General features: G+C 61.3%; 101 protein-coding genes and 5 pseudogenes (1 of these 106 running past the window's edge). 53 read left to right on the top strand and 53 right to left on the bottom strand.

Going from position 1 to position 115343, the window contains the following annotated elements:
* Nucleotides 1-113, top strand: the final stretch of a protein-coding gene (locus tag CJU94_RS40135) for a hypothetical protein (RefSeq protein WP_244221235.1). Its footprint begins 238 nt before the window's first position; only the last 113 of its 351 coding nucleotides appear in the window; the start codon falls outside the window, past its left edge; its stop codon occupies nt 111-113.
* On the opposite strand, the gene CJU94_RS40130 is transcribed toward CJU94_RS40135, so the two are convergent.
* Nucleotides 70-1776 (bottom strand): phage integrase family protein, encoded by a 1707-nt coding sequence (locus CJU94_RS40130; RefSeq protein WP_046565383.1) that lies wholly within the window; start codon nt 1774-1776, stop codon nt 70-72. The genes CJU94_RS40135 and CJU94_RS40130 overlap by 44 nt on opposite strands.
* A 153-nt stretch (nt 1777-1929) precedes the next feature.
* Here CJU94_RS40130 and CJU94_RS40125 point away from each other — a divergent pair, with 153 nt between their 5' ends.
* Complete coding sequence (locus CJU94_RS40125; RefSeq protein WP_095423990.1) at nt 1930-4896, top strand: Tn3 family transposase; 2967 nt, start codon at nt 1930-1932, stop codon at nt 4894-4896.
* A 387-nt stretch (nt 4897-5283) separates the two neighbouring features.
* Nucleotides 5284-5937 (top strand): response regulator, encoded by a 654-nt coding sequence (locus CJU94_RS40120; RefSeq protein ID WP_060090756.1) that lies wholly within the window; start codon nt 5284-5286, stop codon nt 5935-5937.
* Between the two features lie 69 nt (nt 5938-6006).
* Here CJU94_RS40120 and CJU94_RS40115 read toward each other — a convergent pair whose 3' ends face one another.
* Complete coding sequence (locus CJU94_RS40115; RefSeq protein WP_088176911.1) at nt 6007-6243, bottom strand: hypothetical protein; 237 nt, start codon at nt 6241-6243, stop codon at nt 6007-6009.
* Nucleotides 6244-7083: 840 nt separating this feature from the next.
* Here CJU94_RS40115 and CJU94_RS40110 point away from each other — a divergent pair.
* From CJU94_RS40110 to CJU94_RS40090, 5 genes are all read left to right on the top strand, one after another.
* Nucleotides 7084-8232, top strand: a complete 1149-nt coding sequence (locus CJU94_RS40110; protein WP_095423999.1) for an efflux RND transporter periplasmic adaptor subunit — start codon at nt 7084-7086, stop codon at nt 8230-8232.
* An 11-nt stretch (nt 8233-8243) separates the two neighbouring features.
* A complete protein-coding gene (locus tag CJU94_RS40105; RefSeq protein ID WP_095423989.1) occupies nt 8244-11375 on the top strand; it encodes an efflux RND transporter permease subunit in 3132 nt (1043 codons plus the stop codon).
* Nucleotides 11372-12826, top strand: coding sequence for an efflux transporter outer membrane subunit (locus CJU94_RS40100; RefSeq protein ID WP_095423988.1), 1455 nt, complete (start codon nt 11372-11374; stop codon nt 12824-12826). Before CJU94_RS40105 ends, CJU94_RS40100 begins: the two co-directional genes overlap by 4 nt.
* A 25-nt stretch (nt 12827-12851) precedes the next feature.
* Nucleotides 12852-13715, top strand: a complete 864-nt coding sequence (locus CJU94_RS40095) for a polyprenyl synthetase family protein (RefSeq protein ID WP_095423987.1) — start codon at nt 12852-12854, stop codon at nt 13713-13715.
* Between the two features lie 152 nt (nt 13716-13867).
* On the top strand, nt 13868-14632 hold the full coding sequence (locus CJU94_RS40090) for an IclR family transcriptional regulator (RefSeq protein WP_095423986.1): 765 nt from the start codon (nt 13868-13870) through the stop codon (nt 14630-14632).
* A gap of 359 nt (nt 14633-14991) precedes the next feature.
* Here the strand turns inward: CJU94_RS40090 and CJU94_RS40085 are convergent, their stop codons facing one another.
* Entirely contained in the window at nt 14992-15924 is a 933-nt protein-coding gene (locus CJU94_RS40085) for a LysR family transcriptional regulator (RefSeq protein ID WP_095423985.1), read from the bottom strand.
* A gap of 332 nt (nt 15925-16256) precedes the next feature.
* Between CJU94_RS40085 and CJU94_RS40075 the strand changes: the two are divergent.
* Nucleotides 16257-16352: pseudogene (locus CJU94_RS40075) on the top strand (IS6 family transposase); the annotation flags it as partial.
* Between the two features lie 305 nt (nt 16353-16657).
* On the opposite strand, the gene CJU94_RS40070 reads toward CJU94_RS40075, so the two are convergent.
* Together CJU94_RS40070 and CJU94_RS40065 are read right to left on the bottom strand one after the other, a co-directional pair.
* Nucleotides 16658-19639, bottom strand: coding sequence for a Tn3 family transposase (locus tag CJU94_RS40070; RefSeq protein WP_095423983.1), 2982 nt, complete (start codon nt 19637-19639; stop codon nt 16658-16660).
* A complete protein-coding gene (locus tag CJU94_RS40065) occupies nt 19636-21315 on the bottom strand; it encodes a phage integrase family protein (protein ID WP_095423982.1) in 1680 nt (559 codons plus the stop codon). Before CJU94_RS40065 ends, CJU94_RS40070 begins: the two co-directional genes overlap by 4 nt.
* 665 nt (nt 21316-21980) lie before the next feature.
* On the opposite strand from CJU94_RS40065, the gene CJU94_RS40055 reads away from it, so the two are divergent.
* The 5 genes from CJU94_RS40055 to CJU94_RS40035 all read left to right on the top strand — a co-directional run bounded on the left by CJU94_RS40055 (nt 21981) and on the right by CJU94_RS40035 (nt 27469).
* Nucleotides 21981-23000 carry a UPF0149 family protein gene (locus CJU94_RS40055; RefSeq protein ID WP_095423980.1) on the top strand — a complete coding sequence of 340 codons (1020 nt, stop codon included), beginning with the start codon at nt 21981-21983 and terminating at the stop codon, nt 22998-23000.
* Nucleotides 23001-23194: 194 nt separating this feature from the next.
* Nucleotides 23195-23749, top strand: a complete 555-nt coding sequence (locus CJU94_RS40050) for a hypothetical protein (RefSeq protein ID WP_341868394.1) — start codon at nt 23195-23197, stop codon at nt 23747-23749.
* 76 nt (nt 23750-23825) lie between these two features.
* Nucleotides 23826-25634: a phosphoadenosine phosphosulfate reductase domain-containing protein gene (locus CJU94_RS40045; RefSeq protein ID WP_095423979.1), complete on the top strand. Its 1809-nt coding sequence runs from the start codon at nt 23826-23828 to the stop codon at nt 25632-25634.
* Nucleotides 25635-25744: 110 nt separating this feature from the next.
* A complete protein-coding gene (locus tag CJU94_RS40040; protein ID WP_095423978.1) occupies nt 25745-26653 on the top strand; it encodes a DUF72 domain-containing protein in 909 nt (302 codons plus the stop codon).
* A 102-nt stretch (nt 26654-26755) separates the two neighbouring features.
* The gene (locus CJU94_RS40035) at nt 26756-27469 is read left to right on the top strand and encodes a hypothetical protein (RefSeq protein ID WP_095423977.1); all 714 of its coding nucleotides are present in this window, start codon (nt 26756-26758) and stop codon (nt 27467-27469) included.
* Nucleotides 27470-27560: 91 nt separating this feature from the next.
* On the opposite strand, the gene CJU94_RS40030 is transcribed toward CJU94_RS40035, so the two are convergent.
* Nucleotides 27561-27959, bottom strand: coding sequence for a hypothetical protein (locus CJU94_RS40030; protein WP_095423998.1), 399 nt, complete (start codon nt 27957-27959; stop codon nt 27561-27563).
* A gap of 245 nt (nt 27960-28204) precedes the next feature.
* Here CJU94_RS40030 and CJU94_RS40025 point away from each other — a divergent pair.
* A protein-coding gene (locus CJU94_RS40025) for an IS3-like element ISBxe1 family transposase (RefSeq protein ID WP_095423976.1) occupies nt 28205-29379 on the top strand; the annotation gives its coding sequence in 2 pieces (ribosomal slippage) (nt 28205-28460 and nt 28460-29379; 1176 coding nt in all).
* Between the two features lie 57 nt (nt 29380-29436).
* Here the strand turns inward: CJU94_RS40025 and CJU94_RS42185 are convergent.
* From CJU94_RS42185 to CJU94_RS39985, 6 genes are all read right to left on the bottom strand, one after another.
* Nucleotides 29437-29568 carry an H-NS family nucleoid-associated regulatory protein gene (locus tag CJU94_RS42185; protein WP_425272258.1) on the bottom strand — a complete coding sequence of 44 codons (132 nt, stop codon included), beginning with the start codon at nt 29566-29568 and terminating at the stop codon, nt 29437-29439.
* Between the two features lie 97 nt (nt 29569-29665).
* On the bottom strand, nt 29666-31027 hold the full coding sequence (locus tag CJU94_RS40015; protein WP_095423975.1) for an IS110 family RNA-guided transposase: 1362 nt from the start codon (nt 31025-31027) through the stop codon (nt 29666-29668).
* A 370-nt stretch (nt 31028-31397) separates the two neighbouring features.
* Nucleotides 31398-31601, bottom strand: a complete 204-nt coding sequence (locus tag CJU94_RS40005; RefSeq protein ID WP_095423973.1) for a hypothetical protein — start codon at nt 31599-31601, stop codon at nt 31398-31400.
* A 244-nt stretch (nt 31602-31845) separates the two neighbouring features.
* Entirely contained in the window at nt 31846-32040 is a 195-nt protein-coding gene (locus CJU94_RS39995; RefSeq protein ID WP_095423971.1) for a YqaE/Pmp3 family membrane protein, read from the bottom strand.
* A gap of 97 nt (nt 32041-32137) precedes the next feature.
* Nucleotides 32138-32623, bottom strand: coding sequence for a hypothetical protein (locus CJU94_RS39990; RefSeq protein WP_095423970.1), 486 nt, complete (start codon nt 32621-32623; stop codon nt 32138-32140).
* A gap of 20 nt (nt 32624-32643) precedes the next feature.
* A complete protein-coding gene (locus tag CJU94_RS39985; RefSeq protein WP_244221234.1) occupies nt 32644-33042 on the bottom strand; it encodes a hypothetical protein in 399 nt (132 codons plus the stop codon).
* Nucleotides 33043-33271: 229 nt separating this feature from the next.
* Here CJU94_RS39985 and CJU94_RS39980 point away from each other — a divergent pair, with 229 nt between their 5' ends.
* A complete protein-coding gene (locus CJU94_RS39980) occupies nt 33272-33568 on the top strand; it encodes a hypothetical protein (protein WP_095423969.1) in 297 nt (98 codons plus the stop codon).
* Nucleotides 33569-34242: 674 nt separating this feature from the next.
* Here the strand turns inward: CJU94_RS39980 and CJU94_RS39975 are convergent.
* Nucleotides 34243-34410 (bottom strand): annotated as a pseudogene (locus CJU94_RS39975) (DDE-type integrase/transposase/recombinase); the annotation flags it as partial.
* Between the two features lie 119 nt (nt 34411-34529).
* Between CJU94_RS39975 and CJU94_RS42180 the strand changes: the two are divergent.
* Both CJU94_RS42180 and CJU94_RS42175 read left to right on the top strand, forming a co-directional pair.
* Nucleotides 34530-34613: pseudogene (locus CJU94_RS42180) on the top strand (hypothetical protein); the annotation flags it as partial.
* A gap of 20 nt (nt 34614-34633) precedes the next feature.
* Entirely contained in the window at nt 34634-34996 is a 363-nt protein-coding gene (locus tag CJU94_RS42175) for a hypothetical protein (RefSeq protein ID WP_244221237.1), read from the top strand.
* 12 nt (nt 34997-35008) lie between these two features.
* Here the strand turns inward: CJU94_RS42175 and CJU94_RS39965 are convergent, their stop codons facing one another.
* Nucleotides 35009-35890: a LysR family transcriptional regulator gene (locus tag CJU94_RS39965; RefSeq protein ID WP_095423968.1), complete on the bottom strand. Its 882-nt coding sequence runs from the start codon at nt 35888-35890 to the stop codon at nt 35009-35011.
* 125 nt (nt 35891-36015) lie between these two features.
* On the opposite strand from CJU94_RS39965, the gene CJU94_RS39960 reads away from it, so the two are divergent.
* Together CJU94_RS39960 and CJU94_RS39955 are read left to right on the top strand one after the other, a co-directional pair.
* On the top strand, nt 36016-37131 hold the full coding sequence (locus CJU94_RS39960) for an NADH:flavin oxidoreductase (RefSeq protein ID WP_095423967.1): 1116 nt from the start codon (nt 36016-36018) through the stop codon (nt 37129-37131).
* A 213-nt stretch (nt 37132-37344) separates the two neighbouring features.
* The gene (locus tag CJU94_RS39955; protein WP_095423966.1) at nt 37345-41547 is read left to right on the top strand and encodes an ATP-binding protein; all 4203 of its coding nucleotides are present in this window, start codon (nt 37345-37347) and stop codon (nt 41545-41547) included.
* Between the two features lie 186 nt (nt 41548-41733).
* Here the strand turns inward: CJU94_RS39955 and CJU94_RS39950 are convergent, their stop codons facing one another.
* The 9 genes from CJU94_RS39950 to CJU94_RS39910 form a co-directional block, all read right to left on the bottom strand.
* Complete coding sequence (locus tag CJU94_RS39950; RefSeq protein ID WP_244221233.1) at nt 41734-42720, bottom strand: GntR family transcriptional regulator; 987 nt, start codon at nt 42718-42720, stop codon at nt 41734-41736.
* A 62-nt stretch (nt 42721-42782) separates the two neighbouring features.
* Nucleotides 42783-43961: an ABC transporter substrate-binding protein gene (locus CJU94_RS39945; protein ID WP_095423964.1), complete on the bottom strand. Its 1179-nt coding sequence runs from the start codon at nt 43959-43961 to the stop codon at nt 42783-42785.
* Between the two features lie 32 nt (nt 43962-43993).
* The gene (locus CJU94_RS39940; RefSeq protein ID WP_095423963.1) at nt 43994-45046 is read right to left on the bottom strand and encodes a CobW family GTP-binding protein; all 1053 of its coding nucleotides are present in this window, start codon (nt 45044-45046) and stop codon (nt 43994-43996) included.
* Entirely contained in the window at nt 45043-45354 is a 312-nt protein-coding gene (locus CJU94_RS39935) for a hypothetical protein (protein ID WP_095423962.1), read from the bottom strand. The genes CJU94_RS39940 and CJU94_RS39935 overlap by 4 nt, the downstream gene beginning before the upstream one ends.
* A gap of 29 nt (nt 45355-45383) precedes the next feature.
* On the bottom strand, nt 45384-46142 hold the full coding sequence (locus tag CJU94_RS39930) for an SDR family NAD(P)-dependent oxidoreductase (protein ID WP_095423961.1): 759 nt from the start codon (nt 46140-46142) through the stop codon (nt 45384-45386).
* A gap of 13 nt (nt 46143-46155) precedes the next feature.
* Entirely contained in the window at nt 46156-46911 is a 756-nt protein-coding gene (locus CJU94_RS39925; RefSeq protein WP_095423960.1) for an SDR family NAD(P)-dependent oxidoreductase, read from the bottom strand.
* 21 nt (nt 46912-46932) lie between these two features.
* Nucleotides 46933-48270, bottom strand: a complete 1338-nt coding sequence (locus CJU94_RS39920) for an MFS transporter (RefSeq protein ID WP_095423959.1) — start codon at nt 48268-48270, stop codon at nt 46933-46935.
* Nucleotides 48271-48292: 22 nt separating this feature from the next.
* A complete protein-coding gene (locus CJU94_RS39915; RefSeq protein ID WP_095423958.1) occupies nt 48293-49180 on the bottom strand; it encodes a polysaccharide deacetylase family protein in 888 nt (295 codons plus the stop codon).
* Nucleotides 49181-49194: 14 nt separating this feature from the next.
* A complete protein-coding gene (locus CJU94_RS39910) occupies nt 49195-50547 on the bottom strand; it encodes an amidase (protein ID WP_095423957.1) in 1353 nt (450 codons plus the stop codon).
* Between the two features lie 657 nt (nt 50548-51204).
* Between CJU94_RS39910 and CJU94_RS39905 the strand changes: the two genes are divergently transcribed.
* The 3 genes and pseudogenes from CJU94_RS39905 to CJU94_RS42680 all read left to right on the top strand — a co-directional run.
* Nucleotides 51205-51567, top strand: a complete 363-nt coding sequence (locus tag CJU94_RS39905) for a tyrosine-type recombinase/integrase (RefSeq protein ID WP_244221232.1) — start codon at nt 51205-51207, stop codon at nt 51565-51567.
* Between the two features lie 14 nt (nt 51568-51581).
* Nucleotides 51582-52298: an IS6 family transposase gene (locus tag CJU94_RS39900; protein ID WP_095423955.1), complete on the top strand. Its 717-nt coding sequence runs from the start codon at nt 51582-51584 to the stop codon at nt 52296-52298.
* Nucleotides 52276-52494: pseudogene (locus tag CJU94_RS42680) on the top strand (IS6 family transposase); the annotation flags it as partial. The gene CJU94_RS39900 and the pseudogene CJU94_RS42680, both read left to right, overlap by 23 nt.
* Before the next feature lie 565 nt (nt 52495-53059).
* Here the strand turns inward: CJU94_RS42680 and CJU94_RS39890 are convergent.
* From CJU94_RS39890 to CJU94_RS39880, 3 genes and pseudogenes are all read right to left on the bottom strand, one after another.
* Nucleotides 53060-54143 (bottom strand): annotated as a pseudogene (locus tag CJU94_RS39890) (IS3 family transposase); the annotation flags it as partial.
* Nucleotides 54144-54359: 216 nt separating this feature from the next.
* Complete coding sequence (locus CJU94_RS39885; RefSeq protein WP_095423953.1) at nt 54360-55340, bottom strand: response regulator transcription factor; 981 nt, start codon at nt 55338-55340, stop codon at nt 54360-54362.
* Nucleotides 55333-58764 carry an ATP-binding protein gene (locus CJU94_RS39880; protein ID WP_095423952.1) on the bottom strand — a complete coding sequence of 1144 codons (3432 nt, stop codon included), beginning with the start codon at nt 58762-58764 and terminating at the stop codon, nt 55333-55335. Before CJU94_RS39880 ends, CJU94_RS39885 begins: the two co-directional genes overlap by 8 nt.
* A gap of 186 nt (nt 58765-58950) precedes the next feature.
* Here CJU94_RS39880 and urtA point away from each other — a divergent pair, with 186 nt between their 5' ends.
* From urtA to CJU94_RS39845, 7 genes are all read left to right on the top strand, one after another.
* Nucleotides 58951-60228: an urea ABC transporter substrate-binding protein gene (urtA, locus tag CJU94_RS39875; RefSeq protein ID WP_095423951.1), complete on the top strand. Its 1278-nt coding sequence runs from the start codon at nt 58951-58953 to the stop codon at nt 60226-60228.
* A gap of 62 nt (nt 60229-60290) precedes the next feature.
* Complete coding sequence (urtB, locus tag CJU94_RS39870) at nt 60291-61208, top strand: urea ABC transporter permease subunit UrtB (protein WP_095423950.1); 918 nt, start codon at nt 60291-60293, stop codon at nt 61206-61208.
* Nucleotides 61209-61293: 85 nt separating this feature from the next.
* The gene (gene urtC / locus CJU94_RS39865) at nt 61294-62472 is read left to right on the top strand and encodes an urea ABC transporter permease subunit UrtC (RefSeq protein WP_095423949.1); all 1179 of its coding nucleotides are present in this window, start codon (nt 61294-61296) and stop codon (nt 62470-62472) included.
* Nucleotides 62469-63212 carry an urea ABC transporter ATP-binding protein UrtD gene (gene urtD / locus CJU94_RS39860; RefSeq protein ID WP_095423948.1) on the top strand — a complete coding sequence of 248 codons (744 nt, stop codon included), beginning with the start codon at nt 62469-62471 and terminating at the stop codon, nt 63210-63212. Before urtC ends, urtD begins: the two co-directional genes overlap by 4 nt.
* 11 nt (nt 63213-63223) lie before the next feature.
* Nucleotides 63224-63913, top strand: a complete 690-nt coding sequence (urtE, locus tag CJU94_RS39855) for an urea ABC transporter ATP-binding subunit UrtE (RefSeq protein WP_095423947.1) — start codon at nt 63224-63226, stop codon at nt 63911-63913.
* An 81-nt stretch (nt 63914-63994) separates the two neighbouring features.
* Nucleotides 63995-65233 (top strand): formamidase, encoded by a 1239-nt coding sequence (fmdA, locus tag CJU94_RS39850; RefSeq protein ID WP_095423946.1) that lies wholly within the window; start codon nt 63995-63997, stop codon nt 65231-65233.
* A 28-nt stretch (nt 65234-65261) separates the two neighbouring features.
* Nucleotides 65262-65612 carry an FmdB family zinc ribbon protein gene (locus CJU94_RS39845; RefSeq protein WP_095423945.1) on the top strand — a complete coding sequence of 117 codons (351 nt, stop codon included), beginning with the start codon at nt 65262-65264 and terminating at the stop codon, nt 65610-65612.
* A gap of 512 nt (nt 65613-66124) precedes the next feature.
* Here CJU94_RS39845 and CJU94_RS39835 read toward each other — a convergent pair.
* The 5 genes from CJU94_RS39835 to CJU94_RS39815 form a co-directional block, all read right to left on the bottom strand.
* Nucleotides 66125-66766, bottom strand: a complete 642-nt coding sequence (locus CJU94_RS39835; protein ID WP_095423944.1) for an ANTAR domain-containing response regulator — start codon at nt 66764-66766, stop codon at nt 66125-66127.
* Between the two features lie 16 nt (nt 66767-66782).
* Nucleotides 66783-67916: a transporter substrate-binding domain-containing protein gene (locus CJU94_RS39830; protein ID WP_208645451.1), complete on the bottom strand. Its 1134-nt coding sequence runs from the start codon at nt 67914-67916 to the stop codon at nt 66783-66785.
* Between the two features lie 129 nt (nt 67917-68045).
* Nucleotides 68046-69791 carry a nitric oxide reductase activation protein NorD gene (locus CJU94_RS39825; RefSeq protein WP_095423942.1) on the bottom strand — a complete coding sequence of 582 codons (1746 nt, stop codon included), beginning with the start codon at nt 69789-69791 and terminating at the stop codon, nt 68046-68048.
* A 5-nt stretch (nt 69792-69796) separates the two neighbouring features.
* On the bottom strand, nt 69797-70606 hold the full coding sequence (locus tag CJU94_RS39820; RefSeq protein ID WP_095423941.1) for a CbbQ/NirQ/NorQ/GpvN family protein: 810 nt from the start codon (nt 70604-70606) through the stop codon (nt 69797-69799).
* Nucleotides 70607-70658: 52 nt separating this feature from the next.
* The gene (locus CJU94_RS39815) at nt 70659-71696 is read right to left on the bottom strand and encodes an aliphatic amidase (RefSeq protein ID WP_095423940.1); all 1038 of its coding nucleotides are present in this window, start codon (nt 71694-71696) and stop codon (nt 70659-70661) included.
* 427 nt (nt 71697-72123) lie between these two features.
* Here CJU94_RS39815 and CJU94_RS39810 point away from each other — a divergent pair, with 427 nt between their 5' ends.
* From CJU94_RS39810 to CJU94_RS39790, 5 genes are all read left to right on the top strand, one after another.
* Nucleotides 72124-73452 carry a cytosine permease gene (locus tag CJU94_RS39810; protein ID WP_095423939.1) on the top strand — a complete coding sequence of 443 codons (1329 nt, stop codon included), beginning with the start codon at nt 72124-72126 and terminating at the stop codon, nt 73450-73452.
* A gap of 81 nt (nt 73453-73533) precedes the next feature.
* Nucleotides 73534-74550: an alpha/beta fold hydrolase gene (locus CJU94_RS39805; RefSeq protein ID WP_095423938.1), complete on the top strand. Its 1017-nt coding sequence runs from the start codon at nt 73534-73536 to the stop codon at nt 74548-74550.
* Between the two features lie 134 nt (nt 74551-74684).
* Nucleotides 74685-75839 carry a porin gene (locus CJU94_RS39800; protein WP_095423937.1) on the top strand — a complete coding sequence of 385 codons (1155 nt, stop codon included), beginning with the start codon at nt 74685-74687 and terminating at the stop codon, nt 75837-75839.
* Nucleotides 75840-75887: 48 nt separating this feature from the next.
* Entirely contained in the window at nt 75888-77348 is a 1461-nt protein-coding gene (locus tag CJU94_RS39795) for an amidase (protein ID WP_095423936.1), read from the top strand.
* 265 nt (nt 77349-77613) lie between these two features.
* Nucleotides 77614-78612, top strand: coding sequence for a formamidase (locus CJU94_RS39790; protein ID WP_095423935.1), 999 nt, complete (start codon nt 77614-77616; stop codon nt 78610-78612).
* Nucleotides 78613-78943: 331 nt separating this feature from the next.
* On the opposite strand, the gene CJU94_RS39785 is transcribed toward CJU94_RS39790, so the two are convergent.
* The 4 genes from CJU94_RS39785 to CJU94_RS39775 all read right to left on the bottom strand — a co-directional run bounded on the left by CJU94_RS39785 (nt 78944) and on the right by CJU94_RS39775 (nt 83238).
* The gene (locus CJU94_RS39785) at nt 78944-79516 is read right to left on the bottom strand and encodes a hypothetical protein (protein WP_007180433.1); all 573 of its coding nucleotides are present in this window, start codon (nt 79514-79516) and stop codon (nt 78944-78946) included.
* A 76-nt stretch (nt 79517-79592) separates the two neighbouring features.
* A complete protein-coding gene (locus CJU94_RS41235; RefSeq protein WP_007180432.1) occupies nt 79593-79856 on the bottom strand; it encodes a hypothetical protein in 264 nt (87 codons plus the stop codon).
* The gene (locus CJU94_RS41230; protein WP_156903410.1) at nt 79853-80215 is read right to left on the bottom strand and encodes a hypothetical protein; all 363 of its coding nucleotides are present in this window, start codon (nt 80213-80215) and stop codon (nt 79853-79855) included. Before CJU94_RS41230 ends, CJU94_RS41235 begins: the two co-directional genes overlap by 4 nt.
* A complete protein-coding gene (locus tag CJU94_RS39775) occupies nt 80212-83238 on the bottom strand; it encodes a Tn3 family transposase (RefSeq protein ID WP_007181927.1) in 3027 nt (1008 codons plus the stop codon). Before CJU94_RS39775 ends, CJU94_RS41230 begins: the two co-directional genes overlap by 4 nt.
* Nucleotides 83239-83381: 143 nt before the next feature.
* Here CJU94_RS39775 and CJU94_RS39770 point away from each other — a divergent pair, with 143 nt between their 5' ends.
* The gene (locus CJU94_RS39770; protein ID WP_007180429.1) at nt 83382-85073 is read left to right on the top strand and encodes a site-specific integrase; all 1692 of its coding nucleotides are present in this window, start codon (nt 83382-83384) and stop codon (nt 85071-85073) included.
* 368 nt (nt 85074-85441) lie between these two features.
* Here the strand turns inward: CJU94_RS39770 and CJU94_RS39765 are convergent, their stop codons facing one another.
* The 17 genes from CJU94_RS39765 to CJU94_RS39680 all read right to left on the bottom strand — a co-directional run bounded on the left by CJU94_RS39765 (nt 85442) and on the right by CJU94_RS39680 (nt 102374).
* The gene (locus tag CJU94_RS39765; RefSeq protein WP_007182995.1) at nt 85442-86119 is read right to left on the bottom strand and encodes a hypothetical protein; all 678 of its coding nucleotides are present in this window, start codon (nt 86117-86119) and stop codon (nt 85442-85444) included.
* The gene (locus tag CJU94_RS39760; protein WP_007182996.1) at nt 86116-86382 is read right to left on the bottom strand and encodes a hypothetical protein; all 267 of its coding nucleotides are present in this window, start codon (nt 86380-86382) and stop codon (nt 86116-86118) included. Before CJU94_RS39760 ends, CJU94_RS39765 begins: the two co-directional genes overlap by 4 nt.
* A gap of 107 nt (nt 86383-86489) precedes the next feature.
* Nucleotides 86490-86891, bottom strand: a complete 402-nt coding sequence (locus tag CJU94_RS39755; RefSeq protein WP_028229513.1) for a hypothetical protein — start codon at nt 86889-86891, stop codon at nt 86490-86492.
* A gap of 502 nt (nt 86892-87393) precedes the next feature.
* Nucleotides 87394-87585 carry a hypothetical protein gene (locus CJU94_RS39745; protein ID WP_007183110.1) on the bottom strand — a complete coding sequence of 64 codons (192 nt, stop codon included), beginning with the start codon at nt 87583-87585 and terminating at the stop codon, nt 87394-87396.
* Nucleotides 87586-87603: 18 nt separating this feature from the next.
* On the bottom strand, nt 87604-88410 hold the full coding sequence (locus tag CJU94_RS39740; protein WP_007183109.1) for a hypothetical protein: 807 nt from the start codon (nt 88408-88410) through the stop codon (nt 87604-87606).
* A gap of 78 nt (nt 88411-88488) precedes the next feature.
* The gene (locus CJU94_RS39735) at nt 88489-88995 is read right to left on the bottom strand and encodes a hypothetical protein (protein WP_007183108.1); all 507 of its coding nucleotides are present in this window, start codon (nt 88993-88995) and stop codon (nt 88489-88491) included.
* 140 nt (nt 88996-89135) lie between these two features.
* On the bottom strand, nt 89136-91334 hold the full coding sequence (locus CJU94_RS39730) for a DotA/TraY family protein (RefSeq protein WP_007183107.1): 2199 nt from the start codon (nt 91332-91334) through the stop codon (nt 89136-89138).
* Entirely contained in the window at nt 91331-91924 is a 594-nt protein-coding gene (locus CJU94_RS39725; RefSeq protein ID WP_007183106.1) for a hypothetical protein, read from the bottom strand. The genes CJU94_RS39730 and CJU94_RS39725 overlap by 4 nt, the downstream gene beginning before the upstream one ends.
* Complete coding sequence (gene traW, locus CJU94_RS39720; protein WP_007183105.1) at nt 91924-93147, bottom strand: conjugal transfer protein TraW; 1224 nt, start codon at nt 93145-93147, stop codon at nt 91924-91926. Before traW ends, CJU94_RS39725 begins: the two co-directional genes overlap by 1 nt.
* The gene (locus CJU94_RS39715; RefSeq protein ID WP_007183104.1) at nt 93144-96209 is read right to left on the bottom strand and encodes a hypothetical protein; all 3066 of its coding nucleotides are present in this window, start codon (nt 96207-96209) and stop codon (nt 93144-93146) included. The genes traW and CJU94_RS39715 overlap by 4 nt, the downstream gene beginning before the upstream one ends.
* Nucleotides 96210-96220: 11 nt before the next feature.
* Nucleotides 96221-96973, bottom strand: a complete 753-nt coding sequence (locus CJU94_RS39710) for a hypothetical protein (RefSeq protein WP_007183103.1) — start codon at nt 96971-96973, stop codon at nt 96221-96223.
* A gap of 48 nt (nt 96974-97021) precedes the next feature.
* Nucleotides 97022-97483, bottom strand: a complete 462-nt coding sequence (locus CJU94_RS39705) for a DUF6750 family protein (protein WP_232292955.1) — start codon at nt 97481-97483, stop codon at nt 97022-97024.
* Nucleotides 97484-97519: 36 nt separating this feature from the next.
* Nucleotides 97520-98053, bottom strand: coding sequence for a conjugal transfer protein TraQ (gene traQ / locus CJU94_RS39700; RefSeq protein ID WP_007183101.1), 534 nt, complete (start codon nt 98051-98053; stop codon nt 97520-97522).
* 12 nt (nt 98054-98065) lie between these two features.
* Complete coding sequence (locus tag CJU94_RS39695) at nt 98066-98947, bottom strand: hypothetical protein (protein ID WP_007183100.1); 882 nt, start codon at nt 98945-98947, stop codon at nt 98066-98068.
* 37 nt (nt 98948-98984) lie between these two features.
* On the bottom strand, nt 98985-100328 hold the full coding sequence (gene traO, locus CJU94_RS39690; RefSeq protein WP_007183099.1) for a conjugal transfer protein TraO: 1344 nt from the start codon (nt 100326-100328) through the stop codon (nt 98985-98987).
* 10 nt (nt 100329-100338) lie between these two features.
* Nucleotides 100339-101529 carry a DotH/IcmK family type IV secretion protein gene (locus CJU94_RS39685; RefSeq protein ID WP_007183098.1) on the bottom strand — a complete coding sequence of 397 codons (1191 nt, stop codon included), beginning with the start codon at nt 101527-101529 and terminating at the stop codon, nt 100339-100341.
* 11 nt (nt 101530-101540) lie between these two features.
* On the bottom strand, nt 101541-102374 hold the full coding sequence (locus CJU94_RS39680; RefSeq protein ID WP_244221231.1) for a DotI/IcmL/TraM family protein: 834 nt from the start codon (nt 102372-102374) through the stop codon (nt 101541-101543).
* Between the two features lie 1301 nt (nt 102375-103675).
* Here CJU94_RS39680 and CJU94_RS39675 point away from each other — a divergent pair.
* The 17 genes from CJU94_RS39675 to CJU94_RS39585 all read left to right on the top strand — a co-directional run bounded on the left by CJU94_RS39675 (nt 103676) and on the right by CJU94_RS39585 (nt 114686).
* Nucleotides 103676-104623, top strand: a complete 948-nt coding sequence (locus CJU94_RS39675) for a hypothetical protein (RefSeq protein WP_095423934.1) — start codon at nt 103676-103678, stop codon at nt 104621-104623.
* A 423-nt stretch (nt 104624-105046) separates the two neighbouring features.
* Nucleotides 105047-105973, top strand: coding sequence for a replication initiator protein A (locus CJU94_RS39665; protein WP_007183094.1), 927 nt, complete (start codon nt 105047-105049; stop codon nt 105971-105973).
* Between the two features lie 562 nt (nt 105974-106535).
* A complete protein-coding gene (locus CJU94_RS39660) occupies nt 106536-106838 on the top strand; it encodes a hypothetical protein (RefSeq protein WP_084170445.1) in 303 nt (100 codons plus the stop codon).
* 130 nt (nt 106839-106968) lie between these two features.
* A complete protein-coding gene (locus CJU94_RS39655) occupies nt 106969-107274 on the top strand; it encodes a hypothetical protein (protein WP_051059081.1) in 306 nt (101 codons plus the stop codon).
* On the top strand, nt 107261-107539 hold the full coding sequence (locus tag CJU94_RS39650; protein ID WP_007183092.1) for a hypothetical protein: 279 nt from the start codon (nt 107261-107263) through the stop codon (nt 107537-107539). The genes CJU94_RS39655 and CJU94_RS39650 overlap by 14 nt, the downstream gene beginning before the upstream one ends.
* Before the next feature lie 60 nt (nt 107540-107599).
* The gene (locus CJU94_RS39645; RefSeq protein WP_007183091.1) at nt 107600-107812 is read left to right on the top strand and encodes a hypothetical protein; all 213 of its coding nucleotides are present in this window, start codon (nt 107600-107602) and stop codon (nt 107810-107812) included.
* A gap of 51 nt (nt 107813-107863) precedes the next feature.
* Nucleotides 107864-108499 carry a ParA family protein gene (locus CJU94_RS39640; protein ID WP_007183090.1) on the top strand — a complete coding sequence of 212 codons (636 nt, stop codon included), beginning with the start codon at nt 107864-107866 and terminating at the stop codon, nt 108497-108499.
* Nucleotides 108496-108759, top strand: a complete 264-nt coding sequence (locus tag CJU94_RS39635) for a hypothetical protein (RefSeq protein WP_007183089.1) — start codon at nt 108496-108498, stop codon at nt 108757-108759. Before CJU94_RS39640 ends, CJU94_RS39635 begins: the two co-directional genes overlap by 4 nt.
* Nucleotides 108760-109448: 689 nt before the next feature.
* The gene (locus tag CJU94_RS39625) at nt 109449-109766 is read left to right on the top strand and encodes a hypothetical protein (protein ID WP_028229650.1); all 318 of its coding nucleotides are present in this window, start codon (nt 109449-109451) and stop codon (nt 109764-109766) included.
* A 28-nt stretch (nt 109767-109794) separates the two neighbouring features.
* Nucleotides 109795-110031 (top strand): hypothetical protein, encoded by a 237-nt coding sequence (locus CJU94_RS39620; RefSeq protein ID WP_007183086.1) that lies wholly within the window; start codon nt 109795-109797, stop codon nt 110029-110031.
* Nucleotides 110032-110086: 55 nt separating this feature from the next.
* Nucleotides 110087-110461 (top strand): hypothetical protein, encoded by a 375-nt coding sequence (locus tag CJU94_RS42160; protein WP_007183085.1) that lies wholly within the window; start codon nt 110087-110089, stop codon nt 110459-110461.
* A 357-nt stretch (nt 110462-110818) separates the two neighbouring features.
* The gene (locus CJU94_RS39610) at nt 110819-111091 is read left to right on the top strand and encodes a hypothetical protein (protein ID WP_007183083.1); all 273 of its coding nucleotides are present in this window, start codon (nt 110819-110821) and stop codon (nt 111089-111091) included.
* A gap of 68 nt (nt 111092-111159) precedes the next feature.
* Nucleotides 111160-111357, top strand: coding sequence for a hypothetical protein (locus CJU94_RS39605; protein WP_007183082.1), 198 nt, complete (start codon nt 111160-111162; stop codon nt 111355-111357).
* Nucleotides 111354-112268 (top strand): DNA cytosine methyltransferase, encoded by a 915-nt coding sequence (locus CJU94_RS39600; RefSeq protein ID WP_007183081.1) that lies wholly within the window; start codon nt 111354-111356, stop codon nt 112266-112268. Before CJU94_RS39605 ends, CJU94_RS39600 begins: the two co-directional genes overlap by 4 nt.
* Nucleotides 112269-112362: 94 nt before the next feature.
* Nucleotides 112363-113355, top strand: coding sequence for a DNA-binding protein (locus CJU94_RS39595; RefSeq protein WP_007183080.1), 993 nt, complete (start codon nt 112363-112365; stop codon nt 113353-113355).
* Nucleotides 113352-113663 carry an H-NS histone family protein gene (locus CJU94_RS39590; RefSeq protein ID WP_007183079.1) on the top strand — a complete coding sequence of 104 codons (312 nt, stop codon included), beginning with the start codon at nt 113352-113354 and terminating at the stop codon, nt 113661-113663. Before CJU94_RS39595 ends, CJU94_RS39590 begins: the two co-directional genes overlap by 4 nt.
* Before the next feature lie 12 nt (nt 113664-113675).
* Entirely contained in the window at nt 113676-114686 is a 1011-nt protein-coding gene (locus tag CJU94_RS39585) for an AcrVA2 family anti-CRISPR protein (RefSeq protein ID WP_007183078.1), read from the top strand.
* An 8-nt stretch (nt 114687-114694) separates the two neighbouring features.
* On the opposite strand, the gene CJU94_RS39580 is transcribed toward CJU94_RS39585, so the two are convergent.
* Nucleotides 114695-115343: hypothetical protein (locus tag CJU94_RS39580; protein WP_157763921.1), on the bottom strand; the 649-nt coding region annotated here is incomplete at its 5' end.

Here is a 115343-nt window from a genome sequence, read left to right as displayed (position 1 = left end):
AGGGGTCGCTTGAGAAAACGGAAAATAAAGCACGTTTAGCCGGCGACGCCCTGTCGGAAAGGGCGTGGGCTACGGCGCGGCGAACGCTTCGTCCATCTGGCGGGAGCGTTTAGCCTCGTCGCTTAGCAGGTAGATCGAGGTCGTTGCGATAGAGGCGTGGCGCAGGTTGTCCCGCACGGTCGTCAGCTCCGCGCCGCGAGCAAGCGCATGGGTGGCGTGGGTATGGCGCGTCCAGTGGGGGCTGGCGCGATGCAACTTTTCAGCTAGTACGGGATAATCGGTGCCGATGACATCGGCGGCCAGGCGGAAAAAACCGCGCATCACGAACCACAGACGGGAACGGGTGATGCCCGTTGCTCCTTCCCCATCAAAACTCGCCAGTAGCGGGGCTTTCGGATCCCAGCGCCGCGGTGTCACTGGCAGATGCCTCTGGACGAGGTACTGTTCGAGTGCAACGCGCGCGAGTGGCGGCAAAGCCACCTTGCCGGGCTTGCCTCCCTTGCCCACGAGATTGAGCCAGTGGGCACCGCGTTCATCTATCCGGATGTCGCCAAGCCTCGCGCCGACAAGTTCGCTCGCACGCAGACCGGTTGCGTAGGAAAAGTCGAGCAGGAAGCGCAGCCGCTGCGCGGCGGGTGCTTCCCAGCCGTAGGACCATTCCAGTCCGTTGGCGATCGTGCGAAGCAGCCCCCATTCGCCTTCCGTGAAGCCGCGCGCCGTGTCAAGTGGCGCGACACGCGTTTTGCCACGCACCTTGATACCGGCAAACGGATTGGTAAGCACGTAGCGTTGCTCGATCAGCCAGCGAAACAGGGCGCCCAGCACGGAGAGTGCGTAGGCGGTCGAGCGGCCCGACAGGTTTCCAGAGAACGGGCGCCAGTCTGGGGCGCTGCGCGGCCGCGGCGGCCCGACCCACCGCTCGCGCGGACCGGGATGCCGCAGAAAGCTCCGATACGCGATCGCATCCTCTGTTGTGAGCGAGGACAGCGCCCGTCCACGTTCGACGATGGCCCAGAGAATCAGGCGTTCAGCCTCCTTGCGGTAGGCACGCTGCGTGGCAGGAGTTTCGTGCAACGCGAGCCACGCGTGAACCGCGTCATAGTCGTTGTTCGCGTCAAGCGCGCAGGCCCGCCTGGGCGCCCGGAAGCTGCCGTGCGAACCATCCACCTCGTGCGGCACCCTCAACTGCTCCCATGGGACGACGACGCCCGACGTGGTCACGGCAACCAGCGCGTGAGCGCGTTCCGTCAGTTGCGGATGGGCGGCAAAGAATGCCTCGATCTGCCGGGCACTGGTCTGGCCAAGTCCGCGCACCGTGCTCCACCAGCGGCGTCGACGCGGCACCCGCACGGTCAGGTCCGCGAGGGTCGCGATGCCATGCGCACGCAGCACGCGCGCCGCGCGCGGCGTCAGCCACAGGCCGATGTCATCGGCGATCTGCGGTTGTGGCATCGGCAACGCACGCAGGATTTCGATCGCGTGTGCGACCGCGCCTGCCCGGGCGAGCCGGTCACCAACAGGATGTTGCAGCAGATCAGCAAGATCGGCGCGCTGGCGTTCAACGGCAAGGTTGACAAGCTGACGGCGGATCGCGCCGATGATGCCGCGCGCCGATGCGCCCGGCGCGCGTGCGTGAGACAGGTAGCGGTCCACGGCGGCCCGCGAAGACAGGCCGGCATACCAGCCGCGCAGCGCCGCAAGCTGGTCGGCATCCGGAAACGCCAGCGGTTCGGTGGAGGCCGGGTGCGAGGCAGGCCAGGACTGACGCGTTTTCATGTTTGTCAGTTTAGTGAAAAAAGGCATCCATTGCGATAAGAAGGATTATGGCAATGGATCGTATTACACTGCTGTTTTTCTGAACCGTCAGTCCAGTGGAATCGGTGCTGCAACCCGCCGTCAGCGCCATCCCCATCCTCTGTCGAGCCCACCATGCCCCGTCGTTCCATTCTCTCGCCGGCCGAGCGAGACAGCCTGTTTTCGTTCCCTGACAGCCACGATGATCTAATTCGCCACTACACGTTTAGCGAGCAGGACATGTCGCTGATCAGGCAGCATCGAGGAACGGCCAATCGCCTCGGATTTGCCGTCCAGTTCTGCTGCTTGCGTTTTCCGGGCTTCGCTTTGAGCGCTGGTGTCGAGCCTCCGCCCGCGCTGCTGCGGTACGTTGCCGGGCAACTCGGCATTGCACCGTCGCACTGGGAGGCGTACGCGCAGCGGGACCAGACGCGCCGTGAGCATCTGCTCGAACTGCAGGCGGCGCTGCAACTGCGTCCGCTTACGGTGGCCGACTACCATCCGGCGGTACTGGCACTCGTCGACCTGGCAATGCAGACCGACAAGGGCTTCGTACTCGCGCAGGCGCTGCTCGAATATCTGCGCCGGCAGGCAATCCTGTTGCCGGGTTCGAACGTGATCGAGCGGATCTGTGCTGAAGCGGTCACCCGCGCGACGCGTCGCATCCACGACGTGCTCACGGAATTGCTGTCGGACGGTCATCGGCGAAGACTCGACGAGTTACTGAAGCGTCGGGACGACGGCCGCATGACGTGGCTGGCATGGTTGCGGCTGCCGCCGGGCAAGGCGAGTTCGCGACAGATGCTGCAGCACATCGACCGCCTGAAAATCCTTCACGCCGTCGACCTGCCCGCGGGCCTCGACCGGCTGGTGCACAGAAACCGTTTGCTCAAGATTGCGCGCGAAGGCGCGCAGATGACGCCACACGACCTCGGGAAGTTCGAAACACAGCGTCGTCACGCGACCTTGGCGGCCATCGTCATGGAAGCGACAGCGACAGTCACCGATGAAATCGTCGACCTGCACGACCGCATCATCGGTCGGCTTTTCAATGCCGCGAAAAAGAAACATCAGCAGCAGTTCCACCGCTCGGGCAAGGCGATCAACGACAAGGTGAGACTGTACGGGAAGCTCGGCCGCGCCCTGCTGAAGGCCAGGGAAAATGGCGGCGATGCCTTCAAGGCGATCGAGTCCGTCATGTCGTGGGAGGTATTCACGAAAAGTGTCAGCGAGGCCGAGCAACTGGCCCAGCCCGAAGCGTTCGATTTCCTGCATCAGATCGGCGACCATTACGCGACGCTGCGTCGCTACGTACCGGCTTTCCTCGAAATCCTGAAACTGCGCGCGGCGCCGGCGGCGACCGATGTGCTCAACGCCGTCAACATGATCAAGGCCATGGACAATGATGGCGTGCGCAAGATGCCGGCGGACGCGCCGACCGCCTTCGTCAAGCCGCGGTGGAAACAACTGGTCTTGACCGACACCGGTATTGATCGTCGTTACTACGAGTTGTGTGCGCTGGCCGAGTTGAAGAATGCGCTGCGATCAGGCGACATCTGGGTGCAGGGCTCACGCCAGTTCAAGGACTTCGACGACTATCTGCTTCCGGCGGAAAATTTCCAGGCGATCAGGCGGGACAATGCGCTGCCAATACCCATCACCACCGACTGCGACCGTTACCTGAACGAGCGGCGGCAGTTGCTGGAGGAGCGGCTGGCAACCGTCAACCGGCTCGCGGCCGAAAACGGACTGCCCGATGCGATCATTACGGAATCGGGCCTGAAAATCACGCCACTCGATGCAGCAGTGCCCGAGGCTGCCCAGACGCTGATCGACCAGACGTCGGTCATGCTGCCGCGCGTGAAGATCACCGAACTGCTGATGGAGGTCGATGCGTGGACCGGATTCACTCGCCATTTCATGCACCTGAAGACCGGAGAGAGCGCAAAAGACAAGACATTGCTGCTCACGACGGTCCTGGCCGATGCGATAAACCTCGGACTGACAAAGATGGCAGAAGCATGCCCGGGGACCACCTACGCGAAACTCTCGTGGCTGCAGGCGTGGCACATCCGTGACGAGACTTATTCGCAGGCGCTGGGCGAACTGGTCAACGCACAGTTCGCCCAGCCGTTCGCTACCCATTGGGGTGACGGCAGCACTTCGTCATCGGACGGGCAGCGTTTCCGGGCCGGCGGACGCGCCGAGAGTACCGGACATGTGAACCCGAAGTATGGCGCCGAACCAGGCCGGATGTTCTACACGCACATCTCCGACCAATACGCGCCGTTCTACCCGAACCTCGTGAACGTCGGCGTGCGCGATTCGACCTACGTGCTCGACGGCCTGCTATACCATGAGTCGGATCTGCGCATTCAGGAACATTACACCGACACCAACGGTTTCACCGACCACGTTTTTGCATTGATGCACCTGCTGGGCTTCCGGTTCGCGCCCCGCATCCGCGATCTCCACGACATGAAGCTGTACGTGCCTGGCAGCGTGAAGGACTATCCGGCGCTCCAGTCGATGATTGGTGACACGTACAACGAGAAGGCAATCCGGCGGAACTGGGACGAGATCCTGCGCCTGGCGACGTCGATCCGGCAGGGTACCGTCACCGCTTCACTGATGCTGCGCAAGCTCGGCAGCTATCCGCGGCAGAACGGCCTCGCCGTTGCGCTACGCGAGATCGGTCGTATCGAGCGTACACTGTTCATCCTCGACTGGCTGCAGAACGTCGAACTGCGCCGCCGCGTTCACGTCGGCCTGAACAAGGGCGAGGCCCGCAATGCACTTGCACGTTCGGTCTTCTTCTACCGGCTTGGCGAAATCCGCGATCGCAGCTTTGAGTCGCAGCGCTACCGTGCAAGTGGCCTGAATCTGGTCACTGCCGCAATCGTTCTGTGGAACACCGTCTACCTCGAACGGGCTGTCCACGCGATGGTCACACGCGGTACCCCGCCCGATGCAGTTTTGCTACCGTATCTCTCACCGCTTGGCTGGGAGCACATCAACCTGACGGGCGATTACGTGTGGCGCGAGGACCAGAACGTGCGGCGCGGTGGATTCCGGCCACTGCGTCCCGCCCGGGACCACTAGCGTTAGCCTTTCCTGTTGGGGGTGTTGTGCGCGGCAACTGTCCTAAGTAAGCTGGCGGAGCGGCGCAGTGCGGCCATGAAGAGACTTTGGTGATGTTCTCTCGAGCGGCTGAAATACGAAGAACAGCCGACTGCCACGTGCAAGCACACAAAGAGAACGCTCCGAGCGCTGCTCGTGGACCTGGAGTCCCGTAGCACATTGGCCTCTTGGGGATCTACAGCGGCGAAACGGCAAATTAACCCGTGTTTGGGAACTTAAATGGAGGTAAACGCCGGAATTTTGACCGAAACTCCACGATGTGTGCTGTTACAAAGTAACCTTCGATCTGCATGGCCAACGGTCCATCATGACAAAAGGCAATCTCGCCTCTTTCCATGAGAGTGATCCATGACGAAGGTGGCAATTTCTGACGCGCATGGTGTCATGCGTGAGGGGCTGCGTGCGCTGCTGTGCAGCACAGGGGAGTTCGAGTTTGCAGGTGAAGCGGCCGACGGAGCAAGCACGCTGGCACTTGCGAGAGCGACCGATGCAGCCTTGCTTACTCTCGGCCTCTCAATGCCCGGCCTCCATGGCCTCGATCTGATCCCCCTGATCAAGATCGAAAATCCTTCGTTGCGCATTCTGGTGGTGACGATGCATCCTGAGCAGGCGTACGCAGTTCGTGCGTTCAAGGCCGGAGCGTCCGGATACGTTACGAAAGATACGCCTGGCAAAGACTTTATAGCGGCGGCCCGAAAGGTTGCGTCCGGAGGCATCTATGTAAGTCTTATGATGGCGGACCAGATCGCCCACGGTTTTGCTGAAGTCGATTCTTCATTTCCCCACCAGCGCCTGTCCGCCCGCGAATTCCAGATACTTCTCCTGATTGCGGCAGGCGAATCTATTGCAGTGATCGCAGGAAAGCTGGGTTTGAGTGCCAAGACGGTCAGCACACATAGGACGAACATTCTGGAAAAGTCCGGCCTCGCGAACGACGCGGCGCTTGTGCGCTACGCTGTGCGCCACGACCTTCTTGAAGATGACGGTGCCGAGCTGCTCTAAGTCGCCCCTGGAGCGTGTCGATGTCACACTGACACGCATCATGCCGCATCGGAGTTTTGGTGTTGCGGGTTACGCAGGCGGATCAACTTTCTGCGCCCGTATATCGAAGGCGAATATCCGTGTCAGGACTGCGCTTCCATTGTCTGTTACCTTAAATTCAGACGCACCGGATGCGCCTGCGGCGCGCTCAACCAATTGCCGGCCTATAAGCTGTTCGACCTCGCGCCGGTCAAGATCAGCGTGCGAGGGAGCTTGTTCTATAAGCATGAGCGCTGACAGTTCATGCGCACTCAGAAACGATTCCATAGGATGGCCTCCGTGTCCCGCCCCTCCCCCGCAGAGGCCATACAGCATCGCAGGACGCTCAATAGCGTCTGGCAGCAAGGGGGCGGCGAACTCAAGCACAAACTATGAGGCTTTGCAGCCTGGTAGGGCAGCCTAAATCTGCCAGTTGGTTCATCTGGATCAATCAAACTGCATTTGAACTATACAAAGTTCGCATTTTGCGATTATCGGGGTCGGTCTCTTGCCCCGCGTCCGTCCATTCATCGCGGGGCCAGCGGTATGGTTTCACTGCTACTGGAATTTCTTGACCTGCTTTGCGCGGTTTGCCGCGGCGACCACCGTGAACGATAGCGCTGCGCAGGTCAATCAGCCGTCGACGATCGGCTCATGCAAGGGCGGAAGCGGCCGTTCGAGATTCGATTTTGAATGACTCCAAGGGGTCGTCTGGCAACGTTCGTCCGCCGCTAACGTGCTTTATTTTCCGTTTTCGCAAGCGACCCCTACATGCCTGGTGCTTTTCCGACGAGCGCAATCATCCGGGGGGGCCGTATCGCGAAGAGATTTCGTGTGGCGCGGTCGATTGACGCACGTCAGTGGGGTCGCCTCACAGGGGCCATTGTCCGATAACCGGCTCGCTGCCACGATGCTGTGTTGTCGACCTGTCTTGCGGGCCTCTGCGCGGATAGGGAAGGGTTGCGAACCAAAAAGCACCATGTATTGATAGATGATACAGTGCGCCATTATAAGATTTTCAATGCGATCTTGCTGCGGTCGGTGGGCGGCAACTTCGGTGCGAACGAACCTCTTTTCTTTGCAATGGCTTATCCAAATATGGTTTTCAAATTCCGGTCCCGCGGCTTAATGACGCTAACGACATGTTCAATCGCTGCCGCGTTCCTGCTCACCGGGTGCGACAAGAAGACGGTCGTGCAAACCGCAACACCTGAAGTCGGCACTGTCACGCTTCAGTCCCAACCCGTTACTCTCACGTCCGAACTGCCAGGTCGCACAAGCGCCTGGCGCGTGGCGGAGGTGCGGCCGCAGGTAAGCGGAGTCATCCAGAAGCGGCTGTTCACGGAAGGCGCAGACGTCAAACAGGGGCAGCAGCTCTATCAGATCGACGAAGCGCCGTACCGGGCCGCCTACGACAAGGCACGTGCGGCGCTGACTACCGCTCAGCGTCTGGCCGAACGCGATCAGAAACTGCTGGTTGATAACGCGGTCAGCAAGCAGCAGTACGACGATGCGATGTCCGCCTATCAGCAGGCGCAGGCCGACGTTGAAACAGCCCGCATTAATCTCGCGTACACGAAAGTCTATGCGCCGATTTCCGGGCGCATTGGTCGCTCGGCAGTGACCGAAGGCGCTCTCGTCACCAACGGTCAGTCCCAGTCGCTTGCGGTTGTTCAACAGCTCGACCCCATTTACGTGGACGTGACGCAGTCGTCGATCGACATGATGCGCTTGCGACGTGAGCTGGCCAGCGGCCAACTTAAGAGCACGGGCAAAAACGCTGCAAGCGTGAGTCTGGTGCTTGAAGACGGTAGCTCCTACGGGCAGGCAGGTACGCTGAAATTTTCCGAGGTCAGCGTGGATGAAGGGACCGGAATGATCACATTGCGTGCGATCTTCCCGAATTCGGAACGCGACCTGCTGCCGGGAATGTTCGTGCATGCGCGACTTAACGAAGGCGTCAGGAGCGATGCAATCCTGGTTCCTGAACAGGCTGTCGCTCGCGACACGACCGGGGCAGCCATTGCATGGGTAGTGGGTCCGGACAACAAGGCGAATCTGCGCCCGATTCAGGTCGACCGCACGGTCGGCAACACGTGGCTCCTGCGTTCAGGTCTGCGCGCGGGTGAGCGGGTTGTGACCGAAGGCCTTCAGCGGCTGCAGCCTGGTATTACCGTGTCTGCGGTGCCGGCGACCAATGTGCACGTCGACCTGGGCGATGAACCGGGTAGCACGAACGCCGCAATTGCGCCGGCGTCAGCCGCGGCTGGCAGCTAACCGGAGGGCCAATGTCAAAGATCTTTATTAATCGACCCATTTTTGCGTGGGTGATCGCCCTCGTGATCATGCTCGCCGGTTATCTGGCGATCCGCTCGTTGCCGGTGAACCAGTACCCGAACATTGCGGCACCTGCGGTAAGCGTTACCGTCACCTATCCGGGTGCTTCTGCACAAACGGTGCAAGACACGGTAGTGCAGGTGATTGAACAGCAGCTCAACGGACTGGACGGGCTGCGGTATATCACCTCGAACAGCAATTCAGACGGTAGCATGCAGATTATCGTCACGTTCGATCAGGGTACCAATCCGGACATCGCGCAGGTGCAGGTGCAGAACAAGCTGCAACTTGCGACACCGCTCCTGCCCCAGGAAGTTCAGCAGCAGGGCATCCGCGTCGCCAAGTACCAGATCAACTTCATGATGGTGGTGAGCCTGGTATCCGAAGACGGGAAGATGTCGAGCTATGACCTCGGGAATTATCTGGCCTCCAATCTGCAGGATCCGATCCTGCGGACAAAGGGGGTTGGCGACTATCTGTTGATGGGCTCCCAGTATGCGATGCGGATCTGGCTCGATCCGGCCAAACTGGACAGCTATTCGCTCACACCTCAGGATGTCTCCGCGGCGATCAGTGCACAGAACGTGCAGGTTTCGTCCGGTATGCTGGGCGGCTTGCCGACCGGTCGTGGGGTCGAGTTGAATGCGACGGTGATCGGCAAGGTGCGGATGAAGACTGCAGAAGAATTCAAACAGATCCTTCTGAAGGTCAATCGGGACGGCTCGCAGGTTCGCCTGCGCGACGTCGCGGACGTCGGCCTTGGAGCCGAAACCTATTCCATCTCGAGTAAATACAACGGGAAGCCGTCCGCAGGTATTGCGCTTCGTCTTGCGACCGGGGCGAATCTGCTCGATACGGTCACTGCCGTGCGCAAGGTCCTTGATGCGAAGAAGGCGCTCCTTCCGCCGGGCGTGAAGATTGTGATCCCATATGACACATCGCCGGTTGTGCATGCGTCGATCGAAGAGGTGGTCAAAACGCTGATCGAGGGCATCGTGCTTGTGTTCCTCGTGATGTACCTGTTCCTGCAAAATATCCGTGCGACGCTGATTCCGACCTTAGCCGTGCCGGTCGTGCTGCTGGGGACGTTCGGGGTGCTCGCGGCCTTCGGCTTTACGATCAACATCCTGACGATGTTCGGCATGGTGCTGGCCATCGGTCTGCTCGTCGATGACGCGATTGTAGTCGTCGAAAACGTCGAGCGTGTGATGGCGGAAGAGGGCCTGAGTCCAAAAGAGGCGACGCGTAAATCGATGGGCCAGATCCAGGGTGCGCTCGTTGGCATTGCAATGGTCCTGTCGGCGGTGTTTCTTCCGATGGCCTTCTTTGGCGGATCCACCGGTGTGATCTACCGTCAGTTCTCGGTCACGATCGTGTCAGCGATGGCGCTGTCCGTGCTGGTTGCGCTGGTTTTCACGCCGGCGCTGTGCGCGACGCTATTGAAGCCGGTGGCGGCAGGTCATCACGAAAAGAAGGGTTTCTTCGGGTGGTTCAACAAAACGTTCGATCGCGGTGCTGCCCGATACGAGGGCATGGTCGGCTCGATCCTTGCCAGGAAAGGCCGATATCTGGTGGTGTACGGGGTGATCGTCGTTGGAATGGGCTTTCTCTTCACGCGGATCCCGACGGCATTTCTGCCCGAGGAAGATCAGGGCACTATGTTCGTTCAGGTTCAGATGCCACCGAATGCGTCAGCCGCGCGTACCGAACAGGTACTCACGACAGTGCGCGATCACCTGCTTGAGGATGAATCCGGCGCTGTGGAGTCGGTCTTTACGGTCAATGGCTTCAACTTCGCGGGTCGTGGCCAGAATTCCGCGATGGCGTTTGTCTCCCTTAAGCCTTGGGTCCAGCGCACGGGCGATGACCCCACCGTGTTCGGCGTCGCCGAGCGCGCCAGAGCGGTTTTCGGGAAGATCAGGGACGGGATGGTCATTCCGATTGTGCCGCCGGCCATTATGGAAATGGGCAACTCGCAGGGTTTCGACGTGTTCCTCCAGGACGATACAGGCCAGGGGCATGAAGCGTTGATGGCCGCGCGAAACCGGTTCCTCGCGCTTGCGGCCAGGGATCCGTTGCTCGCCAACGTGCGGCCTAACGGGATGAACGACGAACCGCAATTCCACGTCAATATTGACGACGAGAAAGCGCGTGCGCTGCAGGTAAGTCTGGATTCGGTTAACGAAACCATGACCGCCGCCTGGGGATCGCAATACATCAACGATTTCGTTGATCGCGGCCGCGTCAAGAAGGTCTTCATACAGGGCAAACCTGACTCGCGCGTGAGTCCTGAAGATCTTAACAAATGGTATCTGCGCAACGATAACGGCGAGATGGTGCCTTTCTCGGCCATCGCTACCGGTTCGTGGATCTACGGTTCGCCGAAGCTTGAACGCTATAACGGTATTTCCGCGGTCGAACTGCAAGGACAGCCGGCGCCAGGCCATAGCTCGGGCGAAGCAATGCAGGAGGTGGAACGCATCGCGGCCCAGTTGCCCCACGGCTTCAGCATTGCGCCGACGGGACTCTCCTATGAGGAGAGGGCTTCTGGCGCGCAGGCACCGGCCTTGTATGCCCTGTCGGTCCTGATCGTGTTCCTGTGTCTGGCGGCGCTCTACGAGAGCTGGTCGGTGCCGTTCTCGGTGCTGATGGTAATCCCGCTCGGCATCATCGGTGCAGTGTCGGCAACACTGCTTCGTGGGCTGACCAACGACGTGTTCTTCCAGGTCGGTTTGCTGACCACGGTCGGCCTGTCGGCGAAGAACGCGATCCTGATCGTGGAGTTCGCGAAGGATCTGCACGAGAAACATGACGTTCCTCTGGTCGCCGCTGCGGTCCAGGCCGCCCGTTTGCGACTGAGGCCGATCATCATGACGTCGGCTGCCTTCGTGCTCGGTGTATTGCCGCTCGCGATCTCGCACGGGGCCGGCTCGGGCAGTCAACACTCAGTCGGTACGGGCGTCGTCGGCGGCATGCTGACGGCCACGTTCCTCGCGATCTTCTTCGTGCCGCTGTTCTATGTGATCGTCACCAGGGCGTTTGCACGCCGCAAAAACCCGCAAACCACGGAGGCGTCGGTATGAAGCCAGTCAGACTCATCACGCTGGGTGCCGCTGTCATGATGGCGGGTTGCACGATGATCCCGAACTACCATCGCCCGGACGCGAGCGTCGCGACCGGCTATTCGGCATCGGATGGGATGGCCGCGAATCCGTCAGCGGCTGCTGATATCGAGTGGCGCGATTTCTATCGGGAACCCCATCTGCAGAAGCTCATCGCATTCGCACTCGACAACAACCGCGACCTGCGCGTTTCCATCCTCAACATCGAAGCGGCGCGTGCGCAGTACCAGATCCAGCGCGCGGATCTGCTGCCAACGCTGTCGGCGACCGCAGGCAGCACGGTTCAGCGACAGCCCGCAGACCTCTCGATGACCGGGCAGTCGGGTGTTTCACACAGCTACAGTGTCGGTGGGGCGGTCGCCTCGTACGAACTGGACCTGTTTGGCCGCGTACGCAGCCTGAGCCAATCCGCGCTGGAGACCTATCTGGCGACCGCCGAAGCGAGGAAGGCGGCGCAGATCAGCCTGGTGGCGGAAGTTGCGAATGCCTGGCTGACGCTGCAGGCAGATCTCGAACTGAGGACGCTGACGTCGGACACGCTGGCCAACCAGCAGGCGTCGTACAAGATCGTCAAGGCAAACTTTAACGCTGGTACGTCGTCGGCGCTGGATCTGAGTCAGGCAGAAACCCAGGTCCGGTCCGCCGAAGCGAACCTGGCCCAGTACGACCGGCAGGCGCGGCAGGACGTGAACGCGCTGACGCTGCTGGTTGGCGCGCCAGTGCCAGCTGACCTCGTCACCGCGGTGCGGCTCGACACCGTTGCGCTGGACGATGGCCTCGCCGCGGGGTTGCCATCCGACCTGTTGAGCCGTCGCCCTGACATTGTTGCAGCCGAACACCAGTTGAAGTCGGCAAACGCTAATATTGGCGCTGCGCGCGCTGCGTTTTTCCCTCGCATTGCACTGACGGCAAGCGGGGGCACCGCGAGCGCATCGTTGCATAATCTGTTTGATGCAGGTAGCAGCGCCTGGGCGTTCGGCCCGTCGATCAGCGTGCCGATTTTTGATTACGGCCGTAACAAGGCAAATCTGGACGTCGCCAGGGTAACAACGAAGATTGAGGTGGCGACCTACCAGAAGGCAATCCAGACGGCGTTCAGGGACGTGTCCGATGCGCTGGACGGACGCGACACCTATGTCCGCCAGCAGGCCGCTCAGGTCCAGCTGGTGCAGGCGAGCGCATCGGCCTACCGGCTGTCGGGTGAGCGGTATCAGCAGGGGGTCGACGACTATCTGAGCGTGCTGGTCAACCAGCGCTCGCTCTACGACGCCCAGCAAACGCTGGTCAAGGTTCAATTGGCAAGGGCGGAAAATACGGTCGGTCTGTACCGTGCGCTGGGAGGTGGCTGGAAAGACGCATCCGCCGCCGACGCGGCAGCGGCGGGGGCGCCTTCGACTTCCTCCGATTCCTGACGGGACTCATCACGATTGGCTGGAAATGAATAGAGCCTCCGCTGATTACTGCAATGTTTCTGCCAACGGATTTGCGCCACATGAGTGGCAGAATCCGATTGCATCTGATCTGTCTGGCGTAGCGCAGTTACTCGAGCTCGCGCTGCCGTCAGCGGCGACGTTTGCACGCCCGCTGGTTCGGAGCGCAATCGTGTCGGAGGATCTGCTCGCCAGCAGCCTGCTTGTGCTGTGCGCGCATGAAGTGGCGGGCACCGTCCCACTGGTACCTGCCGTCCAGGTCTTTGCTGCGGCGATGGAACTCATCATCATCTCGCTCAATGCTCATGCGTTGCTGCCCGATGGAGAGCTCGCCATGGAGAGCTCGCCGCTACTCGCGCTCGGCTCCGCGGCAGGCGTGTTACTGGGTGATCTTCTCTACACCCACGCATTCCGGATGATCGTGCAAACCCGGGAAGCCAACGCCATCCAACTGGTCGCTAAGGCGACCGAGGAAATGGTCAAAGGCGCAACACGGGAGCGGTTTCCGGCAAACGGGCAAATGGCCTCCTGCGATGACGTGCTGGGAGCAAGGCTAGCGGCGACCTATGGTGCCTGCTGCCGGATCGGCGGTCTTCTGGGTGGGGCATCCAGTTCGCAGCTCGACGCGATGCAGCGGTTGGGGGCGGAATGCGGACGGTTGAAGTCAGGTGCGGTAAACTCCGACGCTCGCCGCGGCAACGTCCATGCAAGCCCGGTGGGAAAGCAAAGGCTGGACATCCAGTTGCGCATCTGCGAGACCCATGCCGATCACGCGGTGAGCCACCCGATTTACCGGGATGTCATGGCGGCGCTTCTCTGTCACGCTGCTGGGCCTTCGTTTGATCGGGTCGCACAGGTGGCGCCTGGATGAACAGTTACCGTCTTGGAAGAGCACCGGTTCGACCTGCTCCGGCTGCGCGGGGAATTTTTCGCCCAGCGTCGCATGGCACGACGGCGTTGCAAGAGGTGCCTTTGTATTAGTTTAACCACAGTTGCAGTGACACCAAGATGGAGACGAAAGACATGACTTACATGCCAGCCGACGATGAACGTGGCGGAGGCATTCAGGTAATTGCGAGGGCATCGAGTATCCTCAACGCCCTCGGTGAAACGCCGGGTGGCATGAGCCTGGGCCAGATCGCAAAGGCGGTCGATCTGCCGCGCTCTACTGTTCAGCGTATCGTCAACGCGCTCGCGCACGCCGACCTTGTCCGGGCGGATCGCCCAAATGGCGTGATGCTCGGACCGACTCTCCTCCGCCTGGTGGCCAAGGTACATACGGACGTCGTCGCCATGGTCGATTCCCACCTGGCGGAATTGACTAAGCACCTCAACGAAACCGTCGCGCTGGCCCGGGGGAGCGGCCGCGAACTGGCTATGGTGCACGTTCTCGTCGCCGAACGTGACCTTCGGGTGGTGCCCCGGGTCGGGACGACTGTTCCGCTTCACAGCACGGCGGGTGGCAAGGCGCTGCTGGCGTTAGAGTCCGATCGGCATGTCACTGAACTGATGGGCAGGACATTTGAACGCCTGACACTGCGTACCGTTCATTCGAGGAGCGCCTTGTTGCGTGAACTTGGTTCTATCCGCAGCGCCGGAGTTGCATACGACGAGGACGAGACTGAAGTGGGAATTGCGTCGGTTGCGATGGCAGTCGATACGATCCTGGGGAAGTATGCTGTGTCGGTGGTGTTGCCGACTGCCAGATTGCCCGCTCAGCGCGAACGGATTGTTGCCAGCCTGCAGCGGTGCAAAGATGCGATGAACAGCGAAATCGGCAAGCTTTGACGCCTGTAAAGCTTTGCAAGGTTTTGTCGCAGTAAGGAGCGCGGAGCGAACAAGATCTATATGCATAGCTCATCATTGACGCTGGCCCGTTTTCCGTTTTCACTGGAAGTGGCACCCTTCCGCGCCCACTCCGGCATCCGCCCCGGTGCATCTTGCGCTACTTAGATAAGCCGCCCGGACCTGCGCGACCGTTAGCGCAACGTTTGGAAGCAGAATGTCGTTTGCGATTGCCGCGGCAGAATCAGCGACGTTCGCTCCGAAATGTCTGACGTCATCCAAGCTTGGTTATTTTAGGGCAAAAGCCCCGCCGAGAGGTGAACTGGTCGCGCGTGTCTTTTTTCAATTGGGAGCGAACACATCTATGGCATTGCAGCCAACGACTCGCTCTCCACTGCCAGAGCGGGAGGAATTTGCTCGCGAAGGAAGTCAATCCATGCCTTTAGTTTGGCATCAACAAACTGCCGCGACGGATACATGACATGCAGGTTTAGCTTTTGCAGAGTCAGACCGGTCAGCACACGAACGAGTCTGCCGTTCCGCAAGGACGGAAGTGCCGCGGTGGCCGGAAGCAGCCCGATACCGAATCCGCCTTGCACGGCGGCCAGAAGCGCACTTTCGTGGTTGAACGATAGGGAAACGCCCGCTGACCGGATTTTCTCCGCCGCTTCTTTCCCAGCGAGAGTCCATGTGCCGTCTGGCATATTCGGTGCGTTAAGTCGAAGGCAGGCATGGCCAGCGAGATCATCAACGGTCGACGGCGAGCCGAATCGCTTCAGGTAGTCGGGCGATGCACACGCTACGCACGAGACGCTTCCCAAGGTCTGCGCCACCATCATAGAGTCTGGTAATGCCGATGCCAGGAGAAGCGCTGTGTCATAACGTCCTTCAATCATGTCGAGGGCGGCGTCGGAAAATGTCAGCTCCACATTAATCGAATGATGGCGCTCCCGGAACCGAAGCACCGCGGAAACGATGTCGCTGTGACCAAAGCCGAGCATCGCGTAGATGCGGAGCGTACCGGATGGGACGACTGCCGCGCTGCGTGCCTCATCCTCGGCCACATCGATCCATTCGATGATCTTCTTGCACTGACCCAGATATCGGGCGCCCGCTTCCGTGAGCATTTGCTGGCGCGTACTACGATGTAGCAACCTTGTCCTCAGGTGAGACTCCAGGTGGGAAACTGAGCGCGATACCTTAGCAGTCGAGATGTTCAAACGGTTTGCTGCGGCGGTAAACCCGCCCGCCGCAACGACTGCTATGAACACGCGCATATTATCGGTCGTATCCACGATGCTATGGCTCCTTTGATATTCAGTGTGCTCTTGCTGGCGGCGCTCCGGTCGCCCCGAACGCCGTGCACCGCGACGAGGTCCTCGCGCCGTGCCGCGTTGGTCTTTAGTAAGCTATCATCGCCGGCGAGCTGCGCGCCTCAAGTGATAGCGATGCCGAAAGAGCTGGAACAGGAGCAGGTGCTTAACTTCCACCCTGCTCTTTTGCCTGTACCGCACAACACGGGCTATTGTACCAGCGTGCGATACGACAAATTCGTCCAGTCCTTCCTCAGGGACGTCAACAGCGGGCACTGTCAGGTTGATGGGGGATGCGGCGGTAGAAAAAAGTGATGGAAAAAACGAAATCGCTTTATCACGGTCACCGCTTCCCCGCCGTCGTCATCAGCTGCGTGATTCGGTGGTATTTCCGGTTTAGCCTGAGCCTGTGCGTATTTCGGACGAACGTGACCGGCCGTTTCGGGATGGTGACCGTCGATTTCGGCAACGTGACCGGTCAATTCGGGAACGTGACCGAGCGGACCGGAAGGCAGGATTGGCGTTGCGCATGACATCAACCACGCGGGCTATGCTCGCCGGCTTTTGCCGGAGAGAGCATGCCCGCACACCGGATGAACATGCGCATGATCAAGGACGTTTTACGACTTAAATTCGACGGCGGCTTCTCGCATGATCGGATCGCCGCGTCACTGAGGCCTGGCCGGGATTCGTTAAAAATCCGCCACATCTCGGCCTAAGCCGCTGATTTGAATGCGAAATCAATCGTCGGATCGAGCGGTGGGACGGAACGTAAGAGATCCAGCAAATAGTCCCCGAACCGGTTGATGTGCTCACGCCGGTACGGCGACAGCACCTTGAGTACTTCGGCATCGACCGGATGCCCCTTCTCCTGCAACTCCTTCAGCTTGCGCGACATCCACTGCACGTTGTACAGGATCACCATGTTCGCGACGAGGTGGTTGTACTTGATCACCTTGCGCTGCTCGTGCCGGACGTTTTCGGCGATAACGCCTTCGCCACCGAACATCAGCCACTGTGCGAAGTCGTTGAACTGCTCGCTCTTGTTGGTCGCCGCGTGAATCGTGCGCCGCAGGTCCGGTTCATTGAGATATTTCAGCAGGAACAGCGTCCGGATCACGCGTCCCAGCTCCCGGAATGCGAAGTAGAGCTTGTTTTTCGTGCTCTCCGATCCGAGGCGGCGCAGGATCGTCGACGGCGTCATCTTGCCTGCCTTGATCGACACTGCAACGCGCATCATGTCGGCATAGTGACGTTCGATCAGTGCCCAGTCAATCGCCTGACGGCACAAGCTGTCGATGTGCTTGTATTTGCGCCGCCGGTCAGCCTTGTACAGCACGAGATCCTTGATGTTGCGCATGCGCGGCATCAGGTTGATACCCACCACGTACGACAGACCGAAGACCGGACCGCTTTGCGCCTGCGTATCGCCGTGGATCGTATCGGGCTTGACGTCGGCGCCGTTCAGGATCAGCCCATCGAGGATGTAGACGGCTTCGTGGACGCCGCACGGGATGAAGTGACTAAACAGCGCGATGTACATGTCGGATACGTGATAGTAGCCGATCCCGCCGTATCCCCCATAGCGAACGTGATACTCGGACAGCAGGTTCTGCTCGTACAGACTCCACTTGGTGCCGTCGGCCGACGCGCGCTTGCCGCTGCCCCAGTATTTTGGCAACGCGAACTGGTTGTACGCGTTGATCACCTTCACGTTCGCCTTGTCGAGCCGCTCCTCCGTGACGTGTTTCAGGTTCAGCCAGGCGACCTGCTTGCGAGTGAGCCCTTTCACCGAGCGCGCCGTCTGGCTCGGCCCCAGGTTGCAGCCGTAGCAGAACAGCGTCGTGATGAAACGCTTGCGCGGATCGTCGATCTTCGCGTCAAACCCGGATAGCGGTCCAAACAGTTTATGCAGGTCGAGCCACTGCTCGGTTTCGGTGAGGAGATCCAGGATGCTGAGCTGCGGCATCGACGCCGTGATGGCCTGATCGATCAGCGTGCGGTTCGGCGGCTCGGGCTCCTTGCCCGGCTTGTGAATGACGAGTTCCTCATCGACGAACTCGATGCTGTCATTTGCCGGGAAGTTCGCATCGGCCTCGTCGAGCGCTGCGTTCAGCTTGTCTCGCAGATCCTTCGCGAAGCTCTTGCCGTCCGTGGGCAAGCCCACGATCTCGCAGTAGCGCGGCAGTTCACGCCGGAATTCCTCGTCGGAGACCTGATGCACCCGATAATCGTCGAAGCGATCACTACCCTCGACGTAAAGATCGCCGGAATTCAGTTCCCGCATGATCTGGCTGAAGACACCCAGCTCGAAGAACCGGCGGTGCAGCATCCGGCTGTCCCGGCCGTGCGGGAACACCGCGCGCTCCCACTTCTCCGGCAACCAGTCCAGCGGCAGGTTCGCGAGGTCGTTGTCGGTCAGCAGCAGGTATTCGCGGTGCGCGTTGCGGAAACCTTGCAGCCACGCGAGCGCGACCAGCACCGCGCGGTCTTGCGAGCTCGATTGCAGCGGCAGCACGTCCAGGCACTGGAACAGCAGCGAGCGCTGGGTGCGGTACGGCACGAGCATGAACGGCAGATCGAACTGCCCGGCATAAGCGATGTGCTCGTTGCATTGCGCGAGCGCTTCGGCCGGGTCGCCGAGCGCCTCGCGGATTTTCGGTAACCGCTTAGGCTCCGGTACGCCCTCATCCTGGAGAATCTGCAGGACGTCCCGGAACTGCCCGACCAGCCCCTCCAGCATACCGGCGTGTTCAAGCTGATATTTTTGCAGTCGGACCTTTGCGTAGGACTCCAGCTTGCGCACCACCTTGATGAAGATCTCAGCGACGTCATCAAGCGCCTTCTGCAACTGCGCCTGGATGAACAGTACCGCAAGCGCATGACGCTTCGCGGTCTTGAGCGAACGCAGTTCCGCGACGTCCAGGGCCCGCGCTTCGGTGACCAGTTGGGCTCGTTTGCTAACAGACAGGATCGAGGGTGGCGCCGGCAAGCCTTCCGCCAGTGTCCTGATCCCGTTGATATGTTTGAGGAAGCTGGCGATCGCCCGCGCGGCGGGTCGCTTCGGCTCCTGTTTCAGATCGTCCCAACCGGACTTGCCTGCCTTGACGACGAGAAGCGCGTCGATGCGTTCGACGAGTGCTGAGTCGAGTGCGCCGGTGATGGCCCCATAGATCGCCTCGTTGTGATCGTTGCGCGCCTGCGTGGCGATGCGCTGCAGCGTTGCCAGTGGCGGCAGCTCGTACCGGCGCCGGACCAGTTCCTCGATCAGCACGTTGATGATATCGGGCAGTTCGATCTTTGTCCGGGCTTCCGCCGACGCCAGTTCAGCAAGCGACGCCGCCTCACTCGCATCGAACGCCCGGATGTCAAGCCAGCCGCGCAGCAGTTTCTGGTGACGAATGCGGGTGCCCGACACGTCATACCGTGCGATCGCCGTCCGGGACAGGACGCGGGCCCGCATCGACGTCCGGATGTGATCGATAATGGCGGGCGGTACCTCCACGAGCATCGGGAAGTAACCGAGACGCTGCAGCAGCTTCAACTGCACCATGATCAATACGGCGGAGGCTTCCTGCCGGGATTGCCGGCGCACGAAGCGGATTTCCGCGGCGCTCGGCGTGAACGCCGCTTTCAGCTCCGCCGCGCCCGGCTCCGCAGGCAGCACCGGATAGATGGTCTCGTGGACAGTCGTCACGTTGGCTGCCGCCGCGCAAAGATCTGCTCGATCTGCCGGGTACGCTGAACTTCGTCGTCGTCCAGGTAGATCGAGGTCGTTGTGATCGACGCGTGACGCAGATTGTCGCGCACAGTCGTTAGCGTGGCGCCCTGTGCGAGAGCATTTGTTGCGTGCGTGTGGCGCAGCCAGTGTGGCGTCGCGCGCTGCAGCTTGTCGGCGAGTGCCGGGTGGTCGGCCCGAATTGCGTCGGCGGCGGTCCGGAAGAACCGGCGCAGCACCTCCCTCAGACGCGGCGTGGTGATGCCGCCGGGTTCATCGAGATGGCCGAGCAGCGGCGTATCCGGTGCCCAGCGTGCGGGGCTCACGGGCAGACCGCGCTGCATCAGGTACTGGTCCAACGCAAATCGTGCGAGCGGCGGCAGCACCACCTTGCCAGCCTTCGCCCCCTTACCGGTGAGGTGAAGCCACCGCTCGCCGCGCGTGCCGGTCATGATGCCGCCGAGTGTAACGCTGACCAGTTCGCCTGCGCGCAGGCCGGTCGCGTAACCGAAATCGAGCAGAAAGCGCAGACGCTGTGCGGCGGGAACCGCCCAGCCATGCGACCATTCCAGGCCATCGGCAATCGTGCGGATCAACTCCCACTCTCCGGCCGTAAAGGCGCGCGAGATGTCCAACTCACCATTGCGCTGCGCGCCGCGCACCCTGAGGCCGGCAAACGGATTCGCGAGCACGTAGCGCTGCTCGATCAGCCAGCGAAACATTGCACTCAGAACTGACAGCGCATAGGCGATGGAATCTGGCGACAGCGCGCCCGTGAACGGCCGCCATTCGGACGACGATCGCGGTCGCGCCGGCGCGACCCACCGGGCGCGGGGTGTGGGATGGCGCAGGAAGGCACGATAAGCGGTCGCATCCTCGCTCGTGAGCGAAGACAGCGCTTTGCCGCGCTCGGCAATCGCCCAGAGCAGCAGGCGCTCGGCTTCCCGGCGATAGGCACGCTGAGTTTCGGCGGCTTCGTGCCGGTCGAGCCAGGCGCTGATCGCCTGATAGTCGTTATCGGCCTCGAGCGCGCACATCGGCTTCGGTGCGCGGAAGGCGCCACGCGAGCCGTCGACGTCATGTGGCACGTGGATGTTTTCCCACGGCACCACGGGTTCCGGCGTCGCCACCACGATCAGCGCGCGGGCGCGTTCGGTAAGTACCGGGTGGGAGGCAAAGAAGGCCTCAATATGACGTGCGCTGCGCACGCCGAGTCCGGCAATCGTGCGCCACCAGCGCTGCCGACGAGGGATGCGCACGGTCAGATCAGCCAGCGTCCGGATGCCATGCTGATGCAGCATGGGGACAACACGGGCTGGCAGCCAGACATCGACCGCATCGCTCACCTGCGGTTGCGGGATCGCAAGCGTTGGTAGGATATCCAGCGCCCGGGTCGCGGCCTTGCGGTGACGGGACCGTTCGCCCGCCGCGCACTGGAACAGCCGGGCCAGATCTGCACGATGCCGGCTGAGGGCGAAACCGGCAAGCTGCCGGCGAATCCGGCCGATCACGCCGCGCGCAGACTGGCCGCCTTCGAGCGCCTGCGGGCAATAACGTTCGACCGCCTCGCGCGCGCCGACGCCTGCGTACCACGCGCGCAGCGCGGACAGGGACGCAGTGTCAGGAAAGGACGGGGGCAACGGAACGTTCGGCATCCGGAGATTATAGGCAACGTGATGGCCGGGGAGCGGCACGTCAGGTGTGGCACGTTTCCCGAAACAGGAGTTTCATCGAAAAATGTACCCCTATCGATAATAAGGGTTAGCGATAGGGATGCATGGAAATTCGTCGGTGTTCCGACCGTCAACTCGCGTTCACGCAACTAAAGTCGGTTCTAAATTTCAACTAAAGTCGGTACTACGGCGTTCAGGCAATGAGCGCCGTCGTCACTAGGAGTAAGAGTGGGCTCTATTGCCAGACTGGCGGCCCTTGCATAGCTTTGCGGGAAGTGCTGCTCGTTCGATAGGGTTATTGCGTTGAAAGGTCTGGCCATTAAGGGCCAACTTTAAGTGAATCGTTCAGAGAGAACCATGTTTAGTTGACGGCCGGGGGCGCGATAGGACCAACTTTACTTGAGATGGTTTTTGGCTCTCCGCCTTGTCCGACGGCGGTTTCCAGCGAAAAATGGCTGGATTACTGTAGAACCATATTTAGTTGTGCAAGCGAACTCGATTCACACATCGCCCCATCGGATAAAATGTCGTCATCCCGCCGCTCGCCGAAATGATTGCGTGCGAGCGCTGCATTGAGTTGCACGTCAGCGACAATGACAGCACAGGCGATCTGCATCGCGTCTACCGTGTACCACCGTGGGAATACCATGAATCTCGATTCCGAATTCGACGAGCCTCTAACTGACGAAGACTTTGATTTCCTCGAACGCTTTCTTTCGAGCAATGCCGTTTGCGACGATGCGATGGATGTCGTCATGTTGCACGGCTTCCTGACCGCGATCATCTCTGGTCCGAACATGATCATGCCGAGCGCGATCCTTCCGTGGGTTTGGGATGCAAGACACGCAACTCGTCAGGCCAGATTTCTTTCTGCAGGACGGGCTCGCAAGGTCACTGGATTGATCATCCAGTACTGGAATGACATCAACAACGCCCTGAGCCAATGTCCCGATCTGTTCGAGCCTCCACTGCACACGACCGAGTGGAAGGCGGAAGAGATTCTCATTCTCGACGAATGGTGCGAGGGCTATTGCAAAGGCATAGACATCGACCGGAAGGCTTGGGATTCATTGATGGAACTACACCCCGATTGGTTTAACATCATCCTGTTGTTCGGTACAGCATCCGGATACCAGGATCTGGTACAGCGGGATTACACGATCGAGCAACGTCGGTCGTTTACAAACTTGCTCAAGGCATCCGCACTCAATATCCATCGATACTGGTGCGAGAATCGCCGAGAATTGATGGAACGGGGTGAGCGCCCGCATATGATCTCGGTAATTTCAATACCGAAAGCGGCGACAAGCCGGCAGACTGCGCGTAGCGATTCGGACGAGCAAGACGAGAACGAGTATGAAGACCTGTTTCTCGTCGATTCGCTAGGCCCAACAACGGAAGATGCGTTTCACCCGCTTGCGCTATCCCCGCTCTCCACGCGTGTCACTCACGGTGGCACCTCTGTCGACGTGCACATCTATCGATCCGAAAGCGAGAGCCGCAATGGCTGGATACTGGAAATCATCGATTCGTTCGGGACATCCACGGTGTGGGACGAATTGTTCCCAACCGATAGTGCTGCGCTGGCCGAAGCGTTCAACGAAATCGACGCACATGGCATTGAATCGGTAATGGGAGACGTACCAGCACACGTGACGAAGCACTGAACGCCTCCTCTGAAGCCACTCTCGATTTCTCTTTTATATCAGCATCTTAGGCCGAGATGCGGCGGATTTTTTGCGAATCCCGGTCAACCCTCGGATATGCAAGCCGGACCGGCACGCGACGCAATCTTGATGCGCTCGCGCGTGCTGGCTGGCGCCTCCTTGTTTCCGCGAAAGGCGAGCACCGTGCCGAAGGCATGCGTTACGCGATCGATAACGGCGCGTGGACCGCTTACCAGCGCGGCGAGCCGTTTGACGAGTCTGCCTTTCTGGCAGTGGTCGACAAGCTCGGTGAGCGCGCCGACTGGATCGTCCTTCCGGACATCGTCCTGGGCGGTCTCGGGTCGCTCGATTTTTCACTGCGCTGGATGGAGCGTCTGCGAGGGATGCCGTCGCAACTGCTCATCGCCGTGCAGAACGGAATGCAACTACAAGACGTCGCGCCCTACCTCTCTCCCGTCGTTGGCATTTTTATTGGCGGATCAACGGAGTGGAAGGAATCGACTGCCGAAGCGTGGGGACTCCTTGCGCGTCGACGGAATTGCCATCTGCATGTCGGTCGCGTCAACTCGGCTCGCCGCATTCACATTTGTGCGGCCGCCGGCGCTGATAGTTTCGACGGCAGCGGGCCGAGCCGTTTCTCCAACGCCTTGCCTCGCCTCGATCGGGCGACTCGACAGCCGGATCTTTTTGCTGCGGCCGACCAGTCGCTGAAAGAGGCGCAGGTCGCAAGTCTGGGTCTGACCTTGTAGTGAACACCTGACTATTTAACCCTCTCGGGAGCCGAATCCCGAAAGGGTCGCTCCCATTTTTCTCCGGAGCGAACAGATGGACCGTGACATTCATACCCTGATGGAAAGCGCCATCGCGTCGATGCAGTCGTATATCGAGCGGGGGCATGTGCTTGCCGCGGGCGTAAGCGGCGGCAAGGACAGCACCTGTGCGATGGTGCTGATGCTGGAAGCAGTGAGGCGCGCAAAGCAGGTAGCGCCTGACATCAGGCATTACATCACTTCGTCGGATACGACAATCGAAAACCCGAGTACGGCGAATTTCCTGCATGCGATGCTTGACGAGGTGGCGATGTTCGTGGAGGACGCTGGACTGCCGGTCGAGATCCACGTCACACAGCCCTCGCTCGCCTCGCAGTTCGTTGTCTCAACGATCGGGCGGGGCACGCTGGTCCGAACTCCTGAGAATGGCGTGCGGGACGGCAAGCGGATGCGAGCCTGCGCAGATAGCTGGAAATTGCAGCCACAGGGCAGGCTTCGGGCGCGTCTTGAAAAGGAGGCATCGTCGGCCCGCGTGAAGGAAATCATCAGCGTCGTGGGAACGAGGCTCGATGAGTCTGCGGTGCGGCGCGTCGCTATGACTGAGCGCAATGAACAGGCGGAGGTGGCGACACGGCAGGCGTCTGGATCGCTGTCACTGTCTCCGCTGAAAGACTGGACGGCTGACGATGTCTGGACGATGCTGGGATGTATGGCGGACTCTTCGCTGGGCTTTAGCAGCCCGCTGGAGCCTGCAACCATCGCAAGACTCTCGGATATCTACCGCGCAGGCAATGGCGGCGTCTGCGGTGTCGTGGCAGGCGAGAGCGGCGCGCGTGCTGCCTGTGGGTCGCGGTTCGGATGCGCTTTCTGCGGCGTGACTGGCGCTCGCGACAAGTCGATGGAGTTCATGGTTCAGGAGCCGGAACACGCGCACCTGATGCCGTTGAATGAGTTCCGCAACTATCTGCTTGCAATCCAGTGGGATCTGTCACGCCGTGAACTGGTGGGCAGGACGTTAAGCGATGCTGGGTACACGCGGATTCAGGCGGATACCTATGGCTTCTTCGAGCGCATGCGGATGTTGCGTATGTTGCTGTCGATCGACGCGGATGAGCGGGACCGCGCAGAGCGACATTCGGGAGAGTTGGCGAGGGGCCTTATTGCCGACACGGAAAACAACCGGACGCTTTGTGATCCGCAGTTCGAGTTCGTGACGCCGCAGCAGCTTGTAGCGATCGATTTCTTTCTGTCGATGCACCACTACGCCCCGCATGCGTTTCCTGCGCTCGCTGCGTGGCATGACGTCAACGTGCTCGGACGCAGATATGCGGTTCCTCATGTTGATCCCAAGCCGAAGGTGGAAATCAAGTTACATGGCTGGTATCCAGTGGATCGGTATGACCGTGAGGCACCAACTGTTGGCCTTCGCGATTTCGAAGGAGAGCAGTGGAATCGCTATCGGCATCCGCACCGTGCAGGCTGGTACGCGCGCACGTCGGCGGGCGAGCAAATGGTGTACTTCCAGGAAGCCTCGCAGTTTGAGGTGGATGCGGAAGCCGCTTGCGAGTTCGTGACTTGCACGTACGACACTGCGTTCATGCTGAAGACGCAGAATCACGACGCAATGGATTCGGCCCGGTTCTGGCTGAACGAAGGCTTTGTGAGGCTGCCCGTTGGCATGGCCCAGCGTTATCAGGAGATGGCAAAGCGAGGGCAGTATTTCAGCCGGCTCGCCCAACGTCTTAACCTGACGCCTGACGAGCTGGACACGCACCTGATCAAAAACGGTGTGAGTGACGCGGCGCACACGGCGATGATCAAACCGGTTTCTCCGCAGTTTGACCTGTTTGCCGCAGCAGCCTGACACGCGTGCGGGCAGCAACCTTTCGACATCCCCGAGGCCCAAACCTCGGGGATTTTTTTTGGAAAACTGCTATTGTGAGTTCGCGAAGTCTCTTCCGTGAAGGATGTCCAATGACTATTTTCGTAGGTACCGCAAGCTGGACAGACCCAACACTCATTGCAAGCAGGCGTTTCTATCCGGCGGGCTGCACCAGCGCCGAAGCCCGATTGCGGTTCTACGCGACGCAGTTTCCCCTGGTTGAAGTCGATTCAAGCTACTACGCGATGCCGAGCGCTTCCAACTCCGTACTGTGGGTGGAGCGGACGCCTGCCCACTTCACATTTAACGTCAAGGCGTTCCGCCTGTTCACGGGCCACCAAACAGACCGCGCGAAGCTACCCAAAGATATACAGGCCGCGCTACCCGTGAGCGACAAAAAGAACCTGTACTACAAGGACACACCGGGAGAGCTTTTGCGCGAGCTTTGGCGTCGATACATTGAGGCGATTGAGCCGTTACGGCGGGCGGGGAAGCTGGGCGCCGTTCATTTCCAGTTTGCGCCGTGGGTGGTGAACAACGATGACGGACGCGCGCACGTCGAGCACTGCGCCGACGTGATGGAAGGCTTCACGCTCGCGGCTGAGTTCCGGCACAAATCATGGTTCTCCGAGAAAGCGCGTGAGTCTACGCTTGCAATGGAGCGTGAACGCGCATTCGTTAACGTCGTCGTGGACGAGCCGAATACGACGGCAAATTCAATCCCAGCAGTGTGGGAAGTCACGAACACCAGTCTCGCGCTCATTCGGCTCCACGGGCGCAATCATGAAACGTGGAATATCAAGGGTGCTACGTCGGCGTCGTCTCGTTTCAACTACGACTATAACGACGATGAGCTAGGGGAGCTGGCCGGGCCGATCAGTGAAATCGCGAAACGCGTCGAGCGTACGCACGTCGTGTTCAACAACAATTGGGAAGACCAAGGACAGCGAAACGCTAAGACTTTGATGCAGATCCTCGGCGGCAGCGCAATCCGGCCTTGAGCGCCAGAAGGCAGCAGGCGGCCATCAACAGACGGTCGACGAGGTCGCTTAGTTCGTCGACAATCCGCCCCACGTCAACCATTAAAGCCGTTGGGAACCCATATGCTGCACAACGCAACGTTCTGGCGCGGCTATTTTCAGCGCATGTTCAAGTCGCATCTTGAACGGACGCTGGAGGCGCTCGAGCACCGCCTTCTGCCGACCTTCGACGGCATCGAAGCTGAAGCCACAGCGCTCCAGGAGAAGACGTACAACGACATGATGTCCATGCCGCTCGATCCGGACGTGGTAGACGAGTCCATGTTGGCAGAAGCAGCGTTCGAGGCTGGCTATAAGCATTATTCCGGGATGGAATCCGTCAGACAGGCGCTCATCAACTCGTTTGCACCGATTCTGTATCACACATGGGAGCAACAGCTGCTCGCCTTCCATCGCAAGGAAGTGTTGCATCCGAACGAAGAGCGCAAAAACAAGTTCTTGCGGGTGGAAGTTTTACAGACGCGCCTAATGGACAAAGGATTCGACATCACTCAGCTATCGACGTGGTCGACGATCGATGAGTTGCGGATATTAGCGAATACCGTGAAGCATGCCGATGGCGGAGCAGGTGATCAGCTCAAGGCTAGGCGACCTGAGTTCTTCGAGCCGCATCATGCGAAGGCTGGGATCGCGGCGATGCCGATTCGCTACACGCCAAGTATTTATCGGCCGATGTCCGGCGAGGACCTGTATCTCACGATGGCCGATCTCCTAGCGTACGGCCGTGCGACGATTGATTTCTGGGACGAGTTCGCCGACGCGCTCGAAAGCGCGTAGCAACAATTTCACGACGGTACATGAACAACGTCCGCTGGGCGGGCAACGACAGAGATCATCACTGAGCGTGCCTAGCCAAGCCTTTCCTCCGTCAGTCGTTGGGCGCGGGAATAGGGGAACGCTCGGGTCCATGCAGGAAAGCGAGAAGGCGCCGCTCGGCGCTTTCGTACTGATGCAGCGGGGCGGTGCGCAGCTGGGCGTCGTGGAGGGCGAGAATCTCGGTAAAAGTGGACACCCACTCGTCGTCCAGAGACCAGCCTTCCTGTTCACCGCTCTCGTCCGCCTTCATCAGCGCGACTTCCCCAGCGCACTCGGCGACCTTGAAGAGTTCGACGTGCGCGTCGCCGTAACCGGCGCACTGAAGGAACCACGTCATGTAGGTCGCACGGATGATCTCGTTGACGATGCGGCGGTTCCCGTGGCCCCGACGCCAGCCGTCCAGCGCCACGTGACAGGAGAGTGACCGGTCGCGTGCCAGTGCGGCGTTCATCGGCAAAAGCTTCGTCTTGGTAAGTGGCCTGCGCGCCATCTTTTTGTCGCCCGCGCGCTTTCGGCTTGACGCCATTCTGTTCATCGCTCCCGTTAGATCGCCCGCCACAAGTCAGCGGGCTTCTCGCAATGGTAGCAGCATGGAAACGGGTGCCTCGGCGGCCGACCGGCTATGCGCTGTGAGCTTGCCCGCAAAAAATGGATCCCTTGCTGAGTGTGTAAAACTCACGCAAGGAGGAAGGAAAGATGGGTAATCCGAGAGCCCGATATACGCGGGAATTCATGCTGGAAGCCGTGCGCATGGTCCGCGGCGGCCAGAGCATGGCGGCGGTGGCGAAGATACTGGGTATCAGCCCGAAGACGCTGCACAACTGGGTTAAGGCCGATGCCGCTGGGAAGCTGAACGGCGCAGGCAAACAGGTTTCTCCTGAACAGATGGAGATTGCCCGACTGCGCGCGGAGTTGGCACGCGTGAAAATGGAGCGCGACATATTGGAAAAAGCCACGGCGTACTTTGCAAAGGTGTCGGCATGAAGTACGCCTGGATCGAGCTTCACAGCCGACAATGGCCGGTGTCCCTGAGCTGCCAGGTGCTGGGTGTCAGCCCCAGCGGTTACCACGCGCGCAAGGCGCGGGATGTCGATACTGACCGAGCGCGCCGACGCATCAGCAACGACGCTCTGCTGGTGCACATCAAGGCCGTGCACGCTGAATCCAAAGGCGAGTACGGCTGGCCGCGCGTGTGGAAGAAGTTGCTGGCCCAGGGCATTCGCGTCAGCAAGGATCGTGTCCAACAGCTCATGAAGCTGCACGGCATCAGGGCGAAGACCAAACGCCGGTTCAAGGTCACGACCGACAGCAACCACAGCCTGCCGGTCGCGCCGGACCTGCTGCAACGAGACTTCTCTCCCGCGCGTCCAGATCAGGTCTGGACTACGGACATCACGTACATCTGGACGGACGAGGGTTGGCTGTTTCTGACCGTCATCCTCGACCTGTTCAGCCGTCAGGTGGTGGGCTGGTCGATGCAGCCGCACATGCGCACGGAGCTGGTGTCTGACGCGCTGCGTATGGCGTGGTTTCGCCGCCGGCCGGAAGCGGGCCTGATCGTCCATAGCGACCGCGGTAGCCAGTATTGCAGTCGTGACTTCCAGGACCTGCTTAAGGGCTACGGCATGCGCAGCTCGATGAGCCGTCGAGGAAATTGTTGGGACAACGCGCCGACCGAGAGCTTGTGGGGATCGCTCAAGCGAGCACGCATCCTTGGCCAGCGCTTTGCAACGCGTCGGGAAGCGATGGACGAGGTAATCGACTGGTTGAGCTTCTACAATCATTCGCGCTTGCACTCGACGTTGGGCTACGTCAGTCCGATGCAGTTCGAGCGGGACTGGTACGCTGCCCAGAACCAACGGGTGGCATAATCTCACTCAGCTAAGGGATCCGAAATTCGCGGGCAACGTCACTGCTGGGTTCGCGGGTCAAGACGCGGGTGAGGCAATCTCAAATGCGGTGCGGTCTTTGCCAGCTAGCCAGCCGGGCGCGCGTCCGCGGCCACTCCAGGTGGCCCCGCTCGACGGGTCTCTGTACTTGGGTTCCTGAGTGCCCGTCATCATGACGCGGGATTGACGGCCGCCATGCGCCTGCTGAAGGTCGCGCAGTGATCTCGTACCGACTGTCAACGCTTGTTCGCGGCCTTTGAATGATGTTTTACGCCGGTTCTGGCATGAGCTGATTCCTTCGAGACTGGCGGACTTCGAGCGGCACTGTGAATCGCTCAGCGACAATGCGCTTGCCTTGCTGGACGGTGATCTCGTTTCCCTCCTGGTCCCGAAGTACATACGGCTCTCCAGTCTTCAGGACACGATAGATCCGGTTGACCAAACGCGTGGCAACAGCACATATGGCCTGCTTGTGGTGATGCCCCTTGTTCACCATGAGGCGCCAGTACACGGCTGCAAGGTCAGGATCGATTTTGCGTGCGACGTCCGCTGCGATGTACAGCGCCCGTTTGACGCGATCGCTGCCGCTCTTTGTGAGCCTCTGCCCGGGCTTCTCGATCCCACCCGATGAATTCCTGGTCGGAAACATGCCGCAGAAACCACGGATGTGATCCTCATTACGGAAGCGTTTCGCGTAGCCGAGGACGCCGATAAGCAGGGGAGCCAAAGTCGCCCCAATGCCAGGAATAGATCGAAGCGCATCGGAAGGATGCACCCGCTGATAGATCTGCTCTACCTGACGCTCGATCGCGCGAACGTGACAGTCCCACAGGCGCAAGTGTTCGACTTCCTGTGCCACCTCGAATTGCAGTGCAACGAAATCGACACTGTCACCATGCAGCTCAATGGTCTCCTCGGCAGCTGACTTGAGTTTCTCGACCAGCGAATCGATAAACGGTCCGCTCTTGGGATGATTGCCCGAGGCGTGACGCGAAAGGAACCGTGCGAGTACATCGCGCCGCATGGCGACAACCTTGCGTGGATCGAACAGCTCGCCCAGAATCGCCAACGTGAGTTGCGTAACCGTATCGGGCAACACAGGCTCAAGGGCCGGGCAGGCCCAGCGGATGAGATCAAGAACACGGCGTCGCGCAGAACATACCAATTCCTGATAGCGGTGACGCTGTTTGGTCAGTCGTTGCAGTGAATGCTGCTCGGGCCCAGGCACATGAACCGGATCGAGGCCACGACCACCAAAGCCAGGTATTGCGCCCAATACATGCGCGTCGGCCGCATCGGTCTTGGCATGCTCGCTGAGGTATTTGCGTAATGCCTTCACGCGCTGACCCTTGACCCGAATGACCTTGATTCCTGCACGCTGCAGCCAGTTCGCCACCGGAAACCACGCCATGCCGGTTGGTTCCATCACTGCAGTGATCGGCGTTTCCGCGCTGACGCCGTTCTTAATGGTTGACACGAAACGCCTGAGGTCGGTTGACGTCAAACGAAAGCGAATCGGTTTGCCAATCGCATGTCCATCATCGAAGATCTGGGCGACCTGTACGGCACTGATCGCCAGATCGATGCCGACGGTTCGGTGACGCACCGGTGCGTTGCTGATAGAAGCCATGAGTTGGTGTTCTCCTTATCAACGAATCAGAGGGCTCGTTGCTGGGCAGCACTGCCAGGTGTTTCATTCGTGGCCGCTTGAACTTTGCAGACTCATGCGCCACCATCTCGTTACTCTTACCTGCGCCAGCCCGAACCCGGCAACCATGGGCTTCACATCGTCGGGACGAACTTTGCGGGCTCTCCCACGTTCTTAAGGTCGCTGGGCTCGGTGCCCGCAGGCAAGGGTACCAGCGAGTATGCGGGCGGAGTTGAACGGCGAGTCAGGATCGACAGAAGCCCGGCCTCATACTCTTGGCCCTCGGCGTTCGCCCTGCGCCCAGATTCAAATAAAATGCGACTGAATTCGATGGTGCGAAGTCGACCCGCGATCACTTCGTCGAGGCGCCCAGCAGCTCCATCATCGACTTGCCCCTCGGCGTCAACCCCGCACCGCTATAGATACCTGGGATTTGCCACTCCTTGATTTGTGCCTGGATCTCGCGAATCGCCACAGCCTTTTCACGGGCGAGCGCTACGTCGATCTGGAGGTCCAGCGCTGCGAGCTCTGCCTTGAGCTTGAGGTAACTCGACATCTACTTCTCCTATGCTTTCGTCAGCAGGCGGTGCTCAGCCTGAGCCGCTTCGGGGCTTGCGAACTTGCCCCGGTGGTCGCGACCCTGCCAAAGCATGAAATGCGATACGCCTGCGACGACGTATCGCCCGATGGTCCAGCCGCTTGGGTGCGACCAGCCATAGGGTGAATCCTGCTTCCATGCAGTCTGTGTATCTACATCAGACATGGCGTGTCTCGTGTGCGGAGCGCGTTGAGCGACTGATTCAACCGCGAGACCCGAGCGCGCGCTCGATCTTTTGATCCGTCTTGTACTGGCTCAGCGCGAAGACCGACCAGATTGCAGCCGGAATCCAGCCAATCAGTGTGATCTGCGGCAGCAGGCAGATGATTCCCGCGAAGGGGCGGCCGATGGTGAAAAACTGCAGCCACGGGAAAACGAGAGCAAGCAACAAACGCATTTTTGATCCTTGTGCGGTTAGGGTGGAAAACTGCCAGCGACTTGCTGGCAATTGGGGCGAACGCTCGCCACAATTCGGTCGGGAAAATGCAGGTTAGTCAGCCAGGAGCGCCGTCGCTGTCGCGTATGCAACGGAAATGCTGCCGGTCTTCTTCCTCAAGACGCTCCAGCTTTCCGGTGGCGGCCAGCACGGCCTGCAACGGCACCTGATGCATCATCCGGTCATACTCGTTGACGATCGCCGTGAGGGCGTCGCTAAACGCGGCAGGGTCTGTCCAAGGCTCCGTATCATTGCCTTCTTCCAGTAAATGAACTATGCGCCGGCCGGTATCGCGGATCATGTCCAACGACAATGCGCCTCGCCCTTCGGCCGTCAGCATTTCGGTGAGCAGGATCACTGACTGGAGGTTGAGCAGCGCGGTTTCGTCGCGGTGGCCTAAGCGGATCGCTTCCAGGCCAACGCGAATTTGCAGGACTATGCGGTCTGCCTCGGCGCGTGCAAGCGGGGACGTCAGCAGTCGCTTCTTTGTGGCCTGCTCGGCGCTCGCGTTGGCCAGCTTCCTGCGCTTTTTCGATACGGGCATTGATGTGTTGCGTCTGAGCCTTAGATGCTGTTCTCGCATGTGCCTGCTGCGGGCACCGGCGAAGCGAGCGTTGCGATCAGCGTGTAGCCGGGATATTGTTTCCGCGCTGTCCCGGAGAAGATCACGACGGCAGCCTCTCCGTCGTCGGCGGCAACGATGGCATGTATCGGCTTGATGACGTCGGTCGTTCCGTCCTGTCGCAAGACGCCTGAGACTATGAACCTCGCTGGCTGCCGGACATGCCAGCCGATGTGTGCGCCGCGTTCGTCCGCAGAGGCGGGTGCTGCTCCTTGCAAAGTGACGACAGTTACGAAAGCGGCAACTATCAGGGCTTTGCCGGCTGCGATTGTAAGATGCGTGCTCATGCTTCGAGATTGATTGCGGTCGTATCGCGTCATAAATTCCTCGATGGTTGTCATTCCATCGTACTGGCGCGCGCGGGTTGTCAAGTTCGCCCTTTCAATCACGGCAGGTGGGTATGCGGTGGTCAGGGAGCGGATTGCGGCTCACTGGTTATCGGCGGAACAGCAGAAAACTGAATCCTGTCGAGCGCGCAGACGCGCCGGTATGGAAACTGCTGTGGAATCACGATGGCCGCACCGCAACGCGCGCGTTTCCGCCCTCGAACGGGCGAAGGAAAGGAGCCTTATGACTCATCACGATTTCTTACGCCAGCTTGCAATGATGCTCCGCGATCTGCCCCAAGGCACGGTTGCGGACCTGAACGACTGCATGGTCGCGTATTGGAACGGCTACTCAGTGGCCTTCGCCTTCCTGTGTGAGCGGGGAACAGGCGCCGTCGACGAGGAGTTCGACCTGGACGATTATGTCTGGGAGGACTGGCGACCGGCGTTCGAAAGCTGGGTGGCGGACCCGGTGTTCAGCAGCCGTCCCGAGGTGAAGCAGTGGCTGATGGATGCGCCGCCGCACGAGGCCGGTGTGTGAAATGGGGCGCTGGAACCGGGGGCGGTCGAAAACCGCTGTCGTTCCACCAGGAGATCGGGGCGGGACGGGCTTGCCAGCGTTGATACAGCCGCAACTGGCTACACTGGTGGATCGTCCGCCGAAGGGAGGCGACTGGTCCTACGAAATCAAGTTCTTATGCGTACCCGTTTTGGTGTTGCGTTTCATAGACCGCTTGGTGGCTGGTCTTTGTGTCAGCCGTTGCGTTTGGTCCAGTGGTCCTTGTTGCTTTTAAACTCCACGTCTCCCTATTCAAGAACAGGCGCGGTGCTCGACGGTGTTGCGTTTCGAGCAGTTAGCTTCTGCGTATTTAGGTGCCCATAAGTCGATCGCGCAACTCTACTTTACATCGGTGACCGAGAGAGTCAGGCTGGACAAGGCGCCATCTAAGCGGCAGCTTTCAAAGTGCAGCGGTCATTCATTCCTTCGAGTCGCTCGGCAGGTCATCGGCCGAAGCGGTCATTCCCGCCGACTAGGCAGCGCCGGTTAGACAATGTCCGCCTGCAGCGGGGCCCCACCGTGTCGTAACAATCAAAACGGTTCTGGTGCAAATAGGTAAGCCGGTCGAGAAGTTCCATATAGGTAAGGACATCGGACAGGACAGCATTCCAGCCAGCGGGCGCAGCGGTATCCTTGAGGCCGAGCTTCGCGAGATTGAACTGACCCTTGCGAATGCGATGCATCAACTCGATGCCTGAAATCGTGGTCACGGTGCTCCTGAACCGTTTGAAGCCGAGCATCACGTTCGCTCTGGATTTGATGTGGCGATGGTCCTGCTCGATCAGGTTATTCAGATATTTCGAGGACCGGACCTTCGTGTCCTCAGGCAGCAGACCGTCGGCCTTCATCTCGCGCACCGCGCGGTGCGACGCAGCATAGCCACGCTACGCTGGTTGAACAGGCGGCGACGCTGGCGGCCGCCGTCCCGGCCGCAGGTCACCCGGTGCACCTGTGGTTCCGGCTGCTGGTCGCGCGGCGGCTGGGCGGGGAGGGCATCACCACGCTGGGGGCGCTGGTCGACTACTGCAACGCCCGCGGCGGCAGCTGGTGGCGCGCGGTGCCGCGCATCGGCGCGCTGCGCGCGCGCTCGTCGCGTGGCTGCGCCATCACGAGCCAACCCTCGGCGTGCGCGTGGCCGCGGATGTCGACGCGCAGGCGCTGGTACCCGCCACCGGCGCACCGTCCACCGTCGTGGTGGGCGGCGACCCGAGCGCACCGCGCTTGGCACCGTTCGAGCGACCGGCGGTGCCGGCCGCGCTATCGGGCGGGGGCGGTGACGGGAGCCACCGGAGCACCAACCGGGCGGCGGTCTTTGCGTTCATCCGCGCGCCGCACGACCTGACGGCAATACAGCCTCCCGTCCGATGTCTGAAGGCCCGAAAAGTGGCAGAAAACAGCCGATCTGCATAGCTGCCGTGCTGATCATCCCAGGCGTGCAAGCTCAGCCTCCAGCGCATCGAGAAACGCCTTCACCCGCGTTGGAATATAACGCCGGGTCGGGGTGATGGCCCATACGGAAAGGTCCTCCATCGACGCGTCCCGCAATTCGACCTGGACGAGCGATCCATCAGCAAGCTGCCTGAAGACATCCCAGTAGGTCAGCATGGCGAGCCCCAGGCCTTGGACGGCCGCCGTTCGTACGGCATCGACACTGCTGGTGTTGACACGGCCGTTCACGCGCTTGCGCTGCAATGCGCCGTCCACAACAAGCGGCCAGCGCGGCACGGCCTGCAGCCCGATGCAGTGATGGCTGTCGAGTTCCGCCACCGTGGACGGATGGCCATGTCGCGTCAGATAGCCGGGGGCGGCGCAGATCAGCCGCGGGTTGCGCGCGATCCTTCTTGCCACCAACTCTGAATCCCCCAGCGGTGCAACGCGCAAAGCCAGGTCCAGTCCCTGCCCCACGATATCCAGCACGCGGTCGGAAAGATCCAGGTCGATGCGCAACTCAGGATGCCGTTCCAGCAGATCGGGAAGCATCGGCAGCACGATGCTCTGCCCCAGCACGCTTGGGGCCGTCATGCGCAGGACCCCGGACACCTTCGCCGGCGAGGGAGTCAGTTCGCCTCTCGCGCTTTCCTCAGCCTCTGTCATGGTGTTTGCGTACGGCAGGAACGCCTCCCCTTCGGCCGTCAACGACACGGACCGCGTGGTTCGGTGGAACAGGCGCACGCCCAGGTCTTCTTCCAGGGCCGCAATCCGACGCGAAACCTGCATGGGCCCCACGTCCAACTGACGCGCGGCGGCCGACAAGCTGCCTGAGGAGGCGACCGCCAGGAAGATGCGAAGGTCAGAGAGCTGCACTTTTTATATCATAAGCCGTTATGGTGCTTTCACCTTTTGACGTCTTGGTCTCGACCGAATCAATGCCTACTATGGGCTGACGCGGCAAAACGTACGCGAAACCCCTTACTAATGCGAGCGAAAGCATGACCGATTTAACCATTAGGATTTTATCCCAACACGATATAAAAGGCGCAGTCGTGCGCAACCGCCTCGCCGTAGCGCCCATGACCCGGGTGACCGCCACCGAAGAAGGTCTGCCGACGCAAACCATGCGTGACTACTACATGCGGTTTGCCAAAGGCGGCTTCGGCCTAGTGGTGACCGAAGGGCTGTACACGGACAAGGCCTTCTCGCAGGGTTACCGGTTCCAACCCGGCCTGGCCGACGATGCGCAGGCGCGAGCATGGGCGGACATCACCCGCGAAATGCAAGGCCACGGGGCACTGGTGTTCGCCCAGCTCATGCACGCTGGCGCCCTCAGCCAGGGAAACCGCTTCCGCACGCACACTGTCGCACCCTCGGCCATCCGACCCAAGGGCCAGCAGATGGCGTTCTACTATGGCGAGGGCCCCTACGCCGAGCCGGCGCAAATCACCGACGACGAAATCGCCGAGGTGATCCAGGGCTTCGTCGACGCGGCCGCCCGCGCAGTGTGGCTCGCCGGGTTCGATGGCGTGGAGATCCATGGCGCCAACGGCTACCTGCTTGACCAGTTCCTGACTGCGGAGACCAACCGTCGCACGGATCGTTGGGGGGGTGACGCCAAGGCGCGTGTGTCCCTGCTTGTGGAGATCGTCAAGGCTGTCAAAGCCGAGGTTGGCAATGAAGTTCCCGTTGGCATCCGCATCTCGCAGGGCAAGGTGAACGACTTCACCAGCAAGTGGCCAGGCCGAGAGGCAGACGCCGATGTCATCTTTGGCGCGCTTGCTGCCGCCGGGGCGGACTTCATCCACGTGACGGAGTTCGAAGCCTGGCAACCGGCCTTCGAAGGCGGACAGGACAGCCTGATGACGCTCGCACGCCGCTACGCGCCTGGTGTGTCGATCATCGCGAATGGCAGCTTGCAGACCGCGGAGCGTACGGCTGACGCGTTGGGATCCGGCGCGGACTTCGTTGCGCTGGGCCGGGGCGCGTTGGCCAACCCCGACCTGCCGAAGATATTTGAGACCAAGCGTGAGCCGAGAAGCTTTGACAGCTCGATTCTGGGTCCGATCGCCAACATCAAGGCCAGTGAGCTCTTGTTTGAAATCGCGACGTAGCCGGCTCAAGGCTCTACGCGGAATCAGAGCGGCTGGAGTTGGAGCTTCGGAGCGGTCGCTACGGACTGTCGTTCCTGGCGACCGAGATTGGCTCGATGACTGTCGCACCACCAAGCCATCTCTTCAAGACGGATTCGCCATACGCCTGTTTACAATCGGCCGAATTTCCTGACAAGCGGCAACTGGCCTATCCTTTGGAAGGAGGTGCCCATCATGAGAAAGCATCGCACCCCTTACCCGGCGGAATTCCGGGCCTGGATCGGGACCAAACGCTTCCGGCAAATCTTGGCAGATGCTGCCTCGGGCAATTCCCGATTGTCCACCGCTGCTCGGCCTCGATCCCCGGGCCTAAGCGCTGCCGCTGTGTTTCATGACCGTCATAGGCGCGCTAATCAAAATGCTACAACGGCCCTCGGCCCGTCTGAGAAAGCAACGAAAAGCGTCATCGAATTCGACACACTTGCCGAGGTTGTGCCACAGATCGTTTGGATCACGGGACCCGACGGCCTGAATATCTACTTCAATCAACAGTGGGAGGAATATACCGGCTTAACGGTGGAGCAAGGCCACGGCCACGGCTGGAACATCCCATTTCATCCCGACGATCGCCAGCGGGCGTGGGACGCCTGGAAACATGCGTGGCAAACCGATGGTGTTTACTCGCTCGAATGTAGGTTGCGCCGCAAAGATGGCGCTTACCGCTGGTGGTTGATTCGCGGTAAGGCACTACATGATGAGAAAGGAAAAATAGTTAACTGGTACGGCACTTGGACCGACGTCGAAGATATTAAGCAGACGGAAGAGGAGCTCAAACGCGCGTACGATGAGATTCGTAATCTCTATGAAAAAACGAAGGCACTCAACCAATTCAAGACTCAGATGTTCGCCAACGTCAGCCACGAATTGCGTACGCCGTTAACATTGATTCTGGCTCCCATTGAAAATCTCTTGTCGACGGGGCTTCCCCAAGAAGCAACGGAGCGACTTAGTTTGGCTCAGAGGAACGCACGCGGACTACTCAAGCAAATCAATGATCTTTTGGATGTTGCACGACTCGAAGCCGGGAAGATAACCGTTACCTACTATGAAGCGGATCTGGCGAAGCTCATAAAACATATTGCTTCCAGCTTTGAGAATATGGCCAAGGAAAAAGGCATTCGATTCTCTGTCATTACCCCATTGTCAATGTCGGTTCAAATCGACATCGAAAAATTTGAACGAATTTTGGTCAACCTTTTGTCGAATGCTTTCAAGTTCACGCCGGCAGGAGGTGCGATCCGATGCCAGCTTCACGAAAATTCCGAATCTCTTGCTGTTATCGATGTTGGCGATAGCGGTCCGGGAGTATCTGAGACGTTTCGGGACTCGATTTTTGAGCGATTTTTTCAGATTCCAGGGAGTGCCCGCTTCGGGGGGGCAGGATTGGGTCTCAGCATCGTCAAAGACTTTGTTGAAATTCAACACGGACGAGTCACCGTTGGGCAATCGTCCGAAGGGGGCGCACTCTTTACGATAGAAATTCCGGCAAAAGCACCCGAAGAAACGCCCGTCATCTGTCGTCCAGATGTCGAATTGACCGCACCTCCGTTTGTCGATGAGTCGCTTCGACAATTCCGTAGAGAAAAGGGTGAACGAACAAAGCCTCGTGAGCCAGTTGAAGTAATTTTCGCGCCGAAACCGAAAAAGTCTCTGGTGCTTGTGGTGGAGGACAACCCAGACATGCGGGAATACATCTGCGAAACGCTTGGTCCGGATGTTGAGCTTGAGACCGCGGAGAACGGTCGTGAAGGCCTTGAAAAGGCGCAGACGATGATCCCGAATTTGATCATCAGTGACATTATGATGCCAGAGATGGATGGCGACGAAATGTTTCGAAGGATTCGTGCCAGCCGAGAACTAGAGACTATTCCCTTCATCCTTGTTACGGCCAAGGCGGATGAGGAGCTTCGAATCGAGTTGCTGCGCGAGGGCGCCATTGACTATGTGATCAAGCCGTTCATGCCAGAAGAATTAAGATCGAAGGCGAGAAATTTTCTTGCAGTAAAGGCTAGCGAGGCGAAGTACCGCGAGTTGATGGAGTCGGCACAGGTGGATGTCGGGGTGGTGGTCAAGGCCTCACAAGCCGTGTCGGGCGAGATCGAGTTTTGCAAGCTCATCGAGACGCTCCTGAGGATCGTGATCGAGCATGCGGGTGCTGAGCGCGGTCTGCTCATCCTTTTCCGGGGCGACGAGCCGCGGATCGAGGCAGAGGCGACGACCCGCGAGGGCCGGGTTGAGGTCACACTGCGACAGGCGGCCGTGACGCCCTCCGAGCTTCCCGAGTCCGTGCTCCACTACGTGATCCGAACGCGCGAGAGCGTGATCCTGGACGACGCCACAGCGCCGACTTTGTTCTCGGAGGATACGTACGTGCAGCATCGGCGGCCCCGGTCCGTGCTCTGCCTCCCACTGGTCAAGCAAGCCAAACTCGTCGGCGCACTCTATGTCGAGAACAATTCATCTCCGGGAGCCTTCACGTCCGGGCACATCGCGGTGTTGGAGGTGGTGGCTTCCCAGGCGGCGATCTCGCTGGAGAACGCGCTGCTCTATGCCGATCTGCAGCAGGAGAACAGCGAGAGGAAGCGGGCCGAGGAGGCGCTGCGCGAGCGCGAAGCACGCATCCGGCGGCTCGTCGACTCCAATATCATCGGGCTGTTGTTCTGGGACTTCGCCGGTAACGTCACCGAGGCGAACAACGCATTTCTTGAGATGGTCGACTACTCGCGGTCGGACCTGCTGTCCGGCCACATCCGCTGGGACAGCATGACGCCACCGGAATTCCGCGCCGCCGATGCGCGGGCCACTGAAGCGCTCCGGCAGACTGGAACGTGCCAGCCCTATGAGAAGGAATATATCCGTAAGGATGGCCGGCGCATCCCGGTTCTGATCGGCTGCGCCTTATTGGAAGGCTCGCAGGAAAACGGCGTCGCGTTCGTGTTGGATCTGACCGAACGCAAGGAGGCCGAGGCGGAGCGCGCCGCACGGCGGGCAGCCGAAGCGGCCAATCAGGCCAAGAACGCGTTTCTGGCCAACATGAGCCACGAGCTGCGCACGCCGCTGAACGGCATCCTGGGCTACGCGCAAATACTGCGGCGCGACGCGAAGCTGGACCCACGCCAACGCGAAGGCCTGAACGTGATCCAGCACAGCGGCGAGCAGTTGCTGACGCTGATCAACGATATCCTGGATTTCGCCAAGATCGAAGCGGGCAAGCTGGAGCTCAACCGCACCGACATCGCGCTGGCCGAATTCCTGCGCATCATTGCGGAGATCATCACGATTCGAGCGCGACAGAAGGGCCTCGACTTCACCTGCGACTTCGCGCCGGACCTGCCCACGGGAATCCGCGCCGACGAGAGCCGGCTGCGCCAGGTCCTCTTGAACCTGCTGGCCAATGCGGTCAAGTTCACCGATCGGGGGCGGGTGAGTCTGCGCGTGCGCTTTGCGCCGCCCACGCGGCTGCGCTTCGAGGTGCAAGACACCGGCATCGGCATCGACGCCGACAAGCTGGAGACTATCTTCCAGCCCTTCGAGCAGGTGAGCGACCCGCAGCGCCGGCTCGGCGGGGCCGGCCTGGGGTTGGCGATCAGCCGGCAGTTCGTGCGGCTGATGGGCGGTGACATCCACGTCACGAGTGCGGTCGGCGCGGGCAGCACCTTCCGGTTCGAACTGGACATGCCGGTGATCGAGACCGTGGTGGTGGCGCCACCTGAACGGAGCGTGACCGGCTACGAGGGCCCGCGCAAGACGGTCCTGGTGGTCGATGACGTCGCCGCAAATCGCGCGATGGCGATCGACCTGTTGAGCCAGCTCGGCTTTGACGTCATCGAGGCGGCCAACGGCCGTGAGGCGCTGGCAAAGGCCCAGGTTACGCGGCCGGACTGGATTCTGATGGACATCGTGATGCCGGAGATGGACGGGCTGGAAGCCACGCGCCGCCTGCGGCAACTACCGGGCCTCGCGGAAGTGCCGATCATCGCGATGTCCGCCAGCGCGTCCGGCAGCGACGAGCAGAAGAGTCGGGAAGCCGGCGCGAATGCCTTCGCCCCTAAACCGATCGATGTGGACCGGCTCCTGGCACGGATCGCCGCTCTCTTGAAGCTCAACTGGACCTACGCGCCGCAGGCGGCGCCCTGCGCGGAAGAAGAGGCGGCCGGCCCGCTCGTCGCACCGCCCGCGCCGGAACTGGAACGCCTGCATCAACTGGCTCGACTCGGAGACATGCGCAACATCGTGCAGTGGGCCGGACAGGTGGCTGAGCTCGATGAGCGCTATCGCCCGTTCGCCGACCAACTGTGCCTGATGGCCAAGGGGTACCAGTCCAAGGCCATCCTCACCCTCGTGGAGCGATACCTCGAAACGGGAGCGGGTGCATGACCTTCGCGAAGCGAAAAAAGATCGCGCATCATTTCCGAATCGCGTTCAGCCGACCAGCCGGGGCAAGCAGGCTGTCGTCTTCCGGATTGTCCTCCTATCGACGTGTCCGAGGAAATTAGACCACTACGCGGCAATGGTAGAGCGACCCCTCAAAACCTTGCAATTTTCACTTTTGACCGCATCGAATCATGAGATACGGTGCATGAAAACCGGAAGATCGGGCTCGGGCAGCACCGCCAGAACTTTCAGGCGCTGCAGCGTGCGTTTTTGGCCCGCGTGGAGGTGATCGGCAAGTGCCGTGACTGCGGCCTCGGTGCTTCCCGCGAGCAGGTGTTTGAGTACTGCTCGATGTTCGACCAGCGTGCCGGCTTCGGGATGAAGATTGAAGGCGTTATAGAAAGCATGGTTGACAGTGAGCGGCATGTGCGCGTGCCCGATCATGCCGAGCAGCTTTTTGTTTGGCGCCTGGCTGAGGCATTCTACGTGCAACGCGGTTTCGATCCGCTCCAGGGCGTCCGCGTCGATCGAGTCAGGCTCGTCGATCGCGCGCTCCACTTCAGCTAGCGCCAGGGTCAACTTCTCTTTCGACAGATGCGGCATGCTAGCCCTCAGCGCTGCCGGCTCCAGAAGTACGCGTAACTCGTAGTCGTGGGCAACGGCCCGTGCGGTAAGCGGTCCACACAGCCAGTGCGAGTAGGCGGACTTTTCGACCAGGCCGAGATCGCGTAGGCGGCTCAGCGCTTCGCGAACCGTCCCGCGACTCACACCGAAAGCTTCGGCCGCCTCGCTCTCGTCGATACGAAAATGGCCGAACGTAATACCGATTGAAACAGCCGCTTCCATGGCGTGATAAATGCGCTCGCTGTTCGAAGGCAGGGCGAGCGGCGCATGCGCCTCGTCGAATCCGAGGGCGGACTCCGAAAGCGGCGCGCGCAGAGGCGGTGGGGCACTACCGTCGGGGCTCGCGACGACATAGCCGCGTCCTTCGAATGTGTGCAGCAGGCCGCCCGCATGCAGCATCTCGAACGCCTTGCGAACCGGAACGCGGCTTGTGCCGAATACGCGGGCGACAGGTCCTTCAAGCAGCACCAGTCCGGGCGCGATCTTTCCGAGCGCGATGGCGTTCTTCAATTGGTCGTGAATCAGACGATAGCGCAGCGGTGCGTCGGTCACGGAAGGCTGAGTTGAAATGGTTGCGCTTGCGCGTCTTGTCATGTTCGGCTTGATGGGCGGCGTCAGGCTCGCATGAATTCGGTCCAGCGCCGCACTAGATAATTGTGTTCGTCCATCACGGAATCCCATACCGCGATGCGGCCCATGCGCGCGACGTAACTGCCTCCGTCGCGACGCTGGCCCGCGGCCACCAGATGCCTGCGGGTCGGACCTAGCAATTCGGCAGCAGCGGGTTTGCCATCGTACCAGTAAGCCCATTCCGCGTCGGTGAGATAGTCGCGAGAGCGCTCCTGGTTCGAGATGTAGAAGCCCTGTCGCGCCATGGTCGCCCCGGCCCAGCCGTCGAGCCACCAGTTGAGGTAGTCGTAAGCGGCATCAAGCGCGCGGCCTTGCGTTGCACGCGAGAGCGACATGCCGCCGAACCACGCGCGGTAACCCTCGCGCGGACTCGCGAGTCTGAAATGCAGTCCGGCTTTTTCGAGTTCCACCGATGCCGGCGACCAGATGCTCTGAATGACGACCTTGTTCGAGATCATCAGTTGCGCGGCCTCGGCGAAGCTTGACCAGAAGCCCGCAAAATGGCCGCGGCGCTTGTATTCGATCAGCGTGGCGATAAGTGCGTCGATCTCCTCGATCGTCAAATTGCCGATGTCGGCAAACTTCATCAGACCGCTGGCTTCGACGGCGAGCGCGGCGTCGATGGCGCCGATCGCGGCGTCTGCCTGCAGTGCGACCCGGCCCGCGAGTTGCGGAGCGAGCAGCCATGCCCAGCTTTCACCGCCCTCGACGAGCGTTGCCGGCAAGGCGTCCTCGAGATAGACGAAGCTGTCTGCGTTGTGCGTGAGCGGCAGCATGCTGACGCGCCCGGACACCTTGCGCCCGAGTGAATTGTCCGCCTGCACGTACAGGCGGTCGACCGGGATGCTTCCGGCGCCCGTGCCTGCCCGCCGGGCGAGCCGCCCGGCGCGCGGCAGCGAATTGATCTCTTCCCAGCGGCGAATGCGGCTCACGTCGATCGGTTGCAGTGCGCGCGCCGGCCACAGGCAGTCGATGCTGTGAAACCACTGATCGTAGAGTTCGTAACTTTCCGGATGCATGACTCCATTGCGCTGCACGGCCGAACCGTCCTCGACGATGAAGCGCAGCCTGATGCCGAGATCGTGCTCGGCCTGCTTGCGGATATGCTCCTGCAGCGTGACCGAGGTGCCGAGGACGCGTAGTTCGACCTTGGACCGGTGCACGGCCGGTGCGGGAGTCTGGGTATACGCAGGTTTCAATGAACGGGTTCTTCGAGCGTGGAACAAAACCGTCGGTAGGATGCTTCGATTCTCTCGCCACTTAGCCCTTCGGTGATGAAGACGAGCTTCGATGCACGCACTGCATCGGGCCAGGTATCCAGATGCAGGACCGGATGAACGAGATGCTGGATGGCATGCAGCACGGCAGGCCGTTCTGCGCCCTTGATCGCAAGCAATCCCTTGACGCGCAAGATATTATCGCCGTGCCGGTTGAGCAGCATGGTGAACCAGAGCGTAAAGATCTGCCAATCGACCGGTTCGTCCATCTGCATGCAGAACGATCTGATGTCGTTTTGTCGTATCGCGGTGCGATGGGCGAAAGCCAGTGTGGCGCCCGTTGCGCCGAAACCGGCGGGCGTCATCGGGCGAGCTTGCGCGCCGATTCTGCGGATCAGAGCGTCCGGACTCGCAGGCGCAAACAGCAGATCGAGTAGGGCATCCGCCTCCATGTTGCGGCTCAACACTTCAGCCGCGGGATTGATCTCGCCAAGCGCAGTCATTAATACTGCAACGTGCGCCTCGTCGGCCAGATCGGTCTTGCTGATGAGGATGCGGTCCGCAGCCGTGACCTGCGCCAGCCATTCGGGGTGTCGCGCGCGCTGCAGGGCAGCGTTGAGCGCATCGACTACCGTTACGGTCGAGTTGAGCACGTAATGGCTGCGGATGACAGGATCGGCGAGCAGCGTGGCGACGATGGGGGCCGGCGTCGCAAGCCCGGTCGTCTCCAGAACGACCCGCGTGAATGGCGGCACTTCGCCGCGCGCGCGCCGTGAAAACAGTGTCGCGAGCGCGTCCTTCAGTTCTCCGCGGATCGAACAGCAGATGCAGCCGTTGTCGAGCAGCACGGTCTGCGCTTCGACTTCGCCCACCAGCAGATGATCGAGTCCGACCGCGCCGAACTCGTTGACGAGCACGGCGGTGTCCCGCGCTGCGTCACCCTTGAGCACGTCGGCGAGCAGGGTGGACTTGCCGCTGCCGAGAAAGCCGGTGACGAGCGTGACTGGAATGACATCGTAGGCGAGGCTCATACGTGCGGCTCCGCTGTGTCGCGCGGCTCTTCGAACAGGGTCAGCGGATCGAGGGGACGACCGAGCATCGTCTCGGCAACCTTCCAGACCTGGGCGAAGTCGCCGACGAGCTCGCTCCTGCCCGTAGGCGACGACAGCACGAACGACTGCCCGTGGAAGTCGTCGAGTCTCAGGCGCAGCGGAATCAGGATCCGGTTGGCAAGCGCGGCCCGGATGTAGCGCTGGCGCCGCGCATTCGGACCACTGTCGGGCGCGGTCGTGTTAGACCAGTGATTGCCGCCGCCGAGCAGTCCGCACATTCCGCACATGATGATTCTCCGTCAGGCTTTCGGGCAGTTCAGGGCATCACATCGCCGGAGTTCGGCCCGAGCGTCTGGCCGACGAACAGGTTGCCACCCGGGTCCGACGCGAGCAGCACGGCAGCCGGCGCGACTTCTTCCGGCCTGCCAAAGCGCCGCAACGGCAATTCAGCCGATTTCGCTTTCTTCCATGCGGCACTGATGCCATCGACGAGCGCCGTTTCGATCGGTCCCGGCGCAATTGCGTTGACCAGCACGTTGTCCGGCGCCACTTCGAGCGCGAGCGACTTCGTGAAGCCGATCACGCCCGCCTTCGCAGCCGAGTAATGGCACAGCTCTGCGCCGCCCTTGATGCCGAGCTGCGACGCGACGTTGATCACGCGGCCCCATTTCTGCGCGATCATCACGGGTAGCGCGCGGCGTGTGCACAGGAACACGCTGCGTAGGTCGACGCGCATCATGTCGTCCCACATGGCGGTCGTCAGGTCGACGCAACGCGCCTGCGTCAGCATGCCGGCGTTGTTGACGAGAATGTCGATGCCGCCGAGCACCTCGATGCAAGTATCGACGATGCGGTTCGCATCCGCTTCCACACCGACGTCAGCCTGCACCGTCTGAACGGCAGCGCCGAGTGCGCGACACGCATCGGCCTGCTGGGCGAGGCGCCCGGCGTCGCGGTCGGCAAGCAGAAGGCGCGCGCCGAGCGCGGCGTACGCCGTTGCAATCGCAGCGCCGATGCCGCTCGCGGCGCCCGTGACGACGGCGCGTCGGCCGTCGAGAGAAAATGATGCAGTCATTGCGCGAGTCTCCTTAGCCGGGCCAGCGTACGGTCAGGCCGCCATCGGCGATGATCGCCTGGCCGGTGATGTAGGACGCGTCATCACTCGTCAGGAAGCGAATCAGCGTGGCGATTTCGGCAGGCCGGCCGACTCGCTTGAGCGGAATGCCGAGCGCCGCCTGCCGGAGTCCTTCCGGCCCGAGCGAGTTCACCGCGTCGAGCGATTGTGGCGTCTCGATCAGGCCTGGGATCACCGCGTTGCAGCGGATATTGCGCGCAGCAAGTTCCATCGCGACGGCACGGCACAGGCCCGGGACGCCGGCCTTCGCGGCGGAGTAATGCGTGTGGTTCTCCCAGCCGTACACGCCGCCCGCAATCGACGATACCGCGACCATCGAACCGCCGTCTGACATGTGACGCGCGGCCGCCCGGAAAGTGCGCATCACGCCGGACAAGTCGACATCGAGCATGTCGAACCACTGGTCATCGCGCATCTCGGTTAACGGGGCGGCGCGCAGCAGGCCGGCGTTGGCGATGGCAAAGTCGATCCGGCCAAACCGCTCGACAGCGGCATTCGCGAAGGCTTCCACCTGTTCGGCGGACGTGACGTCGACCGGTTGCATTACGCACTGGCCGCCGGCCTGCGCAACGGCTCGTTCCGTGCCAAGCGGGTCGTGAGGGTCGCCTGGAAAATAGCCGCCCACGACGGCCACGCCGATCTGCGCATAGGCCACTGCCAGCACCTGTCCGATGCCGCTTGCGGCGCCGGTGATCAGGGCAACTTTCATGTGTGATTGTCCGCTCATGGGTTACTTGATGGTTTCAGGGCTGACGTGCTTCGCGCAAAGGATCAGCACACCTGAAAGGAAACAGGGCACGGCGCCGAACCAGATCGCCGCATGCATCCAGTCGCCGCCGTGGTTGAGCATCGACGTTACGCCGACACCCGCGAGAATTGCGCCGATCGGGCCCATTGCGTGGACGATGGAGCTGCCCGTGCCGCGGATCGAGGTCGGATAGCTTTCGCCAATGAAGAACAGCGCCGCCGAATACGGTCCGATGAGAAAGAACAGTCCCAGGCTGTAGAGCGCCACGACGACACCCGCGCTGCTCGGTCCCATCAGCATGCCCGCGAAGGCGAGACCGCCGAGCATCCAGCCGATGGCGAGCGTGTTGCGCCGGCCGATCTTGTCGCCGATCCAGCCGTGGCTCAGGTAGCCGCAATAGCCGATCACGTTGGACAGCACGAGGATCAGCAGCGAGTTTTCAAACGACACGTTGTGAACGCGCGTGAGAACGGTCGTGCCGAGCACGCTGAACACCTGGATCGCCGACCAGTTCAGCAGGATGCCGCCGCCTAGCACGAGCGTCGCCCTGAGCGCATCGCCCCGGAACGCTTCGCGCAAACCGGCCCGGCTGTGCTGCTCGTAGTCCACCTGATGCTCGCCCGCGAGCGAACGCGCTTCCCTGTCCTGACCTGCGTCGCGCAGTTGCTTGATCTGCTTGTGCAGCAGGAACTGCGGGCTCTCTTTCAGGCGTCGCGTCATGAAGAAGATGACGACGGCCGGAAAGGTTGCGAAGACGAAGCAGCCCCGCCAGCCGATGCGCGGCAGGAGCAGGGCAGTGAGGCCCGAAGCGATGAGCGCGCCGATCGGCCAGCCACCTTGTACGAGACTGTAGATAAAGCCCTTGTTGCGGTTCAGGCGCGGATCGTTGGCGGCTGAATACAGCTCATTCAGGTACGTCGCGTTGACGGTCTCCTCGGCATAGCCAAGGCCCGACAGCGAGCGGATCAGGACGAGCGGCCACTGACCCATCGCGCCGCCGGCCACCGTCAATCCTGAGCAAAGCGCCGCGCCCGCGACGGTCCACAGGAGGCCCGCCTTGCGGCCGAGTCGGTCGAGCAGCGGTCCGATCGCGAAGGCAATCACCGCTGTGCCGATCGCGACGAATGTCGCAATTTCAGCCTGCGTCGCGGCGCCCCATCCATAGTGCTTGCCGATTTCTGGGAGCAGTGTGCCGAAGAGAATGAAGTCGTAGACGGCGAAAACCCAGGCGAAGAACGCGACGATGGTTGCGCGTTTCACGTCGACGGGCAGGATTTTTTCAGGCTTGAAACCGACTTCGGACAGTAGATTCAACTTCATCGTTGTGCTCCCTAAATGAGGGTCAGGCGGATATGCCGCGTGGATGGCGGCGCAGGAAATCGTCGGCGATTTCGTCACAGGTGCAAAAACGTACGCCGTCGTGCGATCGGAAATGCGCGATGAGCCGCTCGAGCATGAGCAGCACCTGCGGGCGGCCGGATACGTCGGGGTGGATCGTGATCGGAAAGACGGCGTAATCGTGCTCGCGATAGACCCAGTCGAACTGGTCGCGCCACATCTGCTCGATGTCGCGCGGATTGACGAAGCCGTGGCTGTTCGGCGACTTCTTGATGAACATCATCGGCGGCAGATCGTCCAGATACCAACTGGCTGGAATCTCGACCAGGTCCGTTTCCTGGCCGCGCACGAGCGGTTTCATCCACGCGCTCGGATGCTTGCTGTAGTCGATCTTCGTCCAGGTGTCGCCGACTCGCACGTAGTACGGATGGAAGTCGTTGTGCATCAGGCTGTGGTCGTACTTGATGCCCTTCTTGACGAGCAGTTCGTTCGAGACCGCGCTGAACTCCCACCACGGCGCAACATAGCCGGTCGGACGTCGGCCCGCAAGCTGGGTGACGAGTTCGATGCTGCGGTCGAGCACCGCTTCTTCCTGTTCTGGCGTCATCGCGATCGGGTTCTCGTGGCTGTAGCCGTGGATGCCGATCTCATGGCCTGCTGCCGCGACTGCCTTCATTTGCTCGGGGAAAGTCTCGATCGAGTGGCCCGGAATAAACCACGTGGTTTTCAGCTTTTCGCGCTCGAACAGTTTCAGCAGGCGCATCGAACCGACTTCGCCGGCGAAGAGCCCGCGCGAGATGTCGTCGGGCGAGTCCTCGCCGCTATAGGAGCCGAGCCAGCCGGCGACGGCGTCGACGTCGATACCAAATGCGATCAGGATTTCCTTTGCCATCGTGTGTTTCCTCCTCAGGAATTGAATGTCTGTCGTTCAATCGACCATGCGATGTCGAGCAGCACGTCGTCGTCGTTTTGTGCGCGCATCAGCTGCACGCTGGTGGGCAGGCCGTGCTCGTCGGTGCCGGACGGCATGGCGACCGCCGGCGTGTCGAGAAAACTGCCGGGCATCGTGAGCGCCAGCGTCTGCAGATTCACAAGCGCGAACCGTTCTGGATCGGCTTCGAGCGGTGCGCGCTCAGGCGCGACGAGCGGCACGGTCGGCGCGATCAAGGTGGCCTCGGCGAGTTCATGCCTGAACGATGCAATCAGTTCCAGGCGGCGCGCGAGCAAGTAGTCGCGGCGCCCGGAGGGAACGGCGCGACTTCTCTCCAGACGCGTGCGCACGCGCTGATCGATACGGTCTGCATCGGGCGAATCGAGCAGCGCATGATGGACCTCGAACGCTTCCAGGCCGCCCAGCCATCCGTGCGTGCGAATGAGGTCGTGTACCTGTTCCAGTGTCGCGAAACGGCGCGCGTCGACCACGGCGCCTGCGTCTCGAAGTCTTTCGATCAAGCGTCGCAGGTTCGCGACCACGGCGTCACTCACGGAGTAACGCTCGATGAGCGACGGATCGACGACAAAGCGCTGCCCTTTCAGGTTCTTAGAGGTCCTGGCCATGGTCGTGCCGCGCACGGCCGCGTCGAACGCCATACAGTCCGCGACGCTTCGCGCGATCGGCCCTGATGTGTCGAGCGTCTTCGACAGTGCCGTCATGCCGCTTTTCGGATACCGCGAAGTACTCGCCCGGTAGCCGACTACACCATTGAAAGCCGCAGGAATGCGCACGGAGCCGCCGGTGTCGGTGCCGATTGCGATCGGCACGATGCCGGCCGCAGCGGCGATCGCCGCGCCCGAGGACGACCCGCCAGGCACGCGCGCTCCGTGGTCCAGAAATGGATTGACCGGCGTGCCAAAATGCGGATTGAGGCCGAGCCCCGAATACGCAAACTCGGAGAGGTTCGTCTTGCCGATGCCGATGAGGCCTGCCCGAGCCGCCGCGGCGACGAGTGGAGCGTCTGTGGGTGCGGGCTCGTGGCCCGCATACACGGCCGATCCTGCAGTCGTTACGGTTCCGGAGATGTCGAACAGATCCTTCCATGCGACAGGTACGCCATCGAGCGGACTCAACGGCGCGCGGTTCTGCCACCGGACGGCGGACGCCTCTGCTTCGGCGAGCGCGCGCTCCGGTGTTGTCGATATGAACAGCGCCGGCACCTGCTGTGCCCGCTTCAAGGCAGAGCGGACCGTGTTGACAGGATCGGCACGGCCGCTTGCGTAAGCACGGGACAGCGCGAGTGCCGTGGCGAAGTTCTCATCCATGCCGGGTTATCCTCGTATAAATGTATGTCGTCGACAATGTACGTTTAAATTTAAAGAGTACAAAATCGCTCTGGATATACGGAATAACCCTTGTCCTCCATCCGGGCCAAGTCCTTGCGGCCCATGCGTGCACCTCGCGCGGGCGGTGCCCCAGCGTTCGTGCCACAAGGGGGACGGGCTGGAGGGTACGCTGTCTTTTTAATGACGCCCGTCAGAGTTGGTGCGCGAGATTCAGCGCAGTTCAGCAGGCATATTCCGCTGCGTTGAAGCGCCTTCTTGACATGTCCGGCATCGATCCTGCAAAGCCGGCTCCGACGGCATCCGCCGCAATAGCAGGAGAGCTGACGGATCTCAATCGGCACCTCGTGGAGGTTCGCGGCCTTTCGGATAGCACATGCCACGTGCGGCGGCGTCGCATGCTTGAGTTTCTTGTTGATCGTTTCGGCACGGGCCCAGTCGACATATCGAAGCTAGTTCCAGCGGATGTCGTCCGCTTCGTCATGTGTCGCACGCGCGGACTCGCGCCCAACGCTATCAAGAGCGTTGGCATTTCGCTTCGTAGTTATTTTCTCTTCAAGAGCAGCCGTGGAATCCCAACCACAGATCTCATCGCAGCACTGCCGCGGGTCGCCTTATGGCATCACAGCGGACTGCCCGATGTTCTCCCCTGACGAGATCAAGACTGCTAAACGCCTTCGACCGCAACAGTGCTACCGGCATGCGCGACTATGCAATTACGCGCTGCCTGCTGGACTGAGAGTCTCCGAAGCGACGGGACTGGCCCGTTCGGATGTCGATCTCGAGCAGCGGCTGCATACTCGATGCGCCAAGTTTGGCAAATCGCGTTGGGTCCCGATACACCGCACCACGGCGGAAGCACTGCACCGCTATGTCAGGAAGCGCGACCGCGATCTTCTCGCTGGTAACACCGAAGCGTTCTTCGAATTTGACTACGGTCGTCCCGCCGGCTCTGGTGCAAATAGCGAAGGCGAATCGGTTAGAGTTGTGGGGAACAAGTGAACTGATGGCTGGTAATGAGCAAGAAGAGTGTGGACGGGCTGTTCGATGGGCGGCATTTTGATCGGGAGATCATCATTCTGTGTGTGCGCTGGTACCTGCGCTACAAGCTCAGCCTGCGCGATCTGGTCGAGATGATGGCCGAGCGGGGTTTGTCGCTGGCTCATACAACGATCCTGCGTTGGGTGAGGCGTTTTACGCCGGAATTCGTCAAGCGCTGGAACCGTTTCAGCACGCCCGCGGGGCGGTCATGGCGTGTTGACGAAACGTACCTGAAGATTCGTGGCAGGTGGGTTTATCTGTACCGGGCGGTAGATCGATCTGGCCAGACGGTCGACTTCATGCTCAGGGCAAAGCGCGACGTGGCCGCGGGAAAAGCTTTTTTCAGCAAGGCCATCAGGCATCAGGGTCAGCCGCCGGAGACCATCACGCTAGATGGCTATGCTGCCTCGCACCGCGCGGTGCGCGAGATGAAGGCCGAAGGTCTGCTGCCTGAGGACACGAAGGTCCGGTCCTCGAAATATCTGAATAACCTGATCGAGCAGGACCATCGCCACATCAAATCCAGAGCGAACGTGATGCTCGGCTTCAAACGGTTCAGGAGCGCCGCGACCACGATTTCAGGCATCGAGTTGATGCATCGCATTCGCAAGGGTCAGTTCAATCTCGCGAAGCTCGGCCTCAAGGATACCGCTGCGCCCGCTGTCTGGAATGCTGTCCTGTCCAATCGATAAGATATCCTTACCTATATGGAACTTCTCGACCGGCTTACCTATTTGCACCAGAACCGAGGAGATGATGGCCGAGCGTGGCATCGATGTCGATCATTCGACCGTGCACCGCTGGGCCATCAAGTTGCTGCCGGTCCTGGAGAAGGCGTTTCGCCGTCGCAAGCGACCGGTGGGCAAGAGTTGGCGGGTGGACGAGAGTGTGTCACGAACACAAGCGAAAGCTTGTGGTGCTGTACTGAAGATGGGAGTAGGCCTCCCGAAGCCGGCTTGCAGGAGCAGGCTTCAAACCGCCCGGTGCTGTTGCGTTCAAAAGGCGTGGTGGTGAGCGACCGTGGAAAAGTCATTCATCAGGATGGCAGGTACGTGTTGAGAAGATGAGCGCAAGCAAACCGTTCGATGATGCGTCGTTAATTCGTTAAAGCGCTGTCAAAACTGGGGTCATTTCGTCGCTCCAGGATCAGTCAGGACGAGACCTGTTTACGGACCTGACGGCAGCCGGCGTAGAGGCGGCATGAGCTCAACACAGGCTTCGGTATGGAACGTGAGAACCTTGTTGCGGATGAAAAGGGAAATGACAAATGGCCAACACCATGAGGAAGAATACCGATGCCGTAACGAGGGGCGGAGCTGCCCGTAGTAGTGCTAAAGCCCTTGTAATGAGGGTGGAGCGAAGGGGCAGCGTTATCCGGTTGACGAAGGTCACCAGAGGTGGCCCCGTTCGTTCAGACAGTCGCGACGGGATTTAAGGTGGAGCCTGCCGGACGTTACGCTGCCGTTTTGATCGCAGGCAGCATCGCGAAGTAAGCCTCATCCGGCGTCCGGTCCGCCAGACTGGAATGGGGTCGGCGCTGGTTGTACCACGTCAGGTAAGCGGCGATGGACTGCCGCGCGTGGCTAACCGATTCGTAAGCCTTCAGATACACCTCCTCGTATTTCACGCTGCGCCACAGCCGCTCGACGAACACGTTGTCGCGCCAGCTTCCCCTGCCGTCCATCGACAGCTGGATGCCCTTGCCCAGCACGGCCTCGGTGAACGCGTCGCTGGTGAACTGGCTGCCTTGGTCGGTGTTGACGATTTCAGGCGGCCCATATTTCGCAAAGGCTTCCTCCAGCACGGCGACGGCGTGTTCGGCTTCGAGCGTGATCGCCACCCGGTGCGCGAGCACGCGGCGGCTCGACCAGTCGACCACCGCCGTCAGATACGCCCCGCAGGAAGTCCCCTTGGGGGACACGAAGCCGCGCGCCATCGGAATGTAGGTCGTGTCGAATGCCCAGACCTGGTTGCTGCGTTCGATCCTCCGGTTGCGCAGCAGGTACGGCCAGATCTTGTGCGCCGCGTGCCGCCGGCTCGTGTTCGGCTTGCGGTACAGCGCCTCGACGCCCATGCGCTTCATCAGCGTACCGACATGCTTGCGTCCGGCCACGAACCCCTCGCGCCTGAGCATCCGGGCCAGCATGCGCGCCCCGGCAAACGGATGCTCCAGATGCAACTCGTCGATCCGGCGCATCAGCATCAGATCGGCGTCGCTGAAAGCTCGTGGCAGGTAGTCGGCGCTCGAACGACTGATCCCGACGAGCTTCGCCTAACGCGCCACCGGCAACGCGTGGGTACGGTCAATCATCTCTTTCCGCTCAGCAAACCCGTTTTGCCGAGCGCGCCGGATAAAAAATCATTCTCCAGCGCCAGCTGCCCGATCTTCGCGTGCAGCGCCTTCAGGTCAACGGGAGGCTCGCAGGCTGGCTCGCTGCGCCGAGCACATCGGCTGCACGCTCCTGCAACTGGCGCTTCCATTCCGTGATCTGGTTCGGGTGCACATCGAATTGCTGTGCTAGTTCTGCAAGCGTGCGCCGGGTTCTCTTCGTCATCTTCTGGTTTCCTTTGCCGGCATTATGCCGGGCTCAGATTCCAGCTGCTCCACTTATCCCTCTGTCCGATTTCCCGGGCCACCTCTCAGCAGGTCAACCACGCGCTGCCGGGCCTCGACGCGCGTTGCAGCGTTCGCATGTGATGATCCGCTTGAGGGGCAGCGGGCCAGCGCGTCAATTTGCTGCTGCCGCGCGCCTTCAATACCGGCTCCCGGCCTTGATAGCGAGCGCTGTTGCAGCTGAGCGCGTTTCCACGTGAAGCTTGCGGAACAGGTGCTCGAGGTGCTTGTTGACCGTGCGCGGCGCCATGTCGAGTATGTCCCCGATGTCGCGATTGGTCTTGCCGCGCGACAGCCACAGCAGCACTTCCGCTTCGCGGGTCGTGATTCCGAATTGGGCCGCCAGCGAAGTCGTCTTGGCGACATCGTCGAACTCCTCGAGAGTCATCACCCATTCGCCGCGCACAGGGCTGTCGGTGACGCGGGCCGTGCGGCGCACGCCGTTCGCGTTGATTTCATGGACAGCCTGGGCGTCGCAGCGGTTTTCGACCCACGATGCGAGCCATCGGCGCAATCCCGGAGGCAAACAGGAGGACGGCGCCTCGGCCGGGTCACCGGTTTCAGTCTGCGCGTCTTCGTAGCGGGCAAGTTGCCGCGCCGCCTGCGGATTTTGCCACCGGATCGTGCCGTCAGTGGTCGCGATCAGCGCCGCACGCGTTTCCAGACCCAGGACCGCGTCTGCATACTGTTGCGCGCGCGCGCGTTGCACGTGCGCCGCGATACGTGCGCAAACCTCGCTGGGCTTCTCCGGCTTCGTCACATAGTCGATGCCGCCGACGCGGAAACCTTGCACGACATGTTCGCTCTCCGTGAGCGCCGTCATGAAGATCACGGGTAGATGCGCGTGGCGACTGTCGAGCTTCAGACGTCTGCATGTCTCGAAGCCGTCCATGCCGGGCATCATTGCGTCCATCAGGATAACGTCCGGGGTGACGTGAGCAAGGCATTTGAGTGCCGCTTGCCCGTTTAGGGCGACGAGGATGGCGTAGCCCGCGGCCTGTAGCGTGTCGGAGAGCAGCGCCAGGTTGTCCGGTGTATCGTCAACGATCAGGACGACGGTGCGGTCCCCGGGAAAATCGGACGGAGCGGACCCGGTGAGGCAAACAGATTCTTCAAGCATGGGAGTCGCTGGAGAAAAGCTCGAGCTGATGCGCGAGCTCAGTCATTTGGAAGCGCTGTGCGAGCGAGCGCAGCGACGTCAGTTGGCCACGCAGTTCAGGCAACTCCGTTGCCGTGGCGTCGAGCTGTTCGATTACGCCCTGCACGTACCCCATGTCGAGCAGCGTCTTGAGTTTCGTACGCAATGCTTGCGGCAGTCGGGGCCTGTTCTCTGGCGGCGCGGATGATGCCGGAATCGGCGCTTCGGCTGGCACGTTCGATACGATCCACTCAAGCTTCATCAGGCTTGCCAGTTTGTCGAGCAGTAACGGAACCTGCAGCGGCTTGACCAGATAGTCGTCGCAGCCGATCATCGCTGCGCGCTCGCGGTCGTCTGCAAAGGCATTGGCGGAGAGCAACACGATCGGCGCCGCGCTAAGTTGACGCTCGCGAATCAGTTGGCTCGTTTCGTAGCCGTCCATCTCGGGCATCGAGATATCCATGATGATCGCGTCGGCCGTGTGAGTGCCGAGCCAGCGCAACCCTTCCGGCCCGCTGCCCGCTTCCGCGATCAGGAAGCCCAGCGGCGTGAGGAGCTGAACGACGATCGCCCGTTGTTCGGGCAAATCGTCCACGACCAGAATGGTGCGTCGCGCTCCGTGGTAGCCGCGGATGTCCGCCAGTTCCGTGCGCGTGGGCTCCACCGCATGCACCTCAGGCGCGAACAGCTTGACGATGAAGCGCGTCCCCTGGGCGACATCGCTGTCGACTTCGAGGCTGCCGCCGAGCGCCTGCGTCAGCAGGCGGCAGATTGTCAGCCCGAGGCCCGCGCCATGATCGTACTCGGACGCGGCATGACCGCGTTCGAAGGGCATGAAAAGCCGCTCGATTTCCGCGGCCGGAATGCCGGGGCCGGTGTCGATCACCTCGAACGTCAACGTATCCCACGCATGGCTGGCCCGCAGCGTGACCGTACCGGCGGGCGTGAAGCGGATCGCGTTGCCGATTAGGTTGGTGAGAATCTGGCGCATGCATTTCTCGTCGGTTTTCACGATCCGCGGCAGGCGGCCGACGGTTTGCACGTCGAAGTTCAGCGCCTTTTCAGTGGCCTGCGGGCGCAGCATCGACGTGACGTGCGCGATGAAATCCAGCAGCAACACTTTCGTGACGTTCAGCTGCAGCTTGCCGGCTTCGATACGGGCGACGTCGAGCAGCCCGTCGACGAGCGCCAGCAGATGTTCGCCGCTTCGATGGATCGTCTGGATCGCGTGATGCCGGCCTGGCGGCATTTCGTCTTTCGACTGCAGCAGCCATTGCGCGTAGCCGAGGATGCTGTTGAGCGGCGTGCGCAGTTCGTGGCTCAGCCCGGTCACGTAACGGCTCTTGGCCCGGTTGGCCGACTCCGCCGCCGCGGTCGCGCGTTTGAGTGCCGCATCGGTCTTCTGGTGCGCGTCGATTTCATGCATCAGCAGTTCTGCTTGCCGCTGCGACTCTTCCTGCGTGACGCGCCGGTTTTCCCGCTCGAGCACGAGCCACCAGGCGGCGATGCAGCCGATCAGCGAGAGCGCGAAAAAGATCTTCACATAGCTATGCGTGAGCACCCGCCACGCGTGCGAATCCGGCGGGGCAAGCGAGCTCACGCTTTGCGACCAGACGAGGTACAGCACGATGGCGAACAGCACCAACATGGCAACCACGAGACTGACATAGTGGACGAGGCGTAACGCAGTCGGCCCAGGCGCGATGCGCGGGAAAAGCCGGTGGACCGCTGCGCTGAGCTGGGATCCGAACCGCGCGTGGGGCTTGCATCGGTCGTTGCAGCGCGAGTCGAGCGAACAGCACAGCGAGCAGATCGTGCCGCCGTATGCGGGGCAGTGCGCCGTATCGTCGTACTCGAATTCGTTCTCGCAGATCACGCAGCGCCGCGTCGCGCCGTTCTCCGGAGGCTCACCTTCGCGCGCCAGATAGTAGCGCCCGCGCGTGGCGATCGCGATGGCAGGTGCGCAGGCGAACGCGACGCCGAACGCAATGAACGACGACATTGCCTGCGCGAGCTCACCGAGCATCCCGCTATGGGCGAGCGCCGCGACGATCGTGGCGATCAGCATCGCGCCGACGCCGACCGGATTGATGTCGTACAGATGAGCCCGCTTGAACTCGATGTGGCGCGGGCTGTAACCGAGCGGCTTGTTGACGACGAGATCGGCGAAGACGGCACCGATCCACGCGATCGCGATGTTCGCATACAGCGACAGCACCTTGCCGATGCTTTCGAACACGCCCATTTCGACGAGCAGGAGCGCGATCAGCACGTTGAAGACGAGCCACACGACGCGCCCCGGATGGCTATGCGTGAGCCGGGCGAAGAAGTTCGACCATGCGAGCGAGCCGGCGTAGGCATTCGTCACGTTGATCTTGAGCTGCGAGATGATGACGAATAGCGTCATCGCCGGCAGCGCCCACGCCGCGAGCCCGAGCGGATCGAGCAGCTGGTGGTAGGCCACGAGATACATCTGCGTCGGCTGTGCCGCGTGCGGAACATCGACTTCGTACTGGATCGCAACGAACGTGAGGAACGCGCCGCCGAGCATCTTGAGCGCGCCGGGAACGATCCATCCGGGGCCGGCGGTGAGAAGCGCGATCCACCAGCGCTTTCGGTTATGCGCGCCGAGCGGCGGAAGAAAACGCAGATAGTCCACCTGCTCGCCCACCTGAACGATCAGCGCGAACACGACGGTACAGGCCTGGCCGAACGCGAGGAGGTTGAACTCGTGCCCATGCAGCGCGAACCCCGAAAAGGTTGTCCATTCGGCCGGCAGCCCAGGGTTTCGCCACAGCACGGCGGCGTAGGGCAGCACGAACAGCACGAGCCACAGCGGCTGGGTCCAGCTCTGCAGCCGATTGATCAGCGTGATGCCGAACATCACTACCGGAATGACGACGACCGCGCTGATCACATTGGCAGCGTCGATCGATATATGGAGGTAGAGCTGCAGGGCGAGCGACATGATCGCCGCTTCGAGCGCGAAGAAGATGAACGTGAAGCTCGCATAGAGAAGCGAGGTCAGCGTCGAGCCGATATAGCCGAAGCCCGCGCCTCGCGTCAGCAGGTCCATGTCAACGCCGTAGCGGGCCGCGTAATAGCTGATCGGCAGGCTGGTCAAGTAAATCAGGATCGAGACAGCCGCGATGGCCCAGACCGCGTTGGTAAAGCCGTAATTGACCACCAGCGCGCCGCCGATCGCTTCGAGCACCAGGAACGATACCGCGCCGATCGCAGTATTCGCGACGCGAAACTCGGACCAGCGCCGAAAAGAGCGCGGAGTGAAACGCAGCGCGTAGTCCTCGAGTGTTTCGTCTCCGACCCACGCGTTGTAGTCGCGCCTGATCTTGACGATGCGCTGCGTCGTGGGTTGCGGCGATGCGGGTTGGTGCATCTGTGCCATGCCGGATGATCCTTATTAGTGCACGGATAGCCGAGAGGAGGCGAGAAGCAAAGTACGTACCAGTCGCATCGGAGGAAATACGTCAATCGACGTATTTCGGTCGCCATATTGGCTTCCTACATTCTGCCCACGCACCGGCGGGGACCTGCCGGCCGCTAGCCAAGCGGATCAGACAAGGAGAATGTAATGGCCGTAGACGATCGATTCGAAGACGATGCACCCGAAGCCCCCTCGCAGCTGCGCCGGCGCCTGCTGGGCGGGCTGGCCGCCGCGCCGCTGATGGCGCTAGGCGTGCCGCGCATGTCGTTCGCGCAGGTTCCGCCGACAGCGAAGGTCAACACGACCGGCCTCGCGGTGACGGACACGACCGTGACGGTCGGTCAGCTGCACTCGGCGACGGGCACGATGGCAATCTCGGAGACGGGGTCGATCCAGGCGGAGCGGCTCGCCATCGACCAGATCAACGCAATGGGCGGCGTGCTGGGCCGCAAGATCCAGATCATTCAGGAAGACGGCGCGTCCGACTGGCCGACGTTCGCCGAAAAATCGAAAAAACTCCTCGAGAGCGATCACGTCGCGGCGGTGTTTGGCTGCTGGACGTCGGCCTCGCGCAAGGCGGTGCTGCCGGTCTTCGAAAAGGATAACGGGCTGCTCTATTACCCGACGTTCTACGAAGGTCTCGAGCAGTCGAAGAACGTGTTCTATACCGGCCAGGAGGCGACTCAGCAGATTCTCTGGGCGCTCGACTGGGCGTCGCAGACGAAGAAGGCGAAGACGTTCTTCCTCGTGGGCTCGGACTATATCTGGCCGCGCACCTCGAACAAGATCGCACGCCGCCATATCGAGCAGCATCTGCACACGAAGGTGGTCGGCGAGGAGTACTACCCCCTCGGCACGACCGATTTCTACTCGCTGATGAACAAGATCAAGCTCGCGCGGCCGGACTGCATTCTGGCGACCGTCGTCGGCGGCTCGAACGTCGCGTTCTACAAGCAGCTCAAGTCAGCGGGCATCACGCCGCAGAAGCAGCTCCTGCTGACACTGTCGGTCACCGAGGATGAGGTGCTCGGCATCGGTGGCGACAATTTTGCCGGCTTCTATTCGTCGATGAAGTATTTCGAGTCGCTTAGCAACGACAACAACAGCAAGTTCGTCGCCGCATTCAAGGCGAAGTACGGCCAGCACGCCGTGATCGGCGATGTGACGCAGGCGGCCTACCTCGGCCCGTGGATCTGGAAGGCCGCGTGCGAGCGGGCCGGCAGCTTCGACGTGGACAAGGTGGTGGCCGTCTCAGCGGGCATCGACCTCAAGAATGCGCCGCAGGGCTACGCGAAGGTGGACGCGAATCACCATTTGTGGAGCCGCTCGCTGATCGGCGAGGGACAGTCCGACGGCCAGTTCAAGGTTGTCGCGCAATCCGCCGAGCCGATCCAGCCGAATCCGTTCCCGAAGGGCTACATGTAACTGCTGCAACCGTCAGCACGGCGGGGACCGCGCTCGGGCGGCCCCGCCTCAGGAGAACTGCGATGTCCGCTACAGACATTTTCAACATTACGCTGATGCAGGGGTTCGCCGGCCTGAGCCTGTTCAGCGTCCTGCTGCTGATGGGGCTCGGGCTGGCCGTGATCTTCGGCCAGATGGGGGTGATCAACATGGCCCACGGCGAATTCATGACGATCGGCGCATACACGGTCTACATGTTTTCGTGGGTGGCGCAGAACGTGTGGCACGCGTTCACGCCGGTCTACTTCATCTTTGCGATCGTGGCCGCGTTCTTTCTCGCATTCGCGGCCGGCTGGCTCGCTGAATGGGCGCTGATCCGGCATCTGTACCGGCGTCCGCTCGATACGCTGCTCGCCACCTGGGGCTTGAGCCTTGGCATGCAGCAGGTGTTTCGCTCGACGTTCGGGCCGAAGGAAGTGAGCCCCGCACTTCCCGACTGGCTAATGGGCTCGTGGGAGCCGGCCCAGGGGCTCGACATTCCGGTGAGCGGCCTGTTCGTGATGGGCCTCGCGCTGATGATGACGGGCGGATTGCTGCTTGCGCTTTACCGCTCGCGCTGGGGACTGCGCGTGCGGGCGACGGTCGCGAACCGGCCGATGGCCAACGCCGCGGGCATCAATACGAAGCTCACAGACCGGATGACGTTCGCAATCGGCTGCGGCGTCGCGGGCGTCGCGGGCGCGGCCTTTACCGCGATCGGCTCCACCGGGCCGACCAGCGGTTCGCTCTATATCGTCGATTCGTTTCTCGTCGTCACGTTCGGCGGCGCGGCGAGCCTGCTGGGTACGGTCGCCTCGGCCTTCGGTATCGCGCAGATGCAGTCGATCAGCGAGTTCTTCCTTTCGGGGTCCACGGCCCGCGTGCTCACGCTGCTCACGGTCGTCGGCATTTTGATGCTGCGACCTCAAGGCCTGTTCGCTTCAAAGGTGCGGCGCGCATGACTTTCTTTTCCGGGTCTCGCCGGGCGCCCGTTGACGGCTACCGACTGATTTCCCGTCACTCACCAACCTGTTCGGAGAGACGGACATGGAACCCATGAATCCATTGGCGGACCGGGCGTCCGCGCCGGCCGCTTCCCCGGCGCCGGCGAAAGGCTGGCGCGTGCTGGCGCGCTGGGTCGACGCATCCGGTTATGGCGGCATCGCGATACTGGCCGTGGTGATCCTCGTGATCTTTCCGCTCGCTCTCGACGCGTTTCGCCTCAACATGATGGGCAAGTACCTGACGTATGCGTTCGTCGCTGTCGGGCTCGTCATCGCGTGGGGATACGGCGGCGTGCTGAGTCTCGGGCAGGGCGTGTTCTTCGGGCTCGGCGGCTATGCGATGGCAATGTTCCTGAAGCTCGAGGCGTCCGATCCGATCTCGACGAAGACGCAAACGACGCCGGGCATTCCCGACTTCATGGACTGGAACCAGGTGACGGCGCTGCCGTTCTGGTGGAAGCCGTTCCACTCGCTGCCGTTCGCGATCCTCGCGGCGCTAGTCGTGCCGACAGCGCTCGCGTTCGTGATCAGCTACGCGATGTTCAAACGGCGCGTGGGCGGCGTGTATTTCGCGATCATCACGCAGGCGGTCGCGCTGATCCTGTCGGTGCTGATCATCGGCCAGCAGGGCTACACCGGCGGCGTCAACGGGATCACTGACCTGCGCACGCTGCTTGGCTTCGACATCCAGTCGAACGAGGCCAAGCTGATCCTCTATTTCGTCAACGCGGTGCTGCTGCTCGCCGCGCTGCTCGGCTGCCGCTGGATCCAGCGCAGCAAGCTCGGCACGCTGCTGCTCGCGATGCGCGACAAGGAAGACCGCGTGCGCTTCTCGGGCTACGACGTCTCGATGTTCAAGGTCTTCGCGTTTTGCGTTGCGGCGCTGCTCGCCGCGATCGGCGGCGCGATGTTCACGCTGCAGGTGGGCTTCATGTCGCCGTCGTTCGTGGGCATCGTCCCGTCGATCGAGATGGTGATCTACGCCGCGATCGGCGGGCGCATGTCGCTCGTCGGCGCGGTGTATGGCGCCGTGCTCGTGAATCTCGGCAAGTCGTGGTTCTCGGAAAGCTTTCCGAATCTGTGGCTGTACCTGATGGCGGCCATGTTCATCGGCGTTGTGATGGCGTTCCCGAACGGGCTTGCCGGACTGTACGAGCAGCACGTGCGGCCGCGTTTTCAGCGTCTGCTGGGCGGCAGCGGGAAGAAGGAGTACGAGCGATGAGCAACACGGACTTTTTGCTGGCGATCGAAGACCTGACTGTGTCGTTCGACGGCTTCAAGGCGATCGATTCGTTGAATCTCTATCTTGAACGTGGCGAGCTGCGCGTCGTGATCGGTCCGAACGGCGCGGGCAAGACGACGCTGCTCGACCTCATCTGCGGCAAGACGAAGGAAACGGCCGGAAGCATCAAGTTCCGCAATGAGGAAATCACGAAGCTGGCCGAGTACCGGCGGGTGCGAAAGGGCATCGGGCGCAAGTTTCAGACGCCTTCGATCTACGAAAACCTGACGGTCGCCCAGAACCTCGAAGTGTCGTTCCCGCGCGGGCGCAGCGTCTTCGGTGCGCTGGCGTACAAGCAGGATTCCGAGGTGGCCGATCGCGTCCAGGCGGTCGCGGAGGAAACCGGTCTGGCGCGGGCGCTCGATCTAGAAGCCGGCCTGCTGTCGCACGGGCAGAAGCAGTGGCTCGAAATCGGCATGTTGCTGATGCAGGCCCCGGAGCTGCTGATGCTCGATGAGCCGATTGCCGGCATGAGCGTGCGCGAGCGTGAAATCACCGCCGAGCTGCTCGACCGGATCTGCCGGAACCGTTCGATGATCGTCATTGAACACGACATGGCGTTTGTCGAGCGCATTGCGCACAAGGTAACGGTGATGCACCAGGGAAAGATTCTGGCCGAGGGGCCGATGGCACAGGTGCAGGCGGATCCTCGGGTGATCGACGTGTATCTCGGGCATTGAAGGGAGGGGACATGCTGGAAGTCGACGATCTGGTTGTCAGCTACGGGCAAAGCGAGGTGCTGCACGGCATTGGATTCAATGTCGCGAGCAAGGAAACCGTCGCCGTCATGGGGCGAAACGGCATGGGCAAGACCACGCTGTTCAAGGCGCTCATCGGGATGCTGCCGTCCGGTCGCGGTTCGGTGCGCGTGGGCGGGGTGGACGTGTCGAAGGAAGAAAGCTATCGGCGCGTCGCCAAGGGCATCGGTTACGTGCCGCAGGGGCGGCAGATCTTTTCGGCGCTCACCGTCGAGGAGAACATCCAGACGGGGCTCGAAAACGCCCAAAGCCTGCGCGTGCCCGACGAAATCTTTGCGCTTTTTCCGGTCCTCTACGACATGCGCAAGCGCAAGGGCGGCAATCTCTCGGGCGGCCAGCAGCAGCAGCTGGCGATCGCGCGGGCACTGGTGTCGAACCCGAAAGTGTTGCTGCTCGACGAGCCGACCGAGGGCATCCAGCCGTCGGTCATCAAGGACATCGCGAAGGCGCTGAACGAAATCCGGAAGACGCGCGACATCGCCATCCTCGTGTCGGAGCAGGTGCTGAGCTTTGCGCTTGACGTCGCGGACAGGCTGTTCGTGATCGAAGGCGGGCGTTTCGTACACCAGACCTCGCGCGACTCCGGCGATACGGACCGGATCCGCGAGTACCTGTCGGTCTGACCACCGGCGAAAACATGCCGTTCAACGCGGTGCGGTGGGGCGCCGCGCACGTACATGCCATTGAACCAAGGAGAATGCGAGATGCCTGACACCCTGATCAAGGTCGACCTGAACCAGTCCGCCTACGAAAACGAGAACGTTCATAACCGTTGGCACCCCGACATCCCGATGGCATGCTGGGTGAATCCGGGCGACGACTTCATCCTCGAAACGTACGATTGGACTGGCGGCTTCATCGAGAACAACGACAGCGCCGACGACGTGCGCGACATCGACCTGTCGATCGTGCACTTCTTGTCAGGGCCGGTGGGCGTGCGCGGCGCCGAGCCGGGCGACTTGCTCGTCGTGGATCTACTCGACATCGGCGCGCGGCCGGACAGTCAGTGGGGCTTCAACGGGTTCTTCTCGAAGTCCAACGGCGGCGGCTTCCTGACCGATCATTTCCCGGACGCGCAGAAGGCGATTTGGGATTTTCACGGGCTTTACACGAGTTCGCGCCACATTCCCGGCGTGAATTTCGCCGGGCTGATTCATCCGGGTCTGATCGGCTGCCTGCCGGACCCGAAGATGCTCGAAACGTGGAACGCGCGCGAAGCCGCGCTGATTGCGACGGAGCCGAACCGCGTGCCGCCTCTCGCCAATCCGCCGTTCGCTGCGACCGCGCACATGGGCAAGCTGACAGGCGACGCAAAGGCGAAGGCCGCCGCCGAGGGCGCGCGTACGGTGCCGCCGCGCGAGCACGGCGGCAATTGCGATATCAAGGATCTGTCGCGCGGCTCGAAGGTCTATTTCCCGGTTTACGTCGAGGGTGCCGGATTGTCGGTGGGCGACCTGCACTTCAGCCAAGGCGACGGCGAAATCACGTTCTGCGGCGCGATCGAGATGGCGGGCTGGGTGCACATGCGCGTCAGTCTGATCAAGGGCGGAATCGAAAAATACGGCATCCGCAATCCGGTTTTCAAACCGAGCCCGATCACGCCGAACTACAACGACTATCTGATCTTCGAGGGCATCTCGGTCGACGAAAGTGGCAAGCAGCACTACCTCGACGTGCACGTCGCGTACCGCCAGGCTTGCCTGAACGCGATCGAATACCTGAAGAAGTTCGGCTATTCCGGGGCTCAGGCGTATTCGCTCCTCGGGTGCGCGCCGGTCCAGGGGCATATCAGCGGGGTCGTCGATATTCCAAACGCCTGCGCGACGCTGTGGCTGCCGACGCAGATCTTCGATTTCGATATCCGGCCGAACACGGAAGGCCCGGTCAGGCACGTGAAAGGCGGCGTCGATCTGCCGATCTCTCCGGACATCGTCAGGTCCTGACGTCCATTCATTACGCAAGGGGCAAGCCATGCCGATCTACGACTTTCACTGTGAAAGCTGCGGTTCTTTTGCCGTCATGCGCAGCATGGCCGAGCGCGATCGCCCGGGCCAGTGCCCCGAATGCGGCGCGGTGGCGTCGCGGATCGTCAGCGCGCCGGCGCTCGCGCTGATGTCCGGTGCCCAGCGTAACGCACACGCGACGAACGAGCGCGCGGCGCACGCGCCGCGCCATTCGAGCGAGATGCCGGCACGCCACCGGCCGGGGTGCGGATGCTGCTCCGGCGCGAAGGTGTCGCTCGCGGGCGCGAGCGGCGGGACGAATCCGAACGGGTTGAAGAGCCCCGGCGGCGGTGGGCGCCCCTGGATGATCAGCCATTGAACGCCCATCACACGTGAGGGCGCGAGCCCTCGCCTTTTTCACGGTCGCACGTCCGTTGCGCGCGCAACGGACGGTATCGACGACCTTCAGCTGGAGCAGGGGAACTCCTGCACGCACATCCCGACTTCATGCTGATCAACCCGGGCTATCAGAGCGGCACGAAAGACCTGAAGTCTTCGACGCGACAACGCTTTGCGACCATCGACTTCCACTATCCCGAGGCCGACGTCGAAGCCGGAATCGTGATGCTGATGGCGGCGCGGACCGGCATACTGCGGAACGCCTTGTCGGCATTGCGAGGCGGGACTGAAACGGCACGTTCGATCTGGTACTCATCGCCAAGGGCGAGCGGCGTTTTGCCGCATTTGCTGCGCCTGCGCTGCGTTGCGGCTACGTGGTGGGGCAGCGCGCTAGCTCAAACCGAAGCCGCACTGCCGCAGGCCATATCTTATGCTGCTTTCACTGCCGATAACTACACGGCGGGGTCTTGCCCGCGGCTCGCCTACGTGCCGTCAGTGACGGGGCGAGAGGATATCGTTCGCATTGGTGATGGCGGAGGCGATGTCCTCGACCGTCATGCGCTTGGCCATCGCTTGCTCGCGCATGATTCGGTACGCTTCGTCCTTGCTGACGCCGCGCTGACGGCAGAGGATGTCCTGAGCCTCCGAGACCTTGCGCGCGCTGCCGAGCTTTTCTTCGAGACGCATGATGCGCTTGCGCAGCTTCTTGCGCTCGCGGCCGATCTCATGTGCTAGGACGAGGGCGCTTAGAAGTCCGAAGGACCGAATGGGAGAGGTGACGACGGCCTTTGCGTCGATGCGCAGCATTGCCTCCATGACGGTGGGGTTCTCGTAGTTGAGAACCGCGATCGTCGGCGGCGCCTCATCGTCCGTACACCAGTCGTCGAGGGCACTCAATATGTCGGGAGAGAGCGCGATGAAAACGACGTCGGTGCCGGGCGGCGGTGACGCCAACGGCGGCCAGACCGCGTGCACGTTGCACCCGATGCGCTGCAGCTGCTGCGTGAGCTGCGCACCGTCGTGGTCGTGCGGATGGAACACGCACACGCGCAGCGACCGCAAATCCCTCAACGAATGAGAAAGCGGCAAGGCCGGCGCTGGCTCGCCTTGGGCAGCTTGGTCTTCGTCATTCATTCACTGCTCCCGCTCGTCATCGAACCATCCAGTCACCGAGTGTGTGGGCGACGAGATAGGGATCCGGCCGTATAGGTGCCGGCGCTTCCCATACGACGTCGAATTCTCCCTCGCGGTTCACACGTCCGATGCGCGGATTTAAATTTGTATGGTGAGTCGATGGGTCGATACTGACACGACCCTGCGGCGCGTCGAATTCGCTGCGGAGCAACTCGGGCATCAGCGTCTCGATGTCGGCCGAGCCAACCGCACGCATTGCCTGCGCAAAGAAATGGACCTGAAAGTAGGCCGCTTCCCAGCTTGCGTTCGGTATCGTTTCGGATCCGAGCATTCGGCCGAATTTCTCCAGACAGCGCCGATTGGTTGATGACGCGATCGAACGGAAATAAGGTGCCGCCGTAAAATGGCCTTCCGCGATGTCGCCCATCTGCGCGACCTCGACTTCCGAGGTCGTCAGGCTCGCAATCGGCATCGATGCGGGATCGAGGCCGGCGTGCGCGTAGGCGCGATAGAAGTGCTGCGTCGCGTCGCCGACCACGGTCGAAAATATGAAATCCGGGCGGGTCGTGCGAATGTCCTCGACGATTTCGGCGAAGTCATCCTTGGTGGCATCGAGGCGCACGTACCGTTCGCCAAGCTTCGCGCCGCCACGGTACTGCGAGACCAGGTCCGACATGATGCGGTTCGACTCGTACGGGAAGATGTAATTGGAGCCGACCAGATAGATGCGCGCACCAAAGTTCGACGTCATGAAATCGGCCAACTGCACGCTGTTCTGATTGGGTGCCGCGCCGGTATAGATGACGTTTTCCGAGTACTCGAAGCCTTCGTAAAGCGTGCCGTAGAACAGCAGCCGATTCCAGCGCTCGACGACCGGCACCACGGCTTTTCGCGCGCTCGACATGTAGCAGCCGAAAATGACTTGAACATCGTCGGTCAGGATGAGTCGCTCTGCAAACATGCGATATTTAACGGGATCTGATCCTGGGTCGTAGCTGATCGGCACGAGCTCGCGTCCTGCGATGCCGCCGGCATCGTTGATTTCGCGAATCGCGAAGAGCGTCCCATATAGTTGCGACGACTCGATCGCCGACGTAATGCCGGTTTTCGAAAACAATACCCCTACCTTGATTGTGTTGGTATGTGCCACGGTTGTGCGCGCCTGTATTCGGTTGGTTCGCCTAGTCTCAATTAACGGAGAGCCGTGCGGCCGAGCCTTCATTGTCTCCTACCAAAAAAGCGCGGACGCGATTGATGCCGGCGCCATGTGTTCGCTCGCTCATATCAGGCTTCCGATCACCTTGCTGACGTGAGACGCCAAATTCGCCACACCGCTCAGCACCATGCAGCGATCGGAGCCGAAAATCGTCCGGACGTATCGGTCCGCATCTCTGTCGAGGGCGAAGCAGAACGGCAGGATGCCGCGCGCAGACACTCCTGACACGGCATGGCGGGCGTCTTCGATCAGATGAGAGGAATCGTGGACGTCGACGTCAGACGGCTCGCCGTCCGTGACGAGCACGAGCACCTTTGCCTCGCTGTTCTCGTCGTCGAATTGCGTCGCCGCATGCCGCAAAGCGGCGCCCATGCGCGTCGAGAATGCACCCTGCTGCGCTTGCAGCCTCTGGCGCTGCGCTTCGGCGAACGGCTCGTCGAAATCCTTGATGCGCAGATAACGGACCTCGTGGCGGCCGTTCGACGCGAAGCCATGCAGCGCGATGCGCGTGGACGTCGAGTCGAGCGCAGTCGCGATCGCTGCCGCGGCCTCCTTTTCGATATCCAGCACGGTCGTGTCCCGAGCTTCAACCAGGTCGCCAGTCGATGCGGAAAAATCGAGCAGAAGCAATACTGACATGCTCGGCCGCACGCGCCGCTTTTGCAGAAACACTTTGCCCTCGTTGGGCACGCCCATGCGTCGCGCGACGCCGTAGTCGATGATTGCGCCCAGGTCGAGCTCGTCGCCTTCGAATCGTCCGCGGAGGCGCTCGGCCGGCCGATACCACCAGCGTGGCGGCGCTCGTCCGCTGTCAGCGTTCTTGCGCGTCGCGCTGTCGCCGTCGCGGGCAGGCTCCGTTGTGCGCTCACGGTCATAGACGCAGGTCCAATCGTCGAAGACAAGGCCAACCCGGGCGTGCCACTCAGGATAGCGGTGAGCGCGCAGCATTGTGCCAGGCGGTGGTGTGTCGTCGTGCGCAATCGGACTATCCGCCATGTCGGGCCGCGCCGTTGCCTGATCGACCGCACCGGAGGCCTGTTCCATTCGCGCGTGCACGGGTTCGCATTCGGCTGCCCACAAGTAGGTGTTGTCGTCGCGATAGGGCGGCTCGACGCAGTACGATGAAGCGTCGAATCGCACTCGCATCTGCGCGAGGTCGACTGCCAGTATGTCAGCGACTTCCTCGTAGGCGGCGGTATCGTCGGCACGCGACGCGATCTCTTCGACGAGTTCGCGCCCTTTGCGGACCCAATGGTTGGGGTCGTCATAGGCGGGATCGTGCAGGGCGCGGGCGAGCCGCGCCGCGAGTGAGGTGAAGGTCAGCGGGCCGTGCTCCCACGACGCCGCATGAAACTTGCCCCACAAGCCGCGCAGGCCCGGATACTCGCGCATCAGCAGACGTTCGACGCGCGCATCCTCGATCAACGACGCTACGGCAACCCTCAGCGGTCCGCGCGAGCCGATCGGCGAAGCGCGGCGCGAGTAGCGCAAATGCGCGAGCGCGTGAGCGACGGACGCTTCGTATAGTCGCACCGCGGTCGGGCCGTCGCATGCAGGCGCCTGCGCAATGCGAATCGTGCCTGCGCTAATCGAAGTGCGTGTTGGCGCGCCGCCAGTCTCGGCCAACACGTTAGTGTCGATCGAGACGCGTATCGCTCTCTGCTCGGCCGGCGCGGCAATCGAATCGGCATACTGAAGCTCGAATCCCGCGGCGTAGCATTCGAGCATGCGCGTGGTGCCGGCAAACGATGCGGCCGCGCCGCTTTGTGCGGTTGCCGATAGCTTGTCGCTTGCGCGTTCGTTCGGCATGTCAATCACGTTCCGAACTGCGCACGAACGAAGCCGTCGAGCGCAGTCCGCACCTCCTCGTCGTCGGTGAGCGGGCGCGTCATGGCGAGCGCACAGGCGGCATGAACGTCAATTCCGCCGCGTATCAATCCGCAAGCATGCACCAACATGCGTGTCGATATGCCTTCGGCCAATCCCCGGCCACGAAGCTTGCGCGACTGGGTGGCAATGCGCACGAGCTTGATGGCGATATCGCGATCGACTTCGCTTTCGTGCGCGACGATATCGGCTTCGGCGGCCTCGTCGGGGTAGTGGAACTCGATTGCGCCGAAGCGTTGCCGGGTCGATGGTTTGAGGTCTTTTCCAAATGCCTGGTATCCGGGGTTGTAGGACACCACCAACTGAAAGTCCGGATGCGCGTGGATCAATTCGCCGCGCTTGTCGAGCGGCAGCATACGGCGGTCGTCGGTCAGCGGGTGAATGACGACGAGCGTATCCGAGCGTGCCTCGACGACTTCGTCGAGGTAGCAGATCGCGCCATAGCGGGCGGCGGTGGTCAGCGGTCCGTCGTGCCACTCGGTGCCGTCGCCGTTTAGCAGAAAGCGACCGGTGAGGTCGGACGCGGTCGTGTCTTCGTTGCATGCGACTGTCACCAGCGCCTTGTTCAGTCGCGACGCCATGTATTCGACGAAGCGCGTTTTGCCGCACCCTGTCGGGCCTTTCAAAATTATCGGCAAGCGCTGCGAGTAAGCCGCGGCAAATAATTCGATCTCTTGATCGATCGGCCGGTAGTAAGGCTCCGTCCTGATTCTGTATTGAGCAAGGTTATCCTGCATTGGCGTCATCCCTCGTGAATCGCTGCGCCGGTTTCCCGGCGCGCAGCATGCTTTACCGGTGGGCCGGATCGGCGTGCGGAATACCTTCGACCGGACATTCAGGCGTGCCGGGCATCGCACGCGTGAGCGCCTCCACCGCGCGGCGCGTGCCTTCAGGGTCGTTGACCCACTTGCCGTAGAACTCGAATGGACAAGCCGCTACGCCATGGATGTCCTCGCCGGAATTGATCTTGCCGGTGTAGCCGCGGTGCAGCAGTTTGTAGAGATGGTTCTGCGACTGCATGTTCCTGCGCGCATCGCGTAGCAGACTGACCGAAAGCTCGGCGTACTGAATGCCCATTTCCTCGGTCCCGCATTCGCCGAGCGAACGCCCATCGAAACCGACGATCGCCGAATGACCGAAGTACGAATACACACCGTCGAAGCCGGTGGCATTTGCCACAGCGACGTAGACGTTGTTCATCCACGCCATCGTCTTCGCAACCATAACCTGCTGCTCCTTGGCCGGATACATGTAGCCTTGGCAGCGCACGATCAGTTCCGCGCCGCGCATCGCGCAGTCACGCCAGATTTCCGGGTAGTTGCCGTCGTCGCAGATGATGAGACTGATCTTTAGCCCTTTCGGACCCTCCGAAACATAAGTGCAGTCGCCGGGATACCAACCTTCGATCGGCGTCCACGGCATGATCTTGCGATACTTCTGGACGATCTCGCCGTGATTGTTCATAAGCACGAGCGTGTTATACGGCGCCTTGCGCGGATGTTCTTCGTGCTGCTCGCCCGTGAGCGAGAAGACGCCCCACACGTTGGCTTTTTTGCAAGCCGCACTGAAAATCTCAGTTTCAGCACCCGGCACCGTCGACGCCGTTTCGTACATCTCCTTCGGGTCGTACATGATTCCGTGCGTCGAATATTCGGGGAAGATGACGAGGTCCATGCCCGGCAGCCCCTGCTTCATGCCGACGACCATGTCCGCGATCTTTCGCGCATTCTCGAGCACCTCCGCCTTCGTATGAAGGCGCGGCATCTTGTAGTTGACGACAGCCACGCCGACGCAGTCGTTGCTGCTGGAAATATCACCATGACGCATTGCTTTTTCTCCGAGTTTGGGCGGGAAACGACCCAAAAAAAAGCCCGAGCAGACTCGCAGGTCTGTTCGGGCTCTGTTGCCTTTTGCGCCTTGCCGGCAATGTTGGCGGCAGGGCGACACGTTGATTGGCAAGTAGGCTACGAAACGGCCGAACGGTTGTCAAGCGATATGAAACTTGTGATCGACACGACGCGCTCGCTCTGCACATGCAGTCCGCACGACACTCCGCGAAATCGCTTGACAACGCATTTTCGTCGCTCGATGCTTCGGCACGTCTACGACAACCGGTTCGTCAACAGCGACGAATGCAACGGGCAACAGAGCCCACCCAGCGCCCAAAAAGGCGTCTGGGTGGGCTTTTTTTTTTGGCCAACTCGAATCTGCGCCGATGCGATATCGGCACAGGCCTCATTGGGAAAAGTACGTCATGTCATCTCCACAATCGATAGGCGCCGACGGCGAAACGGCGCTCGAGCATGTGCTCGGAGAAGAGTACGAACGCGCGCCGGTTCCGCAGGCGGCGCGGCGCAGTATGCTATCGGTAGCAACGGTATGGATCAGCTTTCCGATGATCATCACCAGTGCAATGACCGGCTCCATCCTAGTCGCAGGGATGGGCTTCGGCCGTGCGCTGGCCGCGATGCTCCTCGGAAATGTGCTGATGTTCGCGTATGTCGCTTTGCTCGGCGGTCTGGGAGCGAAGCACGGGCTCAACTTCGCGCTGCTTGCGAGCCGCGTCTTCGGGCGCAAGGGCTACGCTCTGGCCTCGGGCCTGCTTTCCAGCCTGCTGCTTGGATGGTACGCGGTGCAGACCGGCATCACGGGCAATCTCATTCATTCATCGTCGGGGGCGAGTTATCTTGCGATGACGTGCATTGCGGGTGTGCTGTATCTCGCGGTGACGTTCGTCGGCATACGGGGCCTTCATTGGCTCGGCATGATCTCCGTGCCGCTCTTTCTCGTGCTCGGGACCTGGGTGGCCATCGATGCCGCAGGCCATACGGGCTGGAGCGCCGTCTTCGCGTATAGCGGCACGCACCCGGCATCGTCGATGGCATTCGGCGTCGGACTGACGATCGTCATCAGCCTCTTCGTCGACGCGGGCACAGTGTCGCCCGACTTCAATCGTTGGGCGAAGAACGGCCGCGACTCGTTGGTTGCGACGTTTACGGCGTTTCCGTTCGCGAACTGCTATGCGATGCTGATGGGCGGCATCATGACGGCGGCCATCGCATTGCCCGATCCGCAGCCGTTCGCCATGGACAACATGTTCGGCTACATGCTCCATCAGCACGAGACCTGGCTGAGCGCGATTGCCGTCGTCTTCCTGTTCTGCAGCCTTGGCTCCGTTTGCGCCCACTGTCTCTATAACTCCGCTGTCGGCTGGTCGAGGATCGTCGGCGTCAAGATGCGCACGGCCGCAGTCATCCTGGCCGCCGTCGGAATCGCCGTTGCGGCGGCCAACGTGTGGGCGCTGTTCATTCCCTGGCTCTCTCTGCTCGGCATCATCGTTCCGCCGATCGGGGCGATCGTGATTGTCGATCTGTACCTTGCGCGGCCTGGTGCCGAAATCGACCGGCAGTGGCGTGCTCAGGCATTCGCCGCGTGGGCGATCGGATCGGCGGTGGCGTATATCGTCGAGAAGCAAGTCCCCACGCTTTCGACGGCCGTGTCGGCATTCATCGTTAGCGCGATCGCCTATGGATTGATCACGCAGATGTCGAAGAAAGCGAGCGTGGCCGCGGATCGCGCTTGACGATCCGATGGCGTCGCCAGGCGAAGCGGGCCCATGCCCGCGTGCCTACATCAATGTGTCTTCATCAAGGATTGGTCGAACATGTCCGATTACAAAATCTTTTCTCTCGGCGACATCGTGTTGCAATGCGGCTTGCGTATTCCCGACGCGAAGCTCGCATACAAGACGTACGGCACGCTCAACGCCGCCAAAAACAACGTGATCGTGTACCCGACATGGTATTCGGGGCAGCACTACGAGAATGAATGGCTGATCGGCGAGGACAAGGCGCTTGATCCGCGCAAGTACTTCATCATCGTGCCGAATATGTTCTGCAACGGGCTTTCGTCATCGCCTAGCAATACGCCCGCTCCATACGGCAAAGCACGCTTTCCTAACGCGACCGCGTACGACAACGTGCGTATGCAATGGCGGCTCGTCACGGAATTGTTTGGGATCGAACAGATCGCGCTCGTGACTGGCTGGTCGATGGGTGCATTGCAGACGTTTCACTGGGGCGCGCTCTATCCGGAGATGGTCGAGCGAATCCTGCCCTTTCAGGGTACCTCGAAATGCTCGCGGCACAACTTCGTGTTCCTCGAAGGTGTCAAGGCAGCGTTGACCGCCGACGCCGCGTTCCGCGACGGCTGGTACGACGTGCAGCCGGAAAAGGGCTTGCGTGCGGCGGCGCGCGTATATGCGGGGTGGGGTCTGTCTCAGACGTTCTACCGCGAAAAGCTCGATCTCGAAAAACTCGGCTACGCGACGCTCGAAGACTTTCTGGTCGGATTCTGGGAGGGTTGGCTGCTGTCGAAGGACGCAAACAATCTGCTCGGTATGCTATGGACCTGGCAAAACGGCGATATCAGCGACAACGAAATCTACAAAGGCGACTTCGTCAAGGCGCTTTCGTCGATCCGCGCGAAAGCGATCGTGATGCCTTGCAAGACCGACCTCTACTTCCCGCCCGAAGACAGCGAGTTCGAAGTCAAGCATATGCCCAACGCCGAGCTGCGCGTTGTCGACTCCATCTGGGGGCACTTTGCCGGCGGTCCGGGCACGAGTCCCGTCGACATTGAAGTGCTCGATAAGGCGTTGCGTGAGCTGCTCGCGAGCTGAACGGTAGCTTCGAACGGGGGCCGCTCAACCGGAAGACCGTTGGCGCGGCGCCCGACGACGGACGGCCTGCAACGTCGCTGTAAGAATGGTTAGAATTACTAATTTATATTTATTGATGTAGATAAAGGTTCATCATGTCCATGAAGAAATACTTGGCAGCGACCGCGTTTGCGAGCGCACTCATTTCCGTCGCTCATGCGCAAAGCAGCGTAACGCTGTACGGCGTTCTCGATGAAAGCCTCCAGTACACCAACAGCGAAAAGAGCAATGGGCATGCAGGTTCCGCCTGGGGACTCGCAAACGGGGCAAACAGCACCACGGTCTGGGGTATTAGCGGCAATGAGGATCTTGGCGGCGGTATGCACGCCATCTTCAAGCTGGAAAGCCAATTTGGGATCAGCAACGGCTCGAACCCGTTCGGCAGCGACTTGTTCGGGCGCCAGTCATGGGTTGGCCTCGCGGATGACCACTGGGGTACGGTGACGTTCGGCAAGCAGTACACGCCCATCGTCGATTATCTCTGTCCGCTGTCGGCCTACTGCTCGTTCGGGGGGAACATGTCGGCGCATGTCTATGACAACGACAACGTCGGCGGCGGCTACACGGTCAGCAACTCGGTCAAGTACGAGAGTCCTGTCATCGGCGGTTGGCATGTCGGCGCCATGTACGGCTTTTCCAACGAAGCCGGCCAGTTCACGAGTAATAGCCTTCTGAGCGTCGGCGCAGGCTATGACAATGGCCCGTTCCACGTTGCCGCGGCCTATATGGACGCGACCAATCCGGCGAGCGGCCCGAACGCTAGCGGTGGTGCCGTCGGCTCGAATATGGCTATCCTGCCTGCCGCCAATCAACGCGTGTTGGGCGCGGGCGCCAGCTTCGACATCGGGAAAGGCGCAGTCGGCCTTCTTTATACGCACTCAACCTACCTCTCTCTTGCGACTGGCGGATCGTCCTTTTCCGATATCAGCGGCGAGGATCTGCGCTTCGACAACTACAGCGTCTATGGCCACTATCCGCTGGGCGGCGCGTTCAGTCTCGGGGCCGGCTACACGCTGACGAACGAGCATCTTTCCGGTTCGACGGCTGCCACGCTGCACAATCAGCAGATCACGATCGATGCCGACTATCATTTGAGCAAGCGAACGACGCTCTACGCGGAAGCGGCTTATCAGCACGTGTCGGGCGGCAATGGCCTGAGCCTCGCCTACGCGGACATCATCACAGCGGCCAATGCTTCGGCGACGAGCAGCCAGACGGAGGTCAGTGTGGGGATCCGTCACAGTTTCTAAAGAACGCGATGTTGCGCCCTGTTCCCTAACAGTCGAGGAGATGCACATATGACCGTCAAGCAACAGATCTGCGGGATGGCTGCGACCGAGCTTGTCGAGGCGATCCGCACGAAGCAACTTTCACCGGTAGAAGTCGTCGATGCGCATCTGGAACGAATGGAGATACTCGAGCCTTCGATTCACGCGTTTTGCACAGTGACGGCCGAAGCCGCGCGCAAGAATGCGCGCGAGGTCGAAGCACGCATCCTGCGTGGTGAGAAAATCGGCGCGCTGGCCGGCGTACCGGTGGGCATCAAGGATCTTGTGTGCACGGCCGGTATCAGGACGGCGTCCGGATCGGCCGCGTATCAGGAATTCGTTCCAGACGAAGATGACGTTGTCGTCGAGCGCCTGAAGAAGGCCGACGCCATCATCGTCGGTAAAACCAACGTTCCAGAATTTGGGTACAGCGGTGTCGGTCATAATCCGATTTTCGAAACCACGCGCAATCCCTGGAATCTGGACCTCACCCCGGGCGGTTCTAGCGCCGGCTCCGGCGCAGCGGTGGCCAGTGGCGAAGTTCCGTTTGCGATTGGAAGCGATGGTGGCGGGTCGATCCGAATCCCCGCGGCACATTCCGGCATCTATGGCATCAAGGCCTCCATGGGGCGCGTTCCGCTGTATCCCGGCTGCCGCGACGAGCGCTATCCCGGAGTTTCAAGCTGGGAGAGTCTCGAGCACATCGGCCCGATGAGTCGCACGGTAGCTGACAGCGCGCTGATGCTATCCGTGATTGCAGGCCCGGATCCACGCGATCGTCACTCACTGCCGCGCGCCGACTTCGACTGGATGAAGTCGCTTGACGGCGACCTCAAAGGGTTGCGGGTCGCTTATAGTCCGGACTGGGGCTACGCCGCCGTCGATGCGCGCGTGCGTCGCATCGTCGACGAGGCTGTGCGCGTCTTCGAGCGCGATCTCGGCTGTACCGTCGAAATTGCGCATCCCGGATGGAGCGATCCGTTTGATGCGTTTTGGGCCATCGTTGCGATGGACACGGACCTCAGGGGCATGCGCGCGATGGCAGCAGAGTTAGGTCAGAAGATGTCGCCGCACCTCGTGGCCTTTCTCAACCATCCTTGGACGGCAGAAGACTTCACCAACGCGATGTTGACCCGCAAGGCCGTGGTCAACAAGATGTGGCGCTTCATGAATCACTATGATTTGTTGCTCACCCCCACGCTGACCGTTCCCCCGTTTCCCGTTCATTGCCAGGGGCCGGAGAAGACTGAGGGCCGCATGGTCGCGCCGACGCAGTGGCTCTCGTTCACCTATCCGATCAACCTCACCGGGCAACCTGCCGCATCGGTGCCGGCAGGTTTCACCGATGACGGATTGCCCGTTGGCTTGCAGATTGTCGGACGTCATTTGGACGATCGATTGGTGCTTCGTGCCTCGGCGGCCTTTGAGCAGGCCCGTCCCTGGCGAAATCGCTGGCCGCAACTGCTTGCGCAGGCCGGTCTCTCGCAGTAATTCAGGGAGTGGGAACGTGATGAATAAATCGACCGAGCAACATTTGCTTGACGAAGAGTTCGAACAGCGTTTTCAAGACCCGTTGGCATGGAAGCTGCCTGAATATGAACTTGTATCCAAGATTGAACTCTGATGTCCGCTGCCCGGCTTCGCGTTCACGCACTGACCGCGGAGCGGGCGTGCCGGCCGTCATTTGGCCGAGCGACAGCGACGAAACCGAACCCGGGCCATCGCGCCCGCAACCTTGCATACAGGAGTGTGACGAGTGAGTTCAAGCGGACTGGGCGGACTGAACAAGTCGCCGAACGGCATTGTAGTGGGCCTCGTACAGTTGCAGAACCCTGATGTGTCGACGCCGGCGCAACTGGCCGCGCAAGCGCAGCGCATCGCCGAGCTGGTCGGCAAGGCGCGGCGCAACAACCCAGCGATGGATCTTGTCGTGTTCCCCGAATATGCGCTGCACGGCCTGTCGATGAGCACCGATGACGCGATCATGTGTCGCCTCGACGGCCCGGAAGTGGCCGCGTTCAAGGCCGCCTGCGTCGAACACCGGATCTGGGGCTGCTTCTCGATCATGGAGCACAATCCTGAAGGCAACCCGTACAACAGCGGCCTGATCATCGACGATCGCGGTGAGGTGCAGCTCTTCTATCGGAAGTTGCATCCATGGGTGCCGGTCGAGCCGTGGGAGCCGGGCGATCTCGGCGTGCCGGTCTGCACCGGCCCTAAGGGCGCGATCCTCTCACTCGTCATCTGTCATGACGGCATGTTTCCGGAGATGGCACGCGAGGCCGCGTACAAGGGCGCCGAGATCATCATCCGAACCGCCGGCTACACGGCCCCGATTCGTCACGCGTGGCGTGTGACGAACCAGTCCAACGCGTTCCAAAACCTTGCGCAGACGGCGAGCGTTTGTCTATGCGGCACTGACGGCACGTTCGACTCGATGGGTGAAGGCATGTTCTGCGACTTCGACGGCACAGTCCTCGTCGAAGGCAGCCATCGTCCGGACGAGATCATCGCCTGCGAGATGAGGCCCGATCTCGTCCGTGAGGCACGCATTCACTGGGGTGTGGAGAACAACATCTATCAGCTCGGGCATCGCGGTTACGTCGCGGTGAAGGGCGGCGCAAGCGACTGTCCTTACACCTTCATGCAGGACATGGTGCGCAGGGCATACCGGTTGCCGTGGGAAGCCGACGTACGCGTGACGGACGGTACCTCATGCGGATTTCCACCGCCTGAGCGCCACTACAAGCGCTGAGGGGCACCGACACTTGCCGATACTGAACCGTCGCCTTTCGGGTTCGCACCGAGCGTGCCCCCGCCGCACCAGTTTAGCGTCCGAAGTGGTCCAAGGAAGTCCAAAGAAGCCCCGTAGAAGATTGATTCTACGGGGTTTTTTTGTTCTTGACGTCCTGGGCGGTCTGTCTGCAGCCGAAATATTTGGTGGTACTTGGGGATCTACGCCGGAACCCCAGAAAATTCCGTCGTTCCACATTGTGAACATTAATCGGCTTATTCCAGCCGAAGAATGTTGGAGCGACGTCCGGTGAGTGACATGACGGTCTCGGTCACACGGACCATCAGGACCGTTACGCGGGGCCCAGTTCGATTACATTGTGGGACAGGTCGAGACAATCTTCGCAGTCCCGGCAAACCCAGTGCAGCATCGGCCCGACCGGATCTGGATGGTCGCTGAACGTTGTCAGCGCCGCGTCGTACTGAGCATCGGACGTGCTCGAGCGCAGTATCCGCTCGAGATTAGACTCGATGCTGTCCAGGCTGCATTCACCGATGCCGGACTTGAACACCGTCACACCGCCTGACGGGTTGACCGCGAAGAAGAAAAACGCCTTCGTGTCGACCATGTGCGACAGGATTGTCCTGGCGATGAAGTTGCTCGGATTGATCAGCGCATTGAAGATGCGGTAGCCGTAAAACTCTAAGCCGAAGTGTACGACCTCGAAGTCGTCGGTGCCGCGTATCGAGTGGCCAAAGTTGAAACCGCTGCGTGTTACGTCGTTCGGAATGTCATCCACCGGCCGCAGTGCCAGGCAAGCATAGTGCGTCTGGCCCTCGGCCACGAGTCCCATCGCAAAGCAGGGCGCGCGCTCGGCCAGCAAGGCCTCGACAAAATTCCGGTTCATGCGGAGCGTTGGCAGCATCGGGCATCCTTCATCGTGAATCAAATCAACATTTGCCGACCTGGCTGTGCGGTGCGTCGACGTCGAACATCAAAGGCTATACATCGTCGAGCTCGAACAGCGCGCGATCGGCGGGCCGCGACAGATAATCGTCCATCATCGCGCGGAAATCGGCTTCATCCCACTCGCCGCGATCGACACGCCGCAGCAACGCCTCGCCGGCCAGCATGATCTTTCGCTCGCGATCCGCGCGCGTTTGCTTGACCTGCTGGCGCTGCGCCTTAGCTGCCGCTTTGCGGGCTGTTTTCAGCTCCTGCAGCTTTTCGTCTGTCGCATCGAGACGACGTTTCAGCATGTTCATTCTGGCGTCCTGTTCGAAGAAGCGGTTTGCGCGGGAAACCGGCGCGCCGGCGTGCGCCGGTTCGTTACATTCGCGCCGTACTGTCGCGCCCAGGTGCGTACCGAGGGAGCGATATCGACTAACGTCGGCGGCATGTTCGGCAACACATCCATCGTCCAGCCACCCAGCCGCTTTGGCGCAATATACGCCGGTCGCCAGCTGCCGTCGGCCAGGATATCGATCACGAACAGCGACGTGCCGACGCTCAGTCGCCAGGTGTTGACCACGGCTGGGGGTAAAGGATTACCTGGTTGTGGCATCGTATTCCACCGTAACAGGAATAAGGGATTCCAAGCCAGAACCGCCGAAAATTCGATCACTCCAATTCGAGCCCTGCAATGAGCGCGTCCAGGTCGATTTTGTTGTCGCTTTGAAAAGTGTAGTGCCCGTTCAAAAGGATATGCCGCCAGGCTGCCGGTGATATCTGCGTAAGCCGCGCCAGCGCCTTGGCGTTGCCACTGGCCTCCCATTTCGTCAGTAGATGCGACAGAATCGCCGAGTTGTAAAAAATGATGACGTTGGCGATCAGCCGGGCGCACTGGTTGCTGATCTCGATTTCGATGTCGGTGCGGCCGGTCAATTCCTTCTTGCCGCCGACCTGGGCGATGGTCGAACGAAGCTGATGGTAAGACTCGAGGCGGTTTTGGGAGCGATGCACGTTTCGCTCGAGCTGCGGGTCGCGCAGGTAACGCAACGTGTAGATGGTACGAATGAGCTTATCGAACTCAAAAATCGCGCGACGTGTCGGGTTTTCCTGCGAGTACGTACATAGTTTGCGGATCAGCGAGCCCTGCGTGATCTCTTTGAGGCCCAGCGTGGCGACGATCTGATCGATATTTGTCTTCTCACTGGTGATGAGCTGCCGATCGATTTGTCCGATCGGCTGAATCAGGCATTTCTCGTACAGCGCCGGGTCGTCGATACAATACAATTCCTGCAACTGGTCATCGAGGTTTGTGAAGCGAGGCTCGAAGCGCAACCCGAACCAATACAGGATAGCGAAGTTGGCTTTGTTGATGCTGTGCATGTCGCCGGTGATCGCAGTCGGCACTATATCCGACGTGTTGCGATACCAGATGTCGAACACGTGATGCGCCTCGTACTCGTGCGCGCCGATTAGGTAGCCGTTCAACGGGACATGATTGCACAGCAGCGTGTAGGCGACGACGCCTTTGCCTCGTCCGAAGTATTTGCGCGAGTAACGCGCCTTCACGGTCGGTCGCTCGACGCCGAATTTCTGCCCATCGACGGCGCTGTACAGCGCATCGAGATCGAACGAGTAGTACGGGAAGATCGGCAGCGCGGCGATGGCGTTGCTGATGCAGTCGTTGGCCGCATGCAGCGTCGCCTGACGCAGATACTGCTGGTAGGTGCTATCCAGAACGTGGTACGGAATGTCGCTGGTGCGCGCCATGACATGGTTGCCATGGTTCATTGCCTGAGCGATGATAACCGCCATCAGGCTATCGGCGTCCGCTACCTTCTTCGCGTAGCGCGGCTGCAATGGCGTCAGCGCCGACAGGAACTGGCACTGGCCGTTGACGAAGCGGAACACGTCGGCAACATCGCAGAATGGCAGTTGCTCGTAGAATGCCTGCTCACGCACCTTCTGGTTCTCGGTTTTCGGTTTGCGCCAAATCAGCTTCTGCGTATCCTTGTCGTATTCCAGGTGCGTAAGCTTGCCCTGTTTCAGCTCTCGGTTGAAGGCCAGCCATTGTGCATGCAACTCGGCCGCTAACGCATCGAGTTGGGCATCGATTGGCTGCTGCAGGAACGGGATCTCCATCTGCGCCAGCGCGTCGGCCTTCTCGTTCATCGAAACAAGCTCGTCGGAGAAGTGACGATGTTGCAGACTGTCGTCGAGATAGATCTCTCCCGACTGGAAGCGCTTCCGGATCTGGCGGTACAACCAGAATTCGTAGCGATCGGCGTGCAAACCGGTCGGCTGACCATCAGCGCCGAAGATCAGCAGGTACGGTCGCAGGCGCTTCGGCAGCGTGGCCGCGGGACATTCGGCGAGCGGTCGTTGTGACAGGCGCTGCTGTTTGGCGAAGGCCCCCTTGACCCAAGCCAGCGCCGCGAGCCACGGGTTGTCTGGGGAGGTGCCGACGAAGTCGAGCTCGACGTACAAGGGGCGCAGGTGACGGCGAATACGTTTGGCTAGGCCGTCCACCGCCAACCAGTGTAGTGCCAGTTGACTCAGCGGCTTGACCGTCATGCGTTGCGCCGTGTTTTGTAGCACATCTTTGGCCATGATTTTATAGGCGCGCTGACGCACCTCGCCGAACGGCGTCGGATCGGCTACGCTGTCGTCCACATAGAGCGACAACAGGCGGCCGATCTGCGGCGTTTCCCGATGGCGTTTTACTTGCTCGGCGATGAGTGACTGTTTCGCGCCCGCGCTGCTTTCTTCCTCGAGCTGCTTCATGTGGAAGGCCATCGCATCGACCAGGTTGTCGGTGAGCTGTCGGAAGCGCACCCAGGCGTAACACAGCAGGTAGAGCTGCGCCTGATCCGCCTTCAGGTTGCGCAGGTCGTGGACGGTATAGAAGTTCGCCAGGCTTGCGTAGTACAGCACGTTCTGCTGCGAGATATCCAGCCGGGGCAGCAGCGTCCTGGCGATTTCGTGCAACGGCTGCAGCGTGCCGCGCTTTTCGCGTTCGCGGACCATCTGACGCCAGCCGAAATTCTTGGCATCCTGTTTCAGCGCCGCCAGTTTCGACAGAGTATCATCGCGCACCAGAAGTTGGTCTAGCGCGGTTTGGGTCAATTCGTCCAATACGCCGGTGAGCAGGTCGCCCAGCCGCCGACGTTCGACGGACAGGGCTTCGCTGACTAGCTCTTGCAAGGTCGTGTAGCCGGGCCGGATCATCTTGTGCTCATTGAGCCACACGATGAGCTCGGCGGCGACGAATCCCGGTGTCACGTCGCGACGTACGATCTGCGCGGCCTGCTGCATGAGTTGCGGCAGGAAGGCGGCCACCCACGGTCGATAGCCGTACAGTTCAGCGATCTGTTCGCGCTGGGCGTAGTACTCGTGCCGGGTGATCGGCTTGCGTTCGAACGGCTCGCCGTGGAAATAGCGGCTCAACACGAAATCGTAATCGTCCTCAACCTCGTCCCAATCGAAGCGGAAGAAGGCGTGCTTGGACTTGAAGTAGCCAATCTGCAAGATGCAATAGACCTGCGCGGGTATGGAGGGCCGGCTACTGGCGAGCGCCAGTTCGGATTCGGTCAATGCCAGGTATTCCAGCCGCTGCGCATCGTCGAAATCAGGCAGGCCATACAGGGCTTCCTGTTCGGCGTCGGAAAAGACGCTGAGCAGCTTATTCTTGTTGATCATCGACCATCCTCTCCACGCAACGTCAGATCCTTCAATTTTGTGATATCACGACATGGGGTACGACAGAAATATTGAACTCCCGCATTCTACAGAGATAAGCTTTATTATCTCTGTGGCATTGTTTCCATATTAAACTCGATGACATGAAAACGCGCCCCACGAGCCCGTCCGCCGCCGACATCCCGACCGACTTTCCTGATGCTGATGCACTGGCAGCGCTGCGTGCCTGGTACGAGGGCGCATCCTCGCGTGAGGCGGCACACCGGTACATGCAAGATCGGCTCAGCCACAGCCAGTCAGCCCGCGGCGTCATCGGCCAGATCCGCCGGCAACTGGCACTTTATGCCCGTAACCGACAGCGGGCAGATCTGGCCACGCTGTTCGAATGCCCGGCCCAAAAGCGTATGCATCATGCGCGCGCCACCACGCAGGCTGTCGAGCTACTGCGCATCATGCCTGCGCCAGCTCCGCAGATCGGCGACGACATTGCGCACTGGCTGCCGAATCGCGCTGCCCGCACCCTGCACGCGGCCGGCATCCGGACCCTGGCCGATCTCACGGTACGGATTCCGCGTCGCCGGCAGTGGTGGACCGTCATTCCGGGTCTCGGGCCGGCCAGTGCAAGAAGGATCGAGGCCTTCTTTGCCGCGTACCCGGCGCTCACGGAGCGGGCCCGCGCACTGATCATCGCGGATCGGCAGTCAGTCGTGACGCCTTGGGAGCAACTACGGCTACCGCACGAGATCGACGGATCCGCCGGCGCCTTCCGCGCACCGGTGTCGGCCTGCATCCTCGGCGTCGACAACGATTACGACGCTATCCAGGCATGGCTCGCGTTGCACGAATCCCCGGCCACGCAGCGGGCCTACCGCAAGGAAGCCGAACGGCTGATTCTCTGGGGCATCGTTGCTCGCGGCAAGGCGCTGTCTTCGCTGACCACCCGGGATGCCACCGACTACAGGGCGTTTCTGCGCAGACCTACACCGCGAGAACGCTGGGTCGGGCCACCGCGGCCGCGCACATCAACGGACTGGCGCCCGTTTGTCGACAACCTCTCGGCCCGTTCGATTGCGCATGCGCTTGCCGTGCTCAGCGCCATGTTCCGCTGGCTGGTCGAGCAGCGCTACGTCGTGGCCAACCCATTCTCCGGCATCAAGGTACGCGGCAGCAAGCGCGCCATGGCTCTTGAAACCTCGCACGCTTTCACCGAAGGAGAATGGATGCTGACGCGCACCATCGCCAACGGGCTCGAGTGGTCGTACGGCTGGCAGGCGCCCGCTGCGCAACGGTTGCGGTTCATGCTGGATTTCGGCTACGCAACGGGACTGCGGATCAGCGAACTGGCTGACGCCACACTGCGCAGCATCGAAGTCGACGCAGCCGGTGATCACTGGCTGCACGTGGTCGGCAAGGGCGGCAAGCCAGCCCGCGTTACCCTGACACCCCTAGCGCGCACAGCGCTGGACCGATATCTGCAGGAGCGGGGGCTTCCTGTCAGCCGTGCTCACTGGAATCCGACCACGTCCCTGATTGGCAGCCTTGACGACGCCGATGCCGGCATCAAGCCCTTGCGGCTGTGGGAAGTCATGCGCCGGTTTTTTCGGCTCGTCGCGCAGATTATCAAGAACGACCATCCGGTGCTGGCTGAAAAGCTGCATCGGGCCTCTCCGCACTGGATGCGGCACACCCATGCGACCCACGCGATCGCCAGAGGGGTTGAGCTGAGCGCCGTACGAGATAACCTGCGTCACGCGTCGATTTCGACCACGTCGATTTACTTGCATACCGACGATGTAAAGCGGGCACGGCAGTTCGGGCAGGCATTTACCGACTGAGTTACTCGCTCGGCACGTCAGGCAACAAACCGATTGACGTTCACAATGTGGAATGACGGAATTTTCTGGGGTTCCGGCGTAGAACCCCAACCTGCGCCACGCCTCTATCGCAACGACCTCGATCTACCTGCTAAGCGACGAGGCTAAACGCTCCCGCCAGATGGACGAAGCGTTCGCCGCGCCGTAGCCCACGCCCTTTCCGACAGGGCGTCGCCGGCTAAACGTGCTTTATTTTCCGTTTTCTCAAGCGACCCCTTCGAGATCCTGTTCCCCGACGTCGACGACAAGGAGTAGGGCAGATCCACGCGCGAGGCACCAAGAGAAAAGGCCGGGAAATCCCCGGCCTTTTTCGTATATCGCCGTCGCCTTCACGCCGGCCGCGGTGCGCTGCTACGCCGCGCGCGAGTCTCCTGCAGGCGCTGCATCTGTTCGTTGGCCAGCCGCGAACGCGGCGTCATACCGAGCTGCGCGTCGATCGCGTCGCATGCTGCCTGGAAGCTGCCGTAAGTGCCCTTAAGCACCTTGTCACCATCCTTCGGCGCCGACGGAATACCGCTGCCGTAGGTCGTGTGGGTCTTCGCCATGACCTGATACACGTTGTAGCGGTCGACGACACCATCACCCTCGTGCTGGATGTCGAGGCGCTTGGCCGTGACTTCGCGCCCTGGATCGCCGCGATCGTTCGGCACGTTCGCGCGCGCAACGTGGTCGTACTCGCGCGATCGGAAGACGGTCTTGCCGACGACGACGTGTTCCTGCATTCGCGGATCGCTATCGGCCGGCGTAACGGGCTGGCACTCGACCATGAACACACGGTTCATGGTCGGATCTTCGAAGGGCGGCTTGCTGCCTGGCCCTTCGTGTTGTGCGAGTTGCGCGGCCACCTGGCGCGCGAGCTGCGCCACGTCGCGATCGACGCGATGATTGTCGACCGCTTGGATGATTGCCTTGTACTCGCTGCCCGTCAGGCGATGCCGTCGCTTTTCGTGGATGTCCTGCAGCAACTCTTGGCATTGCTCGAGCGAAAGCGTCAGCACGCTATTCATCGCTTCACCCCCCGAGTCGCGACCTGTCGTAGTTGCACGCGAAGCATAGAGCTCACCAGCTCGGCGATGACGGCAATCGCGGCCGATGCGATGAGTGGCTTCGTCGTCCACTGCGCGATGCTGTCATCCATGCTGAGACCCTTCGTGTGCAGCACGATGCTGCTCACGACAGCAAGGGCAAGCACGAAGACGACACCGATTTTCCCGAGGCGGGAAAGTCGGTTCAGGAAGACGATCGTCTGGTTGAGCAGCAACTGGTTCATCAGGCTCTCCATTAGCTCGCGCTATCGAATTCCCCGCGCCGATAGACGCAATTTTACATAATAAAGATTATCGGTATTTTTGTAAGTTGTTGATTTTGCTGGAAATTTCAGGTTTTAGCCGCCGCTCGAACGATCTTTGGTGCATATCCGGACAACTGCTTGATGAGCGGATGCTCGGCTTCGAATCGGTCGATGGCTTTCAACGTCTCGCGGCGTTTTTCGAGCGCCGTATTCATCGGAGCGTTTTGCTGGGTGACGACTTCCTCGCCATGTTTCTCGACTCGGGCGTCGTAGCCCAAGCCTCGATCTGGCAGCGCATCTTGCGAGCCTCGAAGTTCAGCAAATGCGGCCGCATCTTCATCGTAGAGTTGTCGGTGCCGCGCGATGAGACTCTGACGTTCTTCCGCCGAATAGAACGTCTTCAAAAGCTGCAGTGCGGAGAGCGTTTCCAGAGATCTGGCGATGCTCCTCAGTTGCTCCAAAGTTTGATCGGTTTCCTTCGTATTCATCGATGGCCCTTGCTGTTCAATTACACGAAATCCCCACCCATCCCCCGCCTTCCCGCTCTGCGGGAAGGAGCGAGTCGCCCTCTGTCGTCAAGGGTGCGGGGGTAAGCCCCAACCCCCACACCCTTGCCTGGAGCGTCTACACCGGCACGCCAGCCCGTCAAGGGCCGCTGCGCTGCCGTCCTCACCCGTTCGGTGCTCGACCTGGCCTGCGGCCAGCTCTGCGCTCCGCTGCGGCTTCCGGGCGTCCCCTTGACCGTCTGCCATGCCCACAAATCAAACGCAAATACATACATACGTAATTGCGTACACTAATCCGGCAATCGACACCCTTTCCGCTGCTGGATATCTCGATCGCTCGGCCTCGAGGAGGCATCGAAGCGGAACGTCCCATCGTCGTACAGCTCAAGCCAACCCCACACGCATTCAAGCTCGGATTGACCTGGTTGCGGAGGCTTTTCCCACCACGGTTCGCGACTCATCAGTGCCGGCATGGCCATCTCCCTCACCTGCAGGTGTCGTTCGAGATCCCGCCGTCCGGGTTCGTGTCGACGCACACGGCGTTGCCTGTCGCGACGACGAAGTAGCGCGCGATGCCGGTCTGCGTGGCCACAACCACCGCCGCGGCCGCCAGAAGCAGCCACAGCAGGCCCAAACCGATATTTCGCACTGCCTTGCCGCCCGAGCGTGCCTTCATCGCCGTGTCCCCTGCGTGTTAAAGATCGAAGCTGGCCAGCGGCGCCTTGGTCTGCGCATTCACCAGCTCGAGGTGCGCACGCGAGACGACGGCGAGCGCCGTGCCGTTCTCCGCGCGCGGCACGTACAGATACAGCGTGCCCTGCAGAGCGAGCGCGTTCTGAACGCGTGCCGCCTCAATGAGTTTCGCCTGCGCCTCATCGGAGACGGGCAAGCTGCACGGGAAATCCGACGGCAAAATTCGCAGCGTCGCGCCTTGCTGATTCCGCAGAATCCCTGCCCAGCAATACTGGCCGTAGCTCGTCAGCGGGAAACTCTTCGTGTTGAAGTCGTACTGGCTCACAGTGACGTTCGTCAGACCCAGCGGCTTCTGCGAATACCCGGACACCGGCAGCGCGTAGTAGTCGTGCTTCCGGTATTCGTCCATTGCGGCATTGATGCGCGGCAACTCGGTCGCGGCGAGATCCTTCTTCTTGAAGGCGTCGGTCTCGTTGTAGTACGAGGGCGACAGGCGGTTGAGCTTGTCTTCATCGCTCACTGCACCCTGCGTCTTCGCCGAAACGATATACGTCAGTGCCATGCCTGCCGGTTCACCGTTCAGATCGACATAGCTCGCCACCGGCACGCTGCGGTCCGGCTTCGGTAGCGTCGGCACCTGCGCGGCGGCCGGCGCCGGCGCTGGATCAGGCAGCTTCGGACTGTTCAGCAGCGACGCGGGCGACGCATTGGTCTGCCCCGCGCTGGCCTGCACCGAATCTTTCTTGCCATCGCACCCGGCGAGTACAAGGCCAACGGCCAACAGCATCGCACCAGCTTTCAAAGTCATCCATCAGTCTCCATGCAAAAATGGGCATGGTCGCCTCACAGCAACACATGCCCACAGGTTTGCCTATACGGCCTGCTCTCAGCCGAAAATCGTGACGAGGTTCGCCTTGCACTCGTCGGCTTTCCGACGGTCGATACGCACACCCACAACCGGCAACGCGGGCACACGCGTCAGCAGCTTCAGCAGCGCCGGTTTGTTCTTCTCGACGTCCAGCTCCCATGCGTTCACGTTGTCGAAGTCCACGAGCGTCTCGGTGCCGTCGTTGACATCGACGTAGAGCGCTTTGCGCGTCTTCGGATCGAAGCCGACGTAGCGGTTGTAGATCACCGACACGACCTCCCACTGCGGCGCGAAGCCCTTCGCCTTGAAATTGGCGACGCGGGCGAGCACGCGGCCGCGCAGGAAATTCGGCAACGTCTTCAGCAGCAGGTAGCCGAGCACGAAATAGCCGAGGCAGCCAACCAGCAGCGGCACCGACACCTCGAGATCCTTGCCGGCATGGTTGGCCACGATGAAGAAAAGCGGCACAGCCAGCACCAGGCCAAGCAGGTAGAACGGGCGGAGCACATACCAGATGATGTTCATTTTGGTCCTCCTTAGTATGCCGCGATTTTGTATCACGTCTTGCATACGGAATTTCTACAAGGTCATTCTAGCATGAGCTATTGACAAGGGCCAGCACTATTGATAAGGGGCCGACTCCTGCGAGCCAGCCCCCATTCACATCACGCCTTGATGCCGTCGCCCGGCTTGTTGCCACCGGCGCCCGGTCCTCGACCACCGCCCCCACGACCGCCCGGCATCATGTGCTCGAGCTTGTTCGAGAAGACGTTGAGCGCGTTGCGCATGCGGTCGTTGTCGTCGCGTCCCACCGTCGCCGAGGCGTGGCCACCCACCCAATTGATCACCTGGTCCGGCACGATGAAGATTAGGTTGAAGCAGCTATGCACCAGGTTCAGGCACATCGACGCGTAGATCGCGAGGAAGAAGATGATGCTGAACAGACCTGTCACGGAGTCGAACTGCGCATTGGCCACCGCGATGCCGTACAGCAGATTTAACAGCGTGCCGCCCGCGATGACGCCGGCACCGCCGAGGAAGAACCCGATCACCATCAAGATCGGACGCACCATCACGTTCAACAGGAAGATGTAACCGTGTGCGGTGCGATGACCGAGGCCATCGCCCTCACCGCCTAAGTGCGTGATCGCCCACAGCGGAGCGGCAATGATCGCCTCGCCCACCACGACGAGCCAGTTCACGGCCGCCCCGAACCAGATGATGAACGGAACCATCGGCAGATAGGTCGACAAGGTGCCGCCAAGGATGAACAGCGCAATGATCGCCATCACGATGAACGGCGACATCGCGTCAAGCACACCTTGCAAGGCGTCGCCGATCGACGACACGGCGTTAGCCACCTTCGCAAACATGCCGGCGACGCTCCACCCTTCCTTGACCTGCGCGATCGCCTTTGCGGTCACGTAGGCGCCCAGCCCCGTCTCGGCGGCCGCCATCGTGTAGTCGCCGAGATTCTTCATCTTAATGAGCGGATTGACTTGCCCGCGCCCTTCCCCGCCGGCGTTGATGTCGATCATGTAGTTGACGATCCGCTGACCAGGCGCGTTGAAGAAGCTGCCGATGATCTTGTTCGCGTCCGAGCCGGCCGCGCCCTTCGAATAGTCACCCGTGCTCGACGTGCCCAGCGTCGGCGTGTACGTCGACGTCGCTTGCTGCGCCTTGTACGCCGCCATCGAGCTCTGGTAGACCGTCAGCATGGCCGGATCGCCTTCCGACGACATGCCGTACACAGAAGCCTTTGCCGCTACCGCGTCGGAGAGCTTCGTGTTGGCCTGAGCGAACGTCTGATACCACGCGCCCAGCGTCCACCACCCGCCTTCTTTGATCGACGTGCTCAACTGGCTAGCCAGTTGAGCAATGTTGCCCTGCTTCGTCGCGGCCATGCTGCTGATGGTGTTTTCGTACTGCTGAGCCGCCGACTGGATCGCAATCTCCGCGTCGGGTAGCGCTCCGCCTCCACCATTCTGTTTCTGGATCACAGCGTTGACGAAACCCTGCGCGGATGACGTCAGGCTCGATTGCATCGCTTGCAGCGCCTGCAGGTGCGCTTGGCGAATATCCGACGTGTCGATCGTACCGCTAAACCAGTTAGTCGACTGCGACTGCGGCTGGAGATCGTTGTTGATGTCGGCACCACCGCAGACAAAGCTCGAGTTCTTCAACACGAAACCCGAGTTGGTCGGCGACTGCTGGATGTAGCCGTCCTGAGTCACCAGCGCGCCGCTCGACTCGGCCTGCGCCAAGCCGGCATTGATCGCGTGCATGCACAGGTTCGACTCGAACACGCTATGCGCGAGGTTGATCGTGCTCGGCATCACCGGCTGCACAACCATCGACTGGCCGTTCTCGAAGGCCGACACCGACGCGTCGACGCCGAGGTTGGCGATCCCGACGCCCATCAGCGAAGCACCCCACAGCATCAGCAACTGCGAGAGCGACCAGCCGTTCGCGGTCGGCACGAGCGAGGCAAGACCCCACACGATCCGAATCGGCCCCCACATCGTGTGCTTCTCGCGGTCGAACACGGCACCATCATGGGCCGTCTGCGACACCTTCTTGAACATCACGTAGCACGCGAAGAACGCGCCGACGACGAGCAGCGCCCCGTTTGCGACTTGGAAAATTCCGGCCAGAATCGTATCGCTGCCGCCGGCGCCGCCCGTAGCGAGCGGGTTGTTGACGACGTTGCCGTAGATCGATACCAGAGCTTCACGGGACTTGTCGCCCGAGCGTTGAGCGGCCTGCGTGATCTCGCCGATCGACGTAGTTTGCGCCAGTGCTGGCAGTGACAGCAGGGCCGCTATGCCGGCCATGAGGCCGGCGAAAATGCGGGAGGTCTTCATGCGCGCGACCCTCCCTTGCGGCTGAACTCGGGATCGAGCGTGACCCACCACCATCCCTTCACTTCGCGCATGAAATCACCGAGGCCGCCCTTCTCCTCTTTTGAGAGCCGGTGCGTCCGCAACTGCCACAACCGGAGTTGCGCGCCCAGCGCAACCATGAAGAACACGGGCTGGCTCGCGAGCAACGAAATTGCCCCGAGTGCGATGCCGCGGTTATGACCGAACCAGATCCCGCCCAGCATGCCGTAGAGGGCCATCAATGCGAAGAACGCTGCGGTGCCGATCGCGACGCGCTTCTTGCCGAGAAAATAGCGGTACAACTCGTCTTCGCTGAGCGCATTCTCAGAGCGCTTGCTCATCGCATCCGAGAACGAGTCGTTGCGCTGCTCCTTCGGCCCCTTGATGCCTTCGACGATCGTCTTGCGCGCGTCGTCGCCCAGCTCCTTCAGGGCGCCGAGGCTTTCCTTCGTCCGTTCGGCTTCCTTTTTCGCGAGCGCGACGGTCCGCCGCATCGCCGCGAACGGCAACAGTACGCGCCATGCGACCTTGCCCGTCGTGCGCAACGCGCTCTTCTTCTCTTCCGTAGCCATCACTGACCTCCCATACGGCCGCCAATCGCCCGGTACTTCTGCGTCAGGATCGGCTCGTATTCCTGACGCGCTAGGCTCGCGAGAATCTGACCATTGATGACGTTGCCCTTGCGCATCTCGTTTTCGACCTTGAGCAGCAGCCAGTTATTGAGCGACGAGACGCGAATTTGCTCGCGCACCAGGTTATCGCCGCTCATGGCCTGCAGATCCGTCTGGTACGCCGTGTTCGCATACCGTCGGCCGACTTCGAAGGCTTCAAACTCGCGCGCGGACATCATGCCGGTTGCCTTCGCTTGCGACGACGCCACCTGGTTGTAATACGACGCCGCCGACGGCGCCTGCAGCGCATCGGTCAGCAGATCCTTCGTCGCCGAGTTCGGCTGGCTGTCGGCAATGAGTTGATCTTGCGGATCGGAGGCTGCGGAGATGACGGAGTTGTACTGGTTCATCAGGCCCACGTATTGACCGCCCGCGACCGTGTTCGCTTCACCCTTGCGCAGTTGCGGCCCGATCGACCGACGAATCGAGTTCTGCGTGTACATACGCGCGGCATCGGTCTGCGCCTGCGAGAACGTGAGTTCCGGTGCCTTTCCGTTCGGACCAGCGCCGCTCAGCACGGAGTCGATGCGCTTGTCGGCGCCGGGCATGTTGCCGGACACCGACGGGCACGCGGGAGCGCCACCATAGGCCGAGTAGTCGTCGCTGTCGCAATACTGAGCGTGGATTTTCGCCGCGCGCGACGCGTCGATTTCCGGTGCCGGCGGTGGAGAATTGATCGCCTGCGCGATCGCGGCATTCGCGATCGACCCACCACCACCCGGCCGGATACCACCCTTCGCCGCGCCGGCGGCCGCACCGACCTGGACAGCACCGCCCGAGCCGGACTCGCTGCAGATATTGTCGGGCACTTGATAGCGTTGGCGCGCGTCCTCGACTCGGCGATTCATCTCCATGTTGACGTCGTTCTCGCGCTGCGCCCGCGCGGCGGCTTCGATCGTGCTCGCCGTCTTGCTGCCGTTCTCATTCACGGCCACGCCCAGGTTGTACAGCAGCGTGCTCACCGACGTGTTCATTGCGGAGATCGCGCCCGTGATGGTCGTGTTGGCGATGTTCACTGCGCCCACCACGCAGCCGTCGCAGATCGCGAACGCCGGCGTCGACGCCACCAGACCGCCAACCAGCGCCGCAGCGGCGAGCGGCTTCATTACGATGTTCTTCTTCATACGGCCAACTCCCGTTGCTTCCTGATGTTGCGCGTGTACGCCTCGACCAGCTTGCCCGCCAGTCGCTCGACGACGGACACGTCCTCTTTCTCCGACGATTCGGTGCGCATGTGCTCAATCGTCTCCAACGCGGTCCCCAGCGGGAAGTGCTCAGCGAGCAGCTTGCGCGCTTCGTAAGGCCCGATTCGTTTGTAAAGCCGGTTGCGCAGCGCGACGTCTTCCTGCGTCGTCGAGAACGCCCACAGCTCGATCGGACCCACGGTGTTGGTAAGGAGCTGCACGACGAAGCCGACCTTCGTCTTAAACAGCGCGAGGAAGTTGCCGCCTTCGGGGCCCGGACCGACGGCTTCGCGTTGCAGCCGTCGGATCGCTTCTTCGGAAACGTTGTAGAGCGTGCGCAGAATCGACTCGTCGGCCGCGTTGCCGCCGCGCATCACATAGACTGCCGTCGCCGCGTTGAGCAGCTCTTCCGGATAGTCGGCGAGGTACTGCGAGGCGTTGACGATACGGATACCCCACTTACGCCCTTCTCGCCCGTCCTTGATCATCGTCTGCACGAACGCCTGCTGACCGCCAGTGTTATGCACTTCGTCGTAAGCGATGGTCTTCTGCTCGTCTTGAACGTCCGCTACCCGCTTCAGGTGATAGTCCTGATACATCTCGGGGATCACGGGCAAAACCACTTCCTCGCGGAGGAAATAGTTCTTTGCTGCCATCTGCCGCGCGAACATGTACATGGCGGCGGTACGAAGCATGCCCTCGGGCGTTTTCCCGCCAATCACGTCGTTCAGGTCGATCGAAATGACGCGCGTCTCGCTGTTCAGCTCGAAGCGCGTGCGGCCGGCGAAAAGCGCGTAGTTCGACGTCGCCACCGAGAAGCAACGGTACATGTATTTGAGCAGCGGCTCGTTAGTGCCTTCGACCCTAGCGTCGCCGAACAGGTCGCGGATCGACTCGTCGTTCAGATATGCGCTGAAATCCTGCAGCACAGGAACGGCTTGGCGCTGCGCGAGCGAAGCCTCGCGCACGTAGCCAGCCTTGAACAGCATATCGGTCACTTCCCACCACTTCGCGACCGACCACCACTCTTCCGAATACTGTTCCTTCAGGCCCGACGACTCGAGCACATCGTCGACCGTCCGGTCGATATGCGGCTCGTACATGTGCGGGTTCTTCGTCGCACGATCCTCGTAGGCAATCCGTAGCAGCATCTCGTTCACCTGCGAGCAACCCGCAGGCGCTTTCTTGGTGCCGGGATCGGTACAGAACAGCGTCATCAGATCGACGAGGAATTCGGTCTCGCGCGACGTCGGCGAGCGCGCGCCGAGCTGCGTGTCATACGGATTGGTCGCATAGTCGACCGAGTTCTGCAGGCGAAGATACACAGCCTCGCTTTTGCGATGCTCCGGCAACGAATCCTTGATCAACTGGATAAGGCCGGACGAAGACGGGCCGACATCGATAATGGTCATCAACGGCAGGCGAACGTTGCCGGCGCGGTGAACCGTCGCGCTGTTCATCGAGTTCATGAGAACCGACTTACCGCTGCCCGGAGGCGCACTGATAAGCTCGATCCACGTGTCCTGCAGGCGACTGCCCAACTGGATCGGATAGATTTTCCCGTCGGGCGTGCGAACAATCAACGAACCGCCGTCGCCCCACGGCGTCGCCGGCCGCTGCAACGGCAAGAGATACAGCGCATCGGGCAGCGGCGGCACCATGCGGTTCGCGATGTTCTTCGTCGTAAAGCCCGGAATGGTGGACGCCCACGCAGCCAGCGGATCGCCGTGTACCGACGTCACTTGGCAGATGCCCCACGACTGAATCGACTTCTCGAGCGCTGCCATTCGGCGCTTCGTTTCGCGCTCGGAAGGCGACCAGGTGGACACGGCGAATTTCATTGAGCAGATCGCGTCTTCCTTCGATCGCTCGTTCAGGTCGATAAACGACTGTCGGATCTGGCGGTTGCTGGGCAGCATGCCCACGAACGCGACCATCATTTGCCGAGCCCGCATCTCATTGAGGCCACCGGGATTCAGATCGACGCGAACGCGCCACGGGATTTCGCGGTCGATCGAAGCGAACAGCGACGAAAACGGCTGCGGTTCCTGCGGCCCGAGCTCCATCGACATGTTGCCGTGCCAGAGGTCGTCCGTCTTGATGATCTCGCGATGGTTCGTCACGTCGTTCGTGCAAACCTGATAGTTGACCGGCGGCGCCGAGAGGTCCGAGTGATCGTGCTTGTCTTCCCGGCCACGCGGGATAAAGCGATCGCCGGGAAGCACCGGTCGAAACTTCTGCGAGGTCCGTTCGCGATTGACCATGATCCGCACGCGCTTGATCGCTTCGTGCGCGCTGATCGGCCGGAGCATGATGCCCGGCCGCCCTTCCGAGCCGCTGCGCTCGAAGTCATGACGCACGCGATCCACCATCGTGTCGTGACGATATTTCATCGCCATTATCACTGACGCGGGATTCTGACCGAATTCGATGCGCGGCAGATTGTGTTTCTGCGCATCCACCGACCGTTCCTTGAGTTCCCGCTTCATCTCCTCGGGGCTCATGACGTTCATGTGCGTGTACACGATCATCAGGTTCTGTTCCCACGCGACGAGCGGAGCATTACGCCGCACGCGGTCCAGAATGATGTCCTCCGACTTCAGGCCGATACGCCGAGCCGCATTGATCTGCGGCTCGGCAAGACGCATCAGCTCGTCAAGCGATCGATCGGGATCTCGCTCGAAACCGAACGTGATCGAGTGGCCGTAGCGCTTCATATAGCCGTTCATCTTCACGCGCAGGTTGTCGATCATCTTCCCGAAGTCTTGATCCGACAGGATCTGATACGTGCCCTGCACGTCGAACGCGGTCAGCAGCGCGAGCTTGTTGTCGACGACGATGTACGGGTCTTTCAGGCCCGGGTGCCGCTTGATGTCTTCTTCCGTCAGGCCCACGGCCGTCGCCAGCTCGCAGTATCCGGCGAAGTCCTTGCCGATCCAGTAACGCGCGAGATAAGCGAGCGTGTCCTCGATCGCGGTTACACCCTTGTCCAGAAAGCCCATGTTCGTTCCTTTTATGCAGGCGCGTTCATAACGTCGTGATACACCTGGCCCCACTTGCCGACCGGCAACGTACCGTAAGATTCGCGCGCCCACGTCGCAGCGACTTGCGTGTACGGGCCAGGATTGAAAACTACGGCGAGGTCTTGAAAGACGACCTCGCGCTTTTCCCGGTCCTCCTCCTCGAGGCGAACGATCGCCTCGGCGAACACAGCCGGGTCACTCGTGCCCCAAGCGTCCTTCGCGTAGTCGCGATGCGAAGCCATCCAGTTCAGCAGCTTCTTCGCATCCTCCCGCACGACAGGATCGTCCGACTGCATCGCAACGATGATCGTGCGCTGGAGATGGTTCGCATCTTGCCCACTCAGTCCCGGCAGATAGGCGATCACGGCGTTGCCTTCGCCGAGTTCGCCGAGATGGTTCCAGCCGTGGCACAGATGATCCGCGGCGCGCAGGTTCTCTGCTCGCACGTCGCGATGGTTGTCGCTCAGGTTGTGAACCTGGTTCTGCGACGAATAGAAGCCGCAGAACATGCAACGGTGCCCGTCGGCGACGAGCGTTTTGCGGCGTAGATCCTGCTGCTCGAATTCGGGTTCCGTCGGCTCGACCGCGCTCGGGTGCTTGTCGCCCCAAACGCGGCTTTTCGTCGAAAAGAGCAGAGCCGGGTGCGCCGCCTTCTCGAAGTTGCTGCCCAAGCTTGGCTTAGGCTGCACCTTGTCGAGCTCGACGTCGGCCGGGTCGTGAATATCGGTTCGGTCTGTCGTCATCGCTAAGTAGAGGCGGTCGGTTGACCGCCCTCCCCCGTATGAGAGCGGTTACTGCGGCAGGGCGCCTTGCGACGAGCTCTGGATACCTACCGTTTCGCCGGCCTTGATCATCACGAAGCCGGTCGCGCCGAGAGCGGCACCCGCCAAGATCGGAACAAAAATCTGGCCGCCCTTGATCTGGCTATGCTCGCCTTCCTTACCCTTGCGCCACCAGTTGTAGCCGCCGTAGCCTGCCCCGCCGAACCCAACGGCGGCGAAGAGCTTGCCGAGGTTGGTCTTGATTGAATCGCCCTGTTGGGCGGCTGAGTCGACCATCCCGGCAATACCATTGGTGGCCTGAGCGTGTGCCGCAGTCGCGACGAACAGACCCGTAAAGGTCATCGCGGCGCTTGCCATCATGATGCGACGCTCGCGCGGCGTCCGCGATTCCACATAGTCCGCGCACTTTGCCGTCGCGCTAATGTGCGCTTTACGCCCGAGGTCTCCGAGCCACTCGATGGGCTTGAGCATTACCTTTTTCATACATCTTCTCCTATCAAGGTGGAACTACCAGTAGAGGCCGAAAGATTGCCGGAACGCCTCGATAACATCCGGGATCTGAACCAGCATCGCCCCGCCCACCATGTGAGTGAGGGCACGCCAGACAGAATCGTCAGCACCGTGTGACGACTGCCCGTCCATCGATGCTTTTTTCAGAATGACGACGCCACGAAAGAAGAAGACGCCGCCCGCCACACTCGCGATCGTTAGGACTGCATTGATCGCGTCCGCAAAGCGACCGAAATCGGCCGCCCCACTGTACGAAATCGGCCCGTAGCTCACTGAGCCGGTGCCGAACGAATTCCACGTCGCGTTGATGAACTGCGACAGGTTCAACAGCAGGCCGCCGATCAGGATGATCGGCAGAATGTCACCGATCGTGACCGGAGACTGGCCCGGCAGTCGCGACGCGCGCTGCATACGCAGCAGCGAGTTCCCGACGTACAGGATGCCGACCACTACGCCGAGCACCCAAAGGAATCGCCACATCGCCACCGAAAAATCGCTGGCGAAGTGGACGACCATCTGAGCCAGATCCATAGCGTCGCGCTCCTATCGAATGGTGCCGAGCGACGTCACAACCTGACGCGTCGAGGCATCGACACGAACGATGCGCATGCCATCGATGACATCGCCAGCTTGGACGACATAGGTGCGCTCGGCATTCTGAATCCATGCCTGGTCGCGGTAGACCGTGTTGAGCGTGAAGTCACCCGGTTTCGTCGTTCCGGCGCCAATACGCGTCGTCGCCGTCGGCGTGGTGCTTACATACCGACGCGGTGAGGTCGAAACGTGACGCACCCGATGCCTCGGCTTGCTGACGCTCGTGCTCGCGGTCGCGATCGGAGCAGGACACTTCGCCGCTTGCGCTTCGGCCGTGGCGAGCTTGCTCTGCAGATCGTCAACCTTCGCCTGCAACTCGGTTTCCTTCGCTGTCGGTTGCGATGCTTGCGTGCTGGTCGCGCTCGCACCACCCGGCGCTGACGCAGCGGTTACCGTCGCCGCAGATGCACCGCTTGCCGGAGCCACCGCAGTCACGTCGCTCGCCGGGGCTGCTGTCGCGGCCGTGACGCTCGAGGCCGCGACTGCCGGCGATGTGGCGGGCTGATTCACGACGGGCTGATACTGTTGAGCCCGGCTTGCATCGCTCATTGCCTGATCGGGGTTGAGCATGCGCGCGGTCGTCGATTTGTCCGAAGACGATCCGCTGAATACATACGGCCAGCCGATCCACGCCGCTGCGACGACAGCGCAGGCGATCGCGAAATGCACCGGGCCGAGCTTCGACACGAAACTCGGCAGCGTGGAAGCCTTCGGCTGCGCTGCACTGGCTTGCGTTTTTCCTGATTCGCTCGCGTTCTTCGCATCCGGCTTCATGTTGAAAATGTCTACGCCGGAATCCGGCTGCTTATCCTTGCCTGTCGGGTCGCTCATGTCGGGCACCTTTTCGTATCGTGTCTATTATACGGAATTATTGCTGAGGATAGTAGCCCGATCCCGGCGGCTGGTAATAGCTCGGAGGCGTGTACCCAGGCATGTTGTACGGCGTATTGCTGTAGCCGCCGTAGCCGCTCGGAGCCACGGGAGAAACGTTCAGCTTGGGCGGTTGCGATGCCGGCTGACCCACGGCGCTGAGCGGATCGGTTCCGGGAGCCATCGGCTGGCGAGGTTGGGTCGGTCCCGTCGCACCAGCGGCAACGTCGTCGCTCGCGAGCACCGGGCCGATGAACTGAATCCAGATAGGCGTGTCCTTCGGGATAAGAACCTGCTTCACTGGCATGTTCGCCGCATCGTTGGCCAGCACCTGCCCCGCTTGCTGGCCCATACCGCCCGCAATCGTTCCACCGACAGCGCTCCAGCTTGGCGTCGACGGATAGGTCTGGATGACACCGCCTTGCGGCGTGATGATGTTCTGCGCGGCCGCCTGCTCAAAGAGTTGACCAGTTCGCCCAATGCCCATCGCGATGGCAGGGATGATGATGCGCGAGAAGTAACGGTTGTTGACGTCGCCCGACAACGCCGTGCGCATCGTCGTTTGATCCATAGCCTTCGCGGTCACCTTGTACGAGTGGCCCTGCCACTGCATGTACGAGAACGTCATGTCGACCGAGTTGGTGATTCGCTTGTAGCCCATCGCGAACAGCACCGCACCGGCGTACTGACCGTTCGGGATATACGCCCGCACGACCGAATTCTCATCCGTATCGATAGCCGTCTGGAGCATGGCAGGGATAAGAGCGAAGTCCTCGACGACCTTCACTTTCGCTGCGGCCGCCGCGGCGGCCTGTTGCACCTGGGCCGGCGTGTCCGACTCGTGCATCAGCGACTTCGCGTAATCAGCGCTGTCCGTCGAAACGCGCGCAGTGCTATGCGGCACCGGCGCCCAGTTCGCCATCAACCCCTGCATCTGGTCACTGACTTCCTTCTGACGCTGCTGGTCCTGCTGCGGGTTCTGTTGCTGGGCCGGCTGCTGGTAGTAGACGACCTGCTGCGCTTGAGGCTGGGCCTGCGGCGCACTCGCGGGCTGATCCGGTACGTTGTTCGTACGACTCGACAGCACTGACAGATACGACTGCCCGTTCTGCTCGGCATCGGTCGCCTTGGTGCGGTTGTATTTGTCGAGAACCTGCGAATACTGCTCGCTTTCTTTGGTCGGTGTGCCGCGCCCTTGCGTTTGCACCGCGCTGATCTGCGACTGCTTGCGCGAGCTGTCGGCGAAGTAGGTCGCGGCGATATAGCCGACAACCGCGATCGTCACGATGACCCCGATCGCGACGATTTTGCTTTGGCGCCCGACGTCCGATTGTGTACTCATGCTCTGCCTCTCAATTGATGTCGAGTTGGAGCGTCACGGACCGGCCCATCTCGGACAGCGTGACGTAAGGGGTCGGCGGCAACCGATAAACGCGCGTGCCGTCGGCGGCAGACATGCTTTGATCGAATGCCGTCTGAATGTCGTAGTTCGTGCGAACGAACATCGCGTCGCCGTACTGCCAAACCTGCGTGCGTGCCGGTACGTCGCCATGCGCTGTCACGCGCTTCGCGCCACTCGGCGGAATGCCGTCGAGGAATCCCTGCATCGTGTCGTCGTACAGCGCGATACGACCGGCTCCGAGGAACGGGGCTTGTGCGTTCGGACCACGGCCGGGCACACGCAGATCGAGGCGATAGTCGACAACGCGGCTCTTCTCTTTCGAATCGGGCTCGCCGGTGGCGAGCTTGACCACGACCGGCGTCGCCATGCCCTGAAGGAAGACGGTCACATTACCGTCTTCATAGGCCGATAACGCCGAGATCACGACGGACGGCGTGCCTTGCAACCATTCGACATCGAAGTAGCGGGCATCGGAAACTCGCGGAGCAACGGCGAGCGGCCACGGCGCGCCCGTCGAATCCACGAACACCAGCGTCGTCTGCTCGCCGGGCAGCACGCGCGCGATCGGGAGCGCGGCACCGGGCGAGAGGTCGACCGAGATGCTGCTGATCCGGGGCACGGTCCTGACAGGGTGATAAGCCTTTGCCTTGCGCGAGTCATCGAGCTGCTGACGCAGCTTGACGATCTCGCCGTTGCTGAAGGGCGAAACGACCTGCTCGGCGCGTTCGTAATTGCTCGGAGGCGCGAGCGGGGGCATCGGCGCGACGCCATTCTGAGGTACTGCTCCCGCCGGATACTGCTGCGGGTAGCCCTGCGGGGCTTGTCCGGCCACAGCATAATTCGCCGCTCCATAGTTGGTTTGCGGGAACGCAGCCTGAATTTGCTGCTGCGAGCTCATCGGCGCTTGACCAGGCGGCGGCGGAAATGCGCCGGCCGGTGCGCCCGCATTGACCCACTGCGGGGCTTGCGCTTGTTGCGGCTGCTGCGGTGCCGGTGCAGGCGCTGCGACACCTTGCGCGGCCGGTGCCGCGCTTTGCTGCTGCGCCGGTTGGGGTTGAGGCTGTTGCGCGTTTTGAGCCATCGCCGGAGCGAGTGTGCTGGCCGCCAACGGTGCAACGAGCAAAAGGGCGAGTCGTTTCATCGTTCGAGTCCTCAAAGCGGCTTCGTCACCAGTTGGCCGACGCCGATGCCTTCAATGGAGTCGAGCGTGGAAACTCGCTCGATCCGAACCGTTGCGAGGAAGCGCTGCGCAGGAAGCTCAGACGTCTGCCCCGACAGCTTGACCTCGATCGGCATCTCGACGTACCACACGTAGACGCCGTTCTCGACGCCCTCCTTTGTGAGAACGCCAGTGCCGGCAGTGATCGACATGTTCATGCGGCGATCGCGCACGGTCGCCAAGACGCCCGAGGCTTGCAGCGATGCGATGAACGACTTGAAGCCGTCGCGCGTGTAATTGCCGCGGATGTCCTCGAGCTGTTGACGCCAGTTGAGGAAGTCCATCGTGAACGAACGGTTCATCGTGTCCTTCGCGTACTGGATCACGTCGGCCGCTTTGCGATACGGCTGCGACATCGGAATCAGCGGGAAGATGCGGCCGTTGTCGGAGGCGAAATACTGGCGGTCCGGGTTGAACGCACGCCAACCGAGCGCACCATTCGCGACGACACTGATCAGAAGCGCTGTCGCGAGAATGAAGTTCAGCTTGACAGACGAGCCTGCAATGAATTGCAGGTGCTTGCGGTCCTTCTCCATCCGCACCGCCGGCTCAACCGCATCGGCTGTTTGATGAAGTTGAGCGGCGAGCTCCGCGAGTTGCTCGCTCGCCGCATTCGGCTCTGCTGCATCGGACACGGCCTGGTCTCTCGAGGGAAGCGGGCCGGCAGCTACGGCCCGTTCCTGGTTTGCTTCGTTCAGTGCGGTCATCGAACCACCTCCTTTTTTCCGTATTATAACCATGATGCAAAAAACGACAAGAGCGCGCAAGCCTGACTGTCGGGGTTTTTGGTTTCATCAGTCGATGTAATTGTTAATTCCCATGCAGGATTGAATACGGAACGGAAGCAAGCGCTTCTGAGGCGCCCTTTGGGCTCGTATATCGCCGACGTTTTCCGGCCGATTTCGTATATCGCCGACACTTGAGGGCGTCACCGATTGCCCGCTAAGCCTCGAAAAACAAGGGGAAGAGGTGGATTTAGGACGAGAGAGCGGTACAGGAGGGGAGATGCGACAGGCTCGTACATCGCCGACAAGGGTCGTACATCGCCGACAATGTGGATAAGCCTCTGGACAGGCTGTTGAAGCGCTCGTATATCGCCGACGGATAGCCTCGGATATCAGCGACAAATGACTCGTATAACGCCGACGGCCATTTCGTACATCAGCGACATGCGCAACGCGCAGAGCCTTGTCGCGCAAGGCGTTTGAGGAGTTTTCCACAGCGCTAACACGCGCGCGGCTGTTAACCCTCCTTTTTTTACAAAACATAGTAGTAACGCGGCAGAGGCCTCCGCCTCTTGGGGGGCGCAAGCGCCCCCCGCCGGCTCGCTACGCGCGCTCAAGCGCGCTCCGCCCCGGCCGCGCTACGCGCGTCCTTCCCGCCCGGCATCCCCCCAACAAGTGGCGCGGCACAGCCGCGCAGGTTGACCAAGGCCGCGGCGAACAAGGCTTCCACGCGGCAGGCAAGCCTGCCGTGAAGCACCTCCGCGCCGCGGCCAAAAGCATTCAATAAAAAGGGAGGGCGACCTTGACCCCGCCGCTTCCAATCCTTGCACCGTCATCGCAGAACGACCGTCTCACTTCGAACAGCAAAAAACCATCATCTCGATCCTTCAGGCTCCGCCTTTACAAAGTAGCGACAAGCGAAGGCCGCCGTCGGCGGCCACCCACCCATCCCCCCGCCCTTCCCGCCCTGCGGGAAGGGAGCGAGTCGCCCTCTGTCGTCAAGGGTGCGGGGGAGATGAACCTTTCCCCCACACCCTCGACTGGAGCGTCTGCACCGGCACGCCAGCCCGTCAAGGGCCGCTGCGCTGTCGTCCTCACCCGTTCGGTGCTCGACCTGGCCTGCGGCCAGCTCTGCGCTCCGCTGCGGCTTCCGGGCGTCCCCTTGACCGCCTGACATGCCGAACCCCCCAGCCAAATATTTACGCAATTACGTATTTACGTATGTACGTAATCAGACTATAATAGATCCCATGCAGTGACGGCCACGCCTCACCGCATCCCGGCCGGAACCACTGGCGGCTACCAGTCCCCGGCCTACCTCCCAACCGTCTAGGAGCACTGCGATGAGCGAACAATTCGGCTTCGATTTTGGCGACGCTGCCGCGCGGGCGTTTGCGCTGGATGAGCCCGGAACTTGGCTTGATCCGGAATACACCGTCGAGCAGTATCGTGCGATGTTTGCGAAGGGAACTGATGCGGTCCAGCGCATCGCTGGTCCGGCGCGGCCGCTGTTCGCGCGTGGCCTCGCTCTCGCCGGCGACGAACTCGAGAAGATGGTCGAACGCTGCGACGAGGGCGACGAACCGCGCCATCTCTGGCGCGTGACGTGCAAGCCAACGGACGACGAGTTCGACGCATTCGTCGCTCACTGCCGGGCGATGGTCGGGTCGGTTTTCGACGGGATCGAATACAAGGTTCGGGACGAAGATGGATGCGTGGCGACGGCCGCGATGTACGTGCGCGACGTCGGCACGCTGATCGCGTGGCGATGGTCCGAGACCAATCGCGCCATCGACTTCCAGCCGTGGCGCGACTCGTTTTTCTTGGACAGCTACCGCGACAGGATTCACGCGATCGAAGCCCCCTATTCGACGTGGGGACATGCTTACTGCGCCGACAAACTCGCGAACTCCAACGACGGAATCGCCAGCGTGCCGACCTTCGTGGTGAATGGTCGGGAATACATCAACGACGGCGGTTTCAGCCGCGGCTCCTATCGCGAATGCGAGGGCTGGTCGTTCACCGCGTTCTCTGACTGGCAAGGTGCGACGTTCAGCTATCGCAGCCAGTGCCGAGCGTGGGACAACGGTAGTCTCGAACGCGGCGATCGGCGCGGTCTCGTGGTTCGCGTCCGTGGCCAGCTTTGCGTGCTGGACGGTGCCGTGAAGGTCTACGATACGCAGGCGACCGACGCTGTTTGGCAGGCGGCCGACGCCGACGATGTGGAGACGGACGACGAAACCGACATCGGCGAAGAAGAGGAAACGCTGGAGGAAGAAATTGCCGCCTGAACGTGGCAATTAGGATAATCCGCCAAAATATGGCAAATTAATTAACGCGAAATGAGCGAAGCCCGGTTGGCGGCTACCAAACCGGGCTTCTACCAGAGCAAAGGCCCGTCTAGGAGCGCGTCCGCTTAGGATACCCATCATGATAGCTGTTCCATCCATTGACCTCAAGCAAGGCCACGTTGCCCGCTGGGAGTCAGCTACCGGGTTCTACGAGCTGCGGCTGTTCCGCGATCTCTTTGGTTATCCTGTCGCTCTTCGCACATGGGGCCAGAAAGACGGTACGCGCATTCGGACGCTCCAGACAGTTCTGGAGACGGATGACCGATGCGCACCGCTCTTTCGACTCGTGATTAGGCGCATGCGTGGACGTCCGTACACGCTTTGTAAGATCAGTTGAAGATGGAAGGACCGGAGGCCGGATCAATGGCAGCAACACCAGTACCCGTCAGGGGGCAACACAAACCGTACACGCAGACGGAGCTATTTGCGGCGAACATGCTTGAGTGGCCGGTCAAGGACGACCTGGCCAGCATGGAGTTCCCGCTATTCTCCCTGTCGAAACGACGCGACACGACCGTGCGCGAATACGTCAGCCCGTCGACTCAGAAGCGCGTCAAGGTAATTCCGTCCGTGCTGGGCGCCGCCACTGTCTTCGACAAGGATTTGCTGCTCTATATGGGCTCGCAGATCATTGAAGCCCGACAAGCGGGATTGCCGATTTCTCGCACGGTGAAGATCGATACCTATGCGTTTCTGACCGGCACCGAGCGAGATCCGGGCGGCAAAGCCTATGACAACATGCTCGACATGCTACGTCGTCTGAAAGGCACGACGATCGAGACGAACATCGCGACAGGCGGCGAAGAGGAGACGAGAGGTTTTGGCTGGATCGAGGACTACACCATTACTCGGCGGACCAAGAACGGGAAGGGTGTCCTCGAGGTCGTCGTCATCGTCGCGGAATGGCTGTACAAGGCATTCCTGCACTACGAGGTGCTGACCATCGACCGCCGCTACTTTCTGTTGTCGCAACCGCTCGAGCGTCGGCTGTACGAGCTGGCTCGCAAGCACGCCGGCGACAAGGCCATCTGGAAATGCGACATCGAGATCATGCGGCAGAAAAGCGGCTCGATCCAGTCGCTGCGACATTTCCGGGCCGACGTCCGAGACATCATCAAGCGCGATGCCCTGCCCGATTACCGTGTCGCGCTGGACAGCAGCAAGAAGCCCCACCGGATCGTGTTCTACTCGCGCGACAGCAGGGCGTTGACGAAGGAGCTGCAGCGTATCGACGGGTTCACTTGGTTTGAGCAGCTCGAGCGGCAGGGCAACCTAATGGCCGACGACTAACGGAACGGGGTCGTACTTCGCCGACACGCGCTGTCGGTGCCCGCAGTGACTGTTGTTCCAGCGTGCTGTAATCGGGACGTTCCGGCCCGTGGCCGCTGCTCTACCCTCCCGCCTACATCAACAATTCGACGGCACGGAAGGCTTTTTCGAGCCTTTTGCCTATCTTCCTAAGTGTCGTATATCGCCGACCTTTCGGCTTAGTGTACGTACATACGTAAGTATGTGGTAATGCACCCATCCCCCCCGCTCTTCCCGCCCTGCGGGAAGGGAGCGAGTCGCCCTCTGTCGTCAAGGGTGCGGGGGAGAGAACCCTTCCCCCACACCCTTTCCTGAAGCGTCTATCCCGGCACGCCAGCCCGTCAAGGGCCGCTGCGCTGCCGTCCTCACCCGTTCGGTGCTCGACCTGGCCTGCGGCCAGCTCTGCGCTCCGCTGCGGCTTCCGGGCGTCCCCTTGACCGCCTGACATGCCTCAACACCCATCCAAATATTTACGCAATTACGCAATTACGTATGTACGTAAGTATGGCAATATAGCTATACCCTTTCCTGCGCGGAGATCTCGATGGCAAATATGAAGTATTTCCACGGCGATCGCCAGCTTGTGGCCGTTACGAGCATGTCGAACACTGAATTCGCGCTGCGGTTTCCTGGCGTGGTCGGCCGCCGGTACGACGGCTATCACATGTGGGTCGGATCTCCCGCCGACGCACGTGACCAAGTGCTGCCGGTCGAGCGGGTGATCGAGTACAAATCGAACCCTAGCCGGCATGAATGTGACGCTCGCTGCCTCAACGCGACGGGCCGGATCATGCGCTGCGAGTGCTCATGCGGCGGGAAAAACCACGGAAGAGGCTCACGACGTTAATACGCAATTACGTATTTACGTATGTATGTATGTACGCTATACTAGGTTGGTGCTGCCGATGTCGGCGGCACCGGCGAACGCCCGGCGGCTACCGGGTTTTGCCGACGACCATCCGTCTAGGAGCATGACCATGAAGCAACCGATGCGACCGTCCGAATCGGACGCGATCGAGAAGCTGGAGGCCGAGATCGAGCGGCTCAAGGCTTCGCAGAAAATGATGCGCGCCGCGAACACTGCCCTGCGCAAGGGCGATGACAACGCCTTGCGGGCGCTGGGGTTCTCCGAGGAACACATTGGCGAGCTCAAGACCAAGGATTTCGCCGGGCGCGTCGGCTTCCCTCAATCCGCTCTGCGCAACAACAACGCCGACATCCGCCGGCTCAAGAAGCGTATCGCTGAAGTCCAAACGAGGGAGGCATGCGATGCTGACCGTTGACCTGAAAATGTCGTGGGCCAGTGTGCTGCCCGTTCTCCTCGCTGGCTATGCCGAGGGGACGGCCGAAGGGCGGTCGATGGCCGTCGAGCAGTTCAAGAAGATGGCCGAGGCCGCTGATTTTGCGCACGAGTTGGCCGATGCGCTCGAGATGGTCATGACCGTCTTTGAGCGCTCGACGCCGACGGCGGGCAACTGGATGGAAGTTCAGCACGCCAAGAAGCTGCTGAATCGCCTCCCTACCCGCGAGATCTCGCAGGAAGACTAACCCGATAATGCCGTACTTACGTATGTAAATACGGCATTATGTAGCTCGCACGAGGGAGTCATGGAACGCGAATACCGGGTTTTCTATCGGACCCCGCAATCGTTCGACGAAAAGGCGCATACCGTTCGACTCGCTATAGGAGACGGCGCCGACGAGAACACCGTCGAGTTGTTGCTGCTTGCTCAGGCGAAGCATGAGATTGCTGCGAAGGTCGGCCGACCGCCGGACCAGGTGCATATCAACGGCTTCAGTTTGCTTTCGGACTGCCATTAAGGCATAATTACGTAATTACATACGCATGTATGTACGGATAAGGAGAAACCCATGAAATACGCGGTTGTGAATACCAAGGGTGGCGTAGGCAAAACGACGACGGCTGTTCACCTGGCGACGCATCTCGCCAGTTCGGAGCCTACCCTACTGATCGACGGCGACCCGCAGGAGACGGCGGCAACATGGGCGGCATGGCGACGTGACAGCGAGGCGGTGAAAGGCAAGCCGTCGCCGACGACGACATGCCTGCGCGGCAAGGCCATTTTCGATGAGGGCAAGCAACTGTCGAAGGGGTTCGCACACACGGTCGTGGACGCCGGCGGTCGCGACGCGCCGGGGCTCCGCAATGCGCTGCTGCTGGCCGATTTGGCGATCGTCCCGGTCGGCGCGTCCGGCTTCGACGCGGCTGCGATGACGGATCTACTCGAGGTCGTCGACTTGGCCAAGGATTACAACCCCGAGCTGCGCGTGAAGATCCTGCTTACGCGCATCGATCCCCGGACCAAGGACGGGAAGGAAATGCTCGAATTTCTGCAGGAAAACAAACTCGACGTGCTCAATGCCCGCGTGTGTGAGCGCGTGGCGTTCCGCCGCGCTACCAGCGAGGGCTGCACGGTTGAGGAAATTGGCAAGGATAGCCAAGCCGTGGCCGAAATGGTCGCGTTCTACCAAGAGGTGAAAGCATGAAGAGAAAGCCTTCTCTAGAGGAATTCCGTGGCGGCGGCAGCGAAGGTGCGGTCGAATCTCAATCGACGGCGCCGGGCACTGCCGCGGCTACGGTCCCGGCAGTGCCCGAGCGGACCAACAAGACCATTCGTATCCGCAAGACCTTCGAGACGAAGCTGAAGGAGGATGCGTTTCACCGTACGCAAGCAGAGGGTCGTCGGGTCACGGAATCCGACATCATCGACGAGGCGCTCGAGTTCTATTGGGCACACAAGAAGTAATTACGTATGTACGCACGCATGTACATACGTAATTTGAACCGAATAGGGCGAACGGGATGGAGAAGAATATTGCCTTTGGCTCGCTGTCGATCATCTCGATGATTGGAGCCGTTTCGGCTGCGGAATCGGACCATGCAGACACGTATGAACCGCCGATCCGGTGGAGGGTAGAGAAGGCGCAGTGTACGTAATTACGTATGTACCCGGACATTCAGTAAAGGCCGCCCACGGGCGGCTTTTTCATACCTACGGGCAGCAGAGCGGGGCAGGGCCGCCGTCGGCGGCCACCCACCCATCCCCCCGCCCTTCCCGCCCTGCGGGAAGGGAGCGAGTCGCCCTCTGTCGTCAAGGGTGCGGGGGAGATGAACCTTTCCCCCACACCCTCGACTGGAGCGTCTGCACCGGCACGCCAGCCCGTCAAGGGCCGCTGCGCTGTCGTCCTCACCCGTTCGGTGCTCGACCTGGCCTGCGGCCAGCTCTGCGCTCCGCTGCGGCTTCCGGGCGTCCCCTTGACCGCCTGACATGCCGAACCCCCCAGCCAAATATTTACGCAATTACGTATTTACGTATGTACGTAATCAGACTATAATAGATCCCATGCAGTGACGGCCACGCCTCACCGCATCCCGGCCGGAACCACTGGCGGCTACCAGTCCCCGGCCTACCTCCCAACCGTCTAGGAGCAACACATGCAAACCGAGATCAGGAAGTTCAAGCGCCACATTACCGGCGAGGAACTCATTGCCGCCTGCGATCGCGAGGGCTTTCCGTGTCAGTCGCGCAAGTACCTCGAAGAGGGAAGCGATCACATCCGCTTTGGCTTCGAGCACGGCGGCGTCTACGTGACCGCCCTCTACAACACGGTGAGTGGTCGCGCATTCGGCGAATACGAGCTGCCCAAGCGTACACGCCCGCTTGGCGACAAGGGTGTCGAGTTCAGCACCGACGACAAACTGGACGGGACGCCTTGGTTCGACGCGCTGCTGTCGTTCCTCTATGTCGCCTGATCAACGACTACTGCTACAGGAGGAAGACATGGCTGAACGCCACTTTCGCAAGAACAGCACAACGTTCAATTGCCGTTCGTGCGGCCGACTTACGCGCGATATCGCGGGAACGAATCAGCAATTGTGCCCGCAGTGCGACGCATGGACCATGATCGAGAACTCGATTCTCGACGAAGACCTTGCCGGCCCCGACCTGGCCGAAGCCGAAGCTCGCATCGCCAAACTGAAGGCCGAAGCCGTGGCCAAGGGCGGGCGGTTCAACTGACTAACCGCTCCCGCTACGGTTGGCAGGTGGCTCAGACAATATGGAGAGGGGCGATATGAAAACGGCTTACGAACTGCTGCTCGACGCGCCTGACGCACAAGTGAAGCGTTGTCAGCTCGCATGGAAAGCCATTGCGGCCGGCGACTGGCAAGACGCAGCTCATTTCTTGCGCAACGCGGCGGGGGAAGAGGGGGCAACGCCGTGGGCCGCTGAGGCGCGAGCCCTCGCAGACGCGTGTCAGGGTAAGGCGAACCCGAGTTTTGACCTCAATACCTTGCGCCGCGCAACGGACAAGTACCTTGAGTTTCGCCGCGCCGAGTACAACCACAATGGCGCAATCCATCAGGTTGCGCTGTACTTCCGCGACGAGCTCGGCCTGAACCTAGTCGACGCGACGCAACTGGCACGTGACGCGGCCGAAGACGCCTAAGCCGCCGCCGGCGGCCGCACCCACCCATCCCCCGCCTTCCCGCCCTGCGGGAAGGAGCGAGTCGCCCTCTGTCGTCAAGGGTGCGGGGGAGATGAACCTTTCCCCCACACCCTCGACTGGAGCGTCTATCCCGGCACGCCAGCCCGTCAAGGGCCGCTGCGCTGCCGTCCTCACCCGTTCGGTGCTCGACCTGGCCTGCGGCCAGCTCTGCGCTCCGCTGCGGCTTCCGGGCGTCCCCTTGACCGTCTGCCATGCCTCAACACCCATCCAAATGTTTACGCAATTACGTATTTACGTATGTACGTATGTAAGCTATACTAGGTCCATGCAGTAGAGCCAACCGGAAGGAGAGCGACGATGCAAGTACGAACCCTCGCGCAAGCGATCGCATTCGGAGAAGTGGCCGCGGAATACCAGCAGTTGCGCCGCGAGTATCCGACGATTCGCGCACTGACGATCAAGCGCTATATCCACGACGATGAAGGGCTCACGCTAGAGCAGTTCGAGTGCGCCACGGAACGCGGCCACAAGTGGAGTTACAGCGGGTCGGCCTACGGCGGCGACGACGACAGCTATTTCGGCGAGGGTCGGTGCTATTGCTGCCACTGCGGAGCCGACGGCGACGCCTGACATTGCTCGCTGGGAGTCGGCGGCTACCGGCTTCCAGCGGGATCTTCCACATCCGTCTAGGAGCATTCATGGTTACGATCACACGCGCCGAGTATGACCGCGTTCACGCCGATTTCCGAGGTGTTTGGACGACTGAGCGCACCGACATTCCCGGCTGGGAGAGCATCCGTCATCAGTATCTCGGCAAGCGCACGCTCGTTCGCGACAACGCGTTGCTGATCGAGGGCTTGTCGATGACGATTGTGGAAGAGGGCGCGGCACAATGAGAGCGATCGACCTGTTCTCCGGCGCCGGTGGTTTCACTGAGGGTGCGGTCATGGCCGGTTGCAGTGTCGTATGGGCCGGCAATCATTGGCCGCTGGCGTGCGAATATCACGCACGTAACCATCCCGAAACCGAGCACGCCTGTCAGGATCTGCAGCAGGCGGACTGGCGTACGGTGCCGACGCACGACCTCATGCTCGCAGCTCCCGCCTGTCAGGGGCACAGCCCCGCTCGAGGGAAGGAAAAGGCGCATCACGATGCACTGCGGTCGACGGCATGGGCCGTCGTCGCTTGCGCCGAATATCACCGCTCACCCTTCATTGTTGTGGAAAACGTTCCCGCCTTTGAGCGCTGGGCGCTCTATCCAGCGTGGCGTGATGCGATGCGCCTGCTCGGCTACGCGATCGCGTCGTACATCATCGATGCGGCGGACCACGGCGTTCCGCAGCACCGCAAAAGGCTGTTCCTGGTCTGCACCAGGTCGGCCGCACCCATCGGCCTCGAGCTTCCCCTGCGGGACCACAGGCCCATTCGCGACGTCATCGAGTGGGATGCGCCGGGCTGGAGCAGGATCGACAAGCCGGGGCGCAGCGCTAACACACTGGCCCGGATCGCAGCCGGACGCCGCGCCTTCGGCGACCGCTTCGTCGCGCCGTACTACGGCAACGGTTCCGGCCTTACCGGCCGCTCAATCGACCGCCCGATCGGCACGATAACCACGGTAGACCGCTGGGCCATCATCGACGGCGACCGTATGCGGATGCTCCACCCGAGGGAAGCGAAACGCGCGTGCGGATTTCGGCCGACGTTCGCCTTGCCGTTGAACCGGCGCAGCGCCATGCACCTGCTGGGCAATGCCGTCATGCCTCCGGCCGCCGCCGACCTTCTGCGCGCGCTTCGCCGAGCCGCATGAATTCATGTACACATTTTTTGTTCATTGAGTAGTAATAATAGTAGTGTTATTATTATTCCTACCACTAAACCGACGCGGACCCCGTGAGGCACGTATGAATCAGGAACTGAAAGACCGCATTTTCGCTGCCGCCGACGATCTGTACGCCGAAAACGGCGAGTTTCCGAACGTCGACGCAGTGCGTCAGCGCGCGCGCGCCGGCATGAACTATGTGGTCGAGGCATTGAAGGAGTGGCGGCAGAAGCAGCGGATGCTCGTGCAGAGCGTGCGTGAGCCGCTTCCCGCCGAGTTGCATGACGCGATGACGGGGTTCGGTAACCACATATGGGAAGTCGCGCAGCGGCTGGCCAACGATGCCCTAGAATCGGCGCGGGCCGCGTTCGAGGCCGAAAAGAGCGACTTGGCGCGCCTGTCGGCCGAGCAGTCGGATGCGTACGAAGCCCTTGCGGCCGAGCACGAACGCACGGTCGAGGAGTTCACCCGCCTGCAGGGTAGGGCCGCGCAGCTCGAGGAGGAGCGGTCCGCCTTGGGCGAGCAACTGCGCACGGCCCAGCAGGAGGCGCACGTGGCCGCCACCGAGACTCGCGAAAAGGCGGCGCTCGTCGACCGTCTTGAGAAAGACCTCGAGCGGGCGCGAACCGACGTCGACGGCGTTCGCGCCGAGCTGACTGCCTCGCGACGCGAGCTCGCCGACGAGCGCGAGAAGGCATCGAAAGCCGAGGCGAAGCACGGTGCGGAGAAGGAAGCCGCGCGGCGTGAGATCGATGAGTTGCGCCGTCGCGACAAGGAGCTGGCGCAGGAACTCGCTAACTCGCAGCGGGCGGCTACGAAGGCCGAGGCCGAGCGCGACAAGCTGTCCGAGCAGTTGGCCGATGTGCGCAAACGTACCGCCGACGAGATCCACCGTGCGCTGGAGAAGGTTCAGCAACGCGAGGCAGAGGCGGCACAGGCGCGTAAGGAGGCGAGAGCGGCCGGTGAGCAGCTCGCGCGCACGTCGGGCGAACTCGATGCCGCCAAGGCTCAAGTGGTCGACCTGCGCACGATCATCAAGGATCTGTCGCCCACGAAGCGGACGCCGAAGGCATGACGAATCCGCCCGCGCGACTTACCATCTACCAGCAGCTTCTCTCCGAACTTGCGGAGCTCGACAAGCGGATCGAGCAGGCACGGGCGCGCGAGCGTGTCCACGCGATCGAGACCATCCACGGCCTGATGGACACTTACGGCATCAAGCACAAGGATCTCGTCGGCAGAAACGGCCGCCGCGGCGCCTACCAAGTGAACGCGTTGCCCGCTCGCTATCGCGACCCGGCCACAGGGCAAGAGTGGTGCGGCCGTGGAAACGTGCCGCGATGGATTCGCGAGCAAGACCGCACCCGATTTCTCATCGACTGACCTTGTACCGCCATGTCTGAAGACGTTCAGCGCCTCAACTACAGCACACACGCGCTCGAGCAATTCGAGCGGCTGATCCCGACTATCCGCCGCGACATGCCGGGCATGCGCGCAGGCTACGAGGCCGTCGCGCACCTCCTGCGTATCGGCGTCAAGTACCTGCTGCCCAACTGCGCCGATCTCATCGACGTCAGCGAGCTCCGGCAGGTTCACATCGACAGCATGCGGCTACCGCATCCCGTCGCCGCGCTGGAAGCGCCGTGGGTGTTGCCCGACGGCGAAGGCGGCGACAAGGGTATCCTGCGCTGCCCGAAGCGCATCGCCTTGTGCGTCGAGCTCGACGAGGATGTCGCGGCGCTTCTGCCCGGTACTGAGCACTTGCTGAGCGAACCGGACGGCGGGGTGTGCGTCATTCCGATCTACTGGACCGACGCCGATCAATGGCAACTCGCGCCAGGCGGTGCCTTTGTGCCGCATTCCAACGAACTCAGCGCCTACGTGCCCGAACAGGCCGACGAGCGTACCCGCTTGCTCAACGAGCCCCTACGCGAGGCCGGGCTGTCCGCTCGCAAGATGCGTCAGTTTCAGGTCTCGCCCTTTGTCATCCTGCCCGAGCGGTACGAATTCGACGTTCAGCAACTCGGTTCGCTCCGGGCCGTCCACTCTGAGACCTTGGCCAACGCTCGCGACGAGATCCAGGCCCTGATCCAGACCGGATGTGTCGTCAACTGCGCGAACATCGAAGCGCCGACACTGGAAGCCCCGGCGAAGCTGAACAAAAAGCGGGAGCAAAACGGCAAGGTGCCGTTTTTCGACTATCGGGTGCTGGCCGTGCGGCCGAGCAATGCCGCCGATGGTCGCGGCAAGGGAGGGCAGCACGCCAGCCCGAAGGCGCACATCCGGCGTGGGCACATTCGCCGGCTCGAACACAAAACCGTATGGGTGTCGGATACGCTCGTCAATGCAGGCTCTGCGCGCGGCGTCGTCGTCAAGGACTATGCCGTCCGTCCGCTGAAACCCTGAGCCAAACCTTAGAGCACCTTCCAAACCGCCACTACAGGCCACAGAAAGGCCGCTGACGCGGCAAGCAAGCCGAGGCAGGCGGCAAGCAGCCCGAGCCGCCTCCCGGCCTTCAGGTCGTCTCTCGCGCGCCACGCAGCGCCGATCGCCGCCGCTGCGCCACCGGCCGCGGCGAGCCACCCCGCCGGCGTGCGCGCCAACGCCCCCAAGATCGCTACCAACGGACCGTCGCCCGGCGCAGGACCTGCCCAATAGGGAAGGCGTCCACTGCCCAGCACGAAGCCCACGAACACGCACAGCGACCCGAATGCCGCGAAGGCGAACCATGCCCATCCCCACGACAGCCACCGCGACGCGTCGACGAGGCGCACAGCAACCCGCTCGCTCGTCTTGCTTACCGCGTCGGCGAGCGTTCCGAGCGCCTTCTTCGTCTCCGCATCAGCGATCGCCGCCATTGTCGCCCGCTGTTCGTCGAGGATCTTGCCGACCTGATCGGAGATCATCCCCGGATACTTCCGATATAGCGTGTCGTAGGACTCCAGCGCCATCAACACGAGCCAAAGCGCATCGTTATCGCGAATGTTGAGCGCGTTCTTCACGCGATACAGGCTTTGAATCTCCTTCTCGGAAGGCTGCCGCCCCAGCAGCTTCTCGAAGCTC

The organism is Paraburkholderia aromaticivorans (assembly GCF_002278075.1).
Classification (GTDB): Bacteria; Pseudomonadota; Gammaproteobacteria; order Burkholderiales; family Burkholderiaceae; genus Paraburkholderia; species Paraburkholderia aromaticivorans.
Note: the sequence above shows the minus strand (reverse complement) of the source record. Positions and strands in the feature narration are given on the sequence as shown.

Excerpts from the sequence above, each read along its gene's own strand:
- CJU94_RS40130 (WP_046565383.1), bottom strand. The coding sequence starts at position 1,776 with ATGAAAACGCGTCAGTCCTGGCCTGCCTCGCACCCGGCCTCCACCGAA.
- CJU94_RS40125 (WP_095423990.1), top strand. The coding sequence starts at position 1,930 with ATGCCCCGTCGTTCCATTCTCTCGCCGGCCGAGCGAGACAGCCTGTTT.
- CJU94_RS40120 (WP_060090756.1), top strand. The coding sequence starts at position 5,284 with ATGACGAAGGTGGCAATTTCTGACGCGCATGGTGTCATGCGTGAGGGG.
- CJU94_RS40115 (WP_088176911.1), bottom strand. The coding sequence starts at position 6,243 with ATGGAATCGTTTCTGAGTGCGCATGAACTGTCAGCGCTCATGCTTATA.
- CJU94_RS40110 (WP_095423999.1), top strand. The coding sequence starts at position 7,084 with ATGACGCTAACGACATGTTCAATCGCTGCCGCGTTCCTGCTCACCGGG.
- CJU94_RS40105 (WP_095423989.1), top strand. The coding sequence starts at position 8,244 with ATGTCAAAGATCTTTATTAATCGACCCATTTTTGCGTGGGTGATCGCC.
- CJU94_RS40100 (WP_095423988.1), top strand. The coding sequence starts at position 11,372 with ATGAAGCCAGTCAGACTCATCACGCTGGGTGCCGCTGTCATGATGGCG.
- CJU94_RS40095 (WP_095423987.1), top strand. The coding sequence starts at position 12,852 with ATGAATAGAGCCTCCGCTGATTACTGCAATGTTTCTGCCAACGGATTT.
- CJU94_RS40090 (WP_095423986.1), top strand. The coding sequence starts at position 13,868 with ATGACTTACATGCCAGCCGACGATGAACGTGGCGGAGGCATTCAGGTA.
- CJU94_RS40065 (WP_095423982.1), bottom strand. The coding sequence starts at position 21,315 with ATGCCGAACGTTCCGTTGCCCCCGTCCTTTCCTGACACTGCGTCCCTG.
- CJU94_RS40055 (WP_095423980.1), top strand. The coding sequence starts at position 21,981 with ATGAATCTCGATTCCGAATTCGACGAGCCTCTAACTGACGAAGACTTT.
- CJU94_RS40050 (WP_341868394.1), top strand. The coding sequence starts at position 23,195 with ATGCGTTACGCGATCGATAACGGCGCGTGGACCGCTTACCAGCGCGGC.
- CJU94_RS40045 (WP_095423979.1), top strand. The coding sequence starts at position 23,826 with ATGGACCGTGACATTCATACCCTGATGGAAAGCGCCATCGCGTCGATG.
- CJU94_RS40040 (WP_095423978.1), top strand. The coding sequence starts at position 25,745 with ATGACTATTTTCGTAGGTACCGCAAGCTGGACAGACCCAACACTCATT.
- CJU94_RS40035 (WP_095423977.1), top strand. The coding sequence starts at position 26,756 with ATGCTGCACAACGCAACGTTCTGGCGCGGCTATTTTCAGCGCATGTTC.
- CJU94_RS40030 (WP_095423998.1), bottom strand. The coding sequence starts at position 27,959 with ATGAACGCCGCACTGGCACGCGACCGGTCACTCTCCTGTCACGTGGCG.
- CJU94_RS42185 (WP_425272258.1), bottom strand. The coding sequence starts at position 29,568 with ATGACGGGCACTCAGGAACCCAAGTACAGAGACCCGTCGAGCGGGGCC.
- CJU94_RS40015 (WP_095423975.1), bottom strand. The coding sequence starts at position 31,027 with ATGGCTTCTATCAGCAACGCACCGGTGCGTCACCGAACCGTCGGCATC.
- CJU94_RS40005 (WP_095423973.1), bottom strand. The coding sequence starts at position 31,601 with ATGTCGAGTTACCTCAAGCTCAAGGCAGAGCTCGCAGCGCTGGACCTC.
- CJU94_RS39995 (WP_095423971.1), bottom strand. The coding sequence starts at position 32,040 with ATGCGTTTGTTGCTTGCTCTCGTTTTCCCGTGGCTGCAGTTTTTCACC.
- CJU94_RS39990 (WP_095423970.1), bottom strand. The coding sequence starts at position 32,623 with ATGCCCGTATCGAAAAAGCGCAGGAAGCTGGCCAACGCGAGCGCCGAG.
- CJU94_RS39985 (WP_244221234.1), bottom strand. The coding sequence starts at position 33,042 with ATGACAACCATCGAGGAATTTATGACGCGATACGACCGCAATCAATCT.
- CJU94_RS39980 (WP_095423969.1), top strand. The coding sequence starts at position 33,272 with ATGACTCATCACGATTTCTTACGCCAGCTTGCAATGATGCTCCGCGAT.
- CJU94_RS39960 (WP_095423967.1), top strand. The coding sequence starts at position 36,016 with ATGACCGATTTAACCATTAGGATTTTATCCCAACACGATATAAAAGGC.
- CJU94_RS39955 (WP_095423966.1), top strand. The coding sequence starts at position 37,345 with ATGAGAAAGCATCGCACCCCTTACCCGGCGGAATTCCGGGCCTGGATC.
- CJU94_RS39940 (WP_095423963.1), bottom strand. The coding sequence starts at position 45,046 with ATGAGCCTCGCCTACGATGTCATTCCAGTCACGCTCGTCACCGGCTTT.
- CJU94_RS39935 (WP_095423962.1), bottom strand. The coding sequence starts at position 45,354 with ATGTGCGGAATGTGCGGACTGCTCGGCGGCGGCAATCACTGGTCTAAC.
- CJU94_RS39930 (WP_095423961.1), bottom strand. The coding sequence starts at position 46,142 with ATGACTGCATCATTTTCTCTCGACGGCCGACGCGCCGTCGTCACGGGC.
- CJU94_RS39925 (WP_095423960.1), bottom strand. The coding sequence starts at position 46,911 with ATGAAAGTTGCCCTGATCACCGGCGCCGCAAGCGGCATCGGACAGGTG.
- CJU94_RS39920 (WP_095423959.1), bottom strand. The coding sequence starts at position 48,270 with ATGAAGTTGAATCTACTGTCCGAAGTCGGTTTCAAGCCTGAAAAAATC.
- CJU94_RS39915 (WP_095423958.1), bottom strand. The coding sequence starts at position 49,180 with ATGGCAAAGGAAATCCTGATCGCATTTGGTATCGACGTCGACGCCGTC.
- CJU94_RS39910 (WP_095423957.1), bottom strand. The coding sequence starts at position 50,547 with ATGGATGAGAACTTCGCCACGGCACTCGCGCTGTCCCGTGCTTACGCA.
- CJU94_RS39905 (WP_244221232.1), top strand. The coding sequence starts at position 51,205 with ATGTTCTCCCCTGACGAGATCAAGACTGCTAAACGCCTTCGACCGCAA.
- CJU94_RS39900 (WP_095423955.1), top strand. The coding sequence starts at position 51,582 with ATGAGCAAGAAGAGTGTGGACGGGCTGTTCGATGGGCGGCATTTTGAT.
- CJU94_RS39885 (WP_095423953.1), bottom strand. The coding sequence starts at position 55,340 with ATGCTTGAAGAATCTGTTTGCCTCACCGGGTCCGCTCCGTCCGATTTT.
- CJU94_RS39880 (WP_095423952.1), bottom strand. The coding sequence starts at position 58,764 with ATGGCACAGATGCACCAACCCGCATCGCCGCAACCCACGACGCAGCGC.
- urtA (WP_095423951.1), top strand. The coding sequence starts at position 58,951 with ATGGCCGTAGACGATCGATTCGAAGACGATGCACCCGAAGCCCCCTCG.
- urtB (WP_095423950.1), top strand. The coding sequence starts at position 60,291 with ATGTCCGCTACAGACATTTTCAACATTACGCTGATGCAGGGGTTCGCC.
- urtC (WP_095423949.1), top strand. The coding sequence starts at position 61,294 with ATGGAACCCATGAATCCATTGGCGGACCGGGCGTCCGCGCCGGCCGCT.
- urtD (WP_095423948.1), top strand. The coding sequence starts at position 62,469 with ATGAGCAACACGGACTTTTTGCTGGCGATCGAAGACCTGACTGTGTCG.
- urtE (WP_095423947.1), top strand. The coding sequence starts at position 63,224 with ATGCTGGAAGTCGACGATCTGGTTGTCAGCTACGGGCAAAGCGAGGTG.
- fmdA (WP_095423946.1), top strand. The coding sequence starts at position 63,995 with ATGCCTGACACCCTGATCAAGGTCGACCTGAACCAGTCCGCCTACGAA.
- CJU94_RS39845 (WP_095423945.1), top strand. The coding sequence starts at position 65,262 with ATGCCGATCTACGACTTTCACTGTGAAAGCTGCGGTTCTTTTGCCGTC.
- CJU94_RS39835 (WP_095423944.1), bottom strand. The coding sequence starts at position 66,766 with ATGAATGACGAAGACCAAGCTGCCCAAGGCGAGCCAGCGCCGGCCTTG.
- CJU94_RS39825 (WP_095423942.1), bottom strand. The coding sequence starts at position 69,791 with ATGCCGAACGAACGCGCAAGCGACAAGCTATCGGCAACCGCACAAAGC.
- CJU94_RS39820 (WP_095423941.1), bottom strand. The coding sequence starts at position 70,606 with ATGCAGGATAACCTTGCTCAATACAGAATCAGGACGGAGCCTTACTAC.
- CJU94_RS39815 (WP_095423940.1), bottom strand. The coding sequence starts at position 71,696 with ATGCGTCATGGTGATATTTCCAGCAGCAACGACTGCGTCGGCGTGGCT.
- CJU94_RS39810 (WP_095423939.1), top strand. The coding sequence starts at position 72,124 with ATGTCATCTCCACAATCGATAGGCGCCGACGGCGAAACGGCGCTCGAG.
- CJU94_RS39805 (WP_095423938.1), top strand. The coding sequence starts at position 73,534 with ATGTCCGATTACAAAATCTTTTCTCTCGGCGACATCGTGTTGCAATGC.
- CJU94_RS39800 (WP_095423937.1), top strand. The coding sequence starts at position 74,685 with ATGTCCATGAAGAAATACTTGGCAGCGACCGCGTTTGCGAGCGCACTC.
- CJU94_RS39795 (WP_095423936.1), top strand. The coding sequence starts at position 75,888 with ATGACCGTCAAGCAACAGATCTGCGGGATGGCTGCGACCGAGCTTGTC.
- CJU94_RS39785 (WP_007180433.1), bottom strand. The coding sequence starts at position 79,516 with ATGCTGCCAACGCTCCGCATGAACCGGAATTTTGTCGAGGCCTTGCTG.
- CJU94_RS41235 (WP_007180432.1), bottom strand. The coding sequence starts at position 79,856 with ATGAACATGCTGAAACGTCGTCTCGATGCGACAGACGAAAAGCTGCAG.
- CJU94_RS39775 (WP_007181927.1), bottom strand. The coding sequence starts at position 83,238 with ATGATCAACAAGAATAAGCTGCTCAGCGTCTTTTCCGACGCCGAACAG.
- CJU94_RS39770 (WP_007180429.1), top strand. The coding sequence starts at position 83,382 with ATGAAAACGCGCCCCACGAGCCCGTCCGCCGCCGACATCCCGACCGAC.
- CJU94_RS39765 (WP_007182995.1), bottom strand. The coding sequence starts at position 86,119 with ATGAATAGCGTGCTGACGCTTTCGCTCGAGCAATGCCAAGAGTTGCTG.
- CJU94_RS39760 (WP_007182996.1), bottom strand. The coding sequence starts at position 86,382 with ATGAACCAGTTGCTGCTCAACCAGACGATCGTCTTCCTGAACCGACTT.
- CJU94_RS39755 (WP_028229513.1), bottom strand. The coding sequence starts at position 86,891 with ATGAATACGAAGGAAACCGATCAAACTTTGGAGCAACTGAGGAGCATC.
- CJU94_RS39745 (WP_007183110.1), bottom strand. The coding sequence starts at position 87,585 with ATGAAGGCACGCTCGGGCGGCAAGGCAGTGCGAAATATCGGTTTGGGC.
- CJU94_RS39740 (WP_007183109.1), bottom strand. The coding sequence starts at position 88,410 with ATGACTTTGAAAGCTGGTGCGATGCTGTTGGCCGTTGGCCTTGTACTC.
- CJU94_RS39735 (WP_007183108.1), bottom strand. The coding sequence starts at position 88,995 with ATGAACATCATCTGGTATGTGCTCCGCCCGTTCTACCTGCTTGGCCTG.
- CJU94_RS39730 (WP_007183107.1), bottom strand. The coding sequence starts at position 91,334 with ATGAAGACCTCCCGCATTTTCGCCGGCCTCATGGCCGGCATAGCGGCC.
- CJU94_RS39725 (WP_007183106.1), bottom strand. The coding sequence starts at position 91,924 with ATGGCTACGGAAGAGAAGAAGAGCGCGTTGCGCACGACGGGCAAGGTC.
- traW (WP_007183105.1), bottom strand. The coding sequence starts at position 93,147 with ATGAAGAAGAACATCGTAATGAAGCCGCTCGCCGCTGCGGCGCTGGTT.
- CJU94_RS39715 (WP_007183104.1), bottom strand. The coding sequence starts at position 96,209 with ATGGGCTTTCTGGACAAGGGTGTAACCGCGATCGAGGACACGCTCGCT.
- CJU94_RS39710 (WP_007183103.1), bottom strand. The coding sequence starts at position 96,973 with ATGACGACAGACCGAACCGATATTCACGACCCGGCCGACGTCGAGCTC.
- CJU94_RS39705 (WP_232292955.1), bottom strand. The coding sequence starts at position 97,483 with ATGCTCAAGCCCATCGAGTGGCTCGGAGACCTCGGGCGTAAAGCGCAC.
- traQ (WP_007183101.1), bottom strand. The coding sequence starts at position 98,053 with ATGGATCTGGCTCAGATGGTCGTCCACTTCGCCAGCGATTTTTCGGTG.
- CJU94_RS39695 (WP_007183100.1), bottom strand. The coding sequence starts at position 98,947 with ATGAGCGACCCGACAGGCAAGGATAAGCAGCCGGATTCCGGCGTAGAC.
- traO (WP_007183099.1), bottom strand. The coding sequence starts at position 100,328 with ATGAGTACACAATCGGACGTCGGGCGCCAAAGCAAAATCGTCGCGATC.
- CJU94_RS39685 (WP_007183098.1), bottom strand. The coding sequence starts at position 101,529 with ATGAAACGACTCGCCCTTTTGCTCGTTGCACCGTTGGCGGCCAGCACA.
- CJU94_RS39675 (WP_095423934.1), top strand. The coding sequence starts at position 103,676 with ATGAGCGAACAATTCGGCTTCGATTTTGGCGACGCTGCCGCGCGGGCG.
- CJU94_RS39665 (WP_007183094.1), top strand. The coding sequence starts at position 105,047 with ATGGCAGCAACACCAGTACCCGTCAGGGGGCAACACAAACCGTACACG.
- CJU94_RS39660 (WP_084170445.1), top strand. The coding sequence starts at position 106,536 with ATGGCAAATATGAAGTATTTCCACGGCGATCGCCAGCTTGTGGCCGTT.
- CJU94_RS39655 (WP_051059081.1), top strand. The coding sequence starts at position 106,969 with ATGAAGCAACCGATGCGACCGTCCGAATCGGACGCGATCGAGAAGCTG.
- CJU94_RS39650 (WP_007183092.1), top strand. The coding sequence starts at position 107,261 with ATGCTGACCGTTGACCTGAAAATGTCGTGGGCCAGTGTGCTGCCCGTT.
- CJU94_RS39645 (WP_007183091.1), top strand. The coding sequence starts at position 107,600 with ATGGAACGCGAATACCGGGTTTTCTATCGGACCCCGCAATCGTTCGAC.
- CJU94_RS39640 (WP_007183090.1), top strand. The coding sequence starts at position 107,864 with ATGAAATACGCGGTTGTGAATACCAAGGGTGGCGTAGGCAAAACGACG.
- CJU94_RS39635 (WP_007183089.1), top strand. The coding sequence starts at position 108,496 with ATGAAGAGAAAGCCTTCTCTAGAGGAATTCCGTGGCGGCGGCAGCGAA.
- CJU94_RS39625 (WP_028229650.1), top strand. The coding sequence starts at position 109,449 with ATGCAAACCGAGATCAGGAAGTTCAAGCGCCACATTACCGGCGAGGAA.
- CJU94_RS39620 (WP_007183086.1), top strand. The coding sequence starts at position 109,795 with ATGGCTGAACGCCACTTTCGCAAGAACAGCACAACGTTCAATTGCCGT.
- CJU94_RS42160 (WP_007183085.1), top strand. The coding sequence starts at position 110,087 with ATGAAAACGGCTTACGAACTGCTGCTCGACGCGCCTGACGCACAAGTG.
- CJU94_RS39610 (WP_007183083.1), top strand. The coding sequence starts at position 110,819 with ATGCAAGTACGAACCCTCGCGCAAGCGATCGCATTCGGAGAAGTGGCC.
- CJU94_RS39605 (WP_007183082.1), top strand. The coding sequence starts at position 111,160 with ATGGTTACGATCACACGCGCCGAGTATGACCGCGTTCACGCCGATTTC.
- CJU94_RS39600 (WP_007183081.1), top strand. The coding sequence starts at position 111,354 with ATGAGAGCGATCGACCTGTTCTCCGGCGCCGGTGGTTTCACTGAGGGT.
- CJU94_RS39595 (WP_007183080.1), top strand. The coding sequence starts at position 112,363 with ATGAATCAGGAACTGAAAGACCGCATTTTCGCTGCCGCCGACGATCTG.
- CJU94_RS39590 (WP_007183079.1), top strand. The coding sequence starts at position 113,352 with ATGACGAATCCGCCCGCGCGACTTACCATCTACCAGCAGCTTCTCTCC.
- CJU94_RS39585 (WP_007183078.1), top strand. The coding sequence starts at position 113,676 with ATGTCTGAAGACGTTCAGCGCCTCAACTACAGCACACACGCGCTCGAG.